The organism is Paenibacillus sp. AN1007, assembly GCF_040702995.1.
Taxonomy (GTDB): domain Bacteria; phylum Bacillota; class Bacilli; order Paenibacillales; family Paenibacillaceae; genus Paenibacillus.
Genome location: NZ_CP159992.1, coordinates 4,456,145 through 4,571,487 on the forward strand (window position 1 = coordinate 4,456,145; position 115,343 = coordinate 4,571,487).

91 protein-coding genes, 1 tRNA gene and 2 pseudogenes (2 of these 94 running past the window's edge) are annotated in these 115,343 nt (G+C 48.0%); 43 read left to right on the plus strand and 51 right to left on the minus strand.

Going from position 1 to position 115,343, the window contains the following annotated elements; all coding sequences use genetic code 11:
- The 3 genes from queD to queF all read left to right on the plus strand — a co-directional run.
- Nucleotides 1–57, plus strand: the final stretch of a protein-coding gene (queD, locus tag ABXS70_RS20185) for a 6-carboxytetrahydropterin synthase QueD (protein ID WP_342556251.1). It extends 435 nt beyond the left edge of the window; only the last 57 of its 492 coding nucleotides appear in the window; the start codon falls outside the window, past its left edge; the stop codon is at nucleotides 55–57.
- Between the two features lie 73 nt (nucleotides 58–130).
- Nucleotides 131–841, plus strand: a complete 711-nt coding sequence (gene queE, locus ABXS70_RS20190) for a 7-carboxy-7-deazaguanine synthase QueE (protein WP_366296708.1) — start codon at nucleotides 131–133, stop codon at nucleotides 839–841.
- 183 nt (nucleotides 842–1,024) lie between these two features.
- Nucleotides 1,025–1,516 (plus strand): preQ(1) synthase, encoded by a 492-nt coding sequence (queF, locus tag ABXS70_RS20195; protein ID WP_342554586.1) that lies wholly within the window; start codon nucleotides 1,025–1,027, stop codon nucleotides 1,514–1,516.
- A gap of 317 nt (nucleotides 1,517–1,833) precedes the next feature.
- Here queF and ABXS70_RS20200 read toward each other — a convergent pair whose 3' ends face one another.
- On the minus strand, nucleotides 1,834–1,950 hold the full coding sequence (locus tag ABXS70_RS20200; RefSeq protein ID WP_366290356.1) for a putative holin-like toxin: 117 nt from the start codon (nucleotides 1,948–1,950) through the stop codon (nucleotides 1,834–1,836).
- A gap of 359 nt (nucleotides 1,951–2,309) precedes the next feature.
- On the opposite strand from ABXS70_RS20200, the gene ABXS70_RS20205 reads away from it, so the two are divergent.
- Nucleotides 2,310–3,584, plus strand: a complete 1,275-nt coding sequence (locus tag ABXS70_RS20205) for an MFS transporter (protein WP_366290359.1) — start codon at nucleotides 2,310–2,312, stop codon at nucleotides 3,582–3,584.
- 616 nt (nucleotides 3,585–4,200) lie between these two features.
- Here the strand turns inward: ABXS70_RS20205 and ABXS70_RS20210 are convergent.
- From ABXS70_RS20210 to ABXS70_RS20240, 7 genes are all read right to left on the minus strand, one after another.
- Nucleotides 4,201–5,046 (minus strand): EcsC family protein, encoded by an 846-nt coding sequence (locus ABXS70_RS20210; RefSeq protein ID WP_342554583.1) that lies wholly within the window; start codon nucleotides 5,044–5,046, stop codon nucleotides 4,201–4,203.
- 361 nt (nucleotides 5,047–5,407) lie between these two features.
- A complete protein-coding gene (locus ABXS70_RS20215; protein WP_366290362.1) occupies nucleotides 5,408–6,388 on the minus strand; it encodes a family 43 glycosylhydrolase in 981 nt (326 codons plus the stop codon).
- Between the two features lie 522 nt (nucleotides 6,389–6,910).
- Nucleotides 6,911–8,326: an arabinan endo-1,5-alpha-L-arabinosidase gene (locus tag ABXS70_RS20220; protein ID WP_366296710.1), complete on the minus strand. Its 1,416-nt coding sequence runs from the start codon at nucleotides 8,324–8,326 to the stop codon at nucleotides 6,911–6,913.
- A 164-nt stretch (nucleotides 8,327–8,490) separates the two neighbouring features.
- Nucleotides 8,491–9,333, minus strand: a complete 843-nt coding sequence (locus ABXS70_RS20225; RefSeq protein ID WP_090918394.1) for a carbohydrate ABC transporter permease — start codon at nucleotides 9,331–9,333, stop codon at nucleotides 8,491–8,493.
- 27 nt (nucleotides 9,334–9,360) lie between these two features.
- Nucleotides 9,361–10,251, minus strand: a complete 891-nt coding sequence (locus tag ABXS70_RS20230) for a sugar ABC transporter permease (protein ID WP_342554581.1) — start codon at nucleotides 10,249–10,251, stop codon at nucleotides 9,361–9,363.
- 404 nt (nucleotides 10,252–10,655) lie between these two features.
- On the minus strand, nucleotides 10,656–12,002 hold the full coding sequence (locus ABXS70_RS20235) for a sugar ABC transporter substrate-binding protein (protein ID WP_342554580.1): 1,347 nt from the start codon (nucleotides 12,000–12,002) through the stop codon (nucleotides 10,656–10,658).
- A gap of 139 nt (nucleotides 12,003–12,141) precedes the next feature.
- Entirely contained in the window at nucleotides 12,142–13,194 is a 1,053-nt protein-coding gene (locus ABXS70_RS20240) for a glycoside hydrolase family 43 protein (RefSeq protein ID WP_366290367.1), read from the minus strand.
- Between the two features lie 333 nt (nucleotides 13,195–13,527).
- On the opposite strand from ABXS70_RS20240, the gene ABXS70_RS20245 reads away from it, so the two are divergent.
- From ABXS70_RS20245 to ABXS70_RS20260, 4 genes are all read left to right on the plus strand, one after another.
- Complete coding sequence (locus ABXS70_RS20245; protein WP_342554578.1) at nucleotides 13,528–14,445, plus strand: winged helix-turn-helix transcriptional regulator; 918 nt, start codon at nucleotides 13,528–13,530, stop codon at nucleotides 14,443–14,445.
- 169 nt (nucleotides 14,446–14,614) lie between these two features.
- Nucleotides 14,615–15,538, plus strand: coding sequence for a YafY family protein (locus ABXS70_RS20250; protein ID WP_366290370.1), 924 nt, complete (start codon nucleotides 14,615–14,617; stop codon nucleotides 15,536–15,538).
- A 234-nt stretch (nucleotides 15,539–15,772) separates the two neighbouring features.
- Nucleotides 15,773–16,285 (plus strand): DinB family protein, encoded by a 513-nt coding sequence (locus ABXS70_RS20255; protein ID WP_366290373.1) that lies wholly within the window; start codon nucleotides 15,773–15,775, stop codon nucleotides 16,283–16,285.
- A gap of 40 nt (nucleotides 16,286–16,325) precedes the next feature.
- The gene (locus ABXS70_RS20260; protein WP_366290376.1) at nucleotides 16,326–16,913 is read left to right on the plus strand and encodes a YdeI/OmpD-associated family protein; all 588 of its coding nucleotides are present in this window, start codon (nucleotides 16,326–16,328) and stop codon (nucleotides 16,911–16,913) included.
- A 234-nt stretch (nucleotides 16,914–17,147) separates the two neighbouring features.
- Here the strand turns inward: ABXS70_RS20260 and ABXS70_RS20265 are convergent, their stop codons facing one another.
- Nucleotides 17,148–18,071, minus strand: a complete 924-nt coding sequence (locus ABXS70_RS20265) for an S-layer homology domain-containing protein (RefSeq protein WP_366290379.1) — start codon at nucleotides 18,069–18,071, stop codon at nucleotides 17,148–17,150.
- 627 nt (nucleotides 18,072–18,698) lie between these two features.
- On the opposite strand from ABXS70_RS20265, the gene ABXS70_RS20270 reads away from it, so the two are divergent.
- From ABXS70_RS20270 to ABXS70_RS20280, 3 genes are all read left to right on the plus strand, one after another.
- Nucleotides 18,699–20,441, plus strand: coding sequence for an ABC transporter ATP-binding protein (locus tag ABXS70_RS20270; RefSeq protein ID WP_366290381.1), 1,743 nt, complete (start codon nucleotides 18,699–18,701; stop codon nucleotides 20,439–20,441).
- Between the two features lie 145 nt (nucleotides 20,442–20,586).
- Nucleotides 20,587–22,332, plus strand: coding sequence for an ABC transporter ATP-binding protein (locus ABXS70_RS20275; protein ID WP_366296712.1), 1,746 nt, complete (start codon nucleotides 20,587–20,589; stop codon nucleotides 22,330–22,332).
- Nucleotides 22,333–22,540: 208 nt separating this feature from the next.
- Nucleotides 22,541–23,056, plus strand: coding sequence for a hypothetical protein (locus ABXS70_RS20280; protein WP_366290384.1), 516 nt, complete (start codon nucleotides 22,541–22,543; stop codon nucleotides 23,054–23,056).
- Here ABXS70_RS20280 and ABXS70_RS20285 read toward each other — a convergent pair.
- Entirely contained in the window at nucleotides 23,053–23,487 is a 435-nt protein-coding gene (locus ABXS70_RS20285; protein WP_366296714.1) for an Lrp/AsnC family transcriptional regulator, read from the minus strand. The two genes, ABXS70_RS20280 and ABXS70_RS20285, sit on opposite strands and share 4 nt — an antisense overlap.
- A 130-nt stretch (nucleotides 23,488–23,617) precedes the next feature.
- Here ABXS70_RS20285 and ABXS70_RS20290 point away from each other — a divergent pair, with 130 nt between their 5' ends.
- Nucleotides 23,618–24,382 (plus strand): MBL fold metallo-hydrolase, encoded by a 765-nt coding sequence (locus tag ABXS70_RS20290; RefSeq protein ID WP_366290387.1) that lies wholly within the window; start codon nucleotides 23,618–23,620, stop codon nucleotides 24,380–24,382.
- Between the two features lie 928 nt (nucleotides 24,383–25,310).
- Here ABXS70_RS20290 and ABXS70_RS20295 read toward each other — a convergent pair.
- Entirely contained in the window at nucleotides 25,311–26,816 is a 1,506-nt protein-coding gene (locus tag ABXS70_RS20295) for an alpha-N-arabinofuranosidase (protein ID WP_366290390.1), read from the minus strand.
- 178 nt (nucleotides 26,817–26,994) lie between these two features.
- Here ABXS70_RS20295 and ABXS70_RS20300 point away from each other — a divergent pair, with 178 nt between their 5' ends.
- Nucleotides 26,995–27,918 carry an ArsR family transcriptional regulator gene (locus tag ABXS70_RS20300; RefSeq protein WP_342554569.1) on the plus strand — a complete coding sequence of 308 codons (924 nt, stop codon included), beginning with the start codon at nucleotides 26,995–26,997 and terminating at the stop codon, nucleotides 27,916–27,918.
- Between the two features lie 194 nt (nucleotides 27,919–28,112).
- Here ABXS70_RS20300 and ABXS70_RS20305 read toward each other — a convergent pair whose 3' ends face one another.
- From ABXS70_RS20305 to ABXS70_RS20320, 4 genes are all read right to left on the minus strand, one after another.
- Nucleotides 28,113–28,931 (minus strand): SH3 domain-containing C40 family peptidase, encoded by an 819-nt coding sequence (locus ABXS70_RS20305; RefSeq protein ID WP_342554568.1) that lies wholly within the window; start codon nucleotides 28,929–28,931, stop codon nucleotides 28,113–28,115.
- A gap of 573 nt (nucleotides 28,932–29,504) precedes the next feature.
- A complete protein-coding gene (locus ABXS70_RS20310) occupies nucleotides 29,505–32,780 on the minus strand; it encodes a glycoside hydrolase family 48 protein (protein ID WP_366290394.1) in 3,276 nt (1,091 codons plus the stop codon).
- Nucleotides 32,781–32,853: 73 nt separating this feature from the next.
- A complete protein-coding gene (locus tag ABXS70_RS20315) occupies nucleotides 32,854–35,847 on the minus strand; it encodes a glycoside hydrolase family 9 protein (protein WP_366290397.1) in 2,994 nt (997 codons plus the stop codon).
- 261 nt (nucleotides 35,848–36,108) lie between these two features.
- Complete coding sequence (locus tag ABXS70_RS20320) at nucleotides 36,109–37,845, minus strand: methyl-accepting chemotaxis protein (protein ID WP_366290400.1); 1,737 nt, start codon at nucleotides 37,843–37,845, stop codon at nucleotides 36,109–36,111.
- 353 nt (nucleotides 37,846–38,198) lie between these two features.
- Here ABXS70_RS20320 and ABXS70_RS20325 point away from each other — a divergent pair, with 353 nt between their 5' ends.
- Both ABXS70_RS20325 and ABXS70_RS20330 read left to right on the plus strand, forming a co-directional pair.
- Nucleotides 38,199–39,200, plus strand: a complete 1,002-nt coding sequence (locus ABXS70_RS20325; RefSeq protein ID WP_342554564.1) for an LCP family protein — start codon at nucleotides 38,199–38,201, stop codon at nucleotides 39,198–39,200.
- Nucleotides 39,201–39,330: 130 nt separating this feature from the next.
- Nucleotides 39,331–40,599, plus strand: a complete 1,269-nt coding sequence (locus tag ABXS70_RS20330; RefSeq protein WP_342554563.1) for an acyltransferase — start codon at nucleotides 39,331–39,333, stop codon at nucleotides 40,597–40,599.
- 112 nt (nucleotides 40,600–40,711) lie between these two features.
- Here ABXS70_RS20330 and ABXS70_RS20335 read toward each other — a convergent pair whose 3' ends face one another.
- The gene (locus ABXS70_RS20335) at nucleotides 40,712–41,443 is read right to left on the minus strand and encodes a hypothetical protein (RefSeq protein WP_342554562.1); all 732 of its coding nucleotides are present in this window, start codon (nucleotides 41,441–41,443) and stop codon (nucleotides 40,712–40,714) included.
- A gap of 212 nt (nucleotides 41,444–41,655) precedes the next feature.
- On the opposite strand from ABXS70_RS20335, the gene ABXS70_RS20340 reads away from it, so the two are divergent.
- Nucleotides 41,656–42,630 carry a hypothetical protein gene (locus ABXS70_RS20340; protein WP_342554561.1) on the plus strand — a complete coding sequence of 325 codons (975 nt, stop codon included), beginning with the start codon at nucleotides 41,656–41,658 and terminating at the stop codon, nucleotides 42,628–42,630.
- 25 nt (nucleotides 42,631–42,655) lie between these two features.
- Nucleotides 42,656–42,898, plus strand: coding sequence for an NHLP leader peptide family RiPP precursor (locus ABXS70_RS20345; protein WP_342554560.1), 243 nt, complete (start codon nucleotides 42,656–42,658; stop codon nucleotides 42,896–42,898).
- A gap of 80 nt (nucleotides 42,899–42,978) precedes the next feature.
- Here the strand turns inward: ABXS70_RS20345 and ABXS70_RS20350 are convergent, their stop codons facing one another.
- Both ABXS70_RS20350 and ABXS70_RS20355 read right to left on the minus strand, forming a co-directional pair.
- A complete protein-coding gene (locus tag ABXS70_RS20350) occupies nucleotides 42,979–44,877 on the minus strand; it encodes a HAMP domain-containing sensor histidine kinase (RefSeq protein ID WP_342554559.1) in 1,899 nt (632 codons plus the stop codon).
- Between the two features lie 150 nt (nucleotides 44,878–45,027).
- Nucleotides 45,028–45,309: a hypothetical protein gene (locus ABXS70_RS20355; RefSeq protein WP_342554558.1), complete on the minus strand. Its 282-nt coding sequence runs from the start codon at nucleotides 45,307–45,309 to the stop codon at nucleotides 45,028–45,030.
- Nucleotides 45,310–45,455: 146 nt separating this feature from the next.
- On the opposite strand from ABXS70_RS20355, the gene ABXS70_RS20360 reads away from it, so the two are divergent.
- From ABXS70_RS20360 to ABXS70_RS20370, 3 genes are all read left to right on the plus strand, one after another.
- Nucleotides 45,456–45,617, plus strand: a complete 162-nt coding sequence (locus ABXS70_RS20360) for a hypothetical protein (RefSeq protein WP_017690239.1) — start codon at nucleotides 45,456–45,458, stop codon at nucleotides 45,615–45,617.
- 120 nt (nucleotides 45,618–45,737) lie between these two features.
- Nucleotides 45,738–46,103, plus strand: a complete 366-nt coding sequence (locus ABXS70_RS20365; RefSeq protein ID WP_342554557.1) for a hypothetical protein — start codon at nucleotides 45,738–45,740, stop codon at nucleotides 46,101–46,103.
- Between the two features lie 39 nt (nucleotides 46,104–46,142).
- Entirely contained in the window at nucleotides 46,143–46,346 is a 204-nt protein-coding gene (locus tag ABXS70_RS20370; protein WP_342554556.1) for a hypothetical protein, read from the plus strand.
- A gap of 188 nt (nucleotides 46,347–46,534) precedes the next feature.
- Here the strand turns inward: ABXS70_RS20370 and ABXS70_RS20375 are convergent, their stop codons facing one another.
- On the minus strand, nucleotides 46,535–47,755 hold the full coding sequence (locus tag ABXS70_RS20375) for an MFS transporter (RefSeq protein ID WP_366290408.1): 1,221 nt from the start codon (nucleotides 47,753–47,755) through the stop codon (nucleotides 46,535–46,537).
- A gap of 218 nt (nucleotides 47,756–47,973) precedes the next feature.
- Between ABXS70_RS20375 and ABXS70_RS20380 the strand changes: the two genes are divergently transcribed.
- The 3 genes from ABXS70_RS20380 to ABXS70_RS20390 all read left to right on the plus strand — a co-directional run bounded on the left by ABXS70_RS20380 (nucleotide 47,974) and on the right by ABXS70_RS20390 (nucleotide 50,393).
- Entirely contained in the window at nucleotides 47,974–48,636 is a 663-nt protein-coding gene (locus tag ABXS70_RS20380; RefSeq protein WP_342554555.1) for a peptidylprolyl isomerase, read from the plus strand.
- Between the two features lie 493 nt (nucleotides 48,637–49,129).
- Nucleotides 49,130–49,390, plus strand: a complete 261-nt coding sequence (locus ABXS70_RS20385; protein ID WP_342554554.1) for a YqkE family protein — start codon at nucleotides 49,130–49,132, stop codon at nucleotides 49,388–49,390.
- Between the two features lie 208 nt (nucleotides 49,391–49,598).
- Nucleotides 49,599–50,393: an SDR family NAD(P)-dependent oxidoreductase gene (locus ABXS70_RS20390; RefSeq protein WP_342554553.1), complete on the plus strand. Its 795-nt coding sequence runs from the start codon at nucleotides 49,599–49,601 to the stop codon at nucleotides 50,391–50,393.
- A 243-nt stretch (nucleotides 50,394–50,636) separates the two neighbouring features.
- Here ABXS70_RS20390 and ABXS70_RS20395 read toward each other — a convergent pair whose 3' ends face one another.
- The gene (locus tag ABXS70_RS20395; RefSeq protein WP_342554552.1) at nucleotides 50,637–51,413 is read right to left on the minus strand and encodes a TIGR02206 family membrane protein; all 777 of its coding nucleotides are present in this window, start codon (nucleotides 51,411–51,413) and stop codon (nucleotides 50,637–50,639) included.
- 297 nt (nucleotides 51,414–51,710) lie between these two features.
- Here ABXS70_RS20395 and ABXS70_RS20400 point away from each other — a divergent pair, with 297 nt between their 5' ends.
- Entirely contained in the window at nucleotides 51,711–52,685 is a 975-nt protein-coding gene (locus tag ABXS70_RS20400) for a ring-cleaving dioxygenase (protein ID WP_342554551.1), read from the plus strand.
- Between the two features lie 153 nt (nucleotides 52,686–52,838).
- Here the strand turns inward: ABXS70_RS20400 and ABXS70_RS20405 are convergent, their stop codons facing one another.
- From ABXS70_RS20405 to ABXS70_RS20415, 3 genes are all read right to left on the minus strand, one after another.
- A complete protein-coding gene (locus tag ABXS70_RS20405; RefSeq protein WP_342554550.1) occupies nucleotides 52,839–53,552 on the minus strand; it encodes a stalk domain-containing protein in 714 nt (237 codons plus the stop codon).
- Nucleotides 53,553–53,794: 242 nt separating this feature from the next.
- Nucleotides 53,795–54,652 carry a hypothetical protein gene (locus ABXS70_RS20410; RefSeq protein ID WP_366290413.1) on the minus strand — a complete coding sequence of 286 codons (858 nt, stop codon included), beginning with the start codon at nucleotides 54,650–54,652 and terminating at the stop codon, nucleotides 53,795–53,797.
- Between the two features lie 181 nt (nucleotides 54,653–54,833).
- Complete coding sequence (locus ABXS70_RS20415) at nucleotides 54,834–56,111, minus strand: methyl-accepting chemotaxis protein (protein WP_342554548.1); 1,278 nt, start codon at nucleotides 56,109–56,111, stop codon at nucleotides 54,834–54,836.
- Between the two features lie 331 nt (nucleotides 56,112–56,442).
- Between ABXS70_RS20415 and ABXS70_RS20420 the strand changes: the two are divergent.
- Nucleotides 56,443–57,877, plus strand: a pseudogene (locus ABXS70_RS20420) (aspartate ammonia-lyase).
- 119 nt (nucleotides 57,878–57,996) lie between these two features.
- On the opposite strand, the gene rpoN reads toward ABXS70_RS20420, so the two are convergent.
- On the minus strand, nucleotides 57,997–59,343 hold the full coding sequence (gene rpoN / locus ABXS70_RS20425; protein ID WP_366290416.1) for an RNA polymerase factor sigma-54: 1,347 nt from the start codon (nucleotides 59,341–59,343) through the stop codon (nucleotides 57,997–57,999).
- Between the two features lie 246 nt (nucleotides 59,344–59,589).
- A pseudogene (pruA, locus tag ABXS70_RS20430) lies at nucleotides 59,590–61,138 on the minus strand (L-glutamate gamma-semialdehyde dehydrogenase).
- 252 nt (nucleotides 61,139–61,390) lie between these two features.
- Here pruA and ABXS70_RS20435 point away from each other — a divergent pair.
- A complete protein-coding gene (locus tag ABXS70_RS20435; protein ID WP_366290419.1) occupies nucleotides 61,391–62,314 on the plus strand; it encodes a proline dehydrogenase family protein in 924 nt (307 codons plus the stop codon).
- A gap of 508 nt (nucleotides 62,315–62,822) precedes the next feature.
- Nucleotides 62,823–64,745, plus strand: coding sequence for a sigma 54-interacting transcriptional regulator (locus ABXS70_RS20440; RefSeq protein WP_342554543.1), 1,923 nt, complete (start codon nucleotides 62,823–62,825; stop codon nucleotides 64,743–64,745).
- Nucleotides 64,746–64,877: 132 nt separating this feature from the next.
- On the opposite strand, the gene ABXS70_RS20445 is transcribed toward ABXS70_RS20440, so the two are convergent.
- Nucleotides 64,878–66,950 carry an ATP-binding protein gene (locus ABXS70_RS20445; RefSeq protein ID WP_366290422.1) on the minus strand — a complete coding sequence of 691 codons (2,073 nt, stop codon included), beginning with the start codon at nucleotides 66,948–66,950 and terminating at the stop codon, nucleotides 64,878–64,880.
- Nucleotides 66,951–67,616: 666 nt separating this feature from the next.
- Nucleotides 67,617–69,281, minus strand: a complete 1,665-nt coding sequence (locus ABXS70_RS20450; RefSeq protein WP_366290425.1) for a PucR family transcriptional regulator ligand-binding domain-containing protein — start codon at nucleotides 69,279–69,281, stop codon at nucleotides 67,617–67,619.
- A gap of 196 nt (nucleotides 69,282–69,477) precedes the next feature.
- Between ABXS70_RS20450 and ald the strand changes: the two genes are divergently transcribed.
- Entirely contained in the window at nucleotides 69,478–70,611 is a 1,134-nt protein-coding gene (gene ald, locus ABXS70_RS20455; RefSeq protein WP_342554540.1) for an alanine dehydrogenase, read from the plus strand.
- 105 nt (nucleotides 70,612–70,716) lie between these two features.
- On the opposite strand, the gene ABXS70_RS20460 is transcribed toward ald, so the two are convergent.
- The gene (locus ABXS70_RS20460) at nucleotides 70,717–71,634 is read right to left on the minus strand and encodes a PD-(D/E)XK nuclease family protein (RefSeq protein ID WP_342554539.1); all 918 of its coding nucleotides are present in this window, start codon (nucleotides 71,632–71,634) and stop codon (nucleotides 70,717–70,719) included.
- Nucleotides 71,635–72,861: 1,227 nt separating this feature from the next.
- Between ABXS70_RS20460 and ABXS70_RS20465 the strand changes: the two genes are divergently transcribed.
- A complete protein-coding gene (locus tag ABXS70_RS20465; RefSeq protein ID WP_342554538.1) occupies nucleotides 72,862–73,545 on the plus strand; it encodes a serine/threonine protein kinase in 684 nt (227 codons plus the stop codon).
- A 176-nt stretch (nucleotides 73,546–73,721) separates the two neighbouring features.
- On the opposite strand, the gene ABXS70_RS20470 is transcribed toward ABXS70_RS20465, so the two are convergent.
- Nucleotides 73,722–74,618 carry an AraC family transcriptional regulator gene (locus tag ABXS70_RS20470; protein ID WP_342554537.1) on the minus strand — a complete coding sequence of 299 codons (897 nt, stop codon included), beginning with the start codon at nucleotides 74,616–74,618 and terminating at the stop codon, nucleotides 73,722–73,724.
- A 130-nt stretch (nucleotides 74,619–74,748) separates the two neighbouring features.
- Here ABXS70_RS20470 and ABXS70_RS20475 point away from each other — a divergent pair, with 130 nt between their 5' ends.
- Nucleotides 74,749–75,636: a sugar phosphate isomerase/epimerase gene (locus ABXS70_RS20475; protein ID WP_342554536.1), complete on the plus strand. Its 888-nt coding sequence runs from the start codon at nucleotides 74,749–74,751 to the stop codon at nucleotides 75,634–75,636.
- A gap of 99 nt (nucleotides 75,637–75,735) precedes the next feature.
- Nucleotides 75,736–76,791, plus strand: coding sequence for a Gfo/Idh/MocA family oxidoreductase (locus tag ABXS70_RS20480; protein ID WP_342554535.1), 1,056 nt, complete (start codon nucleotides 75,736–75,738; stop codon nucleotides 76,789–76,791).
- 266 nt (nucleotides 76,792–77,057) lie between these two features.
- On the opposite strand, the gene ABXS70_RS20485 is transcribed toward ABXS70_RS20480, so the two are convergent.
- Nucleotides 77,058–78,377: a glycoside hydrolase family 125 protein gene (locus ABXS70_RS20485; protein WP_342554534.1), complete on the minus strand. Its 1,320-nt coding sequence runs from the start codon at nucleotides 78,375–78,377 to the stop codon at nucleotides 77,058–77,060.
- A gap of 254 nt (nucleotides 78,378–78,631) precedes the next feature.
- On the opposite strand from ABXS70_RS20485, the gene ABXS70_RS20490 reads away from it, so the two are divergent.
- Nucleotides 78,632–79,693 (plus strand): LacI family DNA-binding transcriptional regulator, encoded by a 1,062-nt coding sequence (locus tag ABXS70_RS20490; RefSeq protein WP_342554533.1) that lies wholly within the window; start codon nucleotides 78,632–78,634, stop codon nucleotides 79,691–79,693.
- 169 nt (nucleotides 79,694–79,862) lie between these two features.
- Here the strand turns inward: ABXS70_RS20490 and ABXS70_RS20495 are convergent, their stop codons facing one another.
- The 3 genes from ABXS70_RS20495 to ABXS70_RS20505 all read right to left on the minus strand — a co-directional run bounded on the left by ABXS70_RS20495 (nucleotide 79,863) and on the right by ABXS70_RS20505 (nucleotide 82,745).
- Nucleotides 79,863–81,485: a hypothetical protein gene (locus tag ABXS70_RS20495; RefSeq protein WP_342554532.1), complete on the minus strand. Its 1,623-nt coding sequence runs from the start codon at nucleotides 81,483–81,485 to the stop codon at nucleotides 79,863–79,865.
- Nucleotides 81,466–82,035 (minus strand): sigma-70 family RNA polymerase sigma factor, encoded by a 570-nt coding sequence (locus ABXS70_RS20500; protein ID WP_342554531.1) that lies wholly within the window; start codon nucleotides 82,033–82,035, stop codon nucleotides 81,466–81,468. Before ABXS70_RS20500 ends, ABXS70_RS20495 begins: the two co-directional genes overlap by 20 nt.
- Nucleotides 82,036–82,229: 194 nt before the next feature.
- A complete protein-coding gene (locus ABXS70_RS20505) occupies nucleotides 82,230–82,745 on the minus strand; it encodes a mismatch-specific DNA-glycosylase (protein WP_342554530.1) in 516 nt (171 codons plus the stop codon).
- A 120-nt stretch (nucleotides 82,746–82,865) separates the two neighbouring features.
- Here ABXS70_RS20505 and ABXS70_RS20510 point away from each other — a divergent pair, with 120 nt between their 5' ends.
- The 5 genes from ABXS70_RS20510 (at nucleotide 82,866) to ABXS70_RS20530 (ending at nucleotide 87,559) form a co-directional block, all read left to right on the plus strand.
- Entirely contained in the window at nucleotides 82,866–83,786 is a 921-nt protein-coding gene (locus ABXS70_RS20510) for an AEC family transporter (RefSeq protein WP_342554529.1), read from the plus strand.
- Between the two features lie 257 nt (nucleotides 83,787–84,043).
- Nucleotides 84,044–85,111 (plus strand): WXG100 family type VII secretion target, encoded by a 1,068-nt coding sequence (locus tag ABXS70_RS20515; RefSeq protein WP_342554528.1) that lies wholly within the window; start codon nucleotides 84,044–84,046, stop codon nucleotides 85,109–85,111.
- A gap of 39 nt (nucleotides 85,112–85,150) precedes the next feature.
- Nucleotides 85,151–85,633, plus strand: coding sequence for an STM3941 family protein (locus ABXS70_RS20520; protein WP_342554527.1), 483 nt, complete (start codon nucleotides 85,151–85,153; stop codon nucleotides 85,631–85,633).
- 566 nt (nucleotides 85,634–86,199) lie between these two features.
- Nucleotides 86,200–86,670 (plus strand): hypothetical protein, encoded by a 471-nt coding sequence (locus ABXS70_RS20525; RefSeq protein ID WP_342554526.1) that lies wholly within the window; start codon nucleotides 86,200–86,202, stop codon nucleotides 86,668–86,670.
- Nucleotides 86,671–86,719: 49 nt separating this feature from the next.
- Complete coding sequence (locus ABXS70_RS20530; protein WP_342554525.1) at nucleotides 86,720–87,559, plus strand: hypothetical protein; 840 nt, start codon at nucleotides 86,720–86,722, stop codon at nucleotides 87,557–87,559.
- Nucleotides 87,560–87,698: 139 nt separating this feature from the next.
- Here the strand turns inward: ABXS70_RS20530 and ABXS70_RS20535 are convergent, their stop codons facing one another.
- The 7 genes from ABXS70_RS20535 to ABXS70_RS20565 all read right to left on the minus strand — a co-directional run bounded on the left by ABXS70_RS20535 (nucleotide 87,699) and on the right by ABXS70_RS20565 (nucleotide 95,988).
- Nucleotides 87,699–87,950, minus strand: coding sequence for a hypothetical protein (locus ABXS70_RS20535; protein ID WP_342554524.1), 252 nt, complete (start codon nucleotides 87,948–87,950; stop codon nucleotides 87,699–87,701).
- 250 nt (nucleotides 87,951–88,200) lie between these two features.
- Nucleotides 88,201–88,755 (minus strand): GNAT family N-acetyltransferase, encoded by a 555-nt coding sequence (locus ABXS70_RS20540; RefSeq protein ID WP_342554523.1) that lies wholly within the window; start codon nucleotides 88,753–88,755, stop codon nucleotides 88,201–88,203.
- Nucleotides 88,756–89,047: 292 nt separating this feature from the next.
- Nucleotides 89,048–91,768, minus strand: a complete 2,721-nt coding sequence (locus ABXS70_RS20545; RefSeq protein ID WP_342554522.1) for a polynucleotide kinase-phosphatase — start codon at nucleotides 91,766–91,768, stop codon at nucleotides 89,048–89,050.
- Nucleotides 91,765–93,222, minus strand: a complete 1,458-nt coding sequence (locus ABXS70_RS20550) for a 3' terminal RNA ribose 2'-O-methyltransferase Hen1 (protein ID WP_342554521.1) — start codon at nucleotides 93,220–93,222, stop codon at nucleotides 91,765–91,767. Before ABXS70_RS20550 ends, ABXS70_RS20545 begins: the two co-directional genes overlap by 4 nt.
- 112 nt (nucleotides 93,223–93,334) lie before the next feature.
- On the minus strand, nucleotides 93,335–94,153 hold the full coding sequence (locus ABXS70_RS20555; protein ID WP_342554520.1) for a nucleotidyltransferase domain-containing protein: 819 nt from the start codon (nucleotides 94,151–94,153) through the stop codon (nucleotides 93,335–93,337).
- 71 nt (nucleotides 94,154–94,224) lie between these two features.
- Complete coding sequence (locus tag ABXS70_RS20560) at nucleotides 94,225–95,718, minus strand: TROVE domain-containing protein (RefSeq protein ID WP_342554519.1); 1,494 nt, start codon at nucleotides 95,716–95,718, stop codon at nucleotides 94,225–94,227.
- Nucleotides 95,719–95,888: 170 nt separating this feature from the next.
- Nucleotides 95,889–95,988 (minus strand) — tRNA-Asn (locus tag ABXS70_RS20565).
- Nucleotides 95,989–96,147: 159 nt separating this feature from the next.
- Between ABXS70_RS20565 and ABXS70_RS20570 the strand changes: the two genes are divergently transcribed.
- Together ABXS70_RS20570 and ABXS70_RS20575 are read left to right on the plus strand one after the other, a co-directional pair.
- Nucleotides 96,148–97,503 carry a WYL domain-containing protein gene (locus tag ABXS70_RS20570; protein ID WP_366290438.1) on the plus strand — a complete coding sequence of 452 codons (1,356 nt, stop codon included), beginning with the start codon at nucleotides 96,148–96,150 and terminating at the stop codon, nucleotides 97,501–97,503.
- Nucleotides 97,451–98,293, plus strand: a complete 843-nt coding sequence (locus tag ABXS70_RS20575; RefSeq protein ID WP_342554517.1) for a WYL domain-containing protein — start codon at nucleotides 97,451–97,453, stop codon at nucleotides 98,291–98,293. Before ABXS70_RS20570 ends, ABXS70_RS20575 begins: the two co-directional genes overlap by 53 nt.
- A gap of 98 nt (nucleotides 98,294–98,391) precedes the next feature.
- On the opposite strand, the gene ABXS70_RS20580 is transcribed toward ABXS70_RS20575, so the two are convergent.
- The 5 genes from ABXS70_RS20580 to ABXS70_RS20600 all read right to left on the minus strand — a co-directional run bounded on the left by ABXS70_RS20580 (nucleotide 98,392) and on the right by ABXS70_RS20600 (nucleotide 101,663).
- Nucleotides 98,392–98,892, minus strand: coding sequence for a hypothetical protein (locus ABXS70_RS20580; protein WP_342554516.1), 501 nt, complete (start codon nucleotides 98,890–98,892; stop codon nucleotides 98,392–98,394).
- 207 nt (nucleotides 98,893–99,099) lie between these two features.
- Nucleotides 99,100–99,840 (minus strand): hypothetical protein, encoded by a 741-nt coding sequence (locus tag ABXS70_RS20585; protein WP_342554515.1) that lies wholly within the window; start codon nucleotides 99,838–99,840, stop codon nucleotides 99,100–99,102.
- Nucleotides 99,837–100,535: an ABC transporter ATP-binding protein gene (locus tag ABXS70_RS20590; protein WP_342554514.1), complete on the minus strand. Its 699-nt coding sequence runs from the start codon at nucleotides 100,533–100,535 to the stop codon at nucleotides 99,837–99,839. Before ABXS70_RS20590 ends, ABXS70_RS20585 begins: the two co-directional genes overlap by 4 nt.
- Complete coding sequence (locus tag ABXS70_RS20595) at nucleotides 100,528–100,923, minus strand: GntR family transcriptional regulator (RefSeq protein WP_342554513.1); 396 nt, start codon at nucleotides 100,921–100,923, stop codon at nucleotides 100,528–100,530. Before ABXS70_RS20595 ends, ABXS70_RS20590 begins: the two co-directional genes overlap by 8 nt.
- Nucleotides 100,924–101,099: 176 nt before the next feature.
- Nucleotides 101,100–101,663, minus strand: a complete 564-nt coding sequence (locus ABXS70_RS20600) for an STM3941 family protein (protein WP_342554512.1) — start codon at nucleotides 101,661–101,663, stop codon at nucleotides 101,100–101,102.
- 189 nt (nucleotides 101,664–101,852) lie between these two features.
- Here ABXS70_RS20600 and ABXS70_RS20605 point away from each other — a divergent pair, with 189 nt between their 5' ends.
- Nucleotides 101,853–103,874, plus strand: coding sequence for a S9 family peptidase (locus ABXS70_RS20605; RefSeq protein ID WP_366290444.1), 2,022 nt, complete (start codon nucleotides 101,853–101,855; stop codon nucleotides 103,872–103,874).
- Nucleotides 103,875–103,999: 125 nt separating this feature from the next.
- On the opposite strand, the gene ABXS70_RS20610 is transcribed toward ABXS70_RS20605, so the two are convergent.
- Complete coding sequence (locus tag ABXS70_RS20610) at nucleotides 104,000–104,689, minus strand: stalk domain-containing protein (RefSeq protein ID WP_342554510.1); 690 nt, start codon at nucleotides 104,687–104,689, stop codon at nucleotides 104,000–104,002.
- A 275-nt stretch (nucleotides 104,690–104,964) separates the two neighbouring features.
- Between ABXS70_RS20610 and ABXS70_RS20615 the strand changes: the two genes are divergently transcribed.
- On the plus strand, nucleotides 104,965–106,143 hold the full coding sequence (locus ABXS70_RS20615; protein ID WP_342554509.1) for a MalY/PatB family protein: 1,179 nt from the start codon (nucleotides 104,965–104,967) through the stop codon (nucleotides 106,141–106,143).
- Nucleotides 106,144–106,259: 116 nt separating this feature from the next.
- On the opposite strand, the gene ABXS70_RS20620 is transcribed toward ABXS70_RS20615, so the two are convergent.
- From ABXS70_RS20620 to ABXS70_RS20640, 5 genes are all read right to left on the minus strand, one after another.
- Nucleotides 106,260–107,336, minus strand: coding sequence for an alpha/beta hydrolase (locus ABXS70_RS20620; RefSeq protein ID WP_342554508.1), 1,077 nt, complete (start codon nucleotides 107,334–107,336; stop codon nucleotides 106,260–106,262).
- Between the two features lie 204 nt (nucleotides 107,337–107,540).
- Nucleotides 107,541–108,461 carry a hypothetical protein gene (locus ABXS70_RS20625; protein WP_366290449.1) on the minus strand — a complete coding sequence of 307 codons (921 nt, stop codon included), beginning with the start codon at nucleotides 108,459–108,461 and terminating at the stop codon, nucleotides 107,541–107,543.
- Between the two features lie 459 nt (nucleotides 108,462–108,920).
- Nucleotides 108,921–110,960, minus strand: a complete 2,040-nt coding sequence (locus tag ABXS70_RS20630) for a hypothetical protein (protein ID WP_342554506.1) — start codon at nucleotides 110,958–110,960, stop codon at nucleotides 108,921–108,923.
- Nucleotides 110,935–111,837 carry an ABC transporter ATP-binding protein gene (locus tag ABXS70_RS20635; protein WP_342554505.1) on the minus strand — a complete coding sequence of 301 codons (903 nt, stop codon included), beginning with the start codon at nucleotides 111,835–111,837 and terminating at the stop codon, nucleotides 110,935–110,937. The genes ABXS70_RS20630 and ABXS70_RS20635 overlap by 26 nt, the downstream gene beginning before the upstream one ends.
- Entirely contained in the window at nucleotides 111,830–112,219 is a 390-nt protein-coding gene (locus ABXS70_RS20640) for a GntR family transcriptional regulator (protein ID WP_366290454.1), read from the minus strand. Before ABXS70_RS20640 ends, ABXS70_RS20635 begins: the two co-directional genes overlap by 8 nt.
- Before the next feature lie 2,069 nt (nucleotides 112,220–114,288).
- On the opposite strand from ABXS70_RS20640, the gene ABXS70_RS20645 reads away from it, so the two are divergent.
- Entirely contained in the window at nucleotides 114,289–115,086 is a 798-nt protein-coding gene (locus ABXS70_RS20645) for a futalosine hydrolase (protein ID WP_342556245.1), read from the plus strand.
- On the plus strand, nucleotides 115,083–115,343 hold the start of the coding sequence (locus ABXS70_RS20650; RefSeq protein WP_342554503.1) for a 1,4-dihydroxy-6-naphthoate synthase. Its footprint extends 582 nt past the window's final position; the window shows 261 of its 843 coding nt (coding positions 1–261); the start codon lies at nucleotides 115,083–115,085; the stop codon falls past the right edge of the window. The genes ABXS70_RS20645 and ABXS70_RS20650 overlap by 4 nt, the downstream gene beginning before the upstream one ends.

The following is a 115,343-nucleotide window of genomic DNA, read 5'->3' on the forward strand; positions in this document are numbered from 1 at the left end:
TTCGAAACACCAACCAGTTATGCCGAGGCAAGACGGGAGTGGATGATCGATGCGTAGTGTACAGAACGAACCGGGGGCGAATCTCCTTGCCGCACCGCCAGTCCGCGCCGGGGAAGCACGTATCCCTGTCATGGAGGTTTTTGGTCCGACGGTTCAAGGCGAAGGCATGGTGATCGGACAAAAAACGATGTTTGTTCGCACCGCGGGCTGCGATTATCGCTGCTCCTGGTGCGACTCGGCCTTTACCTGGGACGGCAGCGGCAAGGACCAGATCCGCATGCTCACGCCGGAGGCGGTATGGGATGAACTGCGCCGCCTGGGCGGCACGCGTTTCTCCCATGTGACCCTCTCCGGCGGCAACCCCGCCCTGCTGGCTTCGCTGGGCGGGCTGGTTGCCCTGCTGCGGGAGAACGGCGTCCGCACCGCGGTCGAAACGCAGGGCTCCCGCTGGCAGTCATGGCTGGCGGACATTGACGAAGTCACGGTCTCGCCCAAGCCGCCCAGTTCGGGCATGGACACCGACTGGTCCGTGCTGGATGATGTGATCGGCCGTCTGGACGCTGGCCCGGCCGATCGAAGTCACAGTCTGAAGATCGTGATCTTCGATCAGGCAGACTTAGATTATGCCCGCCTTGTGCATGCACGATATCCGGGCACATCTTTATTTTTACAAACCGGGAACCCCGATGTTTCCTCTGTGGATACACCAGATCTGGCCGCTTCCCTGCTGACCCGTTATGAGTGGTTGATTGATCAAGTAAGTGCCTCGGACGATCTAAATAATGTTCGCGTGCTGCCGCAGCTGCATACACTCGTATGGGGTAACAAACGCGGTGTTTAATCCGCTCGCCGCTCTATAGGGCTGGGATGAAAAGCTCGCGAGTCGGAAGAGGAAGCTTGAAACTTTCGATCAAACACAAACACGTTAAAGAAGAGACACAGGCCGTTTTGCCTGTTCGATATAACAAAAATATACTGTACAAGGCCCAAGGCTTTTGATGGATAAGAGGAGCGTTCGTAAACGATGAGACAACCTGAAGAGATGCAAGATGTGACATTACTGGGTAACCAGCATGTAAAGTATACGTTTGAGTATGATCCGGGTATTTTGGAGAGCTTTGATAACAAGCATCCGTACCGTGATTATTTTGTAAAATTCAACTGCCCGGAGTTCACCAGCCTGTGCCCGATTACGGGTCAGCCCGACTTTGCAACGATTTATATAAGCTATATTCCCGATATCAAAATGGTTGAAAGCAAGTCGCTCAAGCTCTACCTGTTCAGCTTCCGTAATCATGGGGATTTCCACGAGGACTGCGTGAACATTATCATGAACGACCTGATCAAGCTGATGGACCCGCGCTTCATTGAAGTCTGGGGCAAATTCACCCCACGCGGCGGCATCTCTATCGACCCGTACACCAACTACGGCAAACCGGGAACCAAATACGAACAGATGGCTGAGCACCGCATGATGAACCATGATATGAATCCGGAGACGATTGATAATCGGTAATTTGAATCAATAGATACTCATAAAAGCGGGACTCTTCAAGGATGAAGCAGTCCTGTTTCTACGGTTTGAAACGATGAATTCCGACTTATCTGTACAATGATTTTAACGTTTAACCTTGAAGAAATGAGTGCAAAACAGATCAAAAATCAGCATTGTACAGTGGAGTTTTGGGAAATGTTGTGATAAACTGTAGTCAATAAGGACAATATAAAAAGAGTAAGGATGCGTCAACATCCTCACTCTTTTACAACAGCCGCTTTCAAGGGCGGTGGCTGTAACCGGTAATCGAAATAGACCATTACCTTAGTCGGGGCGGTCTATTTCTTTTTGTTTTGATTATTCAATGCAACGACGATCGTTACGATCAGTCCAATCAAGGTCACTATAAACCCCGCAAAACTGATCATCAGCGTCAGTACATCTTTAATCTCCACAGGCATCACCTCCTTACACAGGAGACTAGCCGACCGCCTATTCAAGCCATTCTGTTTGTTGTAACATATTATACCATATGGTCCAACCCGTGGACATCCACTTAGAACAAACCTATAAGGTTGTTTTCATTGGAATATTGAAGGCCGCATTAAGTAAAAATCTGCATATCCGATTTGTCTGATGGTCTGATTTGTACGTACATAGCTTATACAATGATATTAAAATCTCCACTACCATTTCTCTTCTGTTCCCCTTGTCGCTTCTTGCAATCTATCCTATTATGTAACAATATGCTTAATTGCATAGAATCTAACATAGGCGCTGATCCCTCGTGACCGCGACCAAAGGAGAACAGAACATGTCTGCACAAACTACATTAGCCAAGGACGCCGCTGCGCGTTCGAAATCCCCACCCGGATTGGATGCCCAAGGCACCGTATACCGGATACTCATTGCCATCAGCCTGGTGCATCTATTCAATGATTCCATCCAGTCTGTAATCCCGGCCATATTTCCTATTTTAAAAGATTCCATGCATCTAACCTACACACAGATTGGCTGGATTGCGTTTGCGATCAACTTCACCGCATCCATCATGCAGCCTGTTGTCGGCTGGTTTGCTGATAAAAAACCGACCCCGTCCATTCTGCCCATCGGCATGGGCTTCACGTTTACGGGCATGCTGCTGCTGGCCTTTGCCGATAGTTATATGAAGGTGCTCATCTCTGTTATCTTTGTCGGCCTGGGTTCCGCTGCTTTTCATCCCGAAGGTTCACGAGTATCCCATATGGCTGCAGGGCAGCGTCGCGGGCTGGCCCAATCCATCTTTCAGGTGGGCGGGAATGCCGGACAATCGTTAGCGCCGCTGCTGACACGCTGGATCTTCATTCCGTTTGGACTGTTTGGCGCCATCGGCTTTACTGGAATTGCAGCCATGGGGATCGCCGTGCAGCTCTATGTTGCCCGTTGGTATGGACAGATGCTGCAATCAGGTGCGTACCTGCGTAAACAGGCCGCGGCCCGCCGCGCTCCTAATCCAGCCCTGCGCAAAAAGATTGCAGCTGCGATTACCGTCCTCATTCTGCTGGTATTTGTCCGGTCATGGTACGTAGCTTCCATCGGAAGTTTCTATGCCTTTCATTTGAAAGATACGTTCGGTCTGTCCACAGAGGACGCGCAGATCTACATCTTCCTGTTTCTGGCTGCTGGTGCACTTGGGACATTTTTTGGCGGCCCACTCGCTGACCGATTCGGCAAACGCAATATGATCTTTTTATCCATGGCAGGGGCCGCACCGCTGGCCCTGCTCCTGCCGTACGCAAACCTGTTCTGGACAGGCGTACTGCTGACGATTATCGGGTTTATCATGTTATCCAGCTTTTCCGTTACTGTGGTATACGCTCAGATGCTCATTCCCGGTAAGATCGGAACCGTCTCCGGGCTGATTACTGGTCTTGCCTTTGGTATGGGAGGTCTGGGTGCACTCGTGCTCGGTAACTGGATCGATGTCTTCGGCGTATCACCCGTCATGCAGATATGCAGCTTCCTGCCGCTGATCGGCATCTTTACCTTCATGCTCCCATCCGATAAGCTTCTGAATCGCTGGGCACAAGAAAACGGCAGTAAAGAGTAGTTCGTTTTCCACTCACTTCATCGGGGGTTTTTATCATGGTGGCCGGTGTAATACTTATCCTTTCACAATTAAGTTTCGTGATAGGCGTTTTCCTCATCATTTTTGGATTTATGGCAGGGGCTAAAGAGGAAGGTCCCTACAATTGGAGAGCTGTAATCAATGGCAAACTCATTGGAGGGCTTTTCCTCATCGTAGTTTCTCAGTATTGGATATACCGATTGTCCGGAAGCTTTCTTCTAGGATAGCGCATCGGGATCAGCCAATATATGAATAAGATTTTTTAGGAAAAACCTAAAAAACTCGACTATCATTCTAGGGTGTGTCTAAAAACGCTGAAGGAATCAGATTTTGCTGAATTTTCGTTCCAAGCCAGGAAGTTTTCCGCAGGCGTGCAGGAGCACGTCATGGGAAAGTGACGAAGCAGGGGGCGAAAAGGCGATAAAGATGTACTTCAGTAGGTTTCAAGACACGCCCTAATGTAACCATTGCAAAGAGGCTCCTGTCCGTATCTGTGTCATACAGATCGGCTGGAGCCTCTTTCAACGTTTGCGGATGTCATTATACTTTTCGTACCTGACTGATGCGGAACCTACTTCAAGCAGCACTGATTGACCTTCTATTGCAGGCGCTGCAGTACCAGACGTTTTTTGTACATCATTCTTCCTGCTTCAGCCACATCCTGGATCGTATTTTTGTTGCTGACTGAACCAAAAATCATGCCCGCAACAGGTACCAGCTGGAACAGCTTTTTCCAGCCAAAAGACTCACTGTATGAATTAAACACTTCACGCCAGCCCTGCATTTGCGAGATCACCTCGATCTGCTTGTCCGGGTTATCGTAGTCCGCCAGCTCTTCAATAATCGCTTTTTTACCTACAATATCGGCAGAAGAGAACTGCAGACATTTCACAATAAAGACGCGCTCCAGCGGGTCATCGGGATCATAACCGTAACACAGTGCCATCTCCTGCAGCACTTTTAGGGAGAGTCCCATAACGAGCGGAATGTCAGCTGCGATCGTAACAATTCCGCCAAATCCTGTCGCGGCCCCTTGTGCCGCAGCAAACTTGCTTCGACTTTCGGTAATGTTATCCGCCACACGGTCCAGTACCTCAAGTGGTAATTTTTCCACACTATAGATTTTGGCTGTTTTCTCCGTTTCTGCATCCTGTTCCAAACGATAGATATCATCTGTCATACTGTAACCTGAGCGCTCGGCCTCTTCTTGCAAAAGCTTGGCTACTTTTTTCTTCTGTACAAGAAACTTGCCGCCCGTCTGCAGGTACTGCCCCACTTCGTTCAAGGCATCACCAATCTTCTGCTTTAACGCCTTCGGCATCACCTTATCCAGCATAGCAAACGGCAGACGTCCGATTTTATCCCAGATGAACAAATCTTTCTGCTCTTTCTCCCACTTTAAAATGTGTTCAAGTTCCCGATCCAGTGTCTCGCGTGACTCCATATCTAATCCTCCTAACAGGTTGTCATCATGTGTTCCCAACATTGTACACTCCCAGCACCGTCTTAACACTCATACCCTGTCGCCCAATGGATGGGGCGGGTTGTAGTGTTGCATTCATCTATCGTTCTGCTTTTCGGTTGGTTTGAGTTCACTTTCGATGTAATTGTATACGTTACTCCCCGCTTTCGGTTGCTTCCCTAATCCAAGCTTTCATGAATCTAGCTTTCGTAATCTGAGCTTTTTTCTCCATACCTTCCTGATCCATATATTCCTGGCTCTCTCTTGAACCACACTTATCAAAAAGAGCCTTTCATCAGCATGCTCTGCTGATAAAAGGCTCTTCGTATGCGTTCACAAAGCGTTATCTCACCTCTGCCACGGTTTGACCATCGGGGACAGGAGTTCCAAAGTCTGGTGTACCATCTTCTTTCCAATGAAGGATTTGGGCACGGGCATGGCGGTTCGGATCGTACAGCGGGTCTCCCTCAATCTCTTTGTAGTTACGGGCATGATAGATCAGAATATCGGTTTGACCATCCGGTGAAACGGTAAAGCTGTTATGTCCAGGTCCGTATTGTCCGTTCTCTTCACTAGTCTGAAATACAGGCTCTGGTGACTTCACCCAGCTCGCCGGATCAAGCAGATCGGCATTTTCATCCGCTGTGAGCAGTCCCATACAGTAATGATGATCCGTTGCACTCGCAGAATAACTGATAAACAGGCGTCCATTGCGATGCAGCACTGCGGCACCTTCATTCACTTTAAAACCGATGATCTCCCAATCGTATTCAGGGGTTGCAATCATAACCTGCTCACCGCGCAGTGTCCACGGATTTTCCATTTCACAAATGTAGAGGTTTGAATTGCCGTCAATGTTCGGGTCTTTCTGGGCCCAGACCAGATAACGCGTACCTCTATGCTCAAAGGTGGTGGCATCCAGCGCAAAACTCTCCCATTTCGTACGAATCTGGCCTTTTTCCTCCCACTTTCCTTCAAGCGGGTTAGCAGCGGCGTTCTCCAGCACATACATGCGGTGGTCGAACAAACCCTCATTGGTCTCACTTGTATGCGCCGCCGCGTAGTATATGTACCATTTGCCATCGATAAAATGAATCTCCGGTGCCCAAATGTTGGCACTCATTGGCCCTGTCTCCCGTTTGGTCCAAGCAGTTACTGGTTCAGCATCTCTCAAAGCCTCCAGTGTCGCTGCACGCCGAATTTCAATCCGGTCAAAAGCCGGTACGGAAGCTGAAAAGTAATAGTACCCGTCCGTATGACGGTACACCCAAGGATCAGCTCGCTGCTCCAGCATGGGATTGGTAAATGTAATTGAATTGGTCATAGGTATAAACCCCTTTCATATATGTGTGTATGGCTTGGATCTATGATGTGCTTAGTGCGCTTACGAAAACATGGAGAGCAGGTGTGGAGGGGCACAGCGGACGTTCGCGGGCGGTAGGGCCTTGGTGCTCTCCTTGCCCTCCGATTTCTTTCTTCCCGCTCCTGGCGGTGGAAATCGGATGTCAAACTCGCACACGCGGCTCCTTCCTCCCTCTCACTGCTGGTGCCTCTATGCCGCTTCAAGCACAGCACACGTTCGCGGGCGGTAGGGCCTTGGTGCTCTCCTTGACCTCCGATTTCTTTCTTCACCGCTCCTGGCGGTGGAAATCGGATGTCAAACTCGCACGCGCGGCTCCTTCCTCCCCCTCACTGCTCGTGCCTCTATGCGGTGGCTGCTCGCGATGTTTTTGCTCGCTGACACACATCGGGCTTCGAGCCTTTAGGTTGGCTCGATCACTTCGGGTGTTGACCGCTCTGTCGGGTCAACGCGCCCCTTCGCTGACCACCCTCCGGGGTCAGCGGTCTATTTCTCGGCTGCGCTGATTTGTTTGCCCCAGACCGCGATGCCGCGGTCATTCAGGCCAGTCACTACCAGCGCAGGCTGGCTTCGCTCCCAATCCCAGGATGGGAGCAGCTTCAGCTCTTCCGTGGAAGCGCCTCCCCCGGGGCTCTCCTTCCACGTCAGCGTTAACGTTTGTTTGCCATCAAACGTCCAGGTGCCTGAACCGTTCTCGCTTTCAATTTTGCCTTTGCTCGTCAGCGTATACGGTACGGCCTGCACCTGTCCGTTCACAGCCGGATCGAGGGCCATGCCTTCCCACGCTCCGGCAATCATCGATTGTGGAATGTCCTGCGCAGCCTCTCCGGCGTAACGTTCAGGCGACACGACAGGCCAGCCGTCTTTCGTCCACAGCATTTTGCGTACATGCAGATACGGCCAGTTTTTATCCGTCTCGCCCCGCGCATGATGCACGATATAATAATCGTCGCCATCCTTGAGCACGGAATTGTGTCCAGGAGCAACCCAGCCCTCTCCCTCAGTGAAGCGGTATCCGCCCAGAATTTTGGTGCCTATCTCATACTGCGGCAGGTGCTCCGTATCCAACATTTTATTGCCGTTCATATCCGTATAAGGCCCTGTGATCGAGTCGGCACGAGCTACCCGCACGTTATAGTCTTCGAACAGAGAATCATAAGACACGAACAGGTAATATTTTTGAAATTCAGGATTGTAGACAATGTAAGGCCCCTCAACTGCGCCCTCTTCGGTTGCTCGATCTCTTGCGGCGATGCGGGTACCGTACCCCTCTTCCTTGAACTTGCCCGTATCCGGGTCAAGCGGTGCAATGTAGATCCCGTCGAAAAAGGAACCATATACCATCCACGGGTTGCCCAAGGCATCGAGCACCGGATTGGCATCAATAGCATTCAGGCCGTCCTTTTCCTGACCAGCGGTCTTCACAACCAGTCCTTCATCTTTCCATGGCCCCTCGGGAGACTTGGAGGTCTGCAGCCCGATGGCGGACTGCGTGCTGCCAAAACTCGAAGCCGTATAATACAGTCGGTACGTATCTCCCGCTTTAATAATATCCGGTGCCCACAGGTTCGCTGCTCCTGTCCAATCAAGTGCTTCCTTTGGGATGCCTGGCAGAGCCTGCCCCACCCATTTCCAGTTGATCAAATCATCAGATTTGCGTACCATAACTCCCGGTTTGGGTTCCCCTGCTACTCGCACGTCTGTGGAATAGACGTAGTAACCTTGGTCTGTTTTGATAATCGCGGGATCATGTGCGTTGTTGACCGTCCACTTGGACTCGTCATCCAGAATCGAAAGATCATACATTTTTGGTTCCTGCGGGGCTTCCGGAAAGACCGGGGGTTTCGCCGTTTCTCCGCCATCTGCACAGCCTACCGTACCTATAAGCATCAGTAACATCAATGCTGCAGCTCCCTTCCTCGCCACGTTCCATTTCTTGGGTTCGATCCGCTCTTTGCATTCTTTCATTTCATTCAACTCTTCTTTTCGCTCTTTTCGTCCTTTCGCTTCCTTCCAGCCTTCTCGCTGCTTCGGATTTTTCCATACTTTCCAGCCTTTCATGCCCATCACCCCTTGACTCCCGAGATTGCAACCGACTCGATAATCTGCTTCTGGAAGATCAGGAAGATGATTAGAACAGGTAACAGAGCTACAATCGACGCCGCCATAATGAGCGGATAATCCGTTTGAATCGCATAGGTCGCGTTAAAGTTGGCAATGACCAGCTGCAAAGTTTGCTTTTCAGGTGAATTCAGATAAATGATCGGTGCCAAATAATCATTCCAGATGCCCATAAACCAGAGAATCAGCTGTGCAGCCACCGCAGGTTTTATCAGCGGAAACGTGATGCTGGAATACAACCGGAAGTAGGAGCTTCCGTCGATCTTCGCTGCCTCAATGATCGCATCAGGCACACTGAGCAGATACTGCCGCAGGAAAAAGATCATAATCACATTCCCGAACAGTCCCGGTACAATGAGCGGCAGCAGGGTGTCCACCCAGCCCAGCTTGGAGAACATAATGAATTGTGGAATCATGACCGTCGGATACGGAATCATCATGGATGCCAGCAGGGCGAGAAACAGTTTGTTTTTATGTGGGAATCTTAACTTGGCAAAAGCAAATGCTGCAAGACTCGATGTAAACGTACCTACCACCGTCACACTGAGTGCTACGATAAGACTGTTCTTGATCCCGCTGAGCAGCGGGCCCGCTTCCCAGATCTCTTTATATTTATCGAACCGAAACACTTCCGGAATCCAGACCGGCGGCAGTGCGAACACATCCTGCTTCTCCTTGAGCGAGGTGGACAGCATCCAGAGCAAAGGCGCAATCATCGCAATCGCACCGATGGACAGAACGATAAATATAATGGAGTTTGTTACTTTCCTTCTTTGACTATAAGACATCTTCCGTTCCACTCCCTTCCTCGCCCATTAATCCCCGTCGTAGGCTGATCTTTCGTTAAGTTTGAACTGCACAAGCGTAATCACAAAGATGAAGATACCCAGAATCATGGCCATCGCTGAAGCATAACCCATCTGCAGGTTGCTGAAGGCCTTCTGCCAGATATAAAAGACAATCGAAGCCGATGCATATTCCGGTCCGCCTGTCGGTGTCATAATGTTCATCTCGGTGAAGATTTGCGAACCCCCGATGATATTCGTCACCACGAGGAAAAACGTTACAGGTTTCACCATTGGCCAGGTGATATTACGGAAAATCTGAAAGCCGTTCGCGCCATCCAGCTCGGCAGCTTCGTAATAGGTACGGGACACACTTTGCAGTGCCGCCAGGTATAACAGCATCGTATATCCGAGACCTTTCCAGACGGTCATGATGATCAGTGCAGGTTTTACCGTATCTTTGTTGGCCAGCCAGTTGGGGCCTTTAATGCCAAACAGGTCGAGGAACTGGTTCACCAGACCATAGTCTCCGTTGTAAGCCCAGTTCCACATAATGGATACCGCTGCCAAGGAAGAGATAACCGGTATGTAGTAGATCACACGAAAAGTGGTTGTACCCGGAATTTTACGATTTAGCCCCATTGCTAGCAGCAGCGCCAGCAAAAGACCAATCGGAATGCCGAGCATCAGGTAAAACGTATTAAACATCGCCTTGTAAAAAAGATCATCGGTCAACAAATCTTTAAAGTTGGCAAGCCCGATAAAGTTCATCTGCCCCAGTCCGTCCCAATCGGTAAAGGAACCATAGAGAGAATAGAGGAACGGGAACAATACAAAGATCAGCAGCCCCAAAATGGGGGGCAAAATAAACAAGTATCCATACATCATCTCTTTGCGATACAAACTCGATTTCGTATTCACGTGTTCACCCCTGTTTCTAAGATCAGCATGTGGCATACATCGATTGGCCTTTTCGAATCATGACTTCTGCTCTGTTCCGGTCAATACATGCCACATGCTCGTATGGAATCTGGCGATAAAAGTTAAACTCAAGCGTTTGTTCAGTCCACTCCGATGACAGAATAACCTGGAGAGCAGCTGTTATCCCCAGATTTCTTGAATTCCCTTTTTCAAAGGGGAAAAACCGGTGATAAAGGCGAAGCTTATGCTTCCGACGCAGCTTTCTTCCAGAAAGCTTTTAGCTCCACTTTTCCAGTTTTTTCTATCCTCTACGTTACAACGTGTAAAAAATAGTTCATCTCATATCATCTCTAACAAACAAATGCCAGCAGCATCGGTTCAGGCTGCTGGCATCCCTTGTCTATCTATTTATTCTGGGATTTCTTCTCCTGCTCCACCGCTTTGTCCAGCAGCTTCTGCATCTTCGGCTGCTGCTGCTTCACATAGTCTGCGGCAGTGATCTTGCCGTCGAGTACTGGCTGAATGTCAGTGAAGAACATGTCATACCACTCTGCGTTGTATGTGTAGTTACCTGGCAGCGCACGTCCGTAGTCTTTCACGATATCGATAAATTCCTGTTTGTTTGCCGGTTTGGTCGAGGTGTCTTTCGCCCACTCGTCCGCCATATCAAGCAGGTTCGGAATCTGCACCTTGGCGTCTACCAACTGCTTCATGCCTTCCTTCGATGCCGTGAGGTAATTCACCAGTGCAGCGGCTTCTTCCGGATGTTTTGTTTTGGCGGATACGCCGATTCCGAGGGAACCGATCCATGTTGCCGGTTTGCCTGTTGATCCAGCCGGGAAAGGCAGCAGGTCATAATCGAATGGAAGCTTTTCAAAAGTACTCATGTCCCACGGACCTACAGGGAAGAAAGCCATCTCACCCTTCATCCAGCGCTGATATGTATCAAGCGTTTGTGCTTCCTCAATGGAAGGTGTGATTTTGTATTTGTTCTGCATGTCCGCAAAAAATTGCAGCGCTTCCGCAAATTTCGGATCATCAATGGTTACTTTCGTTTTGCTCTCGTCCAGCCAGTCTGCCCCGTTGCTCCATACAAAAGCTTGCAGTGCCCACTGTACGTTAAAACCTGTGCCGAATACATCCGGTTTACCGTCCCCGTTCGTATCCTTGGTAGCCTGCTGGTTCACCTTAATGAACTCTTCCCAAGTATACGGTTTGTCCGGATCAGGGAGTGGAATGCCTTCTTTTTCAAACAGTGTCTTGTTGTACCCCAATGCAAACGGCCCGACATCCTTAGGCATACCGTAAAGATCACCCTGCCCTGCCATCTGACCATCATAACGATACAAGTCCACACCGTACTTCCAAATATTATCCAGATTGATATCCTTGTTTTTCTCAATATAAGGTGTGAGGTTCATCAGCACCTTGCTGTTAACGTATGCCTTCATATCCCCCGGTGCGAAATAAAATACGTCAGGCATGCTGTTGCCTGTAATCGCTGCCCGCAGTTTGGTTGCGTATTGATCTGCAGCGGTTACGATGATTTTAACTTTGACGCCGGGATGCTCTTCTTCAAACTTTTTCACAACAGCCTGATACGCTTTCTGTTCGTCCGTACCTCCCCGGAACATAAACGTCAGCTCTTTCTCCCCGCTCGAACTTCCACTTCCCCCTCCACAGCCTGCAAGCACCAGCGCACTAACCAGCATTAGCAGCATAAACGTAACCCAACTCTTTCTCTTGACCATATGAACCCCTCCTGATCTGGACTTGTAAACGTATTCAATATGATGAATCAGCATTTCTGTTGTTAAATTTATCAAATCCAGATCCGTTTAGTCAATACTTTATTAAAACATTTTATATTTATTTAAAATAAATGACATGCTAATATGTCGGCCATCCGTTTGCGTCCCACAGCAGATCATTAATGAGCAGTTTCGGATTGCCATTATCAGTCGCATCATAAGCATGGCGTACGATTAGATTGCCGTTAACCACGTCCTGCCCACCCGGGCCTTTCCATCTCACATTGCCTGCATCGAGCACTGTGCCGCCACCATTCATCATATTAACTCCATTTTTGTCCACATAAGGTCCCGTGATGCTGGCGGAGCGCCCGTAGACCATTTTGTAGGTACTGTTCACGCCTTTACAGCAGGAGTCAATCGAAGCAAACAGATAATAATATCCGTTCCGGTACACGATACTTGGCGCTTCAATCGCGCCCCCGTTATTGGGACGTGCTGCAATCGAGGAGATGCCGCCTGTCGGTTTCATCGTGTTTTTGTCCAGCTTAACAATCTTCAGACCACTCCAGAACGATCCAAGGGCCAGCCATGGATTACCTGAAGCGTCAATGACCAGTTCCGGATCAATGGCGTTGTAATTATTCGATGTTGTGGACTGCAGCACAAGCCCCTCATCCTTCCACTGCCCTGCGCCAACGCTGTTTGCGGATGCCAAGCCAATAGCAGATCTGTTGGAGCCAAAGGTGGAGATGGAATAATAGAGCCACACTTTACCGTTGTACCGCTGCACGTCCGGTGCCCATACATCCAGATCTTTCTGTCCAGGTACAGCCGAGTTCCACCACGATGGCTCTTTCAAAAAAATCTGCGGCACACGGTACCATGACGTTCCGTTATCTGATTTCAACACCTGAATGCCAGGCCCTGTGGAAAAGGTGTACCAGGAATTCCCCTCTTTGATGAGGGTTGGATCATGAACAGCGATGTCTCCCGACAAGTTCCAAAACGCCGCCAAAGCCTTTGACTGTCCTGCAAGCACCAGCACCAACACCAACAATACCGGTAAAGCCCAACGCCTTTTTGCTGGAATCCTCGAACTTCTCGCATGATTCAAGCGGTCCGAACTCCTTAATTCCTCTGAGCCCGCTGCACTCTTCACCCATCTCTTCCATAAACTGAATTTCTTCATACCGGAACGCCACCTCTCCTGATTAAATGGTTTCTTTGGTTCATGAAGTATTAAATCAATTTAAGTATAATAGGATTATAAAAGCGGTTACATGACAATTCAATGGTATATTTCAAATATATATGAATTAATTCAATGTTTTATTTGGAGCTAATTTGAGATGAAACGTGAGTCTTAGTTTCGATTTTCCAACGTTTAATAGGGAATAACTCTCGATTCTCCGCTCTTTCTTTCCAGCATATAATGATTTATAATTATATGAAATAAAACAGTCACATGTACAAAAGTCTGCGTAAAGAGGCTTTGTTCAGAACGGGGAAAGGACATCCACCTATGATTTATATTAAAGATCTGATGTCAGGTGTGAACATTTTCAAAGCACTCAGTTCCGAAATTCGCATTCAGATTATTGAACTGCTGGCCAAAAACCAAAGTCTTAATCTCAATGACCTCGCGACCAAGCTCGGACTTAGTAACGGTGCAATTACAATGCATATCAAAAAACTGGAGGAGAGCGGATTAATCGAGATTAATACCGCTGTTGGCAAACACGGCATCCAGAAGATCTGTTATCTTAACGAGGAAAAATTAATGGTTGACCTGCGCTCACAGGAGATTCACAACCGGTACGAGGTGGAGATTCAGGTTGGGCATTACAGCGATTATCAGGCTGCACCAACGTGCGGAATCGCTACCAAAGACAGCATTATCGGGGAGTTCGATGACCCCCGCTATTTTGCCGATCCGCTTCGGATCGATGCAGAGATGATCTGGCTGGCCGAAGGATATCTGGAATATCGTATTCCCAACTATCTCAAGCCCAACCAGACCTTTAGCGAGATTCAGCTGTCTATGGAACTGGGTTCAGAAGCCCCTGGATTCTGTGATAACTATCCGTCGGATATTTACTTTTATATCAATGGCAAAAAAATCGGACTCTGGACGAGTCCGGGAGATTTCGGCGATACGCGCGGCACGTTTAATCCCGATTGGTGGCCTCCGCACCTGAATCAATACGGCATGCTGAAGCTGATTCGCATTACGAAGGAAGGCAGCTATATTGACGGATGCCGGATTTCGGATGTAACGCTGGATGATATCGCGCTGGATTACAAAAGTGATATCCACTTTCGCATCGCAGTTACCGACGAGCCTGTCAACAAACGCGGCCTGACCATTTTCGGCAAAAACTTCGGCAACTACGGTCAGGGACTGCTGGCACGAGTGCTTTATAATGTGCAGGAGGACTAGGTTGACAGAGTTACCCCGGGAGCATCCTCCTGATCTGTAGAAGAGTGCGAATCTGCACTCTTTTTTAATGCCTTTGGTACCGTCCATATCCATCTTAAGTTAAACGAATGAGGATATCGCTGTGATATACTTGTAGTCTGTAGGAAAAGTGATAACGGGTGGGATTCTTTTGAAACTGGAACGGTTAGTCTCAATTATCTACAAGCTGCTCAATCATGAGGTGTTATCTGCGTCTACACTTGCGGAGGAATATCAAGTATCGCCTAGAACCATTTATCGGGATATTGATGTCATCTGTGCAGCCGGATTTCCGGTCGTTTCCCATCAGGGAATGAATGGCGGATACGGCATCATGGACGGATACAAAATGGATAAAAGCCTGCTCGGTTCTTATGATGTACATGCGCTGATTACGGTGCTTACCAGTCTCTCGACCATTTTCAACGATGCGCGTGCTCAGGGTACGATTGAACGTCTGCAGACGATTGGTGACGCGCATCAGAATCCAAGCTTGACTGTAGACCTCGATACGGGCAGGACGGAACCCGATGCTCTTCCCTATCTTCGTGAAGGCATCATGAATTCTCAGGTCGTTCAGTTTGATTACATTAATGCCAAAAATGAACGTTCCACCCGCAGCATTGAACCCGTTCGACTGCAGTTCAAATACCGCAGCTGGTATGTGTATGGATACTGCCGAAGTCGGCAGGATTTTCGGGAATTCCGGCTGTCGCGGATGCTGAACGTGCATCTGACAAACCGTGCTTTTGAGCCCCATGCAAATCCCTCAGATGAAGTGCTTTCCTCCACCCACGACACACTGGATTACAGGTCAGAAGTAGTCTTTCGGGTATATCCAGATGCACTCGCCGAGGCATTGGATCACTTTCAGCAGGCAGATAAACAATTTCATGAAGATGGAAGCATGACGATGCGTATTCAGGTTCTTCAGCCTTTGAAAGCCTCATGGTTATGGTCATTTTTGCTCAGCCTAGGCAGTGGTGCAGAGGTTCTTCAACCTATAGAACTGAGAAATCTTCTGGAGACGCAGCTGCGAAATGCTCTCACACATTACGAAAGACATGATGAGTGATAGGCGGCATGTAATGGATTTGGCCTTTAATGTTCAAGGAGTGTAATGCGCGGTTAAAGCTCGATGAATGGTAGAATGTGATGTTCAGTAAATGTAATGTCGAATGTAATGTTCGATACAGATGAAGAAGAAGTATGACACGCTGTTGTCATACTTCTTTTTTTATAATCATCTCAGAAGTAAGGGAGGTACCTAACCACCCCATCATTCGCCAATACAAAGGAGACGATGTTCATGAATCATCCAGAACAAATGTATCATTATCATGTTTGGGCTTCACAGACCATTATGCAGCGTATTCAGGAGCTGCCGGCTGCTGTACTGCATCAGGAAGTGAACAGTTCCTTTCCTACCCTCGCCCATGCACTCAGCCACATGTATGCTGTAGATCAAATGTGGTATCTGGTGCTGACGGGAACCAGCATGCCGGAAGCTTTACAAATCTGCATGCCGCGTAACGGAGAAACGTATGCGACAATGGAAGAATACGCGGACCGTTATGTACAACTATCCGATCAGTATCTTGCTTGGTTCGGTCATCAGACGGATTTAGAGCAAACGCTTCTGCTTGACAACCCCTTTGCAGGCTCACGCCACACCAGTCTTGCAGAGATCATTCTTCATCTGGTGAACCACGGAACCTATCACCGAGGAAATATATCCACCATGCTGCGTCAGTTGGGGCATGCCTCCGTTATGAACGATTACTCTAGATTTTGGTATGAGAGCTCTAATGCTGCCGTGTGATCCTTCGAGACTTGAAGTGCCTGATGAAGCATGAAAGGTCGTGGATAAATTGAAACTCGCCCCACTTGAAAACATACTCCCGTTTACTTCAAGAGATGAGCTAAGGCAGTGGCTGCTGGAACATGGAACAGAACAGTCCTGCTGCTGGGTTTACGTCAGTATGAAACCCTGCGTCGACACCATTTTATATCTGGATGCTGTGGAAGAAGCGTTATGCTTCGGCTGGATTGATGGTGTCAAAAAGAAAGCTTCCGATAATCGGCTGTTACAGCGGTTATCCCCCCGCAGTCGCAGAAGCTCTTGGACAGAACTCAACAAGGAACGTGTACGCCGCCTCGAAAGGCTTGGTCTTATGCAGGATGCGGGGAGAAAGACTCTTCCGGATTTGTCCCCGGAAACTTTTGTCGTCGATGCCGAAATTAAGCGAAGGCTGACGGCAGACAGACAAGTGTATGATTACTTCTTGGGGTTTCCTCACCTCTATCAGCGCGTGCGTATCGACACAATCCAGAGCGTTAAGCAGCAGCCCGCTCTCTTTCAAAGTCGGCTCGACAAGTTCATCATGCATACAAGGGATAATCAATTATACGGAAAATGGCATGATGATGGAAGATTGCTGCAGGATTAGAAACCTCGTTCCCCAATCTTCAGCCTGAAGATCCGCTCCATCTCACATCAAAAAAACACCTGCTTCACCGTTTACCCAAGAAAGATAATAGGCAGATACCACGATAGGTATCTGCCTGTATACTTACCTTGAATTTACGGTCAGTTCAGGTGATTCTCAGGTGTACTCATACTCGCTTTACTTTACCCAACCCAATCTGCTGCTGCAGTGAACTGCCGCCTTACGCACATCCATTTACTTGCCGGAAGGCTGTGCTTCAGCCGTGTAACCTGCTGGAATTTCGGCTTCTGCTGTCACTTTCGTGATGACCATGGGATACATCTTGTCCGGATCAGGCTGCACGATTGAATATTTTACAACGGCATGTTTATCCTTCTCCAATTTGACGTCATCAATTTTTAATCCATATCCCGGATGCGGCATTTCGGCCGTCAAGGTCACTTTACTTGTTTGGTCATCCACTTCGCTGATGGTTACGGCAGGTACGATAGCCTGCTGTCCTTCACCAGGATTCGTCGGGGTTGGTTCCGTTGAACCGCCGCCACTGTGCTGATCCACAAATTCAAGCGCATTGAAAATCATACTTGCTGCCTCCATACGGGTAAGCGGCTGATCTGGGCGGAAATTCCCGTCCTTGTCCAGTTCAATGATGTTCATATTCAGCAGATTCTGGACGGCAGATATAGCGTCCTTACTTAGTTTTTTTTCATCCTTCACTTCATTATATTTCATGATCACCGGATAATTCCCGGTCGTATTAATCCCCTCATGCAGCAAAATAACAAATTGCTCACGTGTCATCTTGCCTTGAGGATTCACTTCTACCGGAATAGACAGACCATTCTGAGCGGCTGCCTGCACAGCATCTGCATACCAGGTGTTCGGACTGATTTTATTCTGAGGAGAAGCTTCCGCATATGCATTTTTCAATCCAAATGCGTTAACAATGAATTGAATCCCCTGCGGCTCGGACAAAGTCATATCAGGTCGGAACAAATCTGCCGTTACTCCGTTCACAATGCCTTTTGATTTCAATGAATCGACAACCGTTTTCTGTCCTTCATCTTTAATGTCGGAAAATGCAAATACCGAAACACCTCCCGCTGTCAGAGAAACGCAAAGTGCAAGTGCTGCGGCCAACCCTTTTTTATGTTTCATTTCCTGGCACCTCCATATAATTAGGAAAACCTGTTTTTCATCTTTTCATCCCTACAGACGGGATACCCTCGCAAAATGTTTCAGTTCATTTCGCATTTGGTGAATACAATTTCATAACCATGCATATGAATTGCCATGGATGGATAACGTATCTGGATTTGTCATATCACCTGCAATAACCGCATCTAGACTGTATGCAGCCGTTATTACATCTTTAGATCATCATTCATATTTCGGAGTATTCCCTTAACGTACCTGCTATCCACATGAGCTGACAGATCTGCTGAAACTAGTTCATCACAGCTCTATGTCTCACATCATGATTACTTCATACCTCTCCGTCTCAACGTTTGGGGACCCGACTCTTTCGGTCCGTTAGAAGCAGCACCGTTGAAAAATAACTCCATACTTCAAGGATGAGCAGGTTCATTGACAACAGCTCGCATTAGCGCGAAAATATAAATAGATCCATTTATCAGCAGACGGATAAATACCAATCAAGTTCGCATAAAGTAAGGGGGCATGACACGCTAACATGAGGTGTCTGCCCTTTTCTTGACTTATTTTGCCCAACTATGATCTCAGGGCGTTCCGAAGCTCTAACCTAAAAAAGGAGAACCCACACCTATGTCCCAAAAAGGTTTGCTGCGCGGTTATGTGTTGTCCAACTGGCCCATCTATCTGCTGGCCGTTCTTTTGATCATTGCATCCAATGTCGGTCAGGCCTCGCTACCTCGTATACTGGGCAGCTTTACGGATCAATTAATGAAAAACACACTCCAGATGCAGACGGTGATTCGTTACAGCTTATCGCTTCTCGCCATTGCCATTGCATACAACCTGCTGTTTGGTACCGGCCAATTTATGATTATGAAGCTGGGCCGGAAGTTTGAATTTATGACACGCGAGCGGATATTCCGCAAGTTTTCCGAGCTTAGTGAGCACTATTTTTCCAAACAGGGTAACGGCAAGCTGCTTAGTTATTTTATGAACGATGTCACTTCCGTCCGTGAAGCAATTTCCAACGGGGTTACGATGATGACCAATGCCGTTTTTCTGTTAATGTCCTGCGTTGTCATGATGCTGCTCAGCGGCATTCCGCTGACACTGATTCTGATCAGTATTGTGCCTCTGCTGGGCATTCCATTCCTGGTTGTCTTTTTCGGGCCGCGGATTCGTAAGCGCTCCCGTGATGTGCAGGAGGCGCTGGCATCGATGACAGAGTCTGCCGAGGAACAGCTCGGCGGTATTCGTGTGATCAAAACATTTGCCATCGAGGATGGCGCTCGTTCACGTTTTGGCGCAACCGTTGATGATATCAAACACAAGCAGCTGCGCTTGGTTCGTCTATCTTCCCTTTTTCAGGCGACACTTCCTTTGCTCGGTGCAGTATCTCTTGTCATTTCGCTGCTGGTAGGCGGTATTCTGACGATGCAAAATTCCATTACGCTGGGCAGCTTTGTCGCCCTGACCTTGTATCTGCGCATCATCATGGGGCCGCTTCAGCAGATTGGCAATGTCATTAACACTATGCAGCGCTCGGGAGCCTCGCTCGAAAGAGTGAATGATCTTCTCCGTGAAGAACCTGACGTACAGGAAGTCCCTGAAGCGGAGACGCTGCAAAATATGCAGCAGATTACGATCCAAAATTTAACCTTCCATTATCCAGGCAGCTCGTCGCCCGCACTAAAGAACATTCAGCTCCACATCCATGCGGGGCGCACCGTTGGCATTGTCGGTAAAACGGGTTCCGGCAAAAGCACACTGGTCAAGCTGCTGCTCCGTACATATGAACCGCCAGAAGGCAGCATTTTCATCAATAACACCGATATTCGGGAATTGTCACTGGACAGTCTCAGGTCTCAGATCGCTTATGTGCCTCAGGACGGCTTCTTATTCAGCACCACGATCCGGGATAATATTGCATTCAGTAACCGTGAAGCACCCATGGATGACGTAGAAGACAGTGCAAAACAAGCGATGATCTATGAAAATATTGTTCGTTTCCCTGATCGTTTCGATACGCTGCTGGGAGAACGCGGACTTACATTGTCTGGTGGACAGCGGCAGCGTACGAGTCTCGCTCGCGGGTTAATTAAGCAGGCTCAGATGCTGATCCTGGATGACAGCATGAGTGCCGTAGATGCCGTTACCGAAACAGGGATTCTCCGCAGCCTGCGTAAGATCAGCCAAGGCAAAACCACCTTGATCATCTCTCACCGTATTAGTGCAGTCCGTCATGCGGATGACATTCTTGTGCTGGATGAAGGACAGATTGTGGAACAGGGAACACATGCGGAGCTGATGGCTGCCAAAGGGTTATACGCGGCGACCTATCGTCTGCAGGAGGAGGGATTACATCATGTCTAATGGGGATGGAAATCCTAAACACAAGATCAATAAAGCTGGTCGTACCGATCATTCGGACAATAACAGCAGCGATTCGGGCAGTACAGCCGTGAAATTGGAATCCTCTGCCGAGAGTCATCATAGTAAACGTGCTTCCTTTAAAGAAATGATGGGCTACGCCAAACCGCATCGCTGGGCTTTTGCAGGTATTTTTGTCTGCTCCCTGCTCGGCATATCAGCCGATTTGCTCGAGCCTTACCTGGTGAAGATCGCCATCGATGACCATCTGGCCGTCGGTCAAACCAGCACCTTGTTCCTCGTTCAGCTTGCAGCCGTTTTTCTGGGGCTGGCTGTGGTCAGTTTTATTTTTACGTATATTCAAAATAACCTGCTCCAGCATGTCGGTCAGAGCATCGTCTCCCGCATTCGTAAGGATTTGTTCAGACATATCTCCAAAATGTCCATGTCCTTCTTCGACCGCTTCCATATCGGCAGTCTGGTGACCAATGTGTCCAGCGATACGGAAACGATCAGCAGTTTCTTCACGCAGGTGCTGCTCAGCCTGATTCGGGACGGGATGATGCTGGTGCTCATTATCTTTTTCATGTTTCAGCTTGAGCCCATGCTCGCCAGTTATTCGCTCATTCTTCTTCCGGTCATCGCTGTCGTGGCCGCACTGTTTCGCCGCAGACTCCGGAGTGCCTATCAAAATGCACGCACACGGCTCTCCCGTCTTATCGCGTTTACGGCGGAAAACCTGTCGGGTATGTTCCTGATTCAAGCGTTCCACCAGGAGGAAGAGCAGAAAAAAAGATTCAAAGAACAGAACGCTCGGCATCTGGAGGCAAACATCACACAGGCACGTTCCAATGTGATTTTTAACCGGACGTTTGACGTCCTCGGTAACGCAGCGCTCGTGATGATGGTTTGGCTCGGTGGTCGCGCCGTGCTGGGCGAGTCTTTGCAAGTCGGGGTGCTGTATGCGTTTATCAGCTACATTCGTCAGTTTTTTCAGCCGATCAACCAGATTACGATGCAGTGGAACACCTTTCAGTCCACTACGGTTTCAATGGATCGGATCTGGAACATTTTGAACACCAGACCTGAGGTTCATGATCCGTCCCCGGATCAAGCTTCTCCGCTAGAGCCACAGCAAGTGATGGGACAGATTGATTTTAATGATGTATCCTTTGGTTACCGGGCCGATCGGCCGATCATTCAACATATGAATCTGCATCTCTACCCCGGAGAGATGGTGGGCATTGTGGGTACAACCGGTGCGGGCAAAAGCACATTGATCTCCCTGCTCAATCGGTTCTATGACGTCAATCAGGGCAGCATTCACATCGATGGCACCGATATTCGCTACATTCCGCAAGCTGTACTCCACCGGATTGTAGGTCTGATTCAACAGGAGCCTTTCCTGTTCTCGGGCACCATTATCGATAACGTGACCATGTTCAGAGAAGATATTACGCGTGAGCAGGCGATGGAAGCCTGCCGTTTTGTAGGCGCAGATACAATGATTCAGCGTTTGCCGCAAGGATATGATACCCGTCTGTCCGAGCGGGGAAGCGGGTTATCTGCCGGGGAACGACAGCTGATCTCGTTTGCACGAATCGTTGTATTTCAGCCGCGGATTCTCATTCTGGATGAAGCCACCGCCAATCTGGACTCACACACCGAACAACTTGTACAGCATGCACTGGAGTCCGTATCCCAAGGCAGAACCACGATTGTGATTGCACATCGCCTGTCTACAGTCATGCATGCCGACCGGATTCTGGTCATGGAACATGGTGCTGTAGTCGAGGAAGGATCACATCAGGAGCTGGTTGCGGCTCAAGGAATCTATGCGGATTTGTACCAGCATGCACAGGAAGCCGGGCAGCAGTCGAGTAAGTTAGGATGATTTCTTACGTGTTCGTTTTGAGCGAGGAAAGACTTGTGAACAGGACATGATACGATTAGTCATCGTAACCATAGGTTGATGCTAATTCTGCGCATCCAAAGGCCGTCTCAACACGTAAACATGAAGGTAGGCCTCACGTCATGCAAGCCGCTCTGCTCGCGCAGGCGGCATTTTACATATGGATTTGAAATGAAAGGAGGATAAGATTATGTTGTCTGGAACATCCGAGCATCAGCAGGGGGAGATTCGCTATCGCCGCATCACAGCCATCTGGAAAGCAGCACTCTGTCTCCTGTTCCTCGTTTTATGTATTCTGCTGTTAGGGGTCATCTTTTCCGGGAAGACCGAAAGTGTGGAAAAAATCTATTATCCGATGGCAGCCATACTCGGCATGTGGATGGTAGGGCCGTTTTTCTTTATGTTCCTGAACCGATCCATTCAGCGCGAAGCGGTACTTGTCTCATGGGATAAACACTCCCTCCGCGCAGGCCAGCGCGATATTCCGTGGAATCAGATTCGCAAAATTGAGCTTGCTGCCCCTGCCCGAAGCAAATGGCAGTTGTCCGCCTCCCCCATGTACGCCTTGTATTTGAAGGACGGCACGAGAATTCATATTCATACCGACCATCTGTTTGGAAAAAAAAAGCTGCAGGCCTCTTTGTCTATTCTCCAAAATTCGTTACAGGAACATCAAGGGCCTGATGCAGGCAGCCCATCCCCTTAGTACCTTGACTTCTCCACTCCGATGGAGAGGTTTACTCTGTAATTGCCTAGAGGCAGCAGAGCCTCTAGGAGTTCGCCAAGCTGCTCCGTTGTTCCTGTCCGCACCTGCATCAGGTAGCAGCCCTCCCCACTTACCCGGTGGACTTCAACGATGTCCTCGCGGGCTGCCGCAAACGCACGAAAGGCGGTATGTCTGTCGCCAGAGTTCAGAAATACCGTGACAAATGCCTGCAGGCCAAGGCCGAGGCGGTCGGGGTTCCATTTTACCGTATACCCTTCAATGACTCCCAGATCCTGCAGCTTGCGAATTCTTGCCCCAACCGCCTGCCCCGTAAGATGCACTTCCTCTCCGATCTCCTTGTTCGAACGCTTGGCATCCTGAATCAAAATTCGTAAAATGCGTATATCTGTGGCGTCTATCGTTTCGTTCATGGTGTTCTGCATTCCTTTCACCTTGAAAATAGTCAGGCCGAATTGCATTCAACGTGTTATGTACGACGTGAATCGGGTTGTATAACATATAGGATAATACTAAGAGAGAACATAGAGGAGTGCAAACAAAATGAAAATCCAATTGATTCGCCATGCCACACTGTGGCTCGAATATGGCGGCATGAACATTCTGGTCGACCCGATGCTGATGGATGCCGAGAGCATGCCCGCTTTTCAAAATACACCTAATGAGCTTCGCAACCCTAGGGTTGATCTCCCGGAAACCGAAACAGATTATCTGAATCCCGATCTGTTGATTGTGACGCATACCCATGCGGACCATTGGGATGAGGCAGCCGCGAGCCAGCTGCGCAAGGACATTCCATTGTTGTGCCAGCCAGGGGACGAGCCTATTTTCATAAAAGCTGGATTCACGAACGTGACGCCTGTGGATGCGAAGCATGAGCATCATTCGGTGCGTTTCGCTCGCACTTCAGGTCAGCACGGCACAGGGGAAATTGGCAAACGTATGGGCAGCGTGTCAGGCTTTGTACTTGAAGCAGATGGAGAACCTCTTACTTACATTGCCGGAGATACGATCTGGTGCGAGGAGCCTGCTGCGGCTATTAAGCAGTACAATCCAGAGGTCATTGTCGTTAATGCTGGCGGTGCCCGCTTCTTACAAGGTGATCCCATCACCATGGACGGTCCGGATGTCGCTGCGGTAAAACGAGCTGCACCTTCGGCTCATCTCATCGCTGTTCATATGGATGCGATCAACCACTGCATGACAACACGTGCTGACCTAGCGGCTTATCTGGCAGCCGAAGACTTGAAAGGTCAAGTGCTCATTCCGCTGGATGGCGAAAGTTTTGAGTTTGAAGGACGAGCTTGAGGAGATGTTATTCGCAGCATTGGGTAGTGAGGAAGTAAAAGCCATCTGCAGCTCGAGATAATTTGGTAATGAGAAGGTAAGTGCTGTTTGCGCCACGAGATATAATTCACGCCGCTGCCCGCTAACTGAGCGGATTGGTGACATATTATAATAAGTTCTCTAGTTGAAAACACAACAAACCACTGCTGCTCTGACCCGCCGGAAAGGTCGCGGACAAATCCTGGCATCTGAGGCTGGCTGAAAGCACCGAGTCATCGAGTTATTATTAGGTGTTACGTTAACGATCTCAGATGACCTTATTTGGGGTACCTATGCCTTTTTACAATTCTAACGATTTCAGGAGACGCTATTTAGGCGAAATGTCCCCATTTCCCTGTGAAATCGGACCTTATTACCGAAATAACGTCTCTCGGAATCGTTACAATTTGAATGTGCTGCTAAATGCCTAAATAAGGTTTCCTGAGATCGTTAGCGCTGCGTTGGATCATCATTTGCATGACTACGCGTATACTTCGGGACTGGAACTTCGCTCAGGTACAGCTGCGTTCGGGTACGGAGCTTCACTCGGATACGAAAAAAATCTGAATACGATAAATTCGCATCCAGATTTCTTTATTTACTTCAACTCTTGTTTCATTTTACTCCGTTCAGTTCAGTCCATCTTAATTCTTACTTCAGCTCACTCAGCTCTAACTTCAGTTCAATTCTCAGTTCTCACTTCTGTTCTCATTCCGATTTACCTTCTGCTCGTCTTCCTTCTGCTCTCGTCTTCCTTCAGCCTGACTCTACTGTCCGAACTCCAGCTTCACCGTACTTCAGCCTTGTCTGACTCGCCTTGGTTCACTTCAAACCCGAGACTTCATTTTACACCTGATTTTCATTTACTATCGCCTGCAGACTGCCCTGCTGCCAATTCTTTCGAAGCCCTTTATTGCACTTTCAAACGAATCACGTTCCATGATGCTTTCGCCAAACTTGCGCTAATCAGCGTATCGGATACCGCAGCTCCGCCGCGATTGTGCGGAACGACGCGATTCGGCTGTGCAGCTGTGTTGACTGCTTTCAAATCATCTGCTTCCAGAACGATATGCTCAATCAGAGTGCATTTGCCAAAGCTGCGCAGATCCACTTCAAGCGGCAGTGATTCCTGCAGGTAACGGTTAACCGCAAATACGGTGACTTCACCCTGCTCCTCGTTATGCACCGCAATAGCCTCCAAATAAGGAACATCCGTAATTTGTTTTGTGTCGTATTTCGGTGACTGAATCAACGGTACCAATGCCGTTCCACGACCATAAACGGATGCGTGCATAAATGGATAGAAGATCGTCTGCCTCCATGATCCTCCGCCCGTTTCCGTCATGATTGGAGCAATAACGTTGACGAGCTGCGCCAGACACGCCATTTTGACCCGATCCGCATGTTTCAGCATACTGATCAGCATACAGCCCACCAAGAGTGCATCCTCGTGATTATAGATGTCTTCGAGCTGCGGCGGAGCGATCTGCCACGGGTCCATTTTGGAGTCATTGTCGTGGGAGTGATACCAGACATTCCACTCATCGAAGGACAAATGCATTGTTTTTTTGCTGCGTTTCTTCGCTTTGATATAATCACAAGTCGCTTTCACCGTATCGATAAAACGATCCATCTCCAAAGAGCGTGCCAGGAACGTTGGCGTATCATTATCCGGGTTCCCGTAATATTGGTGCAGAGACAGATACTCTACATGGTCATACGTATGATCCAGCACGGTTGCTTCCCAGTCCGGGAAGGAAGGCATGCCCAGATGCGAGCTTCCGCAGGCAACGAGTTCAATTGTTGGATCTGTCCATTTCATGACTTTGGCTGCTTCCGCAGCTGTGCGACCATATTCCTCGGCTGTTTTGTGGCCGATCTGCCAAGGACCGTCCATCTCATTCCCCAGACACCAGGTTTTCACACCATGCGGCTGCTTGTATCCGTGCTTGATCCGAAGATCACTGTAATACGAGCCTTCCGGATGGTTGCTGTATTCTACGATATTACGCGCAGCATCGACACCGCGCGTTCCCAGGTTCACCGCCATCATGACTTCGGAGTTCGCTTGTTTGGCCCAATCTACAAATTCATTAAAACCGAATTCATTCGTTTCAACCGTCCGCCATGCCAGTTCCAGCCTGCGTTTACGCTCAGACACCGGTCCGACGCTGTCCTCCCAATTGTAACCGGATACAAAATTACCGCCCGGATAACGCACAATCGGTACCTGCAGCTCCTTCACCATCTCCAATACGTCTGTGCGGAAACCCTGCTCATTCGCTGAAGCATGACCCGGCTCATAAATTCCACCGTATACAGCACGTCCCAGATGCTCAATAAATGACCCATACAGACGCTTATCTACTTCGCCAATCGTAAAATCTTTATCTACCGTCATTTTCGCTTTTTCCATGAATGATCTCATCCCCCTAAGATTAATATAAAAATTAATTGATATTCTATGGATCAACGTTCATATTTATATTAAAATCGATAACAACACATATTTCAACCCGAAATGCGAAAAATATTATTCTTTTCATTGAATTTATGTTTAACTTAATTCTATAAATGAAATTGGAGGAACACCTGTGATCAGAGCAAATACCGATGCCGAATGGCTTCCTTTATATGAGGCACTTGCAAGCGAGGTCCGTCTGCAAATCATCCGCCTTGTTGCGGATAAACCGATGAATGTGAAAGACATTGCCGCTTCACTCGGTCTGAGCAGTGCAATTGTTACTATGCATGTCCGCAAACTTCAGGATGTAGGCATTATTCAGTCCAAAATGGTACGCAAGGATGGGGGCACGCACAAAATGAACAGCCTGGCCGTCGACTGGATCGGCATCTCCATGCCTCAGGACAGCGGGGTATCCCGCAAGTTTCACGAAGTATCCGTGCCTGTCGGTCACTATACACATTTTGACGTGTATCCTACATGCGGTTTAGCCACATCAGACCATGTCATCGGTCAGTATGATGACCCCCGTTATTTTTTGGACCCGGACCGGATGCACGCGCATATTCTGTGGTTTGGACGCGGGTTTGTCGAGTATAAAATTCCAAACTATATGCTGACTGGACAGCAGATTGACGCGATCGAACTGTCGCTGGAGATCGGCTCTGAAGCGCCATCCGTAAATCCAAACTGGCCTTCCGATATCACGTTCACACTGAACGGCGTTCGATTGGGCGAATGGACCAGCCCAGGCGACTCCGGCAATGGACGCGGCATATTTACGCCTGACTGGTGGAGCGATATTGTCAATCAGTACGGTATGCTCAAAGTGCTGCGTATAACCAACGAAGGAACGTTTATCGACGGGCAGCATCTGTCGAGCATTACACTCGCAGACATTCCGGTAGAGCGTAATCAGTGGACTTTACGCCTTTCTGTGGAGGAGGACGCCCGACATGTGGGCGGAATGACACTATACGGCGAGGGATTTGGCAACTATAACCAGGATATTTTGTTCCGATTGTTCTATCACGACGGAATTCCGGCAATGTGAACCGCAGCAAATACTAAACGTAAAAACACCTTGCCTCTGTTAAGTTCACAGCAAAAATGCAAGGTGTATTTGTTCAATTCCGTATACGGTAAGCTTACGCATCTCGGCTAATGCACGGCTCGTTCTCAGCATTTGTGCTGTGGCATGCTGTTTTGCACTTTGCTTCTCCGCACTTAGCCGCTTTCAGCTTGTCCTTACAGCGCACTTCCACCAAACAGGAAGCGGTATTCCCAATGTTTTCCGGCAATATCACTGATCGTCACACCACCGCCAGCGTTGGAGTATGTATGCAGTATTTTACCATTTCCCAGATAAATTCCCGTATGTGTAATGACTGCCCGTGATTTGTTCACACCGTTGTAGGCTGATGCCGAGGTGCCTTTGTACGACATAAAGTACATCAAATCACCACGTTTCAGGTTTTTCCAATTGGTTTTGACTGTGCCTTTCTTCTTTACATAGTCCCCTTGTTGGCGTGAGTCAGCAGGAAGTGTAATGCCCAATCCATCGATAAAAGCCCGCCGTACAAAGCTGGAGCAGTCAAACATTGCCGTACTATTGCGGTCTGCTCCATGTTTATAAGGCGTTCCCATGTACTTCATTCCGGCTGCAATGACCTTCTCTACAGCGGTACTTCCTTTAACCGTTGAGCCAGAAGCAGAACTGTTTGAAACATTAGTACTGGTACTTCCTGATGCTGTCCCCCCGCTTACAGTCTGCGTGTATTTGGATGAAGACGATATATAACCTGTCCGATTAGACGAGTCTTTAATTTTGTACCAATCCGAGCCGGATTGCTCAAGCACGGTTAACGTTTCTCCTTTGGAGACCATACGAATAACTTTGCCTGATGACGTTGGTGTGGTTCGAAGGTTTACACCCCAGATGACTTTTACTTTCGATTGATCTGCCGCCGCTGCGGATACCTGTTCTGTGAGCGATGCCGTTGTAAGACTTCCCATCAGCAATGCTGCTGTTACACCTGCCGTAACAATGGTATTCTTCCAGTTCATGATGTCGTGCCCCTCCGGATATTACAAAATTTTAACCAAGAAGACATCTTCCCGGCTCGCCTTATTGTAAACGGGCATTCCACAACGTTCATCAGCCCAAAGTCCTGCAAGGATTCAGAGCACTTTGAGCATATCGAATCAGGGAAAACGTTCTTTGACTGGAAAAATAGAACACAAACTACACGGGATTAAAGGTTAAATTATTGTAACCAATTGATACACCTCGGGTTTCTGCGTTTTGCTTAAGCAGATCTCCTGTTTCTCACACATCCAACCTATGTCCTAGATTTTAATAATTCTTCTGAACCAATTGGAAAACATTACTACGTTTCAATTCACTTCAATCTGGAATCCACCCTTCGCAAATGAAAATATATGTCTTTAAACAACGTGAAGAACCGGAGATTTCTCCCCGGTTCTTCACCTACTGCGTCTGTTCAATGAGTCTGTTCTTACTCATGCCGCACCCACTAAACCCACGGAATAATTTAAACGGCTGAATAATCTTTCGGACGTTCCGTTCCCGGCCCCAATTCCTGAAACCAGCCCTGATCATTCAGCTTTTTGCCGGATTTATGGCTCCATGCCCCACACTTTCACACCATCTTGGTACGCTGTCACTTTAGTCCAGGCACCAAATGCTGTTTGAGTGCCATCGAAGGAATAATCATTCGATTGATCAAAATTCGTCCAGTTGTTCTTGGAGGAACGTGTCTGAATGATCCCCGTTTCAGCACCTGCTTCCAAGCTGCCTGCACCAGCAGTAAAGCTGATCTCCAGATACGTATCTGCCGTTCCTTTGGCTGGCTCGACTGCTGCAAAGCTCCCCTTCACATTCGCACTGCCAATCTGTGCATAGTCACACCAGAAGGTCAGATCCGCGGAACTATCTTTGGTAAAGTAATAACGAAGCTTCACTTTGCTCAGATCGATCGCGGTTGTTCCTGTATTTCTCAGGTTGAATTGCGGCGTAAGCGCATTGCCAGAAGCGCCCGAGCCTCCATTACGGTACTGCACTTCCAGTGTTCCGGTTGAAATCGGAGCAGCGGTTGGCGTCAGTACAATTACATTGGAATTCGTCTGACCATCCGCGTTGATGGCAACCACTCGGTAATTATAGGCTGTTCCATTCACTGCCGCTGCATCGGTATACGTCAGTGCCGTCAGATCAGCCGCAAGATCAACATATGCCCCGCTGCCTGTGGAGCGCTGCACAGTATACGTCGCGGCTCCGGTAGAAGCCGTCCAGTTCAGCACAGCCTGTGCATCTCCAGCTGTTCCACTTAGGGTGAAGGCACCTGGTACACTCACGCCATCCTGAGGTGTTGCTGTAACCTGTGCCGAAGGTGCAGACTCACCAACACTGTTCACTGCGCTGATGACATAATAATAAGCCTTTCCATTCGTCAATCCGGTGTCTGTGAAGGTTAAACCGCTAACACCAGTCGCTACAGAAGTATACGGACCACCGTTCACTTCTGCACGCTTCACCGTATACGAAGATGCCCCTGCTGCGGCTTTCCAGTTCAGAACGATTTGTTCGTCACCGCCAGCTGCCGTTACGCCGGCAGGTGCAGCGGGTACTTCAACTCCTGGTGTGTCGCTGTCACCAAGGAGGCGGTCAAATTCGCCATAAGCGGTAGCCATATCAACCTGTGACCAGAAACGGTGATACGTAAAGGTAGGTGCACCATTTTCCCACTGTTTCGTCGTTGGATTGTAAGAGGTTTTGTACTTATTCTCGAGATAAGCCCAAGCCGGGTCTTGCTTGATCGCTGGACGCAGATCGGAGTATCCAATATACACACCGTTTCCGCCTTTGGCCGGATCCGAAGGTACGCCTGCATTGCCCGGAATTGTATTGCCTTGACCGAATTTACCCGACCAATTCGCCGGAAGATAGATTTCTTTGGCGAAGTAGCGGAAGTAGTCTTTGCGCTCCTCTTCTGTCACGATCCCTACACCGTCATTGTAATCCCAAGCCGTATCGAGTAATGTCTGAGCCAAGTCCTTGGCCTCCTGACCTTTCGCACTCAACGTACCATTCTCTGCTTCCGTTCCAGCAGCAAAGAACGTCAGCGCTTTGATATAACTTCCAAGCACGCCAGTATCCTGTACCGGATCTTTGGTAATCGCGTGGAAGTTTGGATTATTCGTATACGTGCTGAATCCATTCCATTTATCGGGCTGTCCCTGCCATTCCTGGCCACCTGGAATCCAGAACTCGCCCGGAGCCGGGGTTGTCGCTACCTCAACATTGGTGCCACCGAGAATACGCTGTCCAGCTGCATTCAGATAGTAACCTTGATCATCCGTTACAGGGCGTTCACCGGCAAATACATAATCTTTCGTCCAGTCAACCCATTTGGTAATGACCTTCTTGGCCATCTGGAAGTTCTCGGATGTCAGGTCACCACTCTCTGCGAGAATATAATACATCTCGGCTACACGCTCCAGCGGCCAAGCCTGGAATCCGAACCATGTGTTGGAATCCGGATCACGGTATACCGGAGCTTCCTGATAGGCCATGTCATAGAACGTGCTGACTCCTGCAGGGTAAGCTGCGTAGGAACCGCCAATACTGTTGGTTGCTCCGCCACCAATTGCACCTTCATGGGATTGGAGCCAAGTGTAGAATTCGAGCTGGCGCTTTAACGTTGCATTCCAGTCTGCTTTCGCTGTAGGCGAATCAGGGATCAAACCTCCTGCGGGATCAGACAAGGCATAGGCTGCAACCGGATTTTGATAGGCTTGGTGAGTATGGCTCGCTCCAATACGCCATGCCCAGTCCCCGCCTTGGCCCAATCCGCCACCCCATGACGTGTACCAAGCCATGAGATACATGTTGGAATCTTTACCTGTACCTGCGGTCGGTGTCCCGTTCTTCGCACTTCCGACCTTCTGGAAGTACTTGTCGTACATGCCATACCGCAGATAGTCGCCCATCTTCTTCGCTTTATCCAGATATTCCGAGTTGTTGTACCCCATCTCTTTCGCCCAATACAGTACCTGAACCGCACGTGCATCGGCATCTGTCGCGTTGGTGTAACGCCACTGTGCTGACGGTGCCTGATTTTCCTTGGTAAACAAACTCATGAAACCTTCGCCCGGTTTACCAAATGACTTATCATCCTGGGATGGATGAGGAATGGCCTCCCATACTGACTCCTGTTCGCCGCGCTGGAACGTATTCACATACGTTGTCGTGTGGGATGGATTCAGCAGATTTCCGTATTTATACCAGTTATCCACGTCAATAAGCCAGTGCATCAGATAGGTCTGATTATCGCCATAGGTTGCCTTGAGTTCAGCATCCAGCGGGTCCTTACCGGCTGCATATTGACCGTTCAGATTGGATGGATATTGGTCAGGAAACGGTTTTTCCCCTGCATATGTTGCAGGACTGTTTGGATTATAAAAGCTCATGGTTGGCTGTTCTTCCTTGCCATCCCCTTCGTTGACCGGAATAATGTACTTCTCCATGTTATCCCAGGCCGCCTCCAGTTTGGACCAGTCTCCCGTATAGTGACCGTACATGGTTTCTAACCACAACCAGTAACTGTACGCCTCCGATGTAGACATATGACCATAATCCGGTGCTTCACTCAGCAGCGTTTCAATCGAGTGATACGGAATACCTTCTGGAGAAAAGTATCCGTTTGCCGGGTCTTTCAATTGATCGTACAATTGCAGAAAGCGGGCTTCATTGACACCTTCAGCCTGAACTTCAATGGCCTGATCCGCGGCATTCGCCGGTTGAGGATAAGCCCAGAGGCCCGTGTAACCCGTCAGCATGACGGTTCCCGCCAGCATGGCAGTTAAACTCTTTTTTGCAGCTGTTTTCAACATGAATATATACCTCCCTGGAATAGTGGAAATCGGATATCGATGCTGTTGGTCTGCCCATGCTGTAGTTGAGTATTTAAGGCTCCAGCCCCCATACCTGCGTATTTCCTTGATATGCAGTTACTTTGTTCCAAGCGGCAAAAGCAGTTTTGGAACCATCAAAAGAATAGTCGTTGCTCTGATCAAAAGTACTCCAATTGTTTTTCGAGAAACGTCCCTGGATGACGCCCGTCTCCGCTCCGGCTGCCAGACTGCCCGCTCCAGAGGTGAAACTGATCTCCAAATACGTGTCAGCCATTCCTTTCGCCGGATTTACCGTCACAAACTTGCCTTGGATGTTGGCTGTACCAACCTCTGCATAATCACACCAGAAGGTCAGATCCTCTGAGCCATCTTTGGTAAAATAATATCGAATCTTCACTGTACTCAAATCAACCGCCTGTGTGCCCGTGTTCTTCACATTGAACTGTGGAGTTACCGCATTGCTGGAATTCCCGGACCCTCCGCTCCGATACTGTACTTCAAGCGTGCCTGTCGAAATGGGCGGCTCGGAAGGTGTCAGCACCACTACATTGGATAAGGTCTGCCCGCTCGCATTCACAGCAGCGATCCGATAACTGTAGGCTGTACCATTAAGTGCTGTTGTGTCATTATAGGTCAGCGTCGTTAGTCCGGCTGCCGCATCGACATACGATCCGCCTGCAGCTGCACGCTGCACATTGTAGCTGGCGGCCCCTGATGATGCTGTCCACGACAGCACATTTTGGTTATTGCCTGCTGTCCCGCTTAAAATCAGCGATCCTGGCACAGTCGATACTGCCTGCGGCAGTGCCTGCACCTGCATAGAAGCTGGTGATTCCCCGGCTCCATTAACTGCACTCACTACGTAATAATAGGTCTTGCCATTCGTCAAACCTGTGTTGGTATAAGTCAGCCCGCTAACACCCGAAGCAGTTGTTGTATAAGGGCCTCCGCTAACTTCGGCACGCTTGACCGTATACGTTACAGCCCCGGCAGATGCTGCCCAGCTCAGCGTGACCTGGCTGTTTCCGGCTGCTGCCTGCACGCCAGAAGGTGCAGCCGGCACGGTCACCGGTGTCATACCCGGTTCCTGTCCATATACCTTTACTCCAGCATCATAGACGGGAATGTACGCACTTTTTACCGGATTCCCTGTCGTCAGGTTCTGGTAAGAAGGGTCATTCGCCGGGTTCCATGCCCCCTGCGGACCTGTAATGCGGAATTGAACTTCTTTGCGATAATTCCCCTCTCCGCCAGGATAGATTTTGGTATTGCTGAAGTTTGCCGTAATGGCATAGATCCGCTTGGCAGCATCCACCACAACAGGCTGTGAAACGACTGCACCTTCGCTGGATGATACAGTTACCTGAACATCCGATACGGTATGCCCTGCAGCATACACCTCACTCAAATCGAGGAAATATTTGAAGGAAAGCTGATCTCCCATTCGTGCAGGCCAGCCTGAGCGGTTGTTCAGCAGTGCACGAATTTCCGTATAATTCGAGCCCGATGAGCGAACAGCCGCTTCGACAAAATATTCGTCACCTTTGACCTCAGGAGCAGGGAAATTCGCAAGAGGCTGATGATTCTGTCCATACAGCAGATTCATCTTGGCGAGTGCTCCAGTGAAGCCGGCATTGTAATCTGTCGCTACTTCATTGCTCACGTAATCCCCGATGTCATCCGTATATTGATCCGACGCGTTTGGTCCTCCTACCATGGCGCCGTATAAAATATGACGGTGATCCGCCGGAATATCTTCGTTGTTCATCCATGAACTATGAGCGGTACGATGATGCGGATGCTTCGGTGGATTTTTCCCATATCCGACCACATAACTGCTCTGACGAGGATTATCTCCTAAAATGTAATTGATCTGCGAGGCGGCAAAATTTTGATATCTGGATTTTTTCACAGGGTCACTGACCCAATCGGAGTACACAAAAGAGATAAAAGCCGCATTCGCCGCATAACGGAGTGAACCCCACTGATCCAGCCAAGCCAATCCGCCCGGGGTATATGTCACACGGCCCCCATTTGTTCCTACCGTCCAGTAATCCAGATTGCGTTCCGTCGACTGAATGAATTTGGTGGCCTCCGGCATATTCAAACTGGATGTAATCCGGGCAAGCAGAATCTGGGCACCGTAATGTTTACTATCCCAGCCCTGTGTCCAGGTATAAGGCCAGTTCGCAGAACCTCCGCTTGCAGACCAGCGGTCTGCAGCTGCGATCGCTTTGGACAAGTAAGCGTTATCATTAGTGGCTAAATAAAGCCATGCTCCGCCCCATGCAAGCTCATCTTCATATCCGGTCCACGAATTATAGAATGCTGCAGCATCGGTAATACAATCGGTGTATTTTCCCCGATATGTATCTGCAAAGTTGTACAGTTCTTTTGCATGCTGAAGCATTCTGGCCGAGTAGGCCGGATCATCATCTGCAAATACGATCGAGGAGGCCGCCAGGGCAGCCGCTGTCTCTGCCGCCAGATCACTTCCCGGACAGGAAGCATCGATCTTGAACGATGGGCGGTTCATCTGCATTACCTCTGCAGGTCCCCACCAGGCATGATCGATATTACCTCCTCCAACTTGTCCCCATAATTCGTTTGGTTTCGTATGCGCTTTCATAAAATAGTCGGCTGCCCACCGGATATTATCCTTGATCTCCTCCAGCTGTCCGGCCTGCTCATACCCATCACCGTATTCCACAACGGACCAGGCCAGCATTGTGGCTGAAGCTGCCATTGGAAAGCCAAATTTCACATGGTCTCCAGCATCGTACCAGCCTCCTGTCAGATCGACTCCGACATCCGCTCCATCCTGCATTCCCGAATCACCACGCCATTCAACCCGGTTGTCTGCAGGCAGCGGCCCCGACCGCTGCGCCTCATAGAAATAAATAGCCTTCTGAAGTGCTTCTGCATAGTTATGATCTCCAGCGGCCGCATCCGCCTGGCGTAATCCTGTATTCATAGAAAAGCTTCCTGCCAGCAGTCCTGCCGATAACGCTGCCATAGCAACTCGTTTCCACCAGCGCCCTTTCATTATTTACTGTTCATCTCCTTTTCTTGAAAGTTCCGGGTGAACATCTCCAGATTATTGATGATTCACGCTCCTCTCCATGGTGGTAACCGCATGTAATTTCCACCATTAATTACCATTATAGTGTTTTGTTTAACTTACAATATCAACATTGGTGACTTCTGGAATAACATTGTTGTGACCTGATCAGCGTGATATGACAAAAAAGCTGTTTCTTCCCGGATACCTCCCGGGAGAAACAGCTCCGTATTCCTCCGTGTGAATCTATACTTTGAATTTGCCCACCTGTCCCTGCAGTTCCTCGGCCATCTTGGATAACATTCCTGCCGATGAAGCGATCTCTTCCATGGAAGCCAACTGCTCCTGCGTAGCAGCAGATACGTTATGTGCAGCCCCTGCAGCTTCTGATGCAATATTAGAGATCTGGGTCACATAACTTACGACCTCGTTTGTACTTGCTGACATTTCCTCTGAACCTGCAGATACTTCTTCAATATCCCCGGCTACCTTGTTGGCAGCATTCGAGATCTGCTCGAATGCTTCTCCGGCTGCAGTAACCAGCTCAATTCCGGCTTCCGTTTCATTACTGTTCACCTTCACAGCCTCTACAGCATGATTCGTATCCTGCTGAATCAGCTGAACAATCTCTGAGATCTGTTGGGCTGAAGCTGAGGATTCCTCGGCCAGTTTACGCACCTCACCCGCAACTACAGCAAATCCTCGGCCATGTTCCCCTGCACGTGCAGCTTCGATCGCCGCATTCAGCGCAAGCAAGTTGGTTTGCCGGGCAATGTTGTTGATCACTTCAGTGATGGTTCCAATCTCGGCTGAACGCTCTCCGAGTCCTGTAACCAGTTCTCTCAGCGAAGCGATAGAGTTACGAACAGCCCCCATCTGTTGAACAGCCTGCTGTATAATCTGGTTACCTTCCGCAGATTGATTTGCTGCATCCACGGCGGACACGGATACACTTTGAGCCAGTTCGGCAATCTGTTCGGAGCCTAATGCCATTTCATTCATTGCCTGCGAAGAACGCTTCACAATATCTACCTGATTCGCTGTTCCGACAGATAGTTCTTCAACCGTTTCGGTAATTTGCTCCGAAGCTTTCGTGTTTTGCTCTGCGCTGGCAAGAAGTTCCTCGGATGAAGCTGCGACCTGCTCGGATGTTTCCGATACAGATTGAATCATCGAACGCAGATTGGTACTCATTGTATTAAAAGCGGCTGCCAAAATACCCAGCTCATCCCTGTTTTTCAGCGTGATGGCTTCACCGGTAAGATCACCATCTGCGATCGCTGAAGCTGCTTCCGTCATCTTCTTGATCGGTCGTGAGATCATACTTGCGATAAATAACGCAATGAACAATGCCAGCAGCGTTGCCACTATAGATACAACCAAAATGATATTAAAAGCATTTTCGGCAAGTTTGACAGATCCGCCAGCAACCTCTTTCGCTCCGTCATTCCCTAAATTAATTAACTGGGTGATGGTATCATTAGCTGCATACCAGAGCGTGTAGGCTTCTGTGTGCAGCTTGCTGGCCGTATCAAAGTCATTTTTCAGACCAAAGTCTACAAATGTGGGCATTTTCTGCAGATATGCATCATAACTACTGGAAAACTGCTCATACATTTTCTCAGCCTCAGCATTACCATTAATTAAGGTCAGCAATTCCTTGCGCTCATCCTCAATCTTGGCAAGCAGCTCGGTCAACACTCCATTCATTCTCTCCGTTTCACTTGGGTTCTGTTCTACAATAATGGCCAGTGCCAGCCGTTCTACATCCGACACATCACCATTCATAATCCCAAGTAAACTTACACTAGGCATCCAAGTCTGGTCGATCTGTCTTGCACTATCCGCCATCTTGAAAACCTGAGTCAGCGTGTACACGCTAACAAAAATCAGTAATGCCAAGACAATCAAGAAACCGCTCAATAACTTACCGCGAATCGTAAACTTCACTTTTCCTAATGCGTTCCCCCGCACTTTCCCCATCTTCCCACTCCTCCAACTTGGCCCAATAAACTAGTACATCTGTATAATATATCGACACACATGTTCCGTGAATGAATATATGACATCTGAATTTCAGAAAATTTCACTTAACAACGCATAACGTTCAAAAAGAAAGGTGCTGCTTCGCCAAATACACAGACGAACATTTTGCAGTTTATAAGACCGTGAAGAATCTCGTTTTTCCATAATGCAGGCCGCATTCTATTTGAACCAACGATTCGTTCATTAATATGTAAATGAACCGCATTTTCGGAATCAGGGAGGACATTTCTCTTTCTTTTTGTTAAACTAGTTTGGGTATCTATCAGTTTATACATAGAAAGGTGAAGATTATGCTTAAAAAATGGTTATGGGGGACAGCCCTGACCTTGGTAATTACTGTAATAGGAGTGGTTGTCTACTACGGATATTCCATTGTTCATTTTGCCAATAGCATCTCGACTGCATCCAGTGCCTCATCCACTTCTAACAATGACTCAGGCAGCACTCCAACCCCCGATACTCCCGCAGCGGTCATTCCGAAATGGGACGGCGAAGAGAGAGTAAATATTTTACTGATTGGCGGTGACTCCAGAGGGGATGACGCGGGGCGTTCAGACTCGGTGATGGTTGCTTCCATTGACCCGGTTTCCAAAAAAGCCCATCTGTTTTCGGTGCTTCGAGACACGTATGTGGAGATTCCAGGCCATGGCAAAAGTCGTCTTAATGCGGCCTTTTCCTATGGAGGAGCTGAATTAACCAAACAAACGGTCAGCAATCTGCTTGGCATTCCCATTCAGCACTACGTCTATACAGACTTTACCGGATTCATGGCTCTCGTTGATGCACTGGGCGGCATTGAAATTGATGTAGAGAAAGACATGTATTACACGAGTAAAGCCGACAAGCATATGTATGATATTGATCTGAAAAAAGGGCTGCAGCATATGGATGGCAAAACGGCCCTCCAGTATGTTCGTTTCCGGCATGATGCGACCTCCGATTTCACACGGACCCAGCGACAGCGCATCTTTATGACCGAACTTGCCAAGAAGATGCAGAGCACCACTTCTCTCTTTAAAATTCCTGAGATGCTGGAAGCAATCGCCCCTTATATCAAAACGGACCTCAGTCCAACGCAAATGCTGAAACTGGCTTCGCTAGGCTTCGATCTTCGTGTAAACGAGATCGATCAGCAGCAGATTCCGCCGAATAAGCTGCTGACAAACGAACGGGCCGGGGCTGCTCAGGTATTAGGTGTAAATGTCCCTAAACTTCAGGCTTACATTAAGAAATTATTTGAGAATGACAATCAGACTCCGGGCAGCTCATCTTCTGATGAGTCCAGTGAGTGACAATGCCATAAACAGTAAAAGGGCGGCTTAGGCCGGCTTTTTTAGTTCCTATTTTCGCCATTTAATGCAGCCTTAATGTTTGGAGGGTAGTCTTGTATGATGACCCCGGCCGGAGAAGGGAGGATTGTGGATGAAACTGCCAAAAATAGCCGAATGGACTGAACTGCGCGGGTTAGCTTTCCTGGCCATTGTCATGCAGCATAATATTGCAGAGTACATCTACCGGGCAGACATTGAGCAGCCTGATTCCGTTATGCTGACCATGATATATCATTTGACGAGGTTTGGTACCCCCACCTTCGTGTTTCTATCTGGTGTGATGCTGTTCTACCACCACCGGTACGTCAAACCTGATTATCCCCGGTTCATTGCCAAGCGGTTTGGTGATATTTATATGCCCTTTTTCATATGGACACTCATCTACTGGTTAGCTGTTCGTGTGTTCACCCCTGCGTTCTGGTCTTCAGGCATGCCGGATTTGGGAAGTTTTGTCCGTGAGCTGTTTATGCCGCAGACCGGATATCACCTTTGGTTCGTTCTAATGGTGTTTCAGTTTTATATTCTGTTTCCGCTGTTTCTCGCGGGGGCCCATGCCGTCCGGAAGCGGCTGAAGAATCTCAAACGTTTTACTTCGATGCAGCTGACGGTATCCATCATCCTGGCGGCAGCCCTACTGTACATGTGGCTTATGAAATGGTCATACTACGATATGCCTGATTGGACACGATGGTGGTCTGAACCTTGGTCTGGCCTGTTGGAATACCGTTCCTATTCATGGATTATGTACTGGTTTTACTTCTTGCTTGGCGCTGTCTGTGCCTGGACGGTGGAGAACTGGAGAAGCTGGACGGTGAGGGCGCTCCCTTGTACCACTGCCGTTTTTATTGTGATGTATATCTGGCTTGGCTACGATGTGCTGCGCGGGTCGGAAGATACGATGAACCTGAATATTTCTACTTATCTGAAACCGAGCACGTTTATTAATATTATGGCTCAGATGTTTATGTTCTACGGTTTTCTGGTGCTGCTGCGGGGTAAGAACCTGTGGTTAGAGCGCATACTCACCTGGATTGGACGTTACTCCTTCGGGGGCTATCTGGTTCATGCTCTCGTGATCTATGCCATTGCCTATGTTACCAGACCACTTCAGCTCAGCGGATGGCATTTACCCGTGACCATACTTTCCTTTGCTGTCACAGTTGTTACTTCGCTTGGTATCAGTTGGGCATTGTCCAGGCTGCCAGGCTCCCGCTTCACGGTTGGATTAGTGCGAACTCATAATAGAAAACAGCAGTCGGGCTCATACGGAAGTATGCCCGCGCATGGAAGAAAGTCATTCCCGGATCAAAACTCAACACCAGGTTCAGCTGTCAAAAATCAGATCCAGGAGACACCTTAATACGATAACAGCCAGCATCCAAATCTTTAAAAGAGATGGTCCATCTAAACGTATTACCAAAGAAAGAGCGTCCCCCATCCGGAGGATGCTCTTTCTTTGTATGCGCAGCTGCTTACTTCACTTCGTTTACAGCTGAACGTCCTGGTACATTCCCTGGACGGACCGGAACCGGGTGACCCTGATGCTTTTGATGAACAAATTTTTGCAGATCACCTGTCAGCTGCTCTTTAAGCTGATTCACCAGTTGTGTTTCGCTAATCCCCTTCGTTTGGGCGATTTCTGCCAGCGATCTGCCAGCCTGCAGCTGTTCATGTAATTGTTCGGTCGATATGCCGATGTAACGTGCGATTGCTCCTTTATCAAGCATGGAATGTTTCCCATGGTGTGTGAATTCACGCCGTAATTCACGAAGCGGTGTGTTCACAACTTTTTTCAATTTCACATCCATATCAGCTTTGGCTGCCGCGGCTTGTTCCTTCGTGAGACAGCCTTCGGCTGCGGCTCGATCAAGGCGCTCTGACAGCGTCGGCTTTAATTTCTGCAGCAACTGTTCCTCACTAAGACCTTTGCGTTCTTTGGCAATCTGGGACAAAGTCCTGCCAAGTTCCATCTGCTGCTTTAGATCGCGAAGTCCAATACCGAGCAAATCAGCAGTCTCACCGATCATAAACAGACCGTGCCCCGCATGCATACAAGGTTTTTTATTTCCTGCGGCTGATTCTGTCCGGTTCCCGTCTACCTGCTCCGAAGGAACAGCAGGACCAGCTAAAGCAGTCTGGCCCGGTGTAACGGTGATCATGGCAGCCGCTGCACCGACTGCCAGCCACGATTTCCAATTTTTCATTGCTTATCCGCCTTTCCTGTATCGATATCCTATGCCTCCCTAGTTTGGACCCAAATTCCAACTTTTTATGCTATAAAATGCAAATCGCCACCCTTTTTCTCACAAATGATCACAAAAAACCCTATTTTTTTCAATACAAATGAGCTATAATGTATGTATCTTCTTGAGATTACTACATATTCCATATTTTGATCAGGAAGGACGTTGCCCTTATGCAGCGAGAATGGCTAGATCCGTATATGTTTGACGTGAATGCCTTGTTCGCTTCAACTGAAGAGCGGCTTCGGCAATACCCCGATCCACTGGCAGCACGTGCACTTGAGCAGCTCCGACTGCTCCACCCCGTAACGAAGGGGACAGGACACAGCTGCATCGGGTATATCACTCCGCTCTGGATGCAGTACACGGATGGACTTCCATCGGAACAGGCTCATCAGCTCAGTACAGCCTGTCTGCTGCACATGCTGTATTTTCTTAATCTGGATGACGTTATGGATGAACCGACTGAGAATGCCGTGCTCAAGTTGTCTTTAGGAAATCTTTACTACATCGATGCAATCCAAATCTATGGTGCATTATTTGAACCCGCTTCTGATTTCTGGAACTATTTCAGACAAGTTCTTCAAGAATGGGCCGTAAGTGTGAATGGGGAATTACACATCGATTATTTCCAGCAGCATCCGCTTCTCATCGCCCAGAAAGCATCACCATCAAAAATAGGAGCCATCGGTTCTCTGCTTCTGTTGGAACAGCCTGAGCGAATCGCTTCGGTCTGTGATGCATTGAATATCGTGCTCATGACTCTTCAGATGACGGATGACTTTACAGATATGAAACAAGATGCTGTGCATGGCAGCTACAACAGTTACCTCTCTCACATATCCGCAGCACTCCATCAGGAATACCGTGCTCACTCACTTCACGAATCTGCTCACCATAATGTATTTAATTCACAATTCATGAACACATACGTAGATATTGCACAGCAGTACAACAGCGCACTTACATCTTCTAACGCAGCCTTACCGCAATTCACTGTTTTTAATTCCGATCTGTGCGGCAGACTGGTACAAGCTGTTCAGGATATAGAAGATCACAAAAAAAGGCTCTATCAAGGCGGGTTTCACTACTGGATCAGCGAATTACAACCTCAAGCTTCGGGCAGGAGACAAGCTGATTCAGTTTAATCTAAATATGAAGGGAATGTTGGCGATGATGGTATTAGAAAAAACGCTGCAAGAGGAAATTATTGAAAAGGCTTGGACAGACGAACAGTTCAGACAACAACTTCACTCCAATCCCAAGCAGGCGCTTCGCGAAGCATTCGGGATTACAATTCCTGATCATATCAAGGTTCGCACGGTCGAGGAGCAGCAGAATGATTATGTACTTGTTATTCCTCCTAATCCTTCCAAAGTTAATTATGACGTCAATTGCGGTCCGTGGAGAGATTAAGCCGGTCCATTAGGTAAAATTGAATCCTGTATGAACTAAAACAGGGGTAGAACATTAAGCTGTGATCCTACTCGAGTTCGTCATTTGACGAACTCGGGAAAAGATACTACAGCTTCTGTTCCTACCCCTTTTGTACTTGTAAAACTGATCTGTCCATTCATCGCTTCTACGATGCGGAAGGTAACCATCATGCCTAATCCGGTGCCTTTAATTTTGTTGGAGAAATACGGTTCTCCCAATCGGGATAAAGCTTCCTCACTCATCCCTTCCCCGTTGTCTCTGACATGCACCTTGACTTTACCATCCTGTGAATAAGCCCAGATATCGATCTGGCCTTGTCCCTGCAATGCCTCAATGCTATTTTTGATGATATTGATAAAAGCCTGCTTGAACTTTGAGGAATTGCCTCGAATATGAAGACTTGGAGGAATATCCGTTGTAATTTTCCCACCTTCAAGATTAGCCATGGGTACAAGAATACCTTCAATATGCTCAAATTCATGTGCAATATTCAGAGATATAATATGATCAAATTCCGGTTTGGCAAAGGTCAGAAAATCGGTAATAATGCCAGATGCCCGGTCCAGTTCCTCCAGCGCAATCCGCACATATCCTTTATTTTTGTTATCCTCCTGCTCTGTCATAAGCTGAAGAAATCCTCGCGTAACCTGCAGCGGATTACGAACCTCATGAGCAACAGAAGCAGCAAGCTCGCTAATAATCTCCATTTTCTCGGATCGCTGCAGTTCATTATTAAACAGCTCCAGTTCCTTGGAGTATTCCAGCACTTTATTATGCTTTTCGGCAAAACGACTTCCAAGAATTGCGATCAAAGAGATGACAAATGCAACCATGGACCATTTCCACCATAACAGATGATATGTCCCGCTGCGCTGAAAGTACCACAGCAGTTCGAGTACGCTGATCAAAGAAAAAACACCAAAACCAGAGGCTAATAAAATAGCTTCACGGCTGCGCTGCAGCGCTTTGGCAATCGTACCTACGAACAGAATGGTCAGCAGAATCACCAGCACGATGCCAACCACCCGCTGCACGAGCAGACTGTACAGCAGATCCCACTGCCCTCCCGAAACTACATATATAAACAAGGAAATCACAGCAATAATGGAATAAGCCCATTGAATTTTTCTTAACTTGGTAAATATACCGTATACTCCAGGACCAATAACTTGTTCAAAGAAATAACAAAGAGCGGGCATCCCCAGCAGCATCGCCAGATCAAAGAGAACAGAGTACAGGTCACCGTAGACTTGATAGAAGGTATACAAGAATTGCGAGTAAGTGATCACCATCGTGCCGATGGAACCCATGACAACACATAAGGATATCCATAATCCTTTATGAAACTGTCCCAGAAAAAATGTGCAGCTCAGCATAATAAGCGAGGTGAATACAAAAGTCGCACCTAAAATGACATCAATCAGACCGTTATGGATATACTTCTCCTGCAGCATGGAATAGGGGCCGACCTGAACATCACCTTGGATGCCTACCCATCCTCTCTCATTTTGAGCCCATACATAAAGTGTATTTCCAGAGTTTTCAGCCGATAACGGTAAAAAGACGGCGTTATTGTCGTAATTATAATGAAAATTCTCGTATACCTTCCGGTCTTCCAAATAAATTACAATATGATTACCTCTAATATTTTCAAAACGAATGGCCGAACTTCCATCATGCAAACGAGGTATCGTCAGACGTGTCCATAAGGAGACGGAAGACTTTTTATCACTACCTGTTATTCGGTCAGGACCCTTCTTCTCCCAAATTTCGTTCTCACCCTTAACCTCACTTATGAAGCCCTGATCTCCAGCGTTTCCCCATTTCACTTCCCATCCTGTAATGGTTACAGGCTGCTGAATCTCTTCTGGCGCGGCAAGCACGAGTCCATGCGGCATGCCCAGAATCATCCATACCGTCATCCACAAGATGATGATCGCTTTGGGCACATTTTTCATCCACAGCACCTCAAAGTTCTTATTTTCTCTTATTCATTCTCCTCATATATCATTCGCCGTCGTGAATCATGTCACCTTCTTAAACAAAACCTTAATTCACATAAAAGTTCATTTATAGTCATTTTTCCATTTTATTGTTATTCAAATCCGTTAATCTCGCAGGTCTTCAAACTGATTTTCAATCATTTCACGTTCCTTCTGCTCCACTTTCGTTCGAAATTCAAGCCACTGCTCCGTCTCTTCATCATCATAAATGGTCCATATATCCGAGAACAGAAAATCACGTAACTGAACAACCTGTCCCGACCAAATTCCACCGACCCAGAATAATCCATCCGGTCGACGAATGACAGTACGAGAGAATCCGGGTGTGGACGCTTTCTGTCCAATCCGAATCCGAGTAATCATATTGCCGAGTGTGAACCAGTCCACAGGACATCCCCCTTTATGTATTCAAGCTTCATCATAACATAGGCAAAACAAGAAAAGCTGTAAAAAACAGATGCTGCGATTCAATCCTTTTGATCATGTGTAATGGTTTCTCAAAGCAACACTCACCAAACAAGGAGATGATTACAATGAATGAGCCCCATCGTACGGTAGAAGTTGAGCATAAGGATGTTCAGCATAAATCGGATTCAAGTATGGTCGCTTCTACATTTATTAAATATGCCGCATACATCATTATCTTTTTTGGATTTCTCTACTTCCTCGTGAAGTATGTTTTCCCGAAATTTTAACGAATTTTGGACATAACCCTTTGTATTTGAGGGAATACTATCCTGCTTAAAGTAAGAACAATGTAGAATACACGATAAAAAACGTATGCCACATAACTTGTGCGAAAGGAAGTGTCTCTTATGTCTGATAAACCAATCAGCAGTGTTGAAAGTGAACGTTATTATGACCGCTACCAGAGGTCTCGCGATATCCCGCCCGAAACGGAAGTACCTGCAGGAGATATGGATACTTTTGATGAAGTTTCCGGGCAGCGCATTGATATGGAAGATTCAGAACTGCCGCCTTCTCCTGCTGCGGATGAGGAAGGTCTGGAATCACGTTTGGCTGAAACGCCGCTGGAATCTGTACCTGATGCGGATTTAGTGCAGCCCGGCAGTCCGGTTGACCCTGCCGCACCCGATCCGGATGCCCTGCATGGGACAGATCTGCTGAATGGAGCCGGAGCCGATGCCAAACCACAGCAAAATATGCTGCCGCCGCGTTAAAGCTTCACCCTGCATATTCTGAAACAAGGAGGTGCTGACATGACCAAAAATGCTCAGGGAAGATCAAGTAAACAACCGGATAATCTCGTCACCGAGCGGGATATCGATCCTGATTTCGGGCTCTTTACCGAAGACTCTTTCCCGGACGCACTGGAGGATAAAGATCAGCGAGAGGCGATCGAACACGCCATCCCCAAGGAAGAGCGTTCCGCTTCCGTTAAACCCTCTTCGGATGAATCATAACATTATGAAACTGAATCGCACAGACAGCACGATATGAACGATTCCCATATGCGATTTGTGCTGTAACATTACGCTGCAGAAACCTCTTGGATAAGGGGTTTCTTTTTTTAGTTATTTTAAAAGTTGGCCTGAGTTTTTACAGAAAAAAGATGACTGCTGCATCTTCAGCGTCATCTCTCTGTCCTGAACTACAGCGGCTGTTTCTCGGCAGACTTGCCTGCTCCAGGAAGCTTGTGTTCAAGTCTGGACCACTTCACCACAACTGCGGTAGCCAGAAGTGCAAGACCATTAATAATAAATATCCAGCGAATAGGAAGCCAGCCGCCAAGAACACCTCCGATAATCGGTCCGGCCATCGTCCCGATCTGGGCTGCCGACTGGTTCAAACTAAAAGCCCGTCCCCGAAATGCCGGTGCAGTCACCTGCACAATCATCGCATTGATTGCAGGGAATACAGCCGCAAAAAAGAGGCCATATACAAACCTGAGAATGCCAAAAGCGACATAACCCGTCGTGAAAAACTGCAGCAGGTTACCTACAGCTCCGCCTACAAGTCCAATAACCAATACTTTCCCAAACCCGATTCTCGATCCAAGCTTGCCCCAACGGGGAGCCATAATAACAGTCGCTACTCCTACCGCCGAGAAAATAATGCCGGAGCTTAACGAAGCCCGGTCAGGCTGAACACCCATCTCCATGACATACACCGTTAATAACGGCTCCAAAATCATGACCGAGAAAGTGCAGATCCCCATCATGCCCAGTACAGTGACAAATACCCGGTTCGCTCTGGCCTCACGAATATCATCCATGACATGTGAGCGCGCCTTATTCCGATTGAAGTTCTCTTCTCTGACCCAGAATGTCGCAATAAGTGCAGACACCAGCACCACAATCGCCGAAAATAGAAATGCACTCCGGTTGCCATAATAATGGCTGACAAATCCGCCGATTAACGGACCGATGATACCGCCTGTCGCACCCGCAGTTGACATGATGCCTAAAGCGTACCCCGTCTTCTCTTCAGGTGTGTTTGTGCCTACGAGAGCAATTGCAGCTGGGACAAATCCGGCAAGCAGCCCTTGAAACAATCGAACAACAATGAGTGAATACGGGTCCTGTACAAAATAATTAATCAGATACAGGACAGCAAGGCTGTACCCTGAACGAATTAACATTGGTTTACGTCCGTATTTATCAGCCAATGATCCCCAGAAAGGCGACACAAGCGCACTTGCAAGAAACGTGATGCCAAAGGCCAGCCCTGACCAGAACTCCAGATGATTGCGAACGCCCAAATCGCTGCTTAGAAATAAAGGCAGAAATGGAATAGAGATCGAATATGCCGTGCTGCAAAAAAAGACACCGATCCACAAAATAATCAGATTACGCTTCCATGAGAAGTTCATACCCGCACGTCCTTTCCGTAGCTGACGCCGGGACTGCCGTATATGGAGAGGACGGAACAGACCCGTACGTCCCCCTGATGCGGAAGCATTTTCCTTATTTTACACCTATGCTCTCTTGAAGACCATCCCCAGTTCACCAGTTGAACACAGCTTGCATTGCCATGCTGCACCCGGAAACGGTATGATAGTTGAAGAACGAACCAAGGAGGAACCTATTCATGTCTTTACGGTGGAAAAAAACAACCGCAGTTTCGCTTCTTCTTATGCTGCTGCTGATCGTTATGAGCGGGTGTGGACGCCCTGCCAGCAATGCTTCTTCACAAACCCAGGTTCCAGCCCCGCCCGAGGGCCCGAATCCCGTGGCATCGATTGAGATGCAGGACGGACAGAAGATTGTCATTGAGCTTTACCCTGAGATTGCACCAAATACGGTATACAATTTCATATCACTGGCGAACAAAGGGTTCTATGATGGCACCATCTTTCACCGTGTTATTCCAGGCTTCATGATCCAAGGTGGCGATCCTGAAGGAAGAGGCACAGGCGGCCCAGGGTATGCGATTAAAGGGGAATTTACCTCTAACGGTCACAAAAATCATCTGAAACATACACGTGGGGTCATCTCGATGGCTCGCGGTGACAATTTGGATTCAGCTGGTTCCCAGTTCTTTATCATGTTAGGTGATGCGGATCATCTGGATAATGCTTTCGCCTCCTTTGGTAAAGTGACTGAAGGTATGGATGTTGTGGATGGTATTGCAGCACAGCAAACAGGCGAAGCAAATAAACCGGTTACCGATCAGGTTATGAAAAAAGTAACGGTTGATACGCACGGCCTTGAATATCCGGAACCGGTCAAGATTACAGAAGACAAGAAATAACAGACTCTCCTGCAGCAAACAAAAGCTCTGTCCTGTGCATCTGGCACGGAACAGAGCTTATTTAATGATAGCGTTTACACAATTGATTAGATCAGCCTGTTTTCTTTCAGTACTTTTGGTCATGTGCTGCATTCTCAATACAACCATCCTAATAGGCGCAGCCAACCAATAGCTGCAATCCACAACGGGAAGCTGAAGGCCCCCCCCCATGCAAGCCCTTTCAACAAACGATGGTCTGTCTCCACGAACAACGACTCCTTTCTCCGGGGATAGTCGCAGTATCGGTAACATTATATGATTTTATACTCGTTTCCATTCGCCGTGACATACCCTTTTTCCTGTATCTATCCCGCCTTTGTTCTATCATTTGTTATGCATGGACTGCGGATCTTCATGGAATGCGCATCTTCATGGAATGCACATCGTGAACCTGATATACTATGACTACGAAACGATATAGACTATGATTCATGTTTGGAAAGGAGATTTTCCTATGGCAAAATCCAGAAGACACACCCCAGCGCCCAAAGCTCAGACACAGGACAAACCCGCTACGCTGAAGGATCTGCTCAGCAGCGATGTGCTGGAGAAGCTCAAAGCGCAGGCCAATGAAGCCAAAGCTGCCGAGGCGGAACGTAAAGAACAGGAACGTTTACAGGCAGAGGAAGCTCGTAAGGCGGAGCAGAAGCGTAAGGATAATGATTTTGAGTACTTGCTGAACAACAGCTCGATGGACTGGAAGAAACATAAGTAATATTGGAAGCAAAGAGAACTACACCTCTACCTCCACTCCCTCCTATAAAATGATACTTATAAAGCTGGTTATATGATGATGACTGGTTAACCGACAGGACCCAAACAGGGTCCTGTTTTTTAATATATATACATATGATTCATCACCCCCATGCCGGGTATTTAGAAGTAGAGTGTCCAAGGATAACCTATATATGGAGGGATCAGTAATGGCTGAACAACGTTTGGAAGGCAAAGTAGCGATTGTGACTGGAGGCGGCTCAGGCATCGGGAAGGCTTCTGCGATCCGTTTCGCCGAACATGGAGCCAAAGTATATATGTTGGATCGTACACCCGAGAATGCAGAGGAAACCAAACAGATCATCGAAAAAGCAGGCGGAGAAGCTTACGTCATTGAATGTGACATCTCCAAGCCGGAGCATGTACAGAAGGCGATGAATCAGGCTGCTGCAGAAGCTGGCCAGCTGGATATCGTTTTTGCAAATGCAGGTATTAATGGTGCGATGGCTCCTATTGAAACAATGAAAATCGAAGATTGGGACCAGACGATGGAGATTAACATGCGCGGCACGTTCGCAACGGTGAAGTATGCCATTCCTCATCTGAAGGAACGCGGCGGGAGCATCATTATTACCAGTTCGATTAATGGAAACCGCGTATTCTCCGGTATTGGATTTTCTGCATACGCTTCCAGCAAAGCTGGTCAAACCGCTTTCACCAAAATGGCCGCACTCGAACTTGCCCGTTATAAAATTCGCGTGAACGCAGTCTGTCCGGGTGCAATTGATACGAATATTGATGACAATACCTATCCATCCGATGACCTGAAGGATGTTCAGATACCAGTGGAGTTCCCTGAGGGACACGAACATCCGCTTAAGGGTGAACCGGGAACATCGGAGCAGGTCGCTAATCTGGTGCTGTTCCTCGCCTCAGACGAAGCCTCTCATGTGACAGGTACACGAATCTACGTAGATGGTGCTGAATCACTTCTTCGTGGTTGAACTCCATAAATTAAACAAACCCGCAAAAGCTTTGGATGACCAAAGCTTTTGCGGGTTATTTTAGGGTGTGTCTGAAAACGCTGAAGGAAGCCAATTTTGCCGAATTTTTGTTCCATGCCAGGAAGTTTACCGCAGGCGTGCCGGGGCACGTCAAGGGAAACTGACGCAGCATGGGACGAAAGGGGGAAAAGATGCACTTCAGCGGGTTTCAAGACACGCCCTAGTTAAAGATGAAGTTTCATGTCAGCCTTTGGAATGCAGCTGCGGCTGCTTGACCTTTTTTCCAGCCATCCGTTTCAGCCGCTCTGGAATGGCAAAGAGCAGCAGGTATAACAAGGAAAATAACACCAGAGCAAGAAGCTCCTCACCAAGAATGTAGACTGGATAAGGCCCAAGCACGTCTAACACGGAAGGTGTGTTCGGTTTATGTCTCAGAAACATATAATTCGCACCCAGTAAAACATCAACAATATACACCACCAGCGCCGCGACATTCACAAATATCATGGAGCCTGCAACTGATCGCCATCCTGGACGAAGCTGTTCCACCAATGTCATATAGAGCAGAGCAAAAATGATCATTGCATGAGCCGTAAAAAATTGGATGAAGCGAAAATGAGCAAATGCATAGCCCAAATTCGGTGTTACAATGGCCATCAGGGCACCTGCGATACCTGAGAAAAGCAGAGCAGAATACAACCATCTTTTGCGTGTTAGCAATAACAGTGCTGACAATAATAACGATAAGCTGCACAGCTCCAGCGGAAGTGAAGTCTGCAGGCTCCAAATCCCTCCATACACATACCAAAATTGCAGCAGGATCTCGCAGCCAATCATGAACCCCGCCAGCCCCATACGCGTAAGCTGGCTTGAACGTTTAGACATAGAACGGAGCTGACGTCTAAATAGAAATAACAGGAGAATCAGTACAGCGATGATGACGATCGATACGATATGTGAAGTCGAGAATGCTGCAAAAGGCTCTGCATCATACGGGTCAAGCCAAGATGGGTAGGCCATGCCTTTCCTCTCTCCTTTTGATCAGGTTAAAAGGGACTATTTCCTTACAATAGGAATGGTAACTTTTCTCATTCTGCCACCGAATCAGGTAACTGTCCACCTTCATATAAAATAAATATTGTATTATAAATATCTTTATGTTAAGATAAAGCCAAGAACAAAACATACAAAAAGTTAGTAACTTTAAATATGATAACTGAAAATGTGATTAACCTATCTTTGGAGTACTCACATTAGCGCTCCATGACATTCAGGATTTTTCGTAGGACTTCACTTTATCTCTAGGAGGAATATATTATGCTTATTAAAGGACTTCATCACGTATCCGCACTCACAGCACATGCTGATCAGAACTACCGCTTCTATACGGATATCATGGGCCTGCGCCTGATCAAAAAAACGGTCAATCAGGATGACGTCTCGGTCTATCACCTGTTCTATGGAGATGAGAAAGGAAATCCCGGTACAGAGCTTACTTTCTTCGAGATTCCGATGGCCGGGCGTACACGTGAAGGTGTGAACAGCATCTCGGCTACTTCCCTTCGTGTACCAAGCGATGCAGCTCTTGCCTATTGGGCGCAGCGCTTCGACGAATATGAAGTACCTCACGGCGAGATCATGCAGCGCGGAGGCCGTGCGACATTGGCATTCACAGACTTCGAAGGCATGCGGCTGATTCTTGTATCTGACGAACATAACACGGGTGTTGCAGGCGGCAAACCTTGGGATCGAAGCCCTGTACCTGCAGAATATGGCATCGTAGGTTTGGGTCCAATTCATCTGACTGTACAGGATGCTTCACTCACCGCACCTGTCCTCACCGAACTGCTTGGATTTAGAGCAAAAGGCAGCTATCCTGCTTTTACATCCGGTCAGCCTGATGTGCTTGTATTCGAATCTGGTGAAGGCGGCAGCGGTTCAGAAGTTCATCTGGAGGAGCGTAATGATCTGGAGCTGGAACGTCCTGGACGCGGCAGTGTTCACCACGTAGCCTTCCGTGTCGACAATGAGGAAGAATTGAGACAGTGGGTTGACCGCGTGCATCAGTTCCAGTTCCCAAGCTCCGGTTTTGTCGATCGCTTCTACTTCCGTTCCCTGTACTTCCGTGAAGCAAACGGTATTTTGTTCGAGCTTGCTACAGACGGCCCGGGATTTGATACAGACGAGGATTTTGCCACTCTTGGGGAATCCCTTGCACTTCCTCCATTCCTGGAAGGACGCCGTGCCGAGATCGAAGCAAACCTGAAACCGCTGGATACGATGATTCGTTAATGTTCATAAGCACAAGGTAAACCAGCAATAGATTGTAATCACTAATGAATATAAGAAAAACGATGCTTTCATCATGCAGCTCAGAATTCAAACCTGGGTTCAGAGCCTGCCTGATGAATCATCGTTTTTTATGTTTGTGTTCCGTAAGAAGTTTTACTTGGTCAGATACGAGGTCGTGAGCGGTACAAACAGAGCTGAACCCGGATCTTCAGATACAATCTCGACATAGACAGCGTCTGTACCTTTCACATCCACATCAAGACTCATCATACCGGTTTCCGGAGTGATATTGAATTTTTTGAGAGTCGCGAGGTCCTGATCGTAGATATGAATCTCCTGATTTCCTTTCAGCGCGGCAAGTTCCAAGTGCAGAGAAGAATACTTTTTACCTGTATTGATCTGAATATCTTTTCCCTGCTTCGTAGGGTCATTATGCAGATAAACATCCTTATAATCCTTGCCTTTGTATGTGGTATCCGCAGGATCTTTAGTGTGCCAAGCGGTCGATCCCAATACGGATGTTCCAAGTACACTCAGCGTTACTTTTCCGTTTGTTCCTGGCGCAGGCGCAGATCCATTCGTTCCACCGATCAGGACGGATGAAGTTGCACCGTCATAATTGATCTCGGTTCCAAGCAGTGTCCCAACCGCACGCACCGGCAAATACGTTGTTCCGTTATATGTGATCGGCAGAACGGTCTTGCCATTCGCATCCTTGGCAGTCACTGTTTCACCGTTCAGCTTCAACGTAATTTTACTGTTCAGATATGCCTTGATCTGCTCCAGACCTGTTGCCGCCAACGCACCTGTACCTATCCCAAGCGTCAATGTGCCCACCATCAAACCGAGTACGACTTTTTTCTTCATCAAAATCCCTCCCAGACGTTTAAATGAGTTGTCCTTTATACATTTAAACGACTAAAGCGTGAATGTCAATTGTTTTCAGCATTTTTTCGAAACTTTTTTATATTCAGACAGCACAAAATGAGGCTGTAGTCACTCCTTTTTTTTCAGCCCCATCCGATGGTCATGCTTGCCATGACATGCTCCGTATTTTTATAGGTAATCCAATCTATATCGTTGTGCTGCAGCACAATTCCAACCTTTACTCAATCAAATGACTCGTAGTATTCCTCTTCATATACTTCCATACTATATTTTAAATCGCTCGCCTTCCATTCCCCATTCTGAAACACATAAGAAAACGTTAAATCGCCGGCATACAGCCCATCGCCATATGCCCCCGATGTAGAAACAACAAGCTTGTTATCCTCTACACTATAATAAGTCACACGACCAAATTGTAATTTCTCATAATACAGTACATCTCCGGCTGCCTTATCCACACGAGAGGACTCCTCTGGAACCCCGTTCAAGGTCACCCCAATCTCGATCTGGTCGGAGGTTACCGTAACTTTGGACTCCACACGTTCCTTCACAATCTCATCTAAAGTCTGCATCTTCATTACTTCCAGTGAAACCGGATCAAGAATGTGTGCCTGACCCAGATAAATTCCAGTGCCGTGCCCCTCCGAATACAACACCACAATCTCTTTTTTACCGTCGCCGTTCAAATCCAGTTCATGTACTTCAGGTTTGTACGAACCCCCCTCTGCTCTCCAATCACTAAATTCACGCTTTTTGCCGTCTGCCTCAACCACAAGGCCATTATATATATATCCCGAACCCTCAACACTCATCGGGTACACTCGAACGTTGTTATTCTCAGGTGCTGTCGAAACGTCATCTGCTTTAATCGGCATCATATCTTTAGCCTTATCTTTATTGCTGTTCACTGCATGGTTCATTCCATCTATATGGGAAGCCTCGACCGCTGCGGTCTGGCTGGATGATTCATCTATATTAAGCTGTTGTTGCGACTCATTTGTCGTTTTGGCAGTCGAAGTTACCGAAAGTGCGGCAACCGCCAAAATAATCATCAGCAGGATACCTGTCCAAGTTTTCAATATACTGGGCTCCTTCTTCTGTTGTGATATTCCTATTATATCTTCATTTATCGCCTGCGCGCTGCAATTTTGTTAATCTTTCTTAAAAAATCTTTACAAATCTTCAATCACACGAAAAAACGTTCGTCTTTAACCAAAATAAGCTAATTTCCCGGAAAATAAAAAGCATTTCGGAGACAGCTCAAGGCTGCATCCGAAATGCTTTGGTTTTGTCGAGCAGTCGATCTGTTAACTGCCTAAGCTCTTCTGCTGAAGAAGAGATTTCCTCCATGATTGCGGTCTCCTCATGCGCAGCATCCATAATGCGCTTAGCTTCATCCGAGAAGGAAACGGCTTTCCCTTGAATCTTTTTCACATGGCCATGGGTTTGTTCCACACGCCCTGTCTGGTCAGCAATTTTGGAACCGATATCATGGGCACCTTTCATAAATACTTCAACCGTGCCTGTAAGCTCATGCAGTGTCTGATCGACGGAAATGGTTCGCTGCGACTCATTCACAACCAGTCCATGCTGTTCATGGCTGAGCTGTACGGTTTCACGGATTCGCTCCTGCACTCGGCTGATCAGCTCATTAATGCGATGCACCGAATCTTTACTCTCGTCAGCCAGCTTGCGAATCTGCTGAGCAACAACCGCGAAGCCCGCGCCCTCTTCTCCGGCACGTGCCGCTTCAATGGAAGCGTTTAAAGCAAGCAGTCCGGTTTCTTCAGCAATATTTTTAACGGATTGGGTAATCACTTCAATATCCGAAGCTTCCTTCTCCAGAAGCAGCATAATATCACGGGATCGATTGTGAGATGCTGCCAGCTCGTCCATGCCTTTCATGAGCGATGAGAAGGTGCCTTTCGTATGATCCACCGAACGTTCCATCTGACCAGAGAGTTCTGTCATACCTACGGACTGATGCTGCATCTTCTGAAAATCACTTAACATTTCATCCGCTGTAATCAGGGAATGATGAGAAGTCACTTTCTGATCTTCTACACCGACCGCAATATGATCTACCGCTTCTGACATCATCTCAATCTGTTCGGCTGCCTGGGTAATTGCTTCACTTAAGGACTGAGCATTCTGAGAGGTTGTCCGTGTACTTTCCGCAATATCGTTCACGATGCTTCTCAGATTAGAAACCATTACGTTGAAAGCATCATATAATACAGTAAGCTCATCCTGAGTGCGGCGCTGCGGAATCTCCGTCGTCAAATCTCCGGAGGATACCTGCTGCGCTGCACGGGACAGCTGCACAATCGGACGAGTCAGATAGCGGGAAGCCAACCATCCGAGAATTCCGTTCCAGCATACTCCCATAAGCAGAACAATCGATATGTATAGCCAGCTCGGCATATTAAGCGAAATCCAATCCTTGACAAAAAAAATAAAAAAGCCGCTAGTTCCGTACGTAATAATTGAAATCAGTATCAAACCTGCGACAGTCTTAGCCCCTAAAGTCCACTTCATGTTCGCACCCCGTAGTCCTTTTTTCCTATTTTACCAATCATGTACCAAATATCATGTGACATATATCACTGAAAACGCTCTATTCACCTCTGACCAATCGTCCATGAATGACTTTCATACCATTTAGCTCATAATGAATAAGACAAGCTTGGTACCCTCCCCCGCTGCTGTAATTAATAAAACAAAATTTAAATTCCCCAATTTAAATTATTATCGGTTACAACGAAAGAATCATTTAGCTTGGCATCTATTTTGCTTAAATGATATACTGAGTGCGCTTCAGCAGCGCTGGAGCAGAACTATTTTGATGATGCCAATGGAGGCGAACGAGATGTCTACTATGTCCACACGGACGGAGAAAGATTTTATCGGCGAAAAAGAAATCCCGGCTTATGCGTACTATGGAATTCAAACGGTGCGGGCTGTAGAGAACTTCCCGATTACCGGCGTTCCGGTGCACCGCGAACTGGTTACGGCGCTGGCTGCTGTTAAGAAGGCAGCGGCTATGGCGAACATGGAACTGAAGATGCTTCCGGGCAAAATCGGTGAAGTGATCATTATGGCAGCGGATGAAATGATGAAAGGCCATCATCTCGATCATTTTATTGTAGACTCCATTCAGGGCGGTGCAGGCACCTCCATGAATATGAATATCAACGAAATTCTGGCCAACCGCGGACTCGAACTGTTAACCAAAAATAAAGGGGACTACTTTCACTGTAACCCCAATAATCATGTGAACATGTCCCAATCTACCAATGACGTTGTACCAACAGCCCTGCGCATTGCAGACCTATCGTCTATCGGAGACACTGCTGGGCACGATGAAAAAACTGCAGGAGGCCTTTCGCAAAAAAGAAGTCGAGTTCAACGATGTGGTAAAAGTAGGGCGCACCCATCTTCAGGATGCCGTACCGATCCGCCTGGGACAAGAATTCGGTGCGTATGCCCGTGTCATTGGAAGGGATATCGAACGACTTGAATATGCCAATAAACGCATGCTCACCATTAACATGGGTGCAACAGCTGTAGGAACAGGACTCAATGCCAAACCGGAATACATCGTCAAGGTTACCGAGTATCTGTCAGAGGTCACCGGCCTTCCGCTGCAGACCGCAGACGATCTGGTTGATGCGACCCAGAATACAGATGCTTATCTGGAACTCTCGGCGGCTCTGAAAGTATGTGCAGTCAGCCTCTCCAAAATCTGTAATGACATCCGCATGATGGCTTCAGGCCCGCGTGCCGGACTGAATGAGCTGCTTCTGCCGCCACGTCAGCCGGGATCTTCCATCATGCCGGGGAAAGTCAATCCGGTAATGGCAGAGGTGATTAATCAGGTATCCTTCCAAGTCATGGGGAATGACCATACCATCTGTATGGCTTGTGAAGCTGGACAGTTCGAACTGAATGTGATGGGCCCTGTTATTGCATTTAACCTGCTGCAATCGCTGAAGATTATGAATAACGGGATTGATGTATTTACACGGTACGCCGTGGAAGAGATGGAAGCCAATCGGGAGCGCTGTGAGCTCATCATGAAACAAAGCTTTAGTGTCGTGACAGCCCTGAATCCTCATTTGGGCTATAATGTAGCTGCCTCCATCGTAAAAGAAGCACTGAAAACCGGGATGACCCTGCAGGAAATCATTCTGGAGCGAGGTTTGCTGACCCCTGAGGAATTGGAAGAGATTTTACATCCGGAACAAATGACTACACCTGGGATTGCCGGAGAACATTTCCTGCGTAATATGGAGCGCTTGTAAGTTCTCTAAGCTTAAAGGGAGTCAATGAAATGCCCTGTTATCCGTTTATTCGGTTAACAGGGCTCTTTTCTTTGAGGTACTTCACAGGTTGGTTTTAAAAAGCATACTCCGGCTTCTTCTCATCGCTTGGTCCGGGGAGAGGAAGCCTGATCCACTGGATGGCTGTTCCAGCGTTTTCGTTCCAAGGAAGGCAAAATCCGAAGTTCTTCCCTGTACTTCGCAACAGTTCGCCGGGAAAGAAGGATGCCTTCATCAGCTAGAACAGTAGCCAGCTGGCTGTCTGAGTACGGCCTATTGATCTGCTCGGTTCGAACAATTTCCTTTAGACGTCGTTTGACAGCGGATGCGGACGTCTGCTGTCCTGATACGGTTGATATGCCGGAGTCAAAAAAGCTCTTTGCCTCATAGATTCCATAAGGAGTGTGTATATATTTACCGTTTACAGCACGGCTGACCGTTGATTCATGCATATGAAGTTTCTCAGCAATAACCGCGAGATTAAGCGGTACCAGCGCATCAAGGCCCTCACTCAAAAAGTGCTTCTGCTCATCCATAACAGCCATCAGCACACGAAGCAAAGTCCTGCGCCTCTGCTGCACACTGCGCATAATGGCCCTCGCTTCTGACACCCGATTCTTCCAGAGTTCGCCGGGAGCCGAATCTCTGACCCAGCTGCTGCAGGCTTCATTCAAGGATACACGCGGATTACCTGCTGCAAGCAGTCTGAACACCCTCTCTCCGTGAAGCAGTTCCACGGCAGCATCGGGAACAACATAATGCGGGCGTTCAGCAGCTCCAATGCAGCGGCACGGCTTGGGGTCCAGCTGCGTGATATAGTTATACGCCGCCTGTGCTTCCCGCGAGGTGATGCCAAGTCTGTCTCCCGTTCGTCCAGGATGGAAAGGAACCAACGCCTCCAGGCCTGCCTGCACCATCTGCTCGGCGTACGGCGCTGCAGATGCATCACGGCGAATCTGCAGCAGCAAACATTCCTGCAGATTCCGTGCTCCCACCCCCGGAGGGTCCAGAGACTGCAGAACGTCCAGCCCTGCATTCAGCTCACTCATGGATACCTTTAATACAGTCTGAATGTCTGATAATTCCATCTTCAAGTATCCATCATCATTTACACATCCGGCCAAATAGACAGCCGCCTTCTCCAGTCCGTTCGGCATACTCATTAGGCGAATCTGCGAAGCAAGGATTTGTTCCACCGTAGGCTCTGTTCCTTTGGCCTGAAGTAAAGGATCATACGAAGTATGCCATTGCGTATTGTCTCGCCGCACTGATCTGAACGGGTACGCGGGCTGATCTTCCAGTTCAAGCAGCGGATTATCCGCTGCGGCTTCCTGCAAATAACGATAAAGCTCCTGACCAGACATGGTCAGCAGATGAAAGGACTGTTTCATCTCCGGCGTGATGGACAGCCGGAACCGCTGTTCCTGCACCAACTGAACATCTAACATCCGTCGCCCTCCTTATGTCAAGCTGGACATGAATTGAACACAGTGCGGTGCGCTATACGTTAAAGTAATGCCTTTTCTCCGGAACACTTCCATGACAATATAACCCGAAGAGCATCCGCTTGAATATCCCGTCTTCAATATTTTCATGGTAATTCGAAGTATTGTAAAAAAGGGATTTGCAGGCATATTACCATACAGTTCATTCATTGTCAGCATGTTAATACAGACATGCCGCATCCCGCTGCATTAATACTTTTCAGATACCAGCTTCGCTTGTGTAAACAGCAGCAGATAATCTCTGCCTCCTGCTTTGGAATCCGTTCCCGACATATTAAATCCGCCGAACGGATGGGTACCCACCAATGCCCCCGTGCACTTGCGGTTAAAATACAGATTGCCCGCAAAATATTGTTGTCTCGCCTGCTCCAGATGGGCCCGATTGCGCGAAATCACCGCACCCGTCAGACCGTAATCCGTATTGTTGGCAATCTCCAGAGCATCCTGAAAGGAATCGGCTTTAATAAAGGCCAGTACCGGGCCGAATATTTCTTCCTGGGCAATCCTGGCCTGCGGGTCCACATCTGCTATTATGGTCGGCTCAATAAAATATCCTGCAGGATCTCCCGTACCTCCGCCATGGACCAGACGCCCTTCCCCTTTGCCAATCTCGATATATTCTGTGATCTTCGCGTAAGCCTTATCGTCAATAACAGGTCCCATGTAATTTTCAACTTCGAGCGGGCTTCCCAGCGTCAACTTCTGCGTACGTTCAATCACTTTTTGCAGTACTTCATCATATACATCCTTATGAATTATGGCACGGGAACACGCCGAACATTTTTGGCCCGAGAAACCAAAAGCCGAAGCTGTAATGGACTCGGCCGCCAGTTCCAGATCGCTATCTTGATCAACTATGATCGAATCTTTGCCGCCCATCTCGGCAATCACACGTTTGATCCATTTTTGGCCCGGAGCAGTACGCGCAGCCCGTTCATTTATTCGCAGACCCACATCCCGGGAACCGGTGAAGCTGATAAAACGTGTTAGTGCATGGTCGACCAGATAATCGCCCACTTCGCTTCCCGGCCCGGGCAGGAAGTTCACCACACCGTCCGGCAGCCCCGCTTCTTCCAGCAGTTCAATAAACTTGGCTGCGATGACCGGTGTCGTGCTCGCAGGTTTCAGCACGACTGTATTACCCGAAACCAAAGCCGCCGAGGTCATGCCTGCCATAATCGCCAGCGGGAAATTCCAAGGTGGAATAACGATACCTACACCGAGCGGAATGTACGTCAGTTCATTATCTTCCCCTGCAATGCGTACAAGAGGCTGCGGCTCACTGAGACGTCTGCATTTCCCGGGCGTAAAACTCCATGAAGTCAATGGCTTCGGCGGTATCCGCATCCGCTTCCGACCAGGTTTTGCCCGCTTCATAGACCATCCAGGCGGAGAACTCGTGCTTGCGGCGGCGCATAATCGCAGCCGCTTTGTACAGATAACGGGCCCGTTCATTCGGGTCCGTATGTTTCCAGGTGCGGAATGTCTCTGCCGCCGTTTGAATGGCCTTCTCGGCCAGCTCCCGATCAGCTTGATGAATCGTTCCAACCACCTGATCTTTGGCTGCCGGGTTGACGGAGGTCAATGTGCGGCTGCCGGTTATTTTTTGCCCACCAATTATCATCGGATATTCCTGTCCCAGTTCGGATTCAACCTTACGCAGCGCTTCCTCAAAGACTTTCCGGTTCGCTTCTACCGCAAAAACTGTAAATGGTTCGTTAACAAAAGGGATATTCATCAATGATTCCTCCTTCAAGATGCGGGTTCTGCCGCTATATCGCTGCTTGGATTCATGCAGCACTTACGTCTCAATCAAATATATGAAGCAAGAAGCGTGCCAACTCCGCTTGAGAATGAATTTTTTTTGATTCACGGAGATAAAAATTTCCATAAAAAAATTAAGGCAAAACCACTGCACACAGCAGCTTTTGGCACGTTTTTTGCTAGATATATGAAATACACAATCATGAATGATTAGGGAGGAACCACGATGAGTGTCGGAACGGAACTATACCGTAAAACGTTGTTAACCGTGGCTGGCAATAAAGCAGTAGAAAACCTGTCGCTCAAATACGGGAAAAAGCTCGCTGGTAAGTTTATTGCAGGCAGTACGCTGGAAGAGGCACTGGATGAAATTCGCACTTTAAACAGCAAAGGCATTATGGCGACACTGGATCACTTGGGCGAGGGTATTACCCAATTACGTGAAGCGGCGCTATACCGTGATGAATATGTGAGGCTGGTAGACGGCATAGCGCATAGCGGCGTTGACTCCAATGTTTCACTCAAACCGACGCAGATGGGGCTGGCACTTGATCCCGAAGAGAGCTATCAAAATATTCGTACGGTTGCAACCCGGGCGAAGGAGCACGAGCTCTTTGTACGCATTGATATGGAAGATAGCCCGTTCACGCAGGCCACACTCGATATGGTGCGAAGGCTGCATGCGGAAGGGCTTGATAACACCGGCACAGTACTGCAGGCTTATCTGCATCGAACGGAAGAGGATACTCGCGATATGATTCGGGAAGGCATTCGCCTTCGCCTCGTCAAAGGCGCCTACAAAGAGCCTGCTTCTGTCGCTTACCAGAGCACGACCGAGGTCATTCATCAGTTCAAAACGATGATTCGCCATCATCTTGACCAAGGTGTATACACAGCTGTCGCCTCACATGACGATCACATCATTAACTGGACAAAACAATACGTGAAAGATCGAGATATTTCTCCTGAGGCCTTTGAATTCCAGATGTTATACGGTCTGCGCATGAGTGAGCAGGAACGTCTGGCACAGGAGGGTTATCGTATCCGCTGTTATGTACCCTATGGCACGATGTGGTACCCGTACTACACCCGTCGTCTGGCCGAGAAACCTGCTAATCTCTGGATGGTTGTTAAAAATATGTTTCGCTAGAATGCACATAAAAAGCGCTGTTATGCCATGCAATCCACTCACCCTGGAGGGCATGGTTTTTGCCACTTTTTTAAATGACAGCTCCATCACAATTCGTCACCGAATCTTCAAACCGCATATATGTCTAAAAAATAAGAATAATCAAATTAAATGTCCGAAATTTTAGACTTAATTCTCGAAATTACGGTGTATTCTTCTCCGCTGCATTATTCTCTTCTCTCTCCAGCAGGTATTTCGGCTTATTTAAACACTTCAAAAGTGTCATATAACTTAACATTCATCCCGTGTATATTTTCTATAAAAAGTTATATTTTGTAGTAATATCAATATAAATCCTCATCTCCGTCTAATGAAATCGTATACATAAATTCCTCACTTCGAAGTAACCGTTCCCAAAAATAACATACGAACAGCAGATGTCAAAAAATATATACACAACACCCTGCAGACGATATACTATTTATAAATTCAATCACTTTAATCCGTATGCTGTAATGAGGTGATCCTGATGAGACATTTACTTCCCACTTTGAACGGACTAACGCGGACAGACATGCAGATCTACAATGAACTTCCCGTTAACGGACATTTCCTTTCACCAACACATCCAGATTGGGATATAACGACAGCGCGTCCTGTTTTTGCGCGTTCTGCTGCCGGAGCTGCTTATCTCTGCTGTTCGTCCCCTAATCAGCCCAGCTCGCTCATGGAGGAATATCCGTCTTCCATACTTTCTTCCGAGTCATCAGAATCCAACAAGGATCTGCTTCAACTAATGCTTCCTGTCCCGGTGATTTCGTCTTCCACCCCACTTGCACAAGCGATTCCATTGTTCGCCAAGAGCCCTGTTCTGCTCATTAAAAATGATCGTGACGAATGGGAGGGGTATATCTCCGCATCTGATGTCATGTCTTCCCTGCTTCAGGCTCATCGGCTGATGGAAGCCTATTTGGAAACCACGCTCGAGACAGCAGGCTCTGCACTGTCGTTAATTAATGAGGAAGCAAAGGTGGCCTACTGGACATCCGGCGCGGAGAACATCTTTTCTATTCGTAAAACCGATATTATCGGTGAGCCAGCCGCCAACTTTTTCCCTCCAGAACGGCTCCAATCGCTCAAAACGTTATATACCGGTGAGACCGTCTACCGTAAGCAGCATCAGCCAAGACCTGATCTGTTTGCGCTGATTAACGCCCGCCCTGTCAGACTGGACGGCCGCATTGTCGGAGCAGTTGCTGCCGAAGTGGACATTACAACCGAAATTCGGCTGCATCAGGAACTGCTGCATATGTCCTCCAAGGTACAGCATTTGGAAAAAGCGGTTGCCCGGCTTCGTCCCGAGACGGATCCATTCGCCCGTATCAAAGGCAGCAGTCCGATTATCCGGCAGTGTCTTGACACGATCCGCAAGATCAGCACCACTCCTGCTACAGTACTCATTATGGGTGAAAGCGGTACGGGTAAGGAGCTGTTCGCCAAAGCCATCCATGATCTGCGTGAACCGCAGACCGCTCCTTTTATTGCGATTAACTGCGGAGCCATTCCGGCTTCCCTGTTTGAAAGCGAATTGTTCGGTTACGAGAAAGGTGCTTTCTCCGGGGCTGATCCCAAAGGAAAAAAGGGGAAAATCGAACTGGCGGATGGGGGCACGCTTTTTCTGGATGAGATCGGTGAGATGCCTTCCGAACTGCAGGTAAAGCTGCTTCGCGTGCTGCAGGAACGGAGTTATTTCCCGGTTGGAGGCACCCGCATCAAACAAGCCAACTGCCGAATCATTGCCGCGACCAATCAGGACCTCCCTGCCATGATTGCCCGCAATCAATTCCGTGAGGACCTTTATTATCGCCTGAATGTCATCAATCTCATCATTCCGCCGCTCCGGCTGCGTAAAGAGGATGTTTACGAACTTACTCAGACATTTCTGCAGGAGTTCTCACTGCTCTACAATCGTCATATTGAAGTGATTCCTCCGGAAGTGTTCAAGCTGTTATTTCAATACGATTGGCCCGGTAATGTCCGTGAACTGCGCAACGTGATTGAACGTCTGACCATTCTGGCAGTGGATGGCGAGATTAAGTCGGAATATTTGCCTGATTCGCTGATCCCTGCAAACGCTAACGAAAAGTTTGAAATGAATCCTACAGCAGATAACCTCATCTCTGCAGGCCAAGCAGGAGCAGATCAACCACAGGTGACGGAGAAACTGCAGCATGGAAACACGTCGGAGGATGCTGCAGTATGGGACGCTCCCGGCAGTCAAGCAAGCTCCGAAGATCCGGGACTCTCTTATCAGCAGCAGCTGGATGCCTATGAGGCTCGGCTTTTGCAGCAATATCTGGAGGCTGCGGGAGGCAATAAACGAACATTGGCGAAGCAGCTCGGCATCTCCAGGGCTACACTGTATAATCGCATGAAACGGCTCGGTCTATAATACGCCGCAGGTGCCGATAGGCGGATTAAATGAACGAATGCACAGCTTAAAAACCCCGCAGTAACGGACCACCTGCCGTTTCGCTCGGGGTTTTAGACATTTCCAAAAAATATACAAAAACAAAATCGCTCCTTACAATATTCTCGCTAAGCGGATCAGTGCTGTTCTGAGATGGCGATAAAACGTAGCCCGGCTCATGGAACACACCTGTGCCGCGGCAGTTGGATTGCCAGCATGAGTCCAGTAAGCTGCATGCAGCAGCTTCTGGTCTTGAGGAGACACGCCGTGTACTCTGCCTTCCAGCAGGTCCAGAACGTATAACTGCAGCTGGATGCCATCCTTCACACCTGTTACTCTTTCCGCATACGGCTGCAGCTCTCCGGGAGAACGAAGATGTGCAAGCATTTTGCGTACCTCCTGCTCGGACCAAAGCTTTTGCCCTGCCGACGCTGTTCCAGGCTGTATTTGATTCGCTGGCAGATCCGGGTGAAGAAGCGACATCACCCAAGCGCCGAACTGCCCGCTGCGTAAATCGAGCTCCAGCACATCCGCCCGGTCCTCGTATCGGTCACAAGCTCGCGTAGAGGTGCTCCTCATCTGAAAACCGATGCTCCGCAGAAACAGCTTCAAATGCGGATTGGTTGCAACCAGAATGGCTCTCGCCCCGTCTCCCAGTAGGGACAAGCGGTCCAGCACCATATAGCCAACAAGTTCCTCGCGTGTATATCCAGGGACATCGTCTCGAGCCGCAGCCAGCAGCGCAAAGTGTGTATCGCTCTCGTCGGGATCACACTGCATCTCCTCCGGGGCAAAGCATTCTTTCATCTCATGCGGAAAATACTTCAAGAGCAGCTCACTTGTCTCCCGGTGCACCAGCACGGTAATAAACATCGCAATCGGTTCTCCTCGCATGTCACGCTTCAAGACGATTCCCCCGGGATACTGCTGAGCCAGTTCATCCAAAAAGGGAGCATATTTCACAGCCTGCCAAGGTTCAACGCTGTATTCACACCACTGCTGCAGCAGTTTATGCATTGCGGGCAGGTCTTTCATGTTCATCGGTTCTAACGATGAGAACAGAGAGTCGCGGGATACATCGGCATACTTGCGATACTGGAGCATCGCTTCCTGACAGAGCAGCAGCATCTTACGCGCAATCTGACGCCGCTCTTGGGGGCCGGCTTGTTCATGGAGCGGTTTGAGCAGCTCGGCAATTCGAATCCGCATGCACTGCATGCGGTACGGCTCACGCTGCCGAAAGTCTCGCATCAAGTGCACTCTGGCCATATCATGCAGGGCCAGACCATCCGGTGCAGAGCGGATGAAAGACATTCGTCTCAGCATATGATACTCTTCGGGCTTAACCGCAATATCCAGCACAGCAGATAACAGTTCCTGATTTGCCGTCTCCAGCAGGGTTAATACTTCTACCATTGGATGCAGATGCGGCGTAGTAAGCTCAAGCAGGAGCCGGGCACTAATCATATGCGAAAGCTCGGCCCACTCCGCATGAGGAAGGTTTCTTGCTTGATCGGCCGCTTCCACCGCAAGTGCCAATCCAAGTGGATGTCCATCTGTCATTTTTGTTATGGTTCCGGCGACACTCGGTCTTAACGGACCGGCCGCTGCAATATATTCCGCAATCTCATCTGCATTGAAATGCTGCAGCTGCAGCTGTATCAGCCGCTGATACAGCCGTGGGTGCGTTCGCCATGCCGCTGAAAGTTCCGAACGGGAAGCAAGTATGATGAGTACCCCTCTTATATGAAGTTTGGCAATAAAAACTTCCATAAACCAGCCTTCAAGCAGTGCAAGCTCCTCGTAGTTATCTACTGCAATGACGAGCCGCTTTTCCCTGGGCATGCTTTTCAACACAGAGAGCAGCTGCGTGCCATGGCTTTTCAGCAGCCCCAGCTCTACCCCGAGTGTGGATATAAAATAATCTACAAACACCGAGGGTGTCGTACCACATGCCCGTCCGTCCATCCATACAGCCGTTGCTCCTCGTTCCCTGGCTATAGACAGCATTTCTGAAAGCAGTGATGATTTTCCAATCCCACCCATACCGGTAACTGAAAATATAGTCATAGGCGCTTCGGCATGCTCCAACCACTGTCTCAATGTCCTCAGTTCTTTGGTCCGACCGACAAAGCGTTTTCCGTCCCTGACATCGTTCTCATATTGAGCTTCACTACCGTTTCCCATATCTATCCTCCGTACTAGATTCTGACACTTCGACTATTGTTGATTTCTCATAAAATTGAGACTAGATTGAGACGCGCATATGCATATCCAATGTTAGAATCTTGATAAAAGCCAATTTATAGAAAAAGATACAGAGGCGGTTACACATGTATACGAACCGTATCACGGATACATATAACCACTTCTTAACATAAAGCAGCACTCCGCCGAGCACCTGAGCAAGCCTGTACACATCGTTTACCGACTTGGTTTCATGCATCCTTTCGTACCCTACTCCCAGCCCGATCATTCAGGAAAGGCGGATTTATGTGAAAAAACATCTTGATATCTGTAATTTGAGTGCACAACTCGGCATCCGTTCCCAACAGCTTCAAGCTTGGTTAAGCCTGAACAACCCAACTTTAGACCAACAGCAGTATGAATCAAAAAAACCGTATGAACCAAAACGAAGGTCTAATCGTGTAACATCTGCATATCGTCTGGCAGCCCCTGCTTCTTTATCTTTGATTCTCTCATCCGCTTCATCCGTACGTTATCGGGGCCGCCTCTCTAGTGCAGGGTCTTCTCATGGCCTGTCTCGCTCTTCGCAAAGCATACAGCGCATCAATAAGCTGTAATCCTTTCAATACGTTCATATGTGCATTCTCATCTCCCCAACCTTAATTATCAAGGGGACAGCTCATCTCCTCCTTCAATCATGGCGTTAGCAAGCAGCGCCATCTCCAAACACACTCGTTTATCCTGCTGCATATAATCCGTTCCCAGCAGTTCTTCCAGTTTCTCCAGTCGGTTATATAGAGTCTGTCGATGAACGAACAGCTGGGCGGCGGCATCTCTTTTAGATCCAAAATTCGCAAGATAAGCGTCCAGTGTCTCTACCAATCTTAACTGGTGGTTTTGGTCATGCTCGATAAGAACTCCCAGATGATCCATGGCAAACGTCTGCAGGAAAGAAGGCGGCATTGCTTTTAACATTTGATATATACCCATACGATCATAGAAATGAACATGTTTCATCGGTTTGACAGAACGCGCCACCTCAATCACCTGATACGCTTCCTGTAGGCTGTCCTTCAGCCTTGTTAATTGATTTCGAAGTTTGCCGAAACCGGCGTGAATCTGTACTTGCTTCAGATTTGTACTGGCGAACCGTTTGACATCCTGAGTGATGCCTTCCAGCAGCTGCATCAGCTGCTGCTGCGAGGTCGTTCGCGCTTCTTCCTTCGCACAGCAGAGATAGACTTGATTGTTTTTCAGCATGACAAGACTGGTCAGATGATTCTTCTTGAGAAGCGAACGGAGCAGCACCAGAATATCCTGATGATTGGCCTCCATTCGTTCCCGGCCCGTTCCCTTCATACGGTGTTCAATCTCCAGTATACCTCCGGCAAACCAGTACTGCCCCTTCACCAGCAAACGAAGTCCCATGCGGGTTCTCGCCTGCTCTTCCTGCTGAATCTGGTCATTCATCAACTCTTGAATCAGTTCATTCTGGTTGCGTACCATCTTCTCTTCAAGAAATTGAGAACGAAGTGTAAGGGCCGCCGCAGCTTTGGCCGTATAATCCAGAAGCAGTTTAAGATACTCCACAACCGCTGACGGATGCACGATCATACCTATGGCTGAGAACACTTGACCAAAACAGACGACTGGGTAACACAAGAGTGAAGTCCCTTCATCCATGTGAAACCAAAGTTCGGTATCCGAATCGTTCAGATCCAGCTGCTCCACTTCCCGGCTGTACCAGCTATGGATCGCCTGCTCCATCTCCGGGGCAAGTCCGGGCACAAAACTGCCTGCTTCCATTGACGAAATGTACACTACCGGTTTGGCCGCATAGGTATGCAGCAGTTCCAACACAGCAGACAGATCGGTACTCTGCAGCGTTCGCTGTTGAAGTTCGCGGGAATAGGTCTCGAGGCTCTTTAACAATTGGTGCTGATGGTTAATAAGTAGAGAGTGGATATCCTGCGTAATCTCGACAAAACGTACCGGCTCCTCAAATACGATAAGCGGAAACTGGTGCAGGTTCGCGAGTTTAATGAGTGATTCCGGGATGGCATGAATGCTGGTTCCAAACTCTACACATAATCCAGCTGCTTCGCGGTTAATCAGCTGCATCAAATATGCTTCACGACCTTCTTCCGATCGAAGCCATAAACCCGTGGATAAAATAAGATCATGCTGGCTTACAAAAGGAGACACATTGGTTATTTCCAGCACATGGACCCAGCCCACCTGACGATTCAGGCCTTCCTGCCCTGCGGCAAGACGCGCTCGACCAAATACCGGACGCTCGGAGCATATCTCGGACAGTAAATACGCGGTCATTTCGCAAAGTCGATCCCTCTCAGTGTCATTTTTTCTTACATTATAATCGATGGACATAAGTCCTGAATAGACTTATTCGACGAAATGTTGAGTCGATATTTCAAAAATTAGACATGGTGTAAGGTGCAAAACGACGTATGGGGTCATAAACTTGTAGTATAAGCTAACAACCAATAAATGGACGAGGTGCATGGCGATGAGAATCGGAATCCCCAAGGAAATCAAAAACAATGAAAATCGTGTAGCGATGACACCTGCCGGAGCGGCTGATTTCGTAAGTGCCGGGCATCAGGTTTTTATAGAGCAGGGTGCCGGACTAGGCAGTGGATTTCTGGATCAGGAATATACGCAGGCTGGCGCCGTGATTATTGAAACTGCCGCGAAGGTATGGCAGAATGCCGAACTAATCCTTAAAGTAAAGGAACCTCTCGCCGGTGAATACCATTATTTTCGCCCGGGTTTGATTTTGTTCACCTACCTGCACCTCGCCGCAGAGCCAGCCCTTGCCAAAGCACTAATCGAAAAACGGGTAACTGCCCTCGCTTATGAAACATTGGAAGTAGGCGGCTCTCTCCCGCTGCTCACACCCATGAGTGAAGTGGCCGGGCGGATGGCTGCGCAGATCGGTGCGCAGCTTCTGGAGAAGACAGAAGGCGGCAAAGGCATTCTGTTATCGGGCGTACCTGGCGTAAGCCGCGGCCGGGTTGTCATTATTGGCGGCGGCACGGTAGGGACCAACGCGGCCAAAATTGCACTTGGCCTGGGAGCAGATGTGACGATTCTGGATCTGAACCTGAATCGGCTGCGCCAGCTGGACGATATTTTTGGCAATCAGATCCAAACACTGGTCTCCAGCCCTTCCAATATTGCATCCGCTGTCACTTCGGCGGACCTGCTGATCTGTGCGGTGCTGATCCCGGGCGCGAAAGCGCCAACGCTTGTCAGCGAGCAGGTCGTGAAGACCATGTCACCCGGGTCGGTCATTGTGGATGTGGCGATTGATCAGGGCGGGATCGTTGAAACCATTGATCATATCACCACTCACGACGAACCCACCTATGTGAAACATGGTGTCGTGCATTATGCGGTGGCAAACATGCCTGGCGCCGTGCCGCGCACGTCTACGGTGGCACTGACCAACGCCACCCTGCCTTATGCGCTGCAGCTGGCGAACCAGGGTGCAGCTGCTGCGATTCGCGGCAGTTCGTCCATTCGCAGCGCAGTGAATGCGCTGCATGGACATATCACGTACGAGGCGGTTGCCCGCGATCTCGGGCACGCCTATGTTCCTGCAGGACAGGCGCTGGAGGATTCCGCCGCGGTCCAGTAAATCTTGCGGCCGTTCCACCTGGAACCAACCGTGTCCAGCCTGTGGAACGCACAGAAGCGCAGTGCCCGAGGGGAAGATTACCCGGGTGCTGCGCTTCTTTCTTTTTTACACGATCCGTTCACTGCACACTTCGCGAAAATTGCAATCCCGGCATGCTCTGTGCGAAGGCATCGGCGTGAAGTAGGACATGTCCTTGGGACGATTGTAATACTCATCTGCCACACAGGAACGCATCTCCTCGATATAACGCCCTACGCTCTCCTCCACCTTGCGAATATCCTCCTCGGTGGCCCTGAACTCTTTATGTTTGCCGGTCAACAGGTACTCCACCCGAATCTCAATCTGCTCCAGCGGAATCTGGTAGTGCTCTCTTACATAGGAAGCGTACAAGATTAACTGATCGGAGAAATCATCCTCTTTGCCCGTCTTCCAGTCCACAATGACAATGTTACCGCTGCTGCGTCTGTATAATAAGTCCATCTTCACATACACGCGTGTATCATGCAGCAGCAGCGTATCCCATTTCTCAATCTCCAGAATCGTTGTGCTCGCACGGGACAAGTCTTCCCACGTCAGCGTCCGATACAGGTTACCTACGCAGGCGCCCGCACGTTCGCGAATAGTTGCGATCCGGTCGTTCAGTGTATCGTCGCCATAATAAATTTCGGACAACATCGTATGATTCTTCGGATGAAGACGCCACTGCTCGGGATTCATCGAATCCTTATAAGCCTGATTCAGCAGGTCACGTATCGTTTTCTCCAAGAAAACCTCACGCGGCTTGGGTTTCCCCTCTACCCTGCTCCGTACAGCCGACTCACACATCCGGTGTGCCAGATCACCAAAGACCAAATACAGATTGCTTAGCTGCTTCAGACGATACAGACGTACCTGCATCTCATCAGCTGATTCTGTTTTCCAACCGTTATGGGCACCGTAATAATGATAATAATATTTGCGCAGGCACTCATCGAACATACTCGCCCGCGACTGCGAATAAGACCACTGCGGGTATTGTGCCATATGAAATCTGCCTTTCTGTATATCGGATTTCCCCATACCAAATGCTGCATTAGGTACCGTAGGGTGGGTTCGAGGAACATTTATGTTTAATTTCTTCACGCCTCGCTCTGCAGCACAATGGACTGGAAGATCCTTTTATTGCTCACAGTATAAAGCTCTGACCGTTATGCCGCAACCCGGCTTGCATTATTTTCTTCCGAACGGAACCGTTTGAGGGGCGATACGTATCGTTTATATAGTTACATCAGGATGAAGAAAGCGGCACTCGTCATCGGTGAAGGAGATGATGATTCGGCTGCTCGGCATTAGAAATGAAGTTAGAATAAGAGGATTATTCTTCTATGCCGGGTAAGGGAATTGTCTTGTTTCAGGATCATCAGAATAAGGCGACCATGACGTGTTAATAGTGTTAGAATACTGAGATTGATTTTGTCAGGATAAAGAGGAAAAAAGACAATAGCGGGAATAAGCGTGAAAGCGGGAGAAGGAGTCGATCAGGGAGAGATTGGCATCTTAGTCTAGCCTCTCCATGCGGCGCTAACGATCCCCACAGACCTTATTCGCCCATTTTGTTGAGGATTAGAAACCTAACGATCTCCAGAGACGCTATTTAGCTGGATTTCAGCTGTCAGAGCGCTAAAATGGACGAATTACGCCAAATAGCGTAACTACGAATCGTTAGAATGTCAACATGGCTGTTTGGGGCGAAATAAGGCTTCTGGAGATCGTTAGAATTTGTGGAGGCGCTGAAACGTGGGATGATACAGGATTAGTTGCTGGAGTAACTTATTATGGTGGTGCGCATCAGTCCATTTACTTGAGTAACTTGCCATCGCGGTATATGCATCAGCCCAATTCACTTGATTCACTTATCAACGGGACCCACACCGACTTATTTACTTGAGTTACTTACTATCGTGGTTTTAGCATCAGCACACTTACTTGAGTTACTTGCCGTGATGGTGCACAGCGGCCCACTGGAACCTCATCAGCACCCTTCCACCCACTCATACATCAGAAAGTTGAATTCGATCATGAACAGCATTAATCTATTACGTGAATATAGTTTTCATATGAGTCTCTAACCATTTACAATCCTACTGAACTACTATTGCGGTGCGATTTACAGTACAACTAGAGTATAGAACACAGCGAACCACCCTTAATAACACTGCATACAATCACTACTGAAAATATGTACAGGCATATCCAAAAGGAGGCGCCACCATGAAGCAGCCGGATTGGTTCCAAGCGGAAGCAGCATTACAACAAATTCAAGTCATCGGAAGCGATCGAAATGAGCTGGTAAACATTATCGGCGAGGCAGCAGGAGTAAACTGCATTGGAATTGGTACGGATGCGGCTGTATTTACGTACGATCAGCTGCCGCAGTATGCCTTCAAAATGTACTCGGATCATGCTTTGGATAAATTAAATAATGAAAAACAGGTCTACACCCAGCTCCAGGGCCTGCCCTACTTCCCGACCTATTACGGCAGCGGCCGAAATATACTTGTCATTAGTTACGAACCCGGAGACACCTTGCTGGAATGTTTGGAAAAAGGAATCCCCGTCCCCGAGCAGGTCATGCTCGATGTAGACGCAGCGCGAGAAGCCGTTCGTCGCCTTGGGCTGAATCCACGCGACATCCATCTCAAAAATGTGCTTCTCCAGAATGGACGCGGCAAAGTGCTAGACGTATCGGAGTATATTCAGGAGGGAGACGATCATCGCTGGGAGCATCTGGTGTGGGCCTATCACAACATCTATCCACGTATCAAAGGTACACCGATCTCCCCCCGGATGCTGCAGACGATCAAATGGACATATAACCAGCTTGATCAGGCCAATCTCAAACTGGAAGACCTCTCTAAAAAAGCGAATCGACTGCTCTCCAGGTTCCTGAAATAAAACCACCCGGGTTTAGCCGAAAATCGGTTAAACCCGGGTGGTTCTTTACCTTTTTTTCTGCTTCACTTCTGCCCGGCTTCCTGCACATTTTCCCGCTCCGCTTCCTGCTCCTCTTCTATTCCTATCCCTTCTCATCAAACCTTATGTTCATGCCTTTCCTTTTCTCTGCCGCTTCTTCATCCATTCTTCATCCCCCGTGCCTGTGAAGGCGTCATTCCCTTGTACTGCTTGAATAATTTTGTAAAATAGTTTGCATTGTCACAGCCGACCTTGGCGGCAATCTCCGTTACTGTAAGACTGCTTCCCTGCAGCATGCGCTCTGCTTCACTCATCCTGCATCCGTTTACGTATTCTACGAGCGTACGTCCGGTAAGCTTTTTGAACATTTTGCAGAAATGGTACACGTTAAGCCCCACTTGGCCTGCAGCTTCACTTACAGATAATTTCTCCTGCGGCTCAGCCTCAATATGTGCAATTAACCGTTTAAACCGCTCGCGGTTAGGAAAATACCCTCCGCCCGATCGATCACGCAGCTGATGCGGCATAAACGTCCGGGCCATCAGGGTAAACAAGGCATGCAGCTTGGATTTCACCACAAGTTGGTAGGCTGGAGGCTGCATCGCCATCTCATCTACGGCTTCATTTAATAAAGAATAATAGCCAGCACAGGCTGCATTCTCAGCGGCCGGTTTAACCGGAAACCGCACACTGCCTTCCAGATAGGGCGCGACATACTGTTCGTGCACAGGATCGCTAGCAAAATCCTGAAACAGACCACGATTGACTACAATGGAGTCGTAATACACATCCCCCTCATCCAATGCGTATCCAACATGCAGTGCACCACCCGGGATGATAATGACCTCTCCCGCCTCGGCTTCATAAGGCCGGCTGTCAACATGGAATACCGCTCTTCCTTTACGCATAATGATCCATTCAAAATGCTCATGCCAGTGCAGATATAAAATGCATTCTTCAGCTTTTTTATCGGCACAGCGATTTTGGAACAGCTGAAACGGATGGGATTTATGATCAATTCGCGTATTCTCGTGAAGCGCTTTCAAGTCCAGCACGGCTTTCTTCCCCCTCACCACAAAATCCGACTAATAAAGCACAAAATTGTTTAGAGCCTTCGCGCAGCTCCACGGCTATAATGAGTGTGTCACGAAGTACTATAAGCCAATATTGGAGTGAAATACAACCATGAATCCATCTATTCGTATCGGAACCCTTGTAGGCGGCCAGGATGCCGTTCGAGTCATTCCGCAGATCATGCAGCACGGCTTTGAATCCTTTAACCTGACGTTCTGGCAAACGACAGGAAGCCTTGACCTGGCAGAGACGGCCAAACGCGTTCGCGACATCGTTGACGAACAAGGCATTACTATTTCGGCTTTAAGTGTATTTGGTAATCCGCTCACCGGAACAGGGGATAACGCTGATACCTTGGCAAGCTGGGAGCGAGCTATTGACCATGCGCAGCTGTTTGGAGCAGATATTGTCTCCGGCTTTACCGGACGATTGACCAATCAGCCGATCGATGAATCGATTCCACGATTCAAGGAAGTGTTTGGTGAACTGGCGCGACGGGCGGCAGACCGGGGTGTGCGCATTGCTTTTGAAAATTGTGATATGGATGGGACGTGGCAGACCGGCGACTGGAATATTGCACATAACCCGGCTGCCTGGGAATTGATGTTTAATGCTGTACCTGATGAAAATGTCGGTCTGGAGTGGGAGCCGTGCCACCAGATGGTCAGCCTGATCGATCCGATTCCACAGCTCCGCAAATGGGCTCCGAAAGTGTTCCACGTCCACGGCAAGGATGCAACCATCGCCTGGGATGTAGTTAAGGAACATGGCGTACACGGCCCCCATGAGTTTGTATGGCATCGCACACCCGGCTTTGGGGACAGCAATTGGGCAGATATCATCACCATTTTGCGTCAGAACGGCTATCAGGGTACCATCGACATTGAAGGCTGGCACGATCCGGTGTATCGCGATGAACTTGAAATGACCGGGCAGGTCCATGCATTGAATTATTTGAAACACTGCCGCGGAGGAAGCTTTGTACCCAATCCGGTGTAACAGATAAACACCAGCACCTCATTTACCTAGGAATACGGGAACAAGCACATTCCCGGTGATCACATGTATTATTCACATCTTTGCGAGGGAGTTGAACATATGACCTATCCTTATAGGGTTATCATTGCAGGCTGCGGAGTAATGGCTAACACCTGGGCCGACTATGCCAAAGAGCGACCAGATACTGAAATCGTGGGACTCGTTGATCTTTACGAAGACACAGCATCTGCTTTCGCCAAGCGCCATAATCTTGCCTGTCCAACATTTACGAACATTCGTGATGCGCTTCAGGCTGTCGATGCCAACATTGTATTTGATGTGACCATTCCTTCCAGCCATTACGATATCGCTATGACTTCACTGCAGGCAGGTTGTCACGTTTTTGGCGAAAAACCGCTTGCTGAATCGTTCTCGGACTGCACCGATATTGTGCAAACCGCCCGCAGCACAGGACGCATTCAGGCCGTCATGCAGAATCGACGTTTCGATCCTCGCATCCGTGCCTATCGTCAGCTTATTTCCAGCGGAACGATCGGACAGCCAGGATATGCCGGGGCAGACTTCTTCCTTGGCCCGCACTTTGGCGGTTTCCGTGACCTTATGGACAGCCCGCTGCTGCTGGATATGGCGATACATACCTTTGATCAGGCGCGTTTTATCCTTGGAGCCAATCCGGTGTCGGTGTACTGCCACGAATTTAATCCTCCTGGTTCTTGGTATAAAGGCAATGCGATGGCGATATGTATTTTCGAGATGTCCGACGGGTCTGTGTTCGACTATCGCGGGTCCTGGTGTACTGAGGGCGTGCCTACATCATGGGAAGCAAACTGGCGGGTGACGGGTGAAAAAGGAACCGCCATCTGGGATGGTCATGACAGCATCTATGCTGAAGTGGTCAGCACGCTTACGCTGGAGGCTGATGGCAAGCCATCTTTTCTCCAGCGCGGTGAACGAATTGAAGCCGAGCTGCCCGTGATGGGCAAGACCGGACACCACGGCTGCCTGGAAGACATGTTTACTGCACTTGAAGAAGGACGCCTGCCCGAAACGGATTGCAGCGACAATCAATACAGCATGGCTATGGTTCTCGCGTCCCTCGAAAGCGCACGTACCGGGCAAAAGGTTCAGATTGCCGATTTGTTGAAAACGCTATAAAAACGATAGAACTCATATGAAGCTTGTTTGTAGGTTGTTAGAAAGCTGTTTTAGAGTTATTTAATTGATTTGATTATATCCTCTTATACAAACAAACCCGGATGCCATCTCCAGAACTAATCCCTGTCTCACAAACAGGGGTCAGTCCCCTCCCTCGGCCGTCCGGGCTTTTTTTTCATATGCAGCGAACGAACTTAGAACTCTTCTGAATACATCTCCAGCATAGCGACTTGTCAAAATATACGGCGATCACCCTGAATCTTCAGCTAAAGAATACCTTTCTTCATCGCCTTGTACACCAGCTGCGCAAACAAACTGTTGGACCATGCGAACCATGGACGCGTGTACGTATGCGGATCATCGACATGAAAACCTTCGTGCATATACCCCGTTCCCGCGTCGGTGTTCTCCAGCAAATCAATCATGGCGAGCATCTCCGCGTCATTGTCTGCCGTCAGTCCTTGCATGGATAATGCCATATGCCAGATGTACCCGGGAGGAGTGTGCGGGCTGCCAATGCCCTTGGCCGCTGTTCCTTCATAATAGTACGGATTTTCTTTACTCAATATAAAACGCCGTGTATTCTGATACACCACATCTCCCACGGATACATATCCGATATAAGGGATCGACATGAGTCCCGGTGTGCCCGCATCATCCATTAGACAGACGTTGCCATACCCGTCCGTTTCGTAAGCGTAAATCTGTCCATGTACCGGATGACGATAGGTACCATACAGGGCAATGCCGTGCCGGATTTCCTCCTCCAGGCGCGCCATACGGCCCACTAGCTGTTCATCACGGAACACCCATTTTGCAATCTCCCCCATCTGGCTCAGCGTCACTGCGGCGAACATATTGGACGGAATATTGTAGTGAAAATCACAGGCATCGTCGCTTGGGCGAAAGCCTGACCAGATCATGCCCGTATAGTTTACTGACATCCCCATTCCCTTGTTACGCAGTGTATCGTGCGCCGGGCAGTTACGCCGCATGAATCGATACGGGGATTGCTCTACATGACGCTGTTCTGTCTCCCACAGGTGCACGATCTGCTCCATAACCTTTTTAAAACGTTCATCAAAGATGTCTGTTAACTCAGTCTCACGCCAATATGTATAGGCCAGCTTCATGGAGAAACACAACGAATCCAGTTCAAACTTCCGTTCCCATACCCAAGGTGACATCTCTGTCTCATCATTCGCGTCCCAGTGCCAGCCATTGGCCGTTTCGTTAAAAGCGTTAGCATAGATGTCTATATCCGCATAGAATGTATGCCGTTTAATCAGCCCTCCGATAATCCGCTGCAGCTGCGCTTCATCCTTCGCCAGCGGAACATAATGGATCACTTGCTCCACTGAATCCCGGAGCCACATGGCAGGGATATCTCCCGTAATAACAAAGGTTGTACCATCATCTAACAGCTTGGTGGTCGTTTCGAGCGTGTTTGGAAAACAATTGCGAAACTGAGCCAGCAGCTTCGGTCTGTGCTTTAAGCGTTCATCTGCTTCAGCCAAAACATTAAGAACAGCTTGGGGTAATTCTAGCTCAGGCATCGGAATTTTAGGTAATCTGAACTGATCCATGGGAGTCCTCTCCTTTTTTATGTAAACTGTTAATCAACCAAAATAGACTAATATAGACCTTCCAATAGGACTATTGTTATTTTTGTTAGTTTAATTTATAATAACGTTATCATTCTGTAAGTTTACCTTTTACATGTAGGCACGTCAATTCACAATTAATCAGTTTCCTATTCAAACATCTACCTATAGAACATAAGTCATTCACCTACACGTCCATCCCGACTCATCCATCTGTCCATAAAAGGAGTAACCATATGTCTCGAAAAGTATCGATCCAGACGCTGGCTGACCAGCTGGGGTTATCCAAATATGCCGTGTCCCGCGCGCTCAGCGGTAAAACCGGCGTCAGCGAATCTACGCGTGCACGTGTTCTGGAACTTGCCCGTGCACTCGGGTATCGTCAGAATACACCCGGCTCGGCGGGTCATACTGCCAATACCAATCAGGCTCATGAAGCCGAGCCCCCATTTACCCTAATATGTATGAATCAGCTTAACCGCGGTGAGCCGCACTATTGGCAGCGTGTACTGTCAGGCATCATCTCTGGCTGTAACGAGCAAGGCTGGCATCACGTCATTGTGTCACCTTCACTGGACTTGCCGGGCAAGGAGATTTCACCTGAAAAAGCGATCGCACCTCATCTCGACTGGACACGCTGTGCCGGAATTATCGTTATGGGCGCTTTCCCGCATACCGTGCTGCAAACACTGGTACAGACAGGCCACCCCATGATTTTGGTCGATCATCAGGAGCCTTTGCTGAACTGTGATACGATCAGTCATGATAATCTGGAAGCTGGCATTACCGCTGCCAGATATCTGATATCGAAGCAGTGCAGACGAATCGGCTTGATTACCGATGACGGCCGTGCGGCAAGTTTTGCACAGCGTAAGATTGGAATCGAGCTGGCTTTGAATTATTTTCATACCGAGGCAGGGGAAGACGTGAGCTTTCAAGCTTGGGAGGTAGCCTATGAGAGAGGTGAATGGGTGAACAAACTCGCCGCCACAATTAATCGGCTCCCTGCTGAAGAACGCCCTGAAGCGTGGATTGGCGCAAACGACGATATCGCGATGCAGTGGATGCAGAAACTCGGGCAGATGAGCGTCTCGGTACCACAGGATTGTCTAGTCATTGGAATCGACAATGTGTACGCTGCGGCTTCCTCATCTCCTCCCCTTACAACGGTGCACTTGTGCAAAGAGGAACTTGGACGGCGTGCTGTCGAGGCTTTGCAGCGTCGAATCGAACGCCCCGGGACACCGAAGGAAACGGTTATGTTGTCCACCACATTGATTCCAAGAGATTCGGCTTAATGGCCTATCCACATCAAAAAAGAGCCTCGCATTTTGATGATGCAAGGCTCTTTTCTTTATAATTTATACTCGAAGACGTTTCCTAAAAGCGCTCACACTACGTTGTGACTATATGACTTCGCGTCTAATCTGTTATTGAACGATCTTGCCAACCTTTGCTTAGTGCTCGTTATTGATCCCAAGGCATACTTGAATCACTCGTAAGTTTTACTTTCCAGTCTACATCCCCGAAACCACGATGCACCACGGTTCGTTTTAAAGTCAATTTCGTACCCTTATCCTTGTTAAAACCATGAACAATCAGCTTTAGGTCATTAACAACGTACTCTTCCTTATTATTGGGTTTGTCTCGAATACCCATCACTTCGACAGGATACTCTCTTCCCTTAGGATCGATTGCAATCCACTGATCACCATAAAATTCATTTTTAAAAACACCGCCTCCCTCCAGAACCAGGGAAGCTTTCTTCTCCACGCCTGTATGAGCAGATTGCTGCCCAAACTGATAACTGTAGTCCATTACATCTATCAAATCCCCAAGGTGATTAAACGAGGCAAATAAACGATACGGATTATCCTTTCTGCTCAGATCAACTTCCATCGTCTGCCCCTCTTTCACAGGTATCGTGTAACCATCCAGGACAAAGCGAATATTGTCTGAATTCAATGTTACCAAAGACGGGTCCCATGTCTCCGATATCTTAAGTGGTCCTCCTGCACTCACTTGACTCAGATCACGATAACGGAATTTGGCCTGACGTGCAATGGGCCTGCCCCCGTTGAAAACGCGGTACTCTCCCGTGTCCATAACTTCAATATGATACAGAATGTCCATGTCCTTAGCCCAACCTTCTGCTGCTTTAGCGCGAAGCTCGTCGTTCAGATTCACTTCCAGATCAAGCCGGGTTCCATTTGGTGTCTGCACCAATTGTGTCATAGCCAGTTCCAGCCCCTCCGGTGTTGTATAGGACGCATTCATCGGGGTTTCTTTGGACATCACTTTGGCTTGGGTCATATCCAATTTGAACTGGAAGCCCCAGTTCACGGACACCTTTTTGTCCGTATAGGTTTGGGTATTCGCATCATAGCCATAACCATCCCCTACATTTAAATGTCCGAAGTCTCCACGAACAATGATTTCATCAGGGATATCTTGGTGCAGCTGAAACACAAGCTTATTAAAAGAGCCGCTCCCTTGCCTTGTATCAAACGCAAGCTCAGCAACGTCTTTTCCGTTTTTATCCGTGATGTGGATATCCTCGGCTTTTGAGCCGAGCAGATACATCGCTGTCCCATCAGGCGCCGTTTGCTGCAGCATAAGTATAAGTTGAGAACCGTCTACAAGCACATCTTCAATCTTGAGTTTGTAACCCTGATCATTAATATCCATGTTCGGGTTCACCACAAGTCCAAGCGGTTGAAGCCGTTTGTAGTCGTCTGCCAAATCGGCATCTCTCAGAACTTCCGGGACAGGAATATTAGGCAAAGGAGGAATACTTACGACGTTTACAGGCGGCTGAACTGGCTTTTCCTTTGTCAGATCCCAAGCAGCCCAAGCTCCTCCTGCAAGCAGTACCGCAGACGCTGCGGCGATTCCCGTTCGATAAGTCCATGTCCTCTTATGCGACTTTTTGGTTTCCCATGGTACCTGCACATGAGGTTCTTCCATAGACACATGATCCAGCTTCTGCATCACTTGTAATGTAAAATCTGCATCCGGCCCCTCGCGGAACAGCTCCTCTTCCCACTTGCGATCCTGCTTCTTGTCCTGCTCACTTGAAATAGGCTTCATAGGTAGATAAACCTCCTTTACGTTCCATCTGCTTTCTCAGCATTTTCTTCCCTCGATAGAGTGCATTACGCACTTGTGCGTCATTCATATCTGTAATTGTGGCGATCTCTTCATAGGTCAACTCATTGGTGTATTTCAAGAGCAGTACAAGCTTGTACGTTTCCGGCAACTGTTTAAGCTGAAGATGGATTTCGCGCTTCATCTCCTTGTGCAGCAAGCGTTTCTCAGGTGTTTCTTCACAAACCGAATAGATATCCTGATCTGCCGTCATCACCGCTTTCTTTTTCCGCATATGATCCCTCATCACGTTCACGGCAATGGTATACACCCAGGCCGAGAAACTGCTGCCTTCTCTTCTGGTCGGCAGATATCGATAGATGCGGATAAATGTATCCTGCGCGAGATCCTGGGCATCCGGGTGACTTGCGCCCATTCCGCGCATAATGCCGTAGACTTTATTTTTATATCGATCCACGAGCATGCTGAACAGCTGTTTGTCCCCGTCTATAATGCGCTGAATCAGTTCCTCCTCCGGTATCTGATGTGTCATGTAATCCTCCTTCTCTACAGCGTCCATGCATGGTTCTGTACTATATAGACGGAAGCCCTCCCTGAAACTTCTCACTTGTTCTAAAAAAAGAATCCACCCTCTCCGGCCATCGCCGAACGGGGTGAACTCACATAATCGCAGAACGGTTGAACTCACTTATACGAAGCTATTTCCAGTCATTACAGAGAACCCTCTCATTGTCCACCGTTCTTCTCCGCCACAAAATCCGCAAGCTGGGCATAGATTGCCACAATTTCATCCATCGACATGCGTACAAGTCCACTGGACGAAGGCGCAACGAACTCCTGAATCTCTTTCACAACCGGGTCATCCTGGAATCCCCACTGCACTTTGGACCGTTTGCTGTACTGGGTGTATACCCCTTTGCCGACAAAACAGGCAATATCCGGGCGGTAAGTCTCCAGCTTTTTGCGTAAAATCTCGCGTCCTTCCGCATACTCTTCCTTCGTAATATCCTCTATGCCTTTCGTTGGGCGGGCTACGATATTGGTGAAGCCATATCCCAGCTTCAGCAGTTCTCCGTCCTCTGTGGTATCGTACAGGCGCGGGGTCAGCCCGGAACGTTCCAGAATACGCCAGAAACGATTGCCTTTATATGCATAATGGTGGCCAGTCTCCCCCGAGGTAATGCTTGGGTTAAAGCCGATAAATAAAATCGATAGACCGGTATCCAGATGATCCGGGATCATAGTGCAGCACCTCCTGAACTTTTTTGAGCAAATGACCTTGCGACTGTGTATAAAATGATATAATGATCGAAGTGTTTTCCGTAAAGAACAGAAATTTTCATGAAAAAGGAAGCTGAACCAATGATTGCAGACATCATGTTAGAAGTCGTCCTGCCCGTCTTTCTCCTGATTGCTGTCGGGTCCTGGATGCAAAAGGTGTTCAAGCTGGACTTGTACACTCTCGCCAAGATCAATTTCTATTGTATTACCCCCGCAGCCGTCTTTATGAGCATGTATCACTCCAATATGTCCGGTGAACTGCTTGGCACGGTTACGCTTTTTTACGCGATCTATGTACTTATTCTCTATATTATCGGCTCTGTGGTTTCCCGCTCATTCCGCATGAACAAAGGCATGAAAGCTGCCTTCAACAACAGCATCATGCTGGATAACGCAGGCAACTACGGTCTGCCGATTAACGCACTGGTATTCCGGGGTGACCCGCTCGCCTCTTCCATTCAGGCACTGGTCATGTCCCTGCAGTCTTTGCTTACTTTCACCTATGGTGTATTGTCGATCCAAGGTGCGAAGCTAAAGGGCAACTACCGTGCAGTCATTATCGGTTTTCTGAAAATGCCTGTACCGTATGCATTGCTGTTAGGCATTTTGTTTCAGGCGTGGAAGCTGCCTTTGCCTACATTTCTGTCCATGCCACTCACCTATGCACAGCAAAGTATGGTTGCCGTTGCACTGCTGACACTCGGGGCACAAATTGTGAAATATCCGATTCGATTATATCGTCTTGATGTGTATATTAGCACATTTATACGCCTGCTGATTGGTCCGGCAATCGGCATCAGCATCGTGCTGCTGCTCGGAATGGAAGGCATTGCCGCTCAGGCACTCATCATCGCATCCGGTATGCCTACCGGGGTCAACTCATCCATTCTTGCCGAGGAATATGATAACGAACCTGATTTTGCAGCCCAGACGGTGCTGATCTCAACACTTCTTAACATTATTACGATTACGGCCCTGATTTCGTATGCCAAAACGTTCTAAAACACAGGCAGCGCCATATACACTTCAATCTGATCAGCTGCAAGCTATTAAGTCCACGCCCACTTTAAAGGTTGTGGACTTTTTGTCTACCTTAATTCCCTGCTTGCAGGGAATTAAGGCTCAAGGGCAAATCTAATCAAATCCGACTAAAGAAGTAATTTGCTCCTCAGATCCTTGTTAGCTGTTGCCAAATTCTGTTTCACTACGTAGAATAATTGGGTAAATATCCCTTATTTATATCTATTGAGGTGGTTTAGGTGACTCGAATTGTTGTTCCTCCTGAACGTCTTCAGGATATCTCTAGACAATTTGCTCAAGCTTCAGATCAAAGCCGTACCATGATTGGACATCTGAGCAGGCAGATTGCTTCTCTTCAGAGTCAGTGGTCCGGAATTACGCAGGAGCGTTTCTTTCAATCCTTTCAGACCGCTCATCGTCAAATGGAAAGCTTTTCTCAATCTGTATCCAATATCGGAACAGAACTGCAGGGAATTGCTGCACGTTTTGCACAAGTAGATCAGTCACAGGGATCCGGTTTAAAGACAACAGCAAGTACTTTGCAAGCTGATTCCAATGGAGGTACAACCCTTTCCAATATGTTCGACACTGGTAGGGATGCCTGGGGGAAACTAAATGGCATACGAGGCAATCTGGGATTTGCCGGAACAGCAATGTATGCCACACTGGCGACGTCCATGGTTCTCACCAAGACGGTACATTTCAAGCGCGATCCCCGTAATGCTGCCCGTGCCAAAATTCATAATGCTCCTTGGGTGAAAGGCAAGGGGAACTCGGTCCTTAGCCAAATGGCTCGTAAACTGGATAAGCAATTTCGAAATCCTGGTCTATTAATGAGAGGTTTAAAAGGATTTGATCAACTCGCGGGTAAGTTGAAAATGGGAAAACTAGGACTTGGGTTCAACAAAGCTAACAGCTTTAAGGAATGGACACGTAATGTTATTGGCGGTGTAGATAAAGGTAAGTACGGTATTAAAATATCCCAAATTCCTAAAATGATCGGAAAGAAACTGTTTCCTATCAACGTTGGACTTAATATATTTGATGAAGGAGTAAAGACTGTCTCCAAATGGAAAGACGGCAGTCTAACCAAAACAGACCTTGCTGTATCGGCATCTAATGTTGTCATTAAATCCGCTGCCTCCGGTATTGGCGCTTTTGCACTTGGCAGTCTTGGAGCATTAGCAGGTCCGCCTGGTGCAGCAATTGGAGCGTATATGGGAGGAACTATTGGTGCATGGGCCGGTAAACATATTGCGGGAGCTGCAGAAAAGGGCATCCGATGGGTGAGCAAGTTATTCAAGTGATACTACAAATTAAGACGAAAGCGAGTGATCAACGAATTCATGGAGCTTATTACATATCGTCGATCCATCGTGTTCTACAAGGCAATCACTTCGTTACTCTTCGTACTCTTGGGAATTTTCATGATTGCAGTTGTTGAAAAGGGTACTCTCGGCTGGTTCCAACCCATATATTATGTAACCATGTTTGTATTATCTGTGTGGTTTTTTGGACCCTTATTTTTTAAGTTCACTTACTTTTTAATGACCAAACCGTTACTCCTTTCTTATGATCAGTACCATGTTTTTCTTAGAAATCGTAAGTCAATTCCATGGTCAAGTATTAAGAAAATTGAAATCATCGGGAGTACAACCAACAAATTAGCGCAACCTGTTCCTGATATGTATCGCTTAACACTCTTGAATAGGTCTCAAATTGATATTTCCACTCACTTTTTATTGACAAATAAGGAACTGACAGATGGGTTTAAAACCTTACAAACAGCTTGGTCTCAAAATAAACATCGCAAGAATGAAGGAGAGTGAGCTGTCCAGCTAATCATGGAGTCAATCAATTTTAGTCGTTCAGTAGTCCTGTTAAGAGCTATAGGCTCTCTAATTATGATGATTTTAGGCAGCATGATGATCCTGGATCTTAAAAATATGGCGCTAGGCTGGTTTCGCCCTCTCTTTTATGTTTTCGTATTTGTTTTATCGATTTGGTATGTTTTTCCCGCCTTCTGCAGACTGGCTTTCTTTCTCTTTTCGAGAACGCCTATCATCTCATTCGATCAGTATCACGTGACTGCCAGAGACGGTAGATCCGTACCTTGGTCCATTATCAAGCGAATTGAAGTGGTTGGAGATACGATTAATAATATAGGGCAACCCGTGCCTAGGTTATATCGTTTTACTCTTTTAGATCGATCATGTGTCGATATGTCCACATATCATCTGCTAACAAATAAACAATTTACAGATGGTGCAAAAATGTTACGTACAGCCTGGTCTCAAAATAAACATCGTAAGGTGGATAAGTAATATAAGACAGACGTTGGGTGAGCAGCTTATTTAAAGTAGACATACTTATTCTCTTCCATTGAGGAGGAACTATGGAGTCCATAACCTATACTAGAAAAACAGCATTTTACAAATCCTTCGTCTGTTTTATTCTAATTTTGATTGCCTGCATACTTCTATATGAAATCTTGACCGCTGACCTCAGCTTCTTTCAATATGTTTATTACGGTTCGGCTTCATTTCTATGTTTTTGGTTCTTTGGACCAGCTTGGTTATCTTTAACTTGGATTGCATTGGCTAAGGAACCTATACTCGTTCGTTGGGACAAAACACAAGTCCTACTAAACAACGGTACGTCTATTCCTTGGAAAACGATTACGAGAATTGAACTTAAACAACCTTTTCTCCGTAAATGGGCGCAACATTCACCTCCCTTTTACCGGCTTCATTTACACCATAATAAGTTTCAAGATATAAACACATTTCATATGCTCACTGACAAAGAACTAACCACTTATTTAGGGATGCTGCGTCAGTACTGGCATCAATATAAAGACAACTAATATACTTCACCTGTAATATTCAGCTAATCGAAAGAAGGAGATTACACTCATGACTAGACCTCTAGTAACCTTGTCCATTGAGGAATTCGGGTTTGCGCTTGCTGCCCTTGGAGCAGAAGACATTGCCGCCGGGCTTCTAAAACCGATGTATGGTGAGTTAACTGAACAGCACTGGGAGCTTGTTCTGAGAGCTGCTTCTCATAGTTTATTGTCCAAAGGACTCATCGTACGTATGGAAGAAACGGAGGTTGAACTCGAGCCGGAGTTTCTGAAGATGCTGATGCATTTTGCTCAAAGCCGCAGTATGATTCGTGCCTATTCGGACAGCCTCGGACAAGAAAAGGTATTAACCATTCATCAAGATACAGATAACAACGATACATACTTATATCACTTGACCGTGGATCAACGTGTGCACCTGTTCACCTGGACAGAACCGAAGGAATGGAAGGAAGAGCTGTTCCAGTTTTACACGGGTCAGCAGCAGCCATTCATTGAGCATCCTACTCGGTTTAAAATAACGGAAGAACAATGGAATGTACTTACTAACGAGAATCCTACTTCCTTGGATTCCTTAACGAGTGATTGGGGACTGCCCTCCGAATCATGTGAGTTGCTATTACGTTGGCACGAGTCCTTTGAAGCATCTGATCGCCAAGTAGACAACCTAAGTATTATTCGTTACACCAGCGACCAAACGGAAATACCTTTGCCCGATCAAGCCCTGCTCCTACTTCATACCGAGCAGGGCTTCTGGAGCATTTCCAAAGATCACTCCGGCAGCGAAAATGATGCCAGCATCGAGATTACCCAACATTCCGCAGCATCCTTTCGCAGTCAGCTGCAGGCTTGGATTGATCACTCCGCTATCCCGGTCTCTCATTCTTAAATGAACATCCAACACGAAGAAGTCCAAGTACAGCGACTCACCGCTGCGCTTGGACTTCTTCTATACAGCCCCTCTTGAACTGCACCTGATGCTATCCCAATGGTCCGATCAGCCTTATTGCTGGAAGACCTGCGATGGACTATGATTCAACCGTGGTTCGCTCCGGAAACTTGCCGCCTTCCCGGAATAAACATCGCACAAGCCACTGAGCAGCACGGTTGAAAAAGAAGCTGGGACTGATCCCTTCCACCTGAACAGGCTCCAGTTCTTTCACACTTTCCTTAATCTTGTTCATTTCAATGAGTCCCATTTTCCGCTCATTTGGTCCGAATCGATAAATAACCTTTTCATCGTCCTCCGTCTGTTTCACCAACAAAATCAATGACGCCATACAGGTTACCCCCTATCGTTACTTAGTGAGATTCCAATGCTCCTTTTATAATTATTACCCAGAACAGGAAGATTAGATATAGGCCTTTGGTGCTTCAGACTGATCCAAACCTCCCATCTTCCCCACATAAAAATGAGGCCCTTTAGGCCTCATTTTGTCCGTGCAGGCAGCAATAGTTATGTTCATATGCCGTGTAAATTCAATAGCAAAAAACAGATATATAATGTTTTAAATACGTTGATATACGAAGTTAAATTGAAGTTTTGGTTGCAGCCTTCTCTGATGGTACAAGCCACGGAAACCGTTCCTTATGCGTGTACACTTCCCGGGCATTCACAATAGCCGGAATCACATCCTCCCCCTTATAAAATACTCTTCCCCCGATTTTCTGAACCGGCACATGATAAGAGATTCGCAAGGCTCTCATTAACACAGGCTCCAGTAACATGGCATAATAACTGATCTGCTTCATCTCTGCATAATGCACAATCGCAGATAATAAATCTGTGACATATCGCCCCCGAAAGGTCGACAAAATGGCCAGTTTATCGATCTCTGCAATGTTACCCATTTCCGCCTGAATCAAGGGATGTTCCAGAAATGGCCCAATTTCGTTCATCAGGCTTTCTTCGCCGTATGGTTTGATTTCAATCGAACCTACATAGTGACCTTCCTCGGTAACCACCACATACCTTTCCAGAAATTCCTCGGAGAACTCAAGCTCAAATCCTTTCTCGGTCCAGACCGTTGTCCATATTCCGTTGAACATGGCAAATTCCAATTCATTCTCAACACTTTTAAACATACGCTTCGCTTCCTTTCTGAGTCAGTTATACTGAAAACTCACCATTACTATCGGTACATATAAAGGTGAGATTTAGGAAAAAATACCATCCCATGACTGCAATAAACAAGCAAAGAAAGTGAAGAACAAACCGTTTATGCCGTTAAAAATAAACAACAAAAAAAGGAATGTACTCCGAATGATGAATCATCCAGTTCCATTCCTTCTCAGGTTTATACCATTACGACGGTGCACACAGAATAAATCGGTTCATATCATTAACCCAGAATGCACTTATCGTCTCTAACCTCTTTTACAAACGCGGATCCACACGCTCCGATTCGAGAGATAAAGCAGCCAGTACACATTCATGAATCCGCTCTACAGGTTCTCTGCGCACAAAACGTTCGATCCCCTCCATACCCAGAGCGCTTTCAAGCAGCGCATGTCTTTCCTTTTTAGACGTTTTGCGTTTACGCAGGCGGGATATATGTTCAGGAGCCAGATAATCCATGCCGTAGATGATATGCAAATATGCACGTCCCCGCACTTTGAGGGCAGGCTGAATCATCTTGTTACCGTTCCAGCTGCGGAACGTCTCGGGTTTGATAACGATCCCCTCATGGCCTTCCGCTGTAATCTCCTCCCACCAGCGAACGATCTCCTGCTCATCCGCCTCGTCCGTAATGACACGATATTCCGTTTCCATCATCAGTTCCGAGATTTGAGCCAGCTCACGGTTCTGCTTCATATGCCACTCATGTGTGTGCTCCCAGAACGTTTCCGTGCTGTGTGCCAGCGTATGGAAGGGCGCGATGCGAATGTCGTCAATATCATTTACATCCCAGCAGTAATATTGGAAGACATCCCGGAATGTCCGGGCATTCTCCAGCTTAACCTCGGTTTCCTGCAGCCAGTCCGCAGTATCGCGGCCTGCAGTCACGGCTTCACGAATCTTGTCCGCCACAGCGCTTCGATCCAGCAGAGCCGCTTCAGCCACATGAGCATATTGAGAAGCAATAAGCTCGCGAGCTTTCAGGTTCCAAGGTACAATCTCAGCATCCAGCAGGACAAACTCGGTCTGATACCGTTCAAAGTAACCATCTGCAGTCAGGTCCGCATGTAATCTGTTGAGCACTTGCTTCTCCGTCGTTTGATCAAAAAAGGATCGACCTGTGCGAGTGACAATGCTTCCCAACATAGGTCTGCCTACACGCTGTACTGCCGCCTGTTCATCACGGAACAGGAGCAGCACAGCCCGGCTGCCCATATGTTTTTTCTCCGCAACCATGCGGGTCACACCCTGCGAACGATAATAACGGAATGCATCCCTTGGATGCTCCATGAACCCATCCACGGAACATTGACCCGGGGGCGGGCTCATCGTTGGCGGAATATACACCAGTTCCTCCAGCGGCACTGTAAAATGGGAGAACGTATCCACTGCCGTCTGCGCCAATTCTCCCTGCACAGTGACGTCCAGCCGTGAACCTGTCTGAACAGTAAAACCGTCCTTAAACTTGCGAATGTTCGGCGGTGCAAAGCGCCGCTGCTCCCATCGCTTCAATGGACTATCTGAATCCTGAGCGTAGTCCTGCTTCGCAGGTACACTAACCGACTCCCGTTCCGGCATTCTCCACGCCGTCAGCATCCCGCCAAACACAACACCCTGATCAATATTTACAGTATCATTCACAATCGTAGGGTATGGTCTTGGGTCATGTCCCCAGACAATGCATTCACCAGACGTATGATCTACATACCAATCTCTGCGCACGGGTCTTCCCTTTTCATCCATTCCTTCCACATCGCCATAACGACAGTAATCCTGAATACGCTTCGACTGCTTGCCGATAAAATGATCCCGAATCCCGGCATGGGCCACTACAACCTGTCTTACCCCATTTCGTGTAAACACCAGGTGAGATGGCGCATGCAGCAGAAAGCATCTCAACGCTTCTCGTATCTTTTGGGCCTCATCACTGCCCTGCTCCTGTTCCAACTGCCGCAGTTCTGCTTCTACCCGCTCATCCCCATGACTTAATGTAACATCACGACCATCCAGATAACGCGCTATCTTCCAGCCATGGTTGCTGTCCACCATGTAAGCAAGCCCAGCGGCACAATGGCGTTCCCAGAAAAGCAAACATTGTAACGATTCCGGCCCGCGGCTGCTGACATCACCGACAGAAACGAGCTTTCGTCCCAATGGATGGCGCATGATCCCGTCGCCTTGTTCGTCCACGTAACCCAGACGATGAATGACCTCCATCATCTCATCATAACAACCGTGGATATCACCAATGATGTCAACACCTGCTCCCATATCGACCATCAGCGGATTCGCTGTGCGAAGAAATGTAACCGGGTACGGATGCTTCAGCACATAACTGGCATCGAAAGCTTCATCACGGATGGATCGCAGCGTACGCTTGAACTGCTGCGCCTGCTGCTTTACCCGCTGACGCCCACGCGGATGTCTGCGCTTGTCATCCCGTTCAAGCAGTACATGCTCCGGCACATCCAGCACCACAGCAATGACAGGTACATGGGCTTGACGTCCCAGATGGATCAGCCGTTCCCGATCCTCGGGATACAGATGCGTTGCATCCACCCAGGTCAGCTTGTTCAGACGACAGCGTGCTGCGAGCACTGCCTCCATTGCTTCAAAAGCTTTGGCTGATACCTGCTGATACTCCGCATACAGTACATCCGCTTCACTGCGATTCCGGTGCTTCCATTCTACATACTCATCGTCTCCTATCAACATTCGAAACTGGTCAGATGAGACCACCTCTGTAGAGCGAATAACCCCTTCCTCCACGAGCCCTGCCAGGAGTGTGCTTTTACCGCTGTTCGACGGACCAATCAGCACAATAATTCCTGCATGCGGCAGCTGAATCTCACGCTGTCTGTACGATGGTTTATCCTGATGCCTGTGCTGGACATTATCCGCGGGATGCGGCTGATCTCGGCACGGCCCGGTGTGTGAACGATCGTGATTGTCCGTATTCGGCTGTGTGTTTTTTCTCATGCGTGACCCTCCTTCCTCTGTGTGAATTTCACCAGCTGTGTCGGCTGCCCAAATCCTTCCTTATTCTCTCCGATACCTCTGATCTCATAGTCGTAACTTCCCTTCGCTGCCCATTGTGAACATTGGAAGTCCAACTCCTCGCGAGTCCATTCAAAGCGATGGTCATGGTGACGCAGCTGCTCACGTTCCATCGAATATACTTCGTTATATTCCTTGTTCGGTGTTGTAACCAGCAGTACTTTAGGCTGATACTCGTTCAGAATGGTATCCATAATACCATCCAGACGATACGCATCAATGTGCTCGATAACTTCACACAGAATCATCACATCCTGATGCTGCATCCGCTCGTCAAAATAAAACAGTGAACCGAGCATAAGCTCGGGTACAGCTTGGACCCCGGCCCGATCCTGCAGCTTGGCAAAACGGTCCATCGCCCGTAAACGGGATTGGCCTGATGGCTCCACGGCAAGAATGGTTTCCACGCCCGGGATGTAAGAGAGTCGGGCAGACAGCTTGCCTTCACCTGCACCCATATCTACAATACGTGCTCTATCCGGCAATGAAGTCACCATGTCTGTGATTGCACGATAGCGAAGCTCATTTAACCGCAAGGGCACTTCGGATGCACTTACAGCGGTATCTTCAGCTGCTGCAGAATCTGAAGTGCATTTCTCCTCCAGATCACTGTCTGCTTCTCCTGCCTGAGCAGTTCCATGGGGTTCAGCAGTTAACGGCCCGTGCTGGCGTTCATAGGTCCGAATCAGTTCGGCAAAAAGAAGCGTGCGCCTAACGATAAGTTCCTTGAGCGGATGAGCATCTAACCAACCCTCGCCATAACGCTTGATTTTATCAATCTCATCTTCACTGATGAAATAATGCTTGTAATTATCCAGCACCGGAATCAGCAGGAACAGCTGGCGCAGTGCCTGCTGTATCGTCTGCTTACCGCGAAGCGTGATGTGACGGACCGTGCTTCTATTTTTCAGATCAAAAGAATACGCCGACTCTCCCCGTCCTACGGTCACTTCGTACCCCAAGGGTGAAAACAGCTCCTCCACCACACGGTCTGGCAGATCGGATGCTGCAGGCCCAAACGTCAGCTCCAGTTCAAACGCATGGTCGACCCATTGAACATAAGCTTCCTTTGGTCTGCCATTCAGCGCAGTTCCCAGAGCTCCACGAATGTAGGAGCAGAACAGGCTGCTTGTCACAAACTCCCGGTCATTAATATACTGCGTGATATCATATCCATCCGGCGTACCCCTGACCAGATCAACAGGATCAGGCTCGGCGTGAATCAGCACCTCCGTCACCTGCTCTTCGGCCTTGGTGTACACGATCCGCACACGCACGCCCTTGTCTGTCCGGTCATACAAATTGTTAGGATTTTTGGCGAGCAGGTGGGATACCATCCCTGCGCTGGCTCCGCTTGCTTTTATAATCAGATGCATACCTTCTCCTCCTCTCATTTGAATCTTACTTTAAGAATGGCGCTGTTCCTTTGATGCCGATGTCCTTCACTCCACAGCTCTTTAATAATCAGCCCATTATGAGTTCGTCCGCTCATTCCTCGGGGGTTTCATTCCTTCTCTCCCAGACCTCCTGCACAGCCGTTCGAAAGATCCGGTTTAATACTTCAAACTCCACAGCGTCATGCCCTCCAATTCCAGCAACTATCTTCTCCACATGTGCAATTTGCGCTGCAATGTACGCCTGAATCGCTGGAAGCTGAGGTTCCATATCCATCTCTTCTCCTGCTTTTTTCCGCCGCAGCAGTTCATGAATCTCCGTATACAGCGATGTATCCGAAGGTATCAGGGCCTCTACAAGTTCTTCAAAGGACATAGGAGGCATCGTTTCATTACGCTCAATCCAGCTGCAGGCGAGCAGCGGTCGCAGCACATAGAAGTATTTTTTGATCTTTACTTGTTCTCCCTGCAGATAATCGCGGAAATTGCCTTTGGCCATATTGAGGTAGTGGTACATACATGACTTTGGCGAAAAAGTCAGTGGTGATATCGCCCGAATCTGTTCTGCAACGCTGTACCGCTCATCATACTGAATCGGGGACTGCAGCCACTCGAGCAGGGGCGGATTGGACTTGCGGAACAGCTTCAACGCCTTGCGTATATCCCATCCGTTAATATCCAGCTGATCACTGATTGGACGTTCAATGACATCCCGCTGATCCTCAATCGATAAATACCACGCCAAGGGCCTTACATAAATAAAACGCACATCGTAGTCACTGTCCTGCGAAGGGAATCCCCACGCGCGGCTGCCTGACTCACAGGCATATATGATGCGAACCTGCTCCTCCTGTTCAATCTGAGCGAGCTGTCCCGCAATGATACCTCTCATCGTTTGATCTACATGTGTCATCTCGCTCTCCTCCTCTGTCCACCGATTTAAACATTGCTGTGAAGTCCGGCACTATGATCGAGTCAAACGATCTAAAGTGTTATGCTCCGTACACGCTCGGCAATCGTCTCGTATCCTGTTATGGTGTCCGCAATATAAGTCAGCACGGCTTCACTCCAGCCATAGATATAAAAAGTTTGCCCGTCCCTCGGCGGGACCATCGCCTGTCTGTACGGGGTAATATCCACAATGAAGGCCTGCAGCTGCGGATTCATTGTCCGCCGATATCGTTCAAGCTCAGCGTAAAATGGACTGCCTTCATTTTGCTGCTCATCCGTAATCATAATGATCCGATCCACCCTCTCTTCAGCTTCCCGCAGCTCTCGTACAGGTCTTCCCGTATCCGTTCCACCTTGTGCACGAATCTGATCTGCCTGGGCCAAAATGGCTCTATCCAGTGCGGGGTGAGCATCCTGAACCCTTTGGTCAAATAACCAGAACAGCGAACTGCCCCGGGTTTGTTTGTACAGTGCCAAGGCAAGCACGGAACCGATACGTAAATAGTCTCCCTGCATGGAGCCGGAACGATCAAGAAAGATCGCTGTTCTTCCCGGCAGTGGTGGCAAATTGTGAATGGACAGCTCTACAGCCTGTTCCAGGGCTTCCCGCAGTTCTGTACGCTGCACCGTCTCATATGCTTTGACAAAGCGAAAGGGCAGTATACGCGATTGACGCAGTGCCTCAGCATCAGTTAGACGGCGGGTGACGTAAGCGATATTTTTCTTCTTAGCAAAAACACCGGCACGGTCCATCGCATTCAAATGGCGCAGCATGGCAAACATCGGCATCTGGAACATCAAGGCTTCCCAGATCTGGCGTGTTGGCTGAAGAATGGAGGTCACCACGGAATACGGCAGCTTTCCCTTCTCGATCTGGTGTATCTGGCTGGCCGGATTACGTGTCGTTCTCAGCTTTTGCAGTGCCTGCAATTGCGGGAGTAACGCCAGGTCTGTCTCATGTCCTCGCAAGTATCGGAACAAGGCCAGCTGCTTCTCATCTTTTGGACGGGGATGTGCGGTGGCGACCATATCACTCAAACTGTAACCACGCCCGCGTCCATTATATTTCATCACCCAGTATTCACTAATTTCGTTCAGAAACTGATTGATCTGCCGCTTCACTGCACGTCCCCCCTGCCCCCGTCCGCTTCCTCTCAAAATGGTTAGAAAATCCGCCAGATCCGCCGGCGTCTTCACGACATGGGAGAACACTTTCCCGAACTGCTTCGGGTCCAATCCGGACAATACAGCCAGCCCGTACAGAGGCTGCAGACGCATGAACCCTTCATTCCGGGCATACACCAAGGCTCGCGACATGAAGCCCGTATCCAGTTCAGCCATCTCCTGATGGCTGTATGCTGCTTCCTGCATCAGCTGATGTTCATCTGCATAGAACGTATTATTCATTGTGTTTGTCATCAGCATCTGAATATACTGTTCCTCCACCAGCCGCTCATATGCTGTATATTCATCATGATGATGCAGCACGGATCGAGGTGCATTAAATAATGATTTGGCTCTGCTCATTACACATCACCTCCTGAATGCAGAACGAAATATGATCTTAACTAAATCTGTCGATAACAGCTCTATAGTTTCTCGCGTTATAAATTATTCGTTTTTGCTTTTATGAAATACTTCCGAGGAAAAAGGGGGAAGGTTATACCTGCTCTACCGCTGAGCTACACCGCCACGAACGGCGGCGATTGGATTCGAACCAACGACCCGGTCGATTAACAGTCGAAGTAACCCTCCCAGGCGCCTCGGAATTCAGATCCGCCGAGCTTCTTCACTGCCCCGCTTCACACCCTAATTATGCTTGACACCTGGTTACACGAACATGGTGAAAGTATGACGACTTTGGGCTTCTTCGAGCGATTAGAGCAACTTTGCGATGAAAGCAGGCGTTTATGTTGTTACAATGAAAGAAACACAGTCCTATCGGGAGTGAGACACATGGCTAAAGAAAGCTTCGACAAAGAGATTCAGTTCCTGCGGATGCTGTCTCTGACCAGCGGTGCATATAACCGTCAGCAGTACGCCAAACGACTGGGCATCTCTGTACATACCTTTGATAAAACACAGCGCAAGCTGCGAGACATTCGCCAAAGCCTGACAGACCCGCACACCGACAGTGAGGGCGGATCGGAGATAACGGACCTTGTCCGATTTCAATACGGCGAGTCTGCCGAGCCGCTGCTGCTCTTCCTTTTTCGCGCCAAATCCATGAAAGAAACCGAAGTGGAGCGCCTGTCTGTTATTATACGTACACTTCAGGATGCTGCCTTGACCGCAATGGAACTGCTTGATGCATGCTGCGCGGACCTGCCGGAGGAACTGGCTCTGCCGGATGAGAAAACGATCCGCTCGGATCTAAAGTATCTGGAGGAAGTGGGCGCCATTCGCAGAGAACCTGGCGGCCGTCCCTATCGATATGCGCTGCAGCAGGATGTGCTGACCAAGCTGACGCCGGAGGAGCAGCTGGAACTGTACGACTTCGTGGACATTATGGCGAATACGCAGGTTCCATCGGTGCAGGGATATTTATTACGGGATAGTCTGAAAAAAGTAATTAAGGCAAATTATCAGCAGGAAGAAGCAACAGAGCCATATATTTATAAGTACCATTATTATTCACGTATTCTGGACGAAGCACATCTGTATACCATACTCGGTGCAATCCGCCAGCGCAGACGTGTGCAGTTTAAGTATTTTTCACCAAAGAAACCGTCCAGCTACAGCTCGCAAAATACCAATCCGAAGTTCGAACGCGAGGCTGGTGGGAGCTCTAACCGGATCATTCCGATTGAGGTGGTTTATGATCATCAGTACGGCCGCTGGTATGTGATCGGGTATCAGAGCCGGCGAAGATTCGTAAAGTTTCGTATGGAGGGCATCACCCAGCTCGAGGAGCTTCACTCTATCGAAGAAGAGCATATGCAGCAGTTGAAACAAGAATGGGCGGAGATCAGCCGGTTCAGCTGGCTTGTCGATACGGGGCGTACGGTGACGGTGCAGGCGCGCTTTTTCCATCCGACAGATGGTCAGCGCAACTTTATTCTGGATCGCGTGAAGCTGCAGGGACAGTGGGGAACGATTACCCCGGAGACGGATCAGACCTTTCTGTATGAAATTCAGGTCAACGGCACCACCGAAATTAAGCCCTGGCTGCGCAGTTTTGGCTCCAGCTGCGAGATTCTGGCTCCTCCTAAGCTGCGCCAGGAGATGATTGAGGAATGGAAGGAGATTGCGGCGTATTATGAACCTGTTCGAGAAAATGTTCAACTACCAGATCATGACGAGGCTGAATGAGACGGGATTATTCACCTGGACTTCACAAGAAAGAGCCTGGCTGCGCATGATGATGAAACATCCCGCGGCACAAGAGGCACTGAGTCCAGCAGTTCTGGCCAAACTGAACAGCATGCTGGAGGGCGAACAGCACTTGAATCTGCAGGACTACCTGACCGAAAAAGCCAAGAGCGAAGAAAACAGCGTCTCCCATCCGCTGCTGAGACCGTTACGGCAGATGATACTCAACGGCCAGGGGTTTCAGATGACAGGACGTATTCGCAGCGGACGCATAGGTCAGGAGCAGTTCGGATTTCCGTATAAGCTCGAATATTCGATGGTTAAAAAGGAATGGTATGTGCTCTGGTATGCGCCTCATTTTGCGAGGTTAATGTCCACCAAGCTGCACAGCATCACCAGGCTGGAGCCTCGGCCTATCCAACCGGAGGCCGCAGCTCGATACAAAGCGAGCATAGCCCTGATCACCGAGAAACGCAAAACGACGATTACCATCGAGGTGCTTCCGGAGTTCAATGCGGAATTATCCCGTATTCTGTATGCTTTCTCGTGCTTTGAGAGACAAGTCGAGTACAACGAAACAGATCACTTGTACCGGATTCTGCTAACGGTTCCTCGAAACGAGATCGATTACGTTCTGTCCAAAATGCGTTTTCTTGGCAAGCGCGTCCGAATCAGCAACCACATCGCCCTGCAGGAACGTATGTCCGAAACGGCTGCCAAAGTACTGGCACGTTACGCGCAGTCCGAGTCTGGGCAGATGGATCAAGGAACGGCTTCACAGGGCGATTAGCATAGATAATCCGCTGCCTACTGCTGGCTTAACAACAAGGAAGCCTGATCTGATGTGCTGAACATTACAAGCCAAACAGACGGAATGCTGCCGGGGATTTATGAAGAGCTGCTGCTGTTCGCTGCATTCCGTCTTTTATTAATGGCATGCACTCCCATGACCACAGCAACCAATTCATAAGTGTCCAGGTATTCAGATTGGTTATCCAGCACAAATGCTCCGGAACTAAACCAGCCGCTTGTTCGGCGGAAGCTTGCTGCCATACGTCCGGCTCCGTCGGTCACATCATATTCCTGGGAAAATGCCGGAGCAAACACTTCATAGATGCCGCGCGAGCCCGCATCGTATTCATACTTTTTGCTGAAAAAACTGAATCTTGCTCGCAGCAGTCCCAGATGTGTACCGTCGGCTGCCGTCACGTCCCAGCGATTCGTTAACATGCGGAATTTACCGCTGCAGACCAGCCCCGTTTCATCCGACACATCGAGTGATGATCCAAATACACTTTTCAAATCCAGGTGTCCTGCCCGCTCCTGATCGGCATTCAAAATTTCGGTATATCCGGCATTGAAAAAATTATCTCTGAAGTATAACTGCATATCTCTATCTCCTTCCTGTTTTTGCCCTGTCTAATGATGCTCATCATGTTAATCCATCTTTTATTACTCTATTCGCAGTCATTATACATAAATTTACGTATTCAATCTGGAATAGGGTGCATATATCCTATCATTTCTTCCAAAAAGAAAAACGAGCAGCTTCGCCGCCCGTTATACCCGTCCTGTATTCTTTTGCTGACGCAGGGGTCAGACTTCTACTTTTTTATTGTTCATGTAAATGATGGCCCACACTAGAATTGCAGCAAGCGCCATTTCAAACAGTGTAGTTCCCCACCGACCATCGGCCCATATGACACCGTTGGCTGAAAATGAGATGCCCGTGCTTTCTTCGGTGAACTGGAACAGATCGTTGGGACTGAACTTCCCTTCAAAAACAACATTCTCCAGCCAACTAAGCAGGTTGATTAAGATCAAGAACGTGACGATCCCGATCCATGGGCCTGTTTTCCAGCGAAAAGTGCCTGCGACGCTAATGGAGAAAAAGACAATGATCGTCATAAATAAAACAATCCAGCCTGTAAATAACAATGTACTCATGACTTCAGCAATATTTATATTCGGTACATCAAAAAACGCTAACAAACTCAGCTCCAGTTTCATTGTGACATACAGGCAGACGTGGACAAAACCAAGCAGCAGCAGGCCTAGTCCGCAAAGCGCACCAAAAATGATAGGCGACATGACATGAGACAGCCCCGTTACCGGGATAAGACGTCGATTGTAGGAGCGAATGTTTGCCGTATAGGTTTTAATCATTTTCACAAAAATCGCCACACCTGCTCCCACATATGCCATGATACCAAGCACATTTCCAGTGACGCCAGATACAAATATGGTCAGCGCCAGCTGAACGATAATCAGGAGCACGACTCCTGCCAGCAGGGTGTTCCAGTTTCTTCTAAAGTCATACTTCAACAATGTCATCATTCTGCATAGACCTCCTTGAACATCTCATCTACACTTTTTCCATGTTTCAGCCTTATTGTCTCGACTTCCTCATGCATCACCAATTTGCCTTCCCGAATAAAAATCACTTCATCAAAAATGCGTTCAATGTCATTCACCAGATGTGTGGAAATGATCAGGCTGCTGTCCTCATCGTAAAACTTAACAATGGCATCCAGAATCTTGCCCCGGGCTACCGGGTCGACTCCGCCAATGGGTTCATCCAGCAAATACAATCGCGCCTTGCGAGACAATGCCAGTGTTAGCTGCAGTCGCTCATTCATGCCTTTGGACAGGTGACTAACACGATCATCCTCTGCGAGACTCATGAACTCCAGCATCTCCCGTGCTTTTGCCTCATCAAAATCTGCAAAAAAATCACGGTAGTACGCAATCGCATCCCTTACCTTCATCCATTTCTCGGTTAATGGACGATCCGGCATGAATGAAACGAGCGATTTCGTCTCCAGACCGATCGGTTGGCCCGTGACCTCAATACTTCCACTTGCAGGATGAAGCAAACCTGCAACAAGTTTCATCAATGTGCTTTTTCCGCTGCCGTTGCTGCCGAGCAGTCCTACGATTCGTCCAGGAGCGATATGGAGTGAGACATTATTTAATGCCTGCTTCCTGCCGTATACTTTGTTGACCTGCTTAAGTTCAAGTATGTTACTCATGTGTCTGTTCCCCTTTCTTCTGACTACCTTCTGCCAAAGCGTCCGTCACAATGGACACAATATCCTGCTCTTCAATTCCGAGTTCCTGCATTCCGGTGAGAAAGCGATCCAGCAGTTCACCGGCCATTTCCTTTTTGATCAGCATGATCTTCCTCTCCTCACTTGTTACATATCTGCCCAACCCCCGCTTTGTTTCAACCACTTCTTCCCGCTCAAGTTCCTGAAATGTACGCTGTACTGTATTCGGATTAATCTGCAGTTCGGCAGCCAGTTCACGAACCGAAGGAATTTTATCCCCTGCCTGGAGGGTTCCGGTTACAATCTGCCGTTTGATGTGCTGCATAATCTGCAGATAAATTGGCAGATTGTTGTCAAAATCTATAGGCACAATATTTTCGCTCCTTTCCGTGTCACTGTATTAGTTACATAGTACACTAGTGATATAGTGTTGTAAAGCCTATTTTTTTCATTACAAAAAAAGCAGATCGCTAAGACCTGCTCCTCTAGTCGTTATATACGATTCAAAAAAAGACTGCTTCAAGCCGATAAAACAGCTCTAGGCAGTCAGTATTCATTCGTGCTTTTCAAGTCATATGCCCTGTTATCCTTCACATGCTGCCAATGCTCCAACATTCTAAGGTACAGCTGATCCAGCGGCAGGGAAATGCTATTTTGAGCAATGCTGACCGTCGCATCAACCATATTGCTGTTCGCCATCATGAGCTTGCGTTTCATCCCGTTATGACGCTCCAGAAATGCCTTCTCGTCCTGAAGTTTAACACCGATCATCTGCTGTCCCATCAGCTCATACATAAAAATATGTTCAACATCCTCCCATGCCACTTTTCCGCCTGCAGTATAAGAGGAAGAATCAATAAATCCGTGCTCATTCATGACAAAAGAAGGCTCTTTCCTAATCATCTGTACCAAACTATAAACGAAACATATTCCAAAAAAGAGGACCGATAACAGGCCGATCACACTTGATATGATGGAAGCCCCTGCTTCTGATGAACGGTCAAACATCAGGAAGAACCCAGCACTCACAAAAAGCGCCGACCCTGCTGTAAGCCAAGCCATTCTTCTCCTGCTCGGATATTCCACGTGCTGCCCATAAGATGTGTTCAAGCGTAACTTCCTCCTTCTTGCCGCTATGTAGTGCACAGTTCAAAACAGGAACTGCATTGTACATTAAACCATTTCGAGCTGATCTTAAACATACTTCATTCAGTAAGTTATTGTCCCCTGCCTGTCTTTCCGTTAATATAAATGGAAAGCTTAGGAAATTATCCAATCTGAATGATAACGGGAGGGCACATGATGAACGAACAACGCGGTATGACATCGGAAGATTTGGTTCAGATTACATGGGTTAATGATCCGGTTCCGTCTCCCCAAGGTGGACATCTGGTCTATGTTAGCCGACAAGTCAATGACAAACATAACGGCTATCGTTCTCACTTGAGACTGCTTCATCTCGACAGTCGGAAGGACAGGCCCTTTACCTCTGGTGAGAACGATCATTCCCCTGCATGGTCACCGGATGGGAAACAGCTTGCTTTTATACGTGAGGTGGACGGCAGTTCTCAGGTGTGGCTCATTGCTTCGGATGGTGGTGAGGCTCAGCAGATCAGTCATCTGAAACATGGTGTGAGTTCCTTCTTATGGTCACCGGATGGCAGAACACTGCTTGTAAAATCCTCTGTAGATATGGATGAAGAGCAGGGAACACCATTGGCAGACCCCACGAAGGGGACCGGTAAAGACAACACTCTTCCTCAAGAAAAGGTCATAGACCGGATTCGCATGAAATCGGACAGCAGCGGAATATGGAACGGCCGGCATTCTCATCTGTTTGTTATTGCGCCAATCAGCGCAGAAGCAATACCTGTAACGACAGGTCATTATGATATCGGCGATTACGCCTGGTCACCCGATGGAACACGGATTGCCTGGATCACCCAAATGCCTGAAAAAGGCGAGGATTACAGTGACTTTACGTTAACCAATCATGTTTATAGCTCCAAACCCGACGGATCAGATCTCCAGCAATTAACCCCGGAAGGATACACGTTTTACCGGCTTGCTTTTGCACCCGATGCACAGTCGCTGGCCCTGCTCGCCAGCGATCGCTCTTATGGCAACGCTACCCTTGTGAAGCTGTATGTACTCCCGATAACGGGCGGAACACCCGAATGTTTAAGCACGCATTGGGATGTGCAGCTGCATCACAGCCTGGTCGGTGACATGCGGTCTCATCTCGTCACGACAGGTCCGATGTACTCACGGGATGGCTCATCCATTCTCTGTCTTGCTTCCATACATGGCAGCGTGCGGATAGCAAGATTTGCAGTGGATGGAAGTTATGCCGATTACATTTTGCCGGATGAATGTGAGATATATCAGTTTGCCGAGCTGGCACAAGGCCAGATTGTAGCGGCGATTGCCGATCCGCAGCATCCAGGTGATCTGTATCTGTATGAGCAGCCGAATGATGCCGGGGCCGAATCGGTACGCCTCACTCGGAGCAATCCACAACTGGAACAGGATATATGGCTGAGCACACCGGAAACGTTCTGGCTCGAGTCCTCCGATGGAATGCAGCTGCAGGGATGGATTATGAAACCTCATGGCATCGTCGAGGGTGTCAAAGTCCCAACCATTCTTGAAATCCACGGCGGCCCGCATATGATGTATGGTTACACCTTCATGCACGAGTTTCAGCTTCTTGCTGCTCAAGGTTATGCTGTAATGTATATCAATCCGCGTGGAGGTCTGGGATATGGACAGCAGTTCGTAAATGCCTGTCGTGAAGATTACGGCGGCGGTGATTACCGGGACCTGATGGAGTCTGTGGACTATGCTTTATCACAATATCATTTTATTGATCCATCCAGATTGGGCGTAACAGGCGGAAGCTATGGCGGTTTTATGACCAACTGGATCGTCGGTCATACCAACCGCTTCAAAGCCGCTGTTACCCAGCGATCCATCAGCAACTGGCTGTCGTTCTATGGTGTCAGTGACATCGGATATTTTTTCACGGAGGATCAGATTGGCGGAAACGTCTGGGAGGACACGGAAAAACTGTGGAAGCATTCCCCGCTCGCTTATGTCGGCAATGTGCAGACACCCCTGCTCATTCTTCATGGCGAACAAGATCTCCGCTGCCCGATTGAGCAGGCCGAGCAGTTGTATGTAGCGTTAAAACGCCTTAAGCAGACGACTCGTCTTGTTCGCTTCCCTGGTGCCAACCATGAGCTGTCCCGCGGAGGACATCCTCACTTGAGAATACGTAGACTGGAGCATATCATCGGGTGGTTTAACGAATACCTGTGATATAAGCTGAACCTGTACGAAGAGAAGCCTTGCAGTGCACGTTAAAAAGCCGTTTGTCCGCCATCCCTAAGGATTGCAGACCAACGGCTTGCTCTATTTCAATAGAGAGACACAGCACTAACCTCTTATTCTTCTCCCCAAATGACAGTAACTTCATTTAGATCCTTATTGTCCGAGGACACATTACCTGTAATGGTCACAGCGTACTTGCCTTCCTCACGGCCCAAAATACTGAATTCATCAGCTTGAATATCCTCACTTTTTTGAGTCAGGTTTTTGTTCTGGTAATAGGTTTTGTAGGATGTACCGATTGTCGTCAAGTTCTCCTTGGTTGTGTAGATGAGGACTACTTTTTTGTTACCATCAACCATATTCTCGATAAGGCTGGTTGTTTTAGCATCCTTTGGCAGCGGGAAATCAGCTGGCAAATACTTGGACTTCACGCCTGAAGCCTGAGTGTTCGTACCTGTGGTTGGAGACGCTGATTCACCGCCACCACTAGATGCAGATCCGCCTGAAGAGCTGGAAGAACCGATGCTTACCTTATTATTTTTGGCATCATATTTCACTTCGGTATTCAATGCTTCTGCTACGGAGCGAACCGGAAGATATGTACTGCCTTGATACGTAATCGGTGCAAGCTTTTTACCTTGATCACCTGTCGGTGTAAATTTCTGTCCATTTACTTCTAGTGCAAGTCCATGATTCAGATATGCTTTGATGGTCTCCAGCTGCGTACCTGCGTACACACCTGCTGATCCTGTAAGTACCATGCCAAATACACCTGCAGCAATCAGCCACTTTTTGTTCTTCATGTTTATTCTCCTCCAAAATTCAATAGAATATAATACGATGCCGCGAATTCATAATTCTTATAACAAGGAATTGTATACCCTTATTTCTTAATCTCACTTCATGTTAGCCATATCATAAGCACTTGATGAAAGGTTGTAAATAAAATCTGCAGAAATCAGGACTTGCGGCATATAAAAATGGTTTGGAAGTTGCGAAATTATACGATGTATTAGATAATGAGGTCTTGTTTGAAGGACGCAACAACGAATGAATGATTCGAGGAGGACCTTTTGTTATGGTAAATCACAGTATGTTTGATACACCATTGACCCGGTTGTCTACCGGTTCCGAGAAATGGGACGGACTGGAGCACTTCTTCGGTGTAACAGATGCACTCCCGATGTGGGTGGCCGACATGGATTTTGCTGCTCCGCCCTCCGTTATTGAAGCACTGCATACACGAGTGAGTCATGGAGTTTTGGGCTACACCCTTCGTACCGAAGCCTATCATGCTGCAGTCACAGACTGGATGGAACGGCGCCACAACTGGAAAATCAATGCAGACTGGATCGTATTTACGCCAGGTATCGTACCAGCACTCAGCATAGCAGTGCAGCAGTTTACTTCGCCAGGGGACGCTGTTATTATTCAAACTCCAGTGTATCCCCCCTTCTATAATGTAGTGAGGGATCAAGGCCGGGAGCTGATTATGAATCCGCTGATCGAAAAGCAGGGACAGTACACGATGGATCTGGACCAGTTGGAAGCAAGTCTGCAGACCGGTAAAGTGAAAATGCTGATTCTATGCAGCCCCCACAATCCGGTCGGACGCGTATGGACTCGCGAGGAACTGGAAGGACTTGCGGCGCTGTGCTTAAAATATAATGTACTTGTCGTTTCTGATGAAATTCATGCCGATCTTGTGTATGAACGCGGAGCCCATACACCGCTGAGCCTGATCTCGGAAGCGATCGCAGATCACAGCATCATCTGTACAGCACCGAGCAAAACGTTTAATATCCCGGGATTATCTACTTCCAATATCATTATTCCAAATGCCGATCTGCGGGCGCATTTTGCCCAAGGTGTCTCCACCATGGGGTTGTCCAGCATCAGCACATTGGGAGCCACAGCCACCGAAGCAGCCTATAACGGTGCTGAAGACTGGCTTGACCAATGCCTGACCTACATTCGCGGTAATATGGAATATATACAGCAGTTTATTGCAGAGCATATACCCGGCGTTCATGTTCATCTACCAGAAGCAACCTATTTGTTATGGGTCGATTTCCGTGGATTAGGCATGGATCATGCACAATTAAGCAGCAAACTGCTGCATGAGGCCAAACTCGCATTTAACGACGGAGTGGTATTCGGGGAAGAAAGTGCGGGATTCATGCGCATCAACGCAGCCTGTCCACGTGCAACGGTTGAAGAGGCCATGCGCAGATTACTGGTTCTGGTCGATAAGTAAACAATCAAAGTAAACCTAAGGGTGTCCCGGCATTTTTACCATGATTCTTCATGGTTAACTGCCGGGACACCCTCTTTTTGTACAGCCAGACAATGTCGACATGCAGCCTATCCCTACTAATATTTATAATTCTGGATAAATTGAACCGTTGCCTTCATTGCCTGCTGTGCAGCCTCTCTTCCCAGATCAAACTGGTAATCATGCCCCAATTTCTCCGAAGTGGCTTCAAAGAACAATGTTTCCGTTGTGACACCCTGACGTTTCAGCGCCTCAGCCAATTCAATGGACTGTACAGTCAAGGGATCATCATTTCCGGAGGTTATAAATGAAGGTGGATACGCAGCGGAGGCCTGAAGTACCGTTGACATTTCATTCAGACGCGGATCATGTTCGTATGCCTTGGTTCCCGTATATGACCACAGAAATGTACGCATAAAGGGGAAACCTGTACGTTCGACTGTGCCCAGGTTATAAGGTCCGCAAAATAAGAGCACTCCTCTTAAATGTCCTGGCTCAAGCGAAGGGGCGATGTTCATTTGTTCTGCCAAGTCGGGATTTGTCACCACCGCCGCAGTTTGACTTGCAATCTGAGCACCTGCCGAATTGCCTGCAAGAAATATATTGTTCGGGTCCCCTTGATGTTGACTGATATGATTTTTAATATAAGCTAACGCCTGATTCGTTTGAATTACAGGCATGGGGTAGGTTGTATCCGGTCCTAGTGCATAATTCATGCTGACCACCACATGACCACGTTTGGCTAACTGCACCGCATAGTCGGCGATATCTTCTTTATCGCCCATTACCCACCCGCCGCCATGAACCCACAGTATTACTGGTAGTGCTCCAGCTGCTGTAGACGGATAATAAATATCCATTGTACTGCTCTGATGGCCTTCGTTGGCGTAGGCTGTATCGCTAATACGAGTAATCCCTTCCCATTCATTCGTATCCCTGCTGTTCCCGTTTGAAGAGATCCATTCAATTCCGGACTTCAGCAAAAAAACAGTTATTTTGGGCGTAAACTGCGCACTGATTCCTACAAATCCTGTAACCAGAACCAATACAGCGATAGGGAGCCAGTAACGTTTACGTTTCCACCCTGTTCTGCCTGCATGCCTCGAATTGGTTTTGTTCCCACGTTTCAACATGGCGCTATCTTCATGTTTCTTCTCTACCTTGGTCTGCAACAACCTGCACCTCGCTCCGTGATTACCGAACTAACCTATTTAAAAGAGTGTACGCATCAGAGCAGATCAAGTTTCTCGTATGAGCGCTTTCTTTTGCTGCTCTATCCTATTCAGGTAACATCAGTTCTCACTAAGATATGTGCTGATTTCTTCTATAAGATAGAGAGCGAGCAGCGGATCAAACATCGGATTAGAAAGCCGCTTTGTTCAAGAGCTGCTTTTAATCTCCTGACTGACTTTCACGTAGATCGCAGTTACTTTCTGCTCTAGGGTATATAAGTTCCGGTTGGCAGATGCCCACCTCTCAGCCGAAGAAACCACGGAGCCCAGAGCGTTTAATACGCGTGCAGGCTGACCCTTTTTCAGCGTTTGCTTGAAGCTGCGGAGCACATTGGAATATCTTTCTCTGGACAGACTGACCTGTTTCCTGGCTGTTTGTATCTGTTTCTTTACAGTACCCGTTCCCTTCAACATCGTTCGCAGCCGCTTCACTTCGGTATTTTTCCGTTTGCGTGCTTCAGCAAGATCCTTTTTCTTCGCTCGAATATCCTCCCGAGCCAGCTGTACTATCGATTTCAACTTGTCCGTCTGAGCACGAACAGCTGCACTCCACTCTTTATTCTGAACAGCTTTGGCCGCAGATCGCTGCTTGTTTAGTGAGGTGTAGAGTTGAAACAGCGGTTCGTAACGCGCCTGCGTATGCTCCAATGTTTCCTGAAGAGCCGCCAGTTTGGCAGCATCAGTATCTCTTATCCTCTTTTTAAGCTGCACCAATACAGCTGCATTTTCAGTCCGAAGCTGTTTGGTTTTCTGTTCCCACATCTCTTTTTGTATCTTCCACTTCCCAGCACTCTCATAGGACTGCTGCAGGGAACGTCTGGTCTGTGCATCCGCCTTGTCCAATACCATGTTCCAGGCTTTCTCTGCATTTACATTCAGACCGATACCCTCACCGTGTACTGCAGCTGAACACCAAACCACTCCAATACTGAACATCACAGCAAACACAATGAGCAGTCTCTGTCCCATCAATACTCTCTCCGGTTCTTTCGCCCCAACCCTTTTCGATTGTTTCATGAATGTTAAATAATGCCCTGTTACTGCTCTCTCCTTGAAGTTCAGATGCATACGTTAATTCCTCCTCTTTTCCATTGCTCAAGATTCAATGACAGTATCCGCTGACCCGAATAAGGACGAAGTCACTGGCTAAGCTAACTAATGACCTAAATAACGACTTAGCCCGTGTCAGCTAATGACCTGAAATAAGGACCTGGATCATGATTTAGCTAACAGCCCGGTTAACGACCTGATTCATGACCCTGCTGTAGATTCTCCCTAACAATCCAGCTAACGACAAAAAGCACCCGTAAGTCAGGCAGTATGCCTGCTCTTACGGGTGCTTCCCTCATGAGCCGTTCCCTATAAGATTCATTGAACCAGCGAATCAGTTGAATCTTTTTTTCTAATATATTCCACATAAGTGATTTGGTCAAGCTGGATGCTGCAGTACTTTATTTTGCAAAGGTTAACGAACTCTGCAGATTAAGTGCAATGAATTACGATGTGCATGACAGTTTACAGCTTGTTTTAAGGCGTTACCAAAATTGCTTTCATGTCCTCTGTCAGATCTTCCTCTTTTAACATCATATAGACACTCTGGCCTTTGACAAAATTAAGCTTGATCTGATAGACAGTATCCCTTTCCGTGTAATGACCCGATCTTTGACGCTGGAGCAGTTCGCTGATAATTTTTTTATTTTTGGTCGCGACTTTTCGGTTTCCAGTCAGGTTTTCATCGATAAATTGCGGATCAGGATAAACCAGTTTAGCTTTACCAGGGCTGTTAGTCTCCTGTTTGATAAACTGGGCTGAGGCAATTTCGTCCGTGGATACCTGCAGCTGATCATACAGCTTGTTATCTTTGAGCCATTGAATCAAGCGGCTATAGGTTGCTTTAATCTCATATGTTGAACTAAGATTAGGCCGATCCAACATATGCTTGGGCGATGACTCATCCATATAATTCTGATAAATCTCAGCTGATGCTAGAGAGTCCCACTCGGATTTCTGATCTTCATACGTTTGATCTAAAATTTCCGATTTCAGCAGCGCCTTGAATTCACGGATTAACTGAGGATCACTGATGTGTACAGCACGCTCTCTGAGGAAACTTGACCGGATACCAATACTTCGGACGTCGTCATCCAGTGCATAAGTTTCATATCTGGTTATTTTGTAATCCTCCCAGTTTTTCATATTCTCGAACTCCGATTGAAAATGGGGCTCTAAAACGGTGTATTGCCGAGACAGGGTTTTCCCATTCTTTAACTTATAATCAATAATGACGCTCTCTTCTCCTGGTATATATTGATTCTGTCCCCTGTCCTGAAGAGACGGATCGGCATCCACAATTTTCTGATGAAGGTCAAGAACCGCCTCGATATACCCCGACGTGTTAGAGTATAACTTTTCGTCATCCAGCTTCACATATTTATTATCAACATAGATAGAACGATCGCCGCCAATACGCACCTTCTCTACATTGTCCCTGGAGGGCACATTGGCTGCATAACCGTTCCAATCCGCAACAGGCACGTACAGGATCAGTGCCGCCGCAATCCCGTAGGCAGCAAATCGTGGCAGTAAACTACCGTTCCAGATTAGCCAGGTTTTGCGAATAATCATCTCGGCTCCAATATAACCGGCAATGCCTCCAATAATATATCCTGTGATGCCCCATAACTCCGAATTTCTGGGCGCAATTGCCGAAAGGTACGCACCACCCAGCAGCACAAGCGTGAACATAAATCCAAAACGAAAGATTGGCTTCACAATGCGGAATGTAATGGCCTGCGAGGCCGATTCCACATGCCGTTTACGATACAAAAGATATGACAGAACGATAAGGAGCACCGTCAAGCCAGCATAGATACCAATTTCGCTCCAGCCTGGGGCATCTTGAAGGACGCTCATTCGGGTGACCGGAGATATGCTTTCCATACCGGATTTGAGCGCATGCTCTGGAAAACCTAACAAATAACGCTTCAGATGCATCTCAAAAGTTCCCCAGAAGATTATTGGAATCAGGCTGATACCGTACACAGTAAGCCCTTGTAAGATCGACTGCCCAATACACATGCCTACAGCCACGGTCAGCATAAACATGAACAAAGAGATCACACTCATCGTCACGCCCCACATCCAGATCACACTGCCGTCAAAAATAAAAGCAGGTTCCTCCAGAGCGGCGGACACCCACGCGGTAACTCCGGCTGTAATCCAGATAGGAACCAGAATCATCACATATCCCGTCAGCAGGTTCATCGTCAGCAGATGTTTACGCTGCAGCGGCAGGCTGTGATATACAGAAGCAGGCCCACCGGCCTGAATGTACCGGAACAGGAATAATGCGATCGCGACCGGAACCGTTATCGCGAAGAACCAGTGAAATTCTCCACGCGCTCTGAACAAAGTGCTGATTTCTTCTGTATAATCTCGGTACTGTGTACCGATAAATAACGGAAGTGAATATAACAACAGAAGCAGATAAATGATACCCAGCCATCCATGCTGCCTTAGATTTTGGTACAGGATGCCGCGGTTAAAGTATAATCGGTTGAATGTCATAACCCGCACCCTCCATTTCATAGATAAAAATTTCCTCCAGCGTCAGCGGCAGCACATCCAGCAGATACGGATCATGCAGACGAAATTGCGCCGTAACATCTTCACGATGACCTTTAACAATGTACAAGGTGACACTTCCTCTTTTTTCTTCATGCAAAATGTGAACCTGTTCTTGCAGCGAACCGGCATGATCCGGGTGGCGGAAAGCAACCTGAATCTTGTGTGTGTCCGACTTAAGGTCATCCAGATCTTTCTGTACGATAATTTGGCCTTTGTGCATAATAGCCACATGGTCACAGAGGTCTTCGATCTCCCGCAAATTGTGGGACGAGATGATGATCGTTACCTGACGCTCCGCCGCTTCCTGGAACAGCAGGTTTTTGATCTGCTGCCGCATAACAGGGTCGAGGCCATCAATCGGCTCATCCATCAGCAGCACCTGAGGCATACAGCTGAGTCCAAGCCATACCGCGGCTTGACGGCGCATGCCTTTGGACATGCGATGAAGCTTGCGTTTCACATCTAGTTTGAATACAGAAGCCAGTTGATTAAATCGCTCATCACTCCATTGTGGATACACGGAACGGTAAAATTGAGCCATGTGAGTTATCGAAGATTGTGGAAAAAAGTACGGTGCATCGGCCATAAAAATGGTACGACCTTTAAGATCCAGATTTTCATAGATTTCCGCTCCTTCGATACGTACAGTTCCACTATCTTGACGATAGATCCCTGCAATGATTTTGAGCAGCGATGTTTTGCCTGCCCCGTTAGATCCGAGCAGACCGTAAATCGATCCCTTATGTATGTGCATACTTATTCCATCAACGGCCTTTTCCTGTTCAAAAGCTTTAATGACTTGATTAAGCTCAATCATGAGGCACCTCCTTCTCTATACGGGCCATCGCTTCTTCAAACAAAAGAGTCATCTCCGCCTTGGTTAAACCGGAAAACGAAGCTTCAGCAATCAGTTTCACCAAGGACTCTCTGATCTCATCTTTCATAGCCTCCTTCGGATGTTCCACAGATGATGATACGAAACTTCCTTTACCCTGCAAGGAATAAATATAACCTTCTCGCTCCAGCTCACGGTATGCCTTTTGAATTGTATTCGGGTTCACGGTGAGCTGTGTTGATAATGACCGAACGGAAGGAAGCTGCTCATCGGGTTTCAGAATACCGTATACGATCATTTCTTTGATTTTATCCATCAGCTGCTCATAGATCGCCTTACGGCTGCGTACATCCAATTCGAACATCCCGCACCTCCTCTCTAAAATGGTTAACTGTCAACCTTTATGCCTCCACGGTGCTCGTTTGGGCTTAACTCCTGACCAGTTAGCTCAGCTGCAGTCTTTATCAGTTAATTTGGGAAAAAGATCTTTACCCCTCATTCGTCCATTCGCGCACCGTATTAACTGTACTACTATTATTAATACACTTAATACAGATTGTCAACATGGTTTGTTGATTTTTCCCAGGTGGATGAAATATTAACGAAGTCTCCTTATATGGTATAATTGACATATCGATATATGTGAGGATAATGAGCAGGAGCGTCAGCTGCTGTTGTTAATCCTATTTGTTTTACAGGGAGAGCGTGTCTCAAACTCATTTTAAATAAAACTTCAATCTCCTGATGACTTGTACAGTGTGACAAAGCGATAGAGATTTCTTACAAAGTGATAATGAACATGAAGATATCGAATGGGTAATCATCGCGTAGGATGATACGAGGGTAATACGACGACAGGGCTGCATTTATGGAGTATGCGGAAATATTATTATTTGTCATTATCGCAACATGTGATGCCTCTCAGACAAAATGCCTCCGAAAGGTTGTTCTGCGCTGGCCCCTTCGATATGATGGGAGTACCTCGGTTATCTCATTGTAATGCTTAGATTTGCATTAATTCTTGGGCAGCTGCCTTTAGAACGCGGAATATCTGGCAGATTGAGAATGTACTGGGAATACGGATCGGATCAGCTGCCTGTCTAGATTGGACCACGATTGAATTTGGGAATGAACTGCGATTGAACTTGGTACTGAACTCGGGTGGTAAGGGATAATATGGGTTGAATCGGGTTCGGTTTGGATGAGTTGGATTGGGTTGCGTTGGATTGGGGTTGGGTTGAGTTAGGCTGGACTTGGATTGGTTTGAGTTGAGTTAGGTTGGAATTAATATGATTAGGCTGGGCGGGTTAGTTAGATAATTAGATAGTTAGTTAGTTAAATTAGGAATAATTAATCTAAGTCAGTTAAATTATATAAGTTAGTCACCTTATTAGGAGAGTCTTATTTTTTTGGTTAGTCGTGCTGTTTAGGTTTGTTGAGTTGCGTTGTGCTGCTCAGGATATTGAAATTAAGTTATTTAGATCAGGTTAGTGAAATTGGGTATCTAAAATACTTCAAATCGTTTCCAACTCGTCCGTCTCTCGTGCACATTTCAGAGATTTGTTTATCAAAAGGCGGACAAATATTTCAGATCGCCCCCTCATCACCCCTGACCTACATATAGATAAAAAGTTTTATTATTAAGATTTTAGTCTATATATAGTATCTAAATCTATGGACAAAAGATAGTATCTTTTTGAGAGCTTTGTCCACTCTTTGAAAGACAAACACCCCTATTTGTCCTCTTGTTATGGACACTCAATGTAACAGACTATAAAGTTTCAATCTTTAAAGATTAGAAAGACTTGAAGATCATTTTCTTGCTTACTGTGTGGTCTAATTATCTACCTGACATCTACTTTTAAATTTTGCAGCATCTCTTTTTTATTGTTTCATTTAGTTTAAATATTGGATTCATATCTTTTTGGTTCATATCTTTTTGGTTCATAATTTAGGTTTATATCTCGGTTTATATGTTTTGGTTTATATGTTTTGGTTTATATCTCTGGGTCCATTCGATTCAAATCATTTCATTGATGTCTTCATGTTATTTTGATTATGTTGCGTTATATTTCATTATCGTTTATTTCGTTTATGATTTATTTCATTTATAAGGAGCATTTGAAAATGACTAGACAACCACAGCCTGCTGAACGTAACAACCGTTTATATGCAGCGGCCCGCAGCAGTGATCCCTCAGAAACAGCCGGGATAAACGCCTCAGTGACTGCAAGTTCAAACTCAGCTTCAAATTCTACTTGGGGTTCTACTTCGGATCCTACTTCAAGTTCGAGTTTGAGTTCTACTTCAAGCTCGAGTTTTACTTCAACCTCGAGTTCTACTTTAGATGCTTCTTCAAGTTCAACTAAAAATACAAATACAAATACAAGTTCAAGCCAGAATCCAAGTTTAATTTCAGACACCAAAGACTCTCTGAATGAACTCTATGCTTCTTCACGCGTGCTGATTGTAACAGCAGTTGATGCAGAAAAGGATGCCGTTCTTCGCGGATTGGGTGAGCAAGCTGCAGCTTGCTTTGATGTCATTGCGGCGGGCGTTGGCCCTGCCTCGGCCGCAGCAGGAACTGCCGCTGCCATAGCTTTTGCTTCAGCAGCGGCAAGTGCACATGAGCTGGCGCAGGGCACCGCTGCGCCAGCTGAGTTGGATGCGGCACAGGCTTCTGCCGCATCTTCAGGGCCGGGGCCCGCTGCCGGGACCGGCGCACGATCATCAGCCTATGGGCTGGTGATCAGTGCCGGCATCGGCGGCGGGTTCCCCGGCCGGGCGGACGTCGGCTCCATCGTGGTAGCCGACGCCATGACTGCTGCCGATCTGGGCTCGCAGACGCCAGACGGCTTTCTCTCTGTGGACGAGCTCGGATTCGGCTCGTCCCGTGTGGCGGCGGACGCGGTGCTTGCCGCGCGCCTTCGCCATGAGCTGCAGCGGGCAGGGCTCGCTGTCAGCGGGGGCACCGCGGTCACCGTGTCCACGGCGACCGGGACAGCCCAGACGGCTGCGGAGCTGCTGCGCCGCGTGCCGGATGCTGCCGCCGAAGGCATGGAAGGCTTCGGCGTGGCAGCTGCCGCGCAGCAGTTCGGCCTGCCGGTGCTCGAACTGCGCGGCATATCCAACGCGGTCGGTCCACGCGACCGCGACGCTTGGCGCATCAAGGATGCCCTGGATGCGCTCCAGGCAGCAAGTTCTATTTTACGGGAGGTTATCACATCATGAATATTGCTTTTTCCCCTTGTCCTAACGATACATTCATCTTCCACGCATGGGTGCACGGATTAATTCCTGGCGCGCCTGAACTTAAGGTTCGATATGCGGATATTGACATTACTAACGGCCTTGCTGCGAGCCCTGTCGGACCGGAGATTCCGGAAGTGATGAAAATCTCTTATGCAGCGCTGCCTTATGTGCTGGAAAACTATGCTTTGTTACCTGCTGGCGGTGCTCTTGGTAGAGGCTGCGGTCCATTGGTTTTG

Bases quoted from the DNA above. Each gene is read 5' to 3' on its own strand.
- queE (WP_366296708.1), top strand. From the start codon at position 131: ATGGAGGTTTTTGGTCCGACGGTTCAAGGCGAAGGCATGGTGATCGGA.
- queF (WP_342554586.1), top strand. From the start codon at position 1,025: ATGAGACAACCTGAAGAGATGCAAGATGTGACATTACTGGGTAACCAG.
- ABXS70_RS20205 (WP_366290359.1), top strand. From the start codon at position 2,310: ATGTCTGCACAAACTACATTAGCCAAGGACGCCGCTGCGCGTTCGAAA.
- ABXS70_RS20210 (WP_342554583.1), bottom strand. From the start codon at position 5,046: ATGGAGTCACGCGAGACACTGGATCGGGAACTTGAACACATTTTAAAG.
- ABXS70_RS20215 (WP_366290362.1), bottom strand. From the start codon at position 6,388: ATGACCAATTCAATTACATTTACCAATCCCATGCTGGAGCAGCGAGCT.
- ABXS70_RS20225 (WP_090918394.1), bottom strand. From the start codon at position 9,333: ATGTCTTATAGTCAAAGAAGGAAAGTAACAAACTCCATTATATTTATC.
- ABXS70_RS20235 (WP_342554580.1), bottom strand. From the start codon at position 12,002: ATGGTCAAGAGAAAGAGTTGGGTTACGTTTATGCTGCTAATGCTGGTT.
- ABXS70_RS20240 (WP_366290367.1), bottom strand. From the start codon at position 13,194: ATGAAGAAATTCAGTTTATGGAAGAGATGGGTGAAGAGTGCAGCGGGC.
- ABXS70_RS20245 (WP_342554578.1), top strand. From the start codon at position 13,528: ATGATTTATATTAAAGATCTGATGTCAGGTGTGAACATTTTCAAAGCA.
- ABXS70_RS20255 (WP_366290373.1), top strand. From the start codon at position 15,773: ATGAATCATCCAGAACAAATGTATCATTATCATGTTTGGGCTTCACAG.
- ABXS70_RS20265 (WP_366290379.1), bottom strand. From the start codon at position 18,071: ATGAAACATAAAAAAGGGTTGGCCGCAGCACTTGCACTTTGCGTTTCT.
- ABXS70_RS20270 (WP_366290381.1), top strand. From the start codon at position 18,699: ATGTCCCAAAAAGGTTTGCTGCGCGGTTATGTGTTGTCCAACTGGCCC.
- ABXS70_RS20275 (WP_366296712.1), top strand. From the start codon at position 20,587: ATGATGGGCTACGCCAAACCGCATCGCTGGGCTTTTGCAGGTATTTTT.
- ABXS70_RS20280 (WP_366290384.1), top strand. From the start codon at position 22,541: ATGTTGTCTGGAACATCCGAGCATCAGCAGGGGGAGATTCGCTATCGC.
- ABXS70_RS20285 (WP_366296714.1), bottom strand. From the start codon at position 23,487: ATGAACGAAACGATAGACGCCACAGATATACGCATTTTACGAATTTTG.
- ABXS70_RS20290 (WP_366290387.1), top strand. From the start codon at position 23,618: ATGAAAATCCAATTGATTCGCCATGCCACACTGTGGCTCGAATATGGC.
- ABXS70_RS20295 (WP_366290390.1), bottom strand. From the start codon at position 26,816: ATGGAAAAAGCGAAAATGACGGTAGATAAAGATTTTACGATTGGCGAA.
- ABXS70_RS20305 (WP_342554568.1), bottom strand. From the start codon at position 28,931: ATGAACTGGAAGAATACCATTGTTACGGCAGGTGTAACAGCAGCATTG.
- ABXS70_RS20310 (WP_366290394.1), bottom strand. From the start codon at position 32,780: ATGTTGAAAACAGCTGCAAAAAAGAGTTTAACTGCCATGCTGGCGGGA.
- ABXS70_RS20315 (WP_366290397.1), bottom strand. From the start codon at position 35,847: ATGAAAGGGCGCTGGTGGAAACGAGTTGCTATGGCAGCGTTATCGGCA.
- ABXS70_RS20320 (WP_366290400.1), bottom strand. From the start codon at position 37,845: ATGGGGAAAGTGCGGGGGAACGCATTAGGAAAAGTGAAGTTTACGATT.
- ABXS70_RS20325 (WP_342554564.1), top strand. From the start codon at position 38,199: ATGCTTAAAAAATGGTTATGGGGGACAGCCCTGACCTTGGTAATTACT.
- ABXS70_RS20330 (WP_342554563.1), top strand. From the start codon at position 39,331: ATGAAACTGCCAAAAATAGCCGAATGGACTGAACTGCGCGGGTTAGCT.
- ABXS70_RS20335 (WP_342554562.1), bottom strand. From the start codon at position 41,443: ATGAAAAATTGGAAATCGTGGCTGGCAGTCGGTGCAGCGGCTGCCATG.
- ABXS70_RS20340 (WP_342554561.1), top strand. From the start codon at position 41,656: ATGCAGCGAGAATGGCTAGATCCGTATATGTTTGACGTGAATGCCTTG.
- ABXS70_RS20345 (WP_342554560.1), top strand. From the start codon at position 42,656: ATGATGGTATTAGAAAAAACGCTGCAAGAGGAAATTATTGAAAAGGCT.
- ABXS70_RS20350 (WP_342554559.1), bottom strand. From the start codon at position 44,877: ATGAAAAATGTGCCCAAAGCGATCATCATCTTGTGGATGACGGTATGG.
- ABXS70_RS20360 (WP_017690239.1), top strand. From the start codon at position 45,456: ATGAATGAGCCCCATCGTACGGTAGAAGTTGAGCATAAGGATGTTCAG.
- ABXS70_RS20365 (WP_342554557.1), top strand. From the start codon at position 45,738: ATGTCTGATAAACCAATCAGCAGTGTTGAAAGTGAACGTTATTATGAC.
- ABXS70_RS20370 (WP_342554556.1), top strand. From the start codon at position 46,143: ATGACCAAAAATGCTCAGGGAAGATCAAGTAAACAACCGGATAATCTC.
- ABXS70_RS20375 (WP_366290408.1), bottom strand. From the start codon at position 47,755: ATGAACTTCTCATGGAAGCGTAATCTGATTATTTTGTGGATCGGTGTC.
- ABXS70_RS20380 (WP_342554555.1), top strand. From the start codon at position 47,974: ATGTCTTTACGGTGGAAAAAAACAACCGCAGTTTCGCTTCTTCTTATG.
- ABXS70_RS20385 (WP_342554554.1), top strand. From the start codon at position 49,130: ATGGCAAAATCCAGAAGACACACCCCAGCGCCCAAAGCTCAGACACAG.
- ABXS70_RS20390 (WP_342554553.1), top strand. From the start codon at position 49,599: ATGGCTGAACAACGTTTGGAAGGCAAAGTAGCGATTGTGACTGGAGGC.
- ABXS70_RS20395 (WP_342554552.1), bottom strand. From the start codon at position 51,413: ATGGCCTACCCATCTTGGCTTGACCCGTATGATGCAGAGCCTTTTGCA.
- ABXS70_RS20400 (WP_342554551.1), top strand. From the start codon at position 51,711: ATGCTTATTAAAGGACTTCATCACGTATCCGCACTCACAGCACATGCT.
- ABXS70_RS20405 (WP_342554550.1), bottom strand. From the start codon at position 53,552: ATGAAGAAAAAAGTCGTACTCGGTTTGATGGTGGGCACATTGACGCTT.
- ABXS70_RS20415 (WP_342554548.1), bottom strand. From the start codon at position 56,111: ATGAAGTGGACTTTAGGGGCTAAGACTGTCGCAGGTTTGATACTGATT.
- rpoN (WP_366290416.1), bottom strand. From the start codon at position 59,343: ATGTTAGATGTTCAGTTGGTGCAGGAACAGCGGTTCCGGCTGTCCATC.
- ABXS70_RS20435 (WP_366290419.1), top strand. From the start codon at position 61,391: ATGAGTGTCGGAACGGAACTATACCGTAAAACGTTGTTAACCGTGGCT.
- ABXS70_RS20440 (WP_342554543.1), top strand. From the start codon at position 62,823: ATGAGACATTTACTTCCCACTTTGAACGGACTAACGCGGACAGACATG.
- ABXS70_RS20445 (WP_366290422.1), bottom strand. From the start codon at position 66,950: ATGGGAAACGGTAGTGAAGCTCAATATGAGAACGATGTCAGGGACGGA.
- ABXS70_RS20450 (WP_366290425.1), bottom strand. From the start codon at position 69,281: ATGACCGCGTATTTACTGTCCGAGATATGCTCCGAGCGTCCGGTATTT.
- ald (WP_342554540.1), top strand. From the start codon at position 69,478: ATGAGAATCGGAATCCCCAAGGAAATCAAAAACAATGAAAATCGTGTA.
- ABXS70_RS20460 (WP_342554539.1), bottom strand. From the start codon at position 71,634: ATGGCACAATACCCGCAGTGGTCTTATTCGCAGTCGCGGGCGAGTATG.
- ABXS70_RS20465 (WP_342554538.1), top strand. From the start codon at position 72,862: ATGAAGCAGCCGGATTGGTTCCAAGCGGAAGCAGCATTACAACAAATT.
- ABXS70_RS20475 (WP_342554536.1), top strand. From the start codon at position 74,749: ATGAATCCATCTATTCGTATCGGAACCCTTGTAGGCGGCCAGGATGCC.
- ABXS70_RS20480 (WP_342554535.1), top strand. From the start codon at position 75,736: ATGACCTATCCTTATAGGGTTATCATTGCAGGCTGCGGAGTAATGGCT.
- ABXS70_RS20485 (WP_342554534.1), bottom strand. From the start codon at position 78,377: ATGGATCAGTTCAGATTACCTAAAATTCCGATGCCTGAGCTAGAATTA.
- ABXS70_RS20490 (WP_342554533.1), top strand. From the start codon at position 78,632: ATGTCTCGAAAAGTATCGATCCAGACGCTGGCTGACCAGCTGGGGTTA.
- ABXS70_RS20495 (WP_342554532.1), bottom strand. From the start codon at position 81,485: ATGAAGCCTATTTCAAGTGAGCAGGACAAGAAGCAGGATCGCAAGTGG.
- ABXS70_RS20500 (WP_342554531.1), bottom strand. From the start codon at position 82,035: ATGACACATCAGATACCGGAGGAGGAACTGATTCAGCGCATTATAGAC.
- ABXS70_RS20505 (WP_342554530.1), bottom strand. From the start codon at position 82,745: ATGATCCCGGATCATCTGGATACCGGTCTATCGATTTTATTTATCGGC.
- ABXS70_RS20510 (WP_342554529.1), top strand. From the start codon at position 82,866: ATGATTGCAGACATCATGTTAGAAGTCGTCCTGCCCGTCTTTCTCCTG.
- ABXS70_RS20520 (WP_342554527.1), top strand. From the start codon at position 85,151: ATGGAGCTTATTACATATCGTCGATCCATCGTGTTCTACAAGGCAATC.
- ABXS70_RS20525 (WP_342554526.1), top strand. From the start codon at position 86,200: ATGGAGTCCATAACCTATACTAGAAAAACAGCATTTTACAAATCCTTC.
- ABXS70_RS20530 (WP_342554525.1), top strand. From the start codon at position 86,720: ATGACTAGACCTCTAGTAACCTTGTCCATTGAGGAATTCGGGTTTGCG.
- ABXS70_RS20535 (WP_342554524.1), bottom strand. From the start codon at position 87,950: ATGGCGTCATTGATTTTGTTGGTGAAACAGACGGAGGACGATGAAAAG.
- ABXS70_RS20540 (WP_342554523.1), bottom strand. From the start codon at position 88,755: ATGTTTAAAAGTGTTGAGAATGAATTGGAATTTGCCATGTTCAACGGA.
- ABXS70_RS20545 (WP_342554522.1), bottom strand. From the start codon at position 91,768: ATGAGAAAAAACACACAGCCGAATACGGACAATCACGATCGTTCACAC.
- ABXS70_RS20550 (WP_342554521.1), bottom strand. From the start codon at position 93,222: ATGCATCTGATTATAAAAGCAAGCGGAGCCAGCGCAGGGATGGTATCC.
- ABXS70_RS20555 (WP_342554520.1), bottom strand. From the start codon at position 94,153: ATGACACATGTAGATCAAACGATGAGAGGTATCATTGCGGGACAGCTC.
- ABXS70_RS20560 (WP_342554519.1), bottom strand. From the start codon at position 95,718: ATGAGCAGAGCCAAATCATTATTTAATGCACCTCGATCCGTGCTGCAT.
- ABXS70_RS20570 (WP_366290438.1), top strand. From the start codon at position 96,148: ATGGCTAAAGAAAGCTTCGACAAAGAGATTCAGTTCCTGCGGATGCTG.
- ABXS70_RS20575 (WP_342554517.1), top strand. From the start codon at position 97,451: ATGAACCTGTTCGAGAAAATGTTCAACTACCAGATCATGACGAGGCTG.
- ABXS70_RS20580 (WP_342554516.1), bottom strand. From the start codon at position 98,892: ATGCAGTTATACTTCAGAGATAATTTTTTCAATGCCGGATATACCGAA.
- ABXS70_RS20585 (WP_342554515.1), bottom strand. From the start codon at position 99,840: ATGATGACATTGTTGAAGTATGACTTTAGAAGAAACTGGAACACCCTG.
- ABXS70_RS20590 (WP_342554514.1), bottom strand. From the start codon at position 100,535: ATGAGTAACATACTTGAACTTAAGCAGGTCAACAAAGTATACGGCAGG.
- ABXS70_RS20605 (WP_366290444.1), top strand. From the start codon at position 101,853: ATGATGAACGAACAACGCGGTATGACATCGGAAGATTTGGTTCAGATT.
- ABXS70_RS20610 (WP_342554510.1), bottom strand. From the start codon at position 104,689: ATGAAGAACAAAAAGTGGCTGATTGCTGCAGGTGTATTTGGCATGGTA.
- ABXS70_RS20615 (WP_342554509.1), top strand. From the start codon at position 104,965: ATGGTAAATCACAGTATGTTTGATACACCATTGACCCGGTTGTCTACC.
- ABXS70_RS20625 (WP_366290449.1), bottom strand. From the start codon at position 108,461: ATGCATCTGAACTTCAAGGAGAGAGCAGTAACAGGGCATTATTTAACA.
- ABXS70_RS20630 (WP_342554506.1), bottom strand. From the start codon at position 110,960: ATGACATTCAACCGATTATACTTTAACCGCGGCATCCTGTACCAAAAT.
- ABXS70_RS20635 (WP_342554505.1), bottom strand. From the start codon at position 111,837: ATGATTGAGCTTAATCAAGTCATTAAAGCTTTTGAACAGGAAAAGGCC.
- ABXS70_RS20640 (WP_366290454.1), bottom strand. From the start codon at position 112,219: ATGTTCGAATTGGATGTACGCAGCCGTAAGGCGATCTATGAGCAGCTG.